Origin of the sequence: Amycolatopsis sp. H20-H5 (assembly GCF_035828755.1) — a bacterium.
In the GTDB taxonomy this organism is placed as follows: Bacteria; Actinomycetota; Actinomycetes; order Mycobacteriales; family Pseudonocardiaceae; genus Amycolatopsis.
On record NZ_JAYMZS010000013.1, the window covers coordinates 56,863 to 145,885 of the forward strand.

The window sequence follows — 89,023 nt, forward strand, 5'->3', positions numbered from 1 at the left end:
GGTGTTGAGGAAGCCCTTGACGACGGACGTGTTTCCGTCGTTGCCCAGCTGCAGGTCCCGGCCGAAGGTCCCCTCGTGCTGGTGGTCCAGCGGCAGCGGCACGGTGCCGAGCGGCTGGGTGAGGTCGGCCGCCCAGGCTGCGGCTGGTGCGGCGAGCAGGAGTGCGAAGGGCGCGGCGCCGGCCGCCACCCTGGGCAGGTAGCCCGCTTTACGCTTGCTGTGCTTACCCATGCGCGGGACGATACTTCCCCACTAATCCCCTCGCATGTCAGACCCTGACCAGCGGGTACTTTCACGGTATGACCTCCCCCCTTGCCGTGATCACCGGCGCCACCGCCGGTATCGGCGCCCAGTTCGCCCGTGTCCTTGCCGCCGAGTCCTACGACCTGGTTCTCGTGGCCCGGAATGCCGAGCGGCTCGAGGCCCTTGCCGCTGAGCTCTCCGGGCGTCACGGGGTGGGGGTCGAGGTGCTGGCCGCTGATTTGTCCGAGGTCGACGGACGGCGGGCCGTTGAGGAACGGCTTGCTGCCGGGACTGTTGATCTGCTGGTCAACAATGCTGGTTTCGGGCTGGACGGGGACTTCTGGACGGTTTCTCCTGATGATTTGCAGCGGCAATTGGATGTCAATGTCACTGCTGTGCTTCGGCTGACTCGGGCTGTGTTGCCGGGGATGGTTGAGCGGGGGGCCGGGGATGTCATCAACGTGAGTAGCGTTGCGGGGTTTTTGCCTGGGCGGGGATCTACTTATACTGCCAGTAAGACTTGGGTTACTTCTTTTACCGAGGGGATTTCAGCTTCGCTGCCTGCTGGGTTGCGGATGATTGCTTTGTGTCCTGGGCTTACGCGGACTGAGTTTCATGAGCGGGCGGGGATTGATAAGTTGGGGCCGGATTTGCTCTGGCTGGACGTAGAGCAAGTTGTTGCCGAGGGGCTTGCCGACTTGCGGAAGGGTAAGGCTGTTTCTGTACCCGATTTCAAGTACAAGGTTATTGTTGCTGTTGCGGGGGCCGTGCCACGGAGTCTGCTTCGGCGGGTTGCTGGGCTTGTCGGGGGTAAGGGGCGGACGTGACGGGTTTGGTTTAGTCCTGTGTTTTGGCCAGCGCGCTCAGTCCGCTCAGTGGTCTGTTCGGCGGTGCTGAACCCTGATGCCGTGATCAACTCAACTACTCGACACGGGATCATCCAGCTCCTTGATGACTGCGGCTACGACGACAGCTGCGCTTACCCGAAGGCTTGCCGAGTCTTTTGGATTTCTCTTGTACAGGTTGGCGAACAGTACGCGGCACGCGCGGTCATTATTGTCGTATACATTCTCATTGGCAGCGTGGTCGACCAGTTGCTCCCAAGTTATCCCTGGTGCCTCGCCCCATATGGTCGCGAGCCACTCGATGGTAGTAGTCAGCAGTTCTCTGCGGTTCCGCTTTGCCTGCTCGGCGATGAGTCGACGTTTCCATTTGTCGACCAAGGGAGCGATGCTTGTGAGTAACGTACAGAATTTTTCGTACGATGGGCTGAGTATCGTACGCGCTTCCGTGTCATAGAACTGACGGATAGCCTCGATTACCTGGTCGGTGATCTTGCCTTCGGCGAATACGGAAGGACATCTTTTCCTGAGTAATATGACAGCGTCTGCCAGTGGGGTCTGCCACCCTTCTTCGGTGTTGATGTATTTATTGACGTCACCTGCCCCGGAATTTCGATCTTGCAGGTATGCGAGCAAGTGGCAATTGGAATGCTTCTGGTTGTTACGTAAATACTCGTCGAACAACCTGATCCATCTTGACTCGGCTGTATCGACGGCCGCCGCCAAGGATGGCGGCGCTTGAGCTCCGCCCAAGCGCAAGGAGGCCACTTCACAGGTGAAGGATGAGCCGTATTCGACTTCGTTGAAGTGATCGATCACATCTATGTGGTAGCCAATCCATGCTCCACGCGCCCTCTCGCTCGGTCGGTTCGCCACGCGGACTGCATCCATGCTCGGCCCGCGGATCGGGTCGAGATGCGGTGTGGATTCACCGCCAGCGTCTTTGGGATCATCCGTTTCCGCACCGCGATTCATTCGCTCCTTTCCTTTGCCGGATCCCGTCACTTCTTTCGTTCCCTCGACCCTGGCCCGGACGTCTTCCCTTCGCTTCTCGTACTTCCTTTCTATTTCGTCATCCCTATCTCTGTCTGATCGCATCTTGGCCTTAATGACGCTATCCGTCACTGTGCCGCTGATCTTGATTAGCTGCCGCACATCTATCAGGTCGATCGAGCTCAGCCTGGCAATCAAATCAAGGCAGGAAGGGTCATCCCAGACTGGGGCGAGTGCCCTGCTCGCTCGATCCCGAATCTTCGCCCAGTCCAGGTTTGGATTTGCATTCCAGATTGCTACCAGGCTTTCTATGATCCGTTCGATCAGTTTTCGCAAATGTGCCGGTTCCGGCTGCTTTTCACCGGTCCCCGATGGCTCTGGATTCATAATTTCACCTCATCGAATACCAACTACCGTGCCGGGAGCGTAGCTATGCCACTCAGCGAAAGGGCAGACCCTCAGGCTGCCGCAGGGTGCCGTCCAACTTGCCCCTTCGGGCATGGCGTCGTGATCCCGTAAGGGAACGCGGGGCCGTGGAGCGGGGTGGGACGGTCTGGGTCGGGACTGGCCAGCTGCGGTCTCTCACGGGGTGGTGGGGGTAGGGCGGGCCCTACCTTGGGGTGGGTGGGTGGTCCCAGGGTGTCCGGGGTGGTCGTTTTCTAGGGTTCTTGCATGACTTCTGGGCGTGGTGGTGAGGCTGTCCGGCTTGATGGGGTTCGTAAGGACTATGGCAAGGGGGTGGTTGCACTCGGTGGGGTGAGTGTGGGGTTCCCCGTTGGGGGGTTTACCGCGGTGATGGGGCCCTCGGGGTCGGGGAAGAGCACATTCCTGCACTGTGCCGCTGGGCTTGATCGGCCCAGTTCTGGGTCCGTTGTGCTTGATGGACGAGAGCTCGCGGGGATGTCCGAGACCGCTCTCACCAAGCTGCGACGGGATCGGGTGGGGTTCATCTTTCAGGGGTTCAATTTGCTGCCCGCTTTGACCGTTGAGCAGAATGTCACCCTTCCTGCCATGTTGGCCGGGCGACGGGTTGATCGGCGGCTTGTCGAGCAGATGCTGGGGCGCGTCGGGCTCGGTGATCGGCGCAAGCATCTTCCCGGTCAATTGTCCGGGGGCCAGCAGCAGCGGGTTGCCATTGCTCGAGCGCTGGTGACGCGGCCTGCTGTTGTTTTTGCCGATGAACCTACCGGGGCGCTTGATACTCGTACCGCTGCTGAGGTTTTGGGGCTTTTGCGGGAGTCCGTTCGTGGTTCCGGGCAGACCGTCATCATGGTTACGCACGATCCCGTCGCCGCTTCCTATGCCGATCGGGTGGTCTTTCTGGCTGACGGGCTCATTGCCGATGAGGTCGTGTCGCCGACGGCCGCGCTTGTCGCGGAGCGGATGACTCACCTCGGCGCTTGGGGTTCGCCCGCCGCGGCTTTGGCCGGGAGGGCTTGATGTTGCGCTTGGCCATGCGGACCTTGCGGCTGCGTAAGGGTGGTTTTCTGGCGACCTTTGTCGCCGTTTTCTTTGGTGCGCTCATTGTCGCCGCCTGTGGTGGGCTGCTGGAGACCGGGATCCGCGCCGAGGCCGTGCCGCAGCGGCTGGCCGGTGCGCCGATCGTGGTCAGCGGGGAGCAGACCTACTTGATGCCGAGGAACGATCCTGAGAGCGATTCCAAACACCGGCAGAAAACCGAGAACGCGACGCTGCCCGAGCGGGTCCGGCTCGATGGAGGGCTCGTGGGCAAGCTCGGGGCCGTTCCGGGGGTGGCCGGTGCTGTTGGCGAGGTGAATTTCGCCGCCGGGTTGATGCGGGACGGGCGTCCTGTTTCGGGCGATTCGCTGGGGCATGGCTGGGATTCCGCCGCGCTGACGCCGTTTGCGCTGACCGCCGGTGGGGCGCCTTCGGTGGGCGAGGTCGTCTTGGCTGACGGGCTCGCTCGGGAGGCGGGCGTGCGTGTTGGCGATCGGGTCGAGGTCGCCGCTCATGGGGGCGTCGAAGGTTTTCGGGTGGCTGGGGTTGCTTCTGCCGCTCAGCCGGTTGCGCGGGGTTCGGTGTTTTTCGCGGCGGGCGATGCTGATCGGCTGTCCGGACGGCCTGGCCTCGTTGACACGATCGGGTTGTTCGTCAGTCCGGGGGCGGACCTCGCGGGGGTTGAGTCGCGAGTGTCCGACGCGCTGCGCGGGACGTCCGCGACGGTGTCGAGTGGAAATGATCGCGCGGCCACTGAATTTCCCGAAGCCGTTGCCAGTGGGGAAAACCTGATCGTGCTCGCTGCTGTTTCCGGTGGGCTCGCGGCGATGGTCGCGATGTTCGTGGTGGCCAGCACGCTGACTCTGTCCGTTCAGCAGCGCCGCCGTGAGCTGGCGTTGCTGCGGGCCGTCGGTACGACCCCGCGTCAGCTGCGTCGCATGGTGCTCGGCGAAGCGATGGTCGTCGCCGTGCTCGCCACCGGCCTCGCCGGGGTGCTTGGGCCGCTGCTCGGGCACTGGCTGTTCGACCAGCTGGTCTCGAACCGGGTCGTGCCGTCGGTGGTCCGGTTCCACCAGGGGTGGATCCCGTCCGTGGCGGCCGCCGGTGCCGCGATCCTCGCCGCGCTCGTCGCCGCGATCACCGCCGGGCTGCGTGCCGGGCGGGTCCGGCCGACCGAGGCGCTCGCCGACGCCGCGATGTCGAAGCGCTGGCTCACCCCGGTCAGGTTGATCGTCGCCGTCCTGGCCTTCGGCGGCGGCACCGCGCTCGCGATCGTGACGGTCGCCGTGATGACCGGTCCGGTCGCGGCCAGCACCGCCGGTCCCGCGGTGATCCTGTGGGCCGTCGGGCTCGCGATGATCAGCCCCGGCGTCACCAAGGTGATGGCCGCGATCCTCCAGTGGCCGGTGCGTGCCCTGTCCGGCGTCAACGGCAGGCTCGCCATGCTCAACACCCGGGCCGGGGTCGTCCGGGTGGCGGGCGCGGTCACCCCGATCATGCTGGCCGTGGGCATCGCGACCGGCAACATCTACCTCCAGACCACCTCCCAGGCGGTGTCCGATCAGGCGTTCAGCCAGGACCTGCGTGCCGACGCCGTGGTCGGTTCGGTGGCCGGTGGTCTCGCGCCGGACCTGGTGTCCCGGGTCCAGTCGGTGCCCGGCGTCCGGAGCGCTTCGGAATACGTCACGAGCACGGCCTTCATCCAGGCGCCGTTCGACTCCGGGCAGAACGACGACGGCTGGCCGGTGGTCGGGCTGACCGCTTCCGGCGCCGCCCAGGCCACCGCGGACAAGGCCACGCAAGGACGGCTCGACGCACTTTCGGGTGACACCGTCGCGCTGCCGGAGACCATCGCCGCTGACCTCGGACGCCGGGTCGGCGACACCGTCACCCTGCGGCTCGGCGACGGCGCGGTGGTCGACGTCCGGGTGGTCGCCTTGACCACCGGGCGGCCCGGGTTCGCGAGCCTGCTGCTGCCCGCGGACCTGCTCGCGCCGCACACGACCTCGGGTCTCGCGCCACAGCTGCTCGTCAACGCGGCACCCGGGATCGATGCCGCGACGCTCACCGGCAGGCTCCGCGAGGTGGCCGCCGGGCTACCCGGCGTTGTTGTCGGGGACCGGAGCGTGCTGGTCGCGGCGCACAAGAAGAAGCAGGACGTCGGGGTCTGGGTCAACTACCTGATGGTCGGGATGATCATGGCGTACACGGTGATCTCCGTGGTGAACACGCTGGTGATGGCGACCGCGCGACGACGTCGCGAGTTCGGCCTGCAGCGGCTCACCGGGTCCACCCGGGCGCAAGTGCTGCGGATGGCCGGGATCGAGGGCGGGGTGGTCGCCACGATCGGCATCGCGGCAGGCACCGTCGTCGCGGCCGGTTCGATCGTGCCGTTCTGCCTGGTCGCCAGCGATTCGCTGCTGCCGTCCGGGCCGATCGGAATCTACCTTGCGGTGATCGGGGCGGCCGCGGCGCTCGCGCTGGTCGCCACGCTGGTGCCGACCTGGGCCGCGACGCGCGGCCGGGCGGTCGACGCGGCGACCATCGAGGACTGAGCGCGGGTGTGAAACACTCACCGCCGTGGTGAAACCCGGGTTGGATCAAGCGGCGAAACTCGAACTGGCCAGGCTGGTCACCGACCTGTCCGTGGTCTACGGCAAGGTGACCCTGTCGTCGGGCAAGGAAGCCGATTACTACATCGACCTGCGGCGGGCGACCCTGCACCACGCGGCCGCCCCGCTCATCGGCAAGCTGCTCCGGCAGCTCACCCACGACTGGGAGTACGTCGCGGCGGGCGGGCTGACGCTCGGCGCGGACCCGGTCGCGCTGGCGATGCTGCACTCGGCGGCGTCCGACGGCATGGTGCTCGACGCGTTCGTGGTCCGCAAGGGCGCGAAGGCGCACGGCATGCAGCGTCAGATCGAGGGCGTCGAGGTCCGCGGCCAGCGGGTGCTGGCCGTGGAGGACACCTCGACCACCGGCGGCAGCGTGCTCACCGCGGTGCGGGCGCTGCGGGACGCGGGCGCGATCGTCGCCGGCGTCGCGACCGTGGTCGACCGGGACACCGGCGCTCGCGAAGCGATCGAAAAAGAGGGCCTCGAGTACCGCTACATCCTCGGCAAGGACGACCTCGGCCTGGACTGAAACCGCCAGGACTCGCCTTGGTGACGAGTGTCACGGACAATCGGACCGTGACGTTTTCCCTTCGCCGGTGTCTGTTCAGTCAGGAGGTGTGGTGACCACCATGGCCAGCGCGGAGCCCGGCACGCCGCTCGACGACGTGACCCTGGTCAGCCGCGCGCGCGAGGGTGACGTCCGCGCCTACGAGCAGCTCGTCCTGCGCTACCAGGGCCCGATGTTCCGGCTGGCGCAGAAGATGCTCGCCAACCGCGGTGACGCCGAGGATGTGGTCCAGGAGGTGTTCCTCAACGCCTGGCGCAAACTGGCCCAGCTCACCGAGGACGCGGCGTTCGTCGGCTGGCTCTACCGCACCACGACCAACCGGTGTCTCAACGTCATCCGGGCGCGGCGGCCGCAGGCGGACGTCGACCTCGACCTGGCTGAGTCGCCCCGCACCGACACGCGACCCGAACACGCGGCCCAGGTCAGCGGCCAGCTAGCGGCGTTGAACGCGGCACTCGGAGAACTCACCCCGGAGCAGCGCGCGTGCTGGCTGCTGAGAGAGGTGCACGGCCGCTCCTACGACGAAATCGGCGAGATCGTGGGCACGAGCGGGACCGCTGTGCGGGGCCGGATAGCGCGAGCGCGTGCGCAGTTGGCGGAGGTGATGAAACCGTGGCGGTGAACCACACGACCGATGGGTACGAGCTTCCCTGCGAACGGGAGCTCGACCAGGTGTGGGAGCGCCTGGACGCGGTGGGCGAAGGGCTCGCCGACGAACACGAGCTGAGCTGCCCCCACTGCCGCACGGCCAGGGAAAGCCTGCTGGCACTGCGGGAAGCGACCCAGGAGCTGGTCGAGGAGAGCGAGCAGCCACCACCGGATCTCGTCGGGCGCATCATGTCCGCGGTCAGGGCGGAGGTGCGGCGTGGCCAGATGTTGCGGCTCCCGACGTCCGAAGCGGGGTTCGTCGAGGTCAGCGAGCAGGCCGTCGCCGTCGTGCTGCGGTACGCGGCGGACTCCGTCGGCGGGGTGCGCGCGCGGCGTTGCCGGGTGCGCACGGTCGACGTCGGGGAGAACGGCGAGAGCCTCGTCGAGGTCGAACTCACCCTTGCGGTGAGTCTTCGGAACGTTACCGGCAGTGAAGCGTTGACCAAGGTGAGGGAGCGCGTCGCCGCGGCCGCGGCTGCCAGGGTCGGGCTCGAGCTGGTGCGCCTGGACCTGCTGGTGGATGACGTTTACGAGGACGAAGAATGACCCTGGACGCAGTAACCGAGCCGTCGACCGAGTTCGTCATCTCCGACGCGGTCATCGCCAGCGTGGCGGCCCGCGCCGCACTGGAGACCGTCGGCGTCGTCCGGCTCGAGCCGGGCCTGCGCGGCCTGGTGACGGCGTGGACGCGGGCGGCGAGGCAGCGGTGGAAGGGCCTCGACCCGGCCCCGGCCGACGGCGTGCGCGTCCGTACGGAGGACGGCTTGGTGACCGTGCAGGTCGACCTGGTGACCTCCGCGATCGACCAGGCCGCGGCTGTCGGCCAGGCGGTGCAGCGCAGCGTCAAGCGGGTGGTGGCCGAGGAGACGGGCCTGGTCGTGGCCGAGGTTTCGGTGTCCATTTTGGACATCGAGCCGGAGATCCGGTGATGTCTTCGAGCGAGGCCACGGAGAAGATCCTCGCGGCGGTGAAGGGGGTTTCCGGGCTGCGCCCGGCGATGCCCGTTTCCGAGGAGCACGCGCACTGGCTGCCCGGCGACTGGGAGGGGCTCGCCGTGGATCTGGACCCCGACGGGGGACACTACCGGCTGAAAGCCAACCCGCAGCCGCTGCCGCCGCTGCTGGAGCGGGTCTGCGAAGCCGTCCGCCCGGTGCTCGCGGGCACGCCGTGGGAGCGCGCGAACCTGCGGCTCGTGGTGACGGACATCGACGGTTCGGCATTCTCGGCCTGCACCAACGAGTGAGCTTCAGGTCACACGATCAGGTCGTGACTTTCCTCCGGCGTTTGTGTCGTAAGGGGTACAGGGCAACGTAAGCCCTGAGAAGAGTCCTCAGCACGACACAGGGAGACGTCATGACCAACGCGACGGCCGAGAAGACCACGACCGGCAATTCCGCGTCCGTGTCCACCCGCCCCGAGGCCGGCAGTGCGCTGGTCACGAAGCAGGGCAACACCACCATCGCCGACACCGTCGTGCAGAAGATCGCGGGCCTGGCCACGCGTGAGGTCAGCGGCGTGCACGACCTCGGCGGCGGCGCGGCCCGCGCGTTCGGCGCGCTGCGCGAGCGGATCCCCGGCGCCAGCGCCAGCGCGAGCCAGGGCGTCTCGGTCGAGGTCGGCGAGAAGCAGGCCGCCGTCGATCTGCAGATCCTCGTCGAGTACGGCGTTTCCATCGCCGACCTGGCGCGGTCCGTGCGCCGCAACGTGATCTCCGCGATCGAGCAAATGACCGGGCTTGAGGTCGTCGAGGTCAACATCAACGTCTCCGACGTGCACATCCCGGGTGACGAGGAAGAGCCCACCACCGACCGGGTCCAGTAGAGCGACCCGGCCCCGGACACCAGGAGAAACCCATGAACGCCACGTTGATCGGCCTGCTCACCGGCCTCGCCCTCGGTTTCGCCGCCGCGTTCGGCGGGTTCGGGGCCTTCGTCGTCGTACTCGTGCTCGGCGCGCTCGGCCTGCTGGTCGGCCGCTGGCTCGACGGCAAGCTCGACCTCTCCGCGCTGGTCGGCTCCGCCAAGGATCGGGGTTAGCCGTGACCACCACCTACGCGCCGCCCGCCGGTCGCCACCGCGCGGACGAAGTCGAGCAGGGTGAGGAAAGCGGCGACCACGTCGAGACGGAGTCCGACCGCGGCCGGACGACGCTGGAACCCCGCGCGGTGAAGAAGATCGCCGCGCGGGCTGCGGGCGAGGTCGACGGCGTTGGCGAAGGGGCCAAGGTCAGCGCGCGGGTCGACGGGGAAACGGCCACTTTGGACGTTCAGCTCCCGGTGTCCTACCCGGCTTCCGTGGCGCGGACGACGGAAGCCGTCCGCGCGCACCTGATGCGCCGGACGCACCAGCTGACCGGGCTGACCGTGCCCAGGGTCGACATCGTCGTTTCGGCGCTGAAGTCCGCCGAGGTGCGGTCCGGGAGGGTCTGGTGATCCGCAGGCCGCGCCGGAGCACGCCGTCGGCGCTGGTCGCGCTGGTCCTGCTCGCCGCGTGCGCGTTCGTCGCGGTGGTGCTGATCCAGCGGCTGATCGGCGAGCGTCCGTGGTTGTCGTACGAGACGGCCGCTTCGCGCGTCCACGCCACCGCGTGGCAGGACCTGCCGGTGCTGATCGGCGGCGGTGCCGCGGTGGTCATCGGGCTGCTCCTGCTGTTCGCGGCGATCCTGCCGGGACGGCCGACCGTGCTCCCGCTGGTCTCCGGCGCGGACCACGTCGACACCGGTGCGACTCGTACCAGCCTGCGGACCTCGCTTCGCGGCGCGGTCGCCTCGGTGGACGGCGTCTCGTCCGCGAAGGTGAAACTGGGTCGTAAGAAGGTCGTCGCGAAGGTGGGCACCAACCGCACCACCACCGACGGCATGGCCGACGCTGTCCGCGAAGCCGTCGGCAAGCGGCTCGACGAGGTCGCGCCGCTGACCCGGCCCCGCGTCCGGGTCCGCGTGAGCAGTGCGAGGGAGCCGAAATGACCAGTGCCAACCGCCCGGCCGGGCTCAACCGGACCCTGCTCACGCTGACCGGCCTCGTGCTGATCGCCGGCGGCGGTTTCGCGGTGGCCACGCATTTCGGCAAGCTGAAGGTGCTCGACCGGGCCGCACCGCTGGTCCCTGGCGACGCCGTCCCGCCGACGTGGGTCTTCTACGTGGCGATCGCCGCGGCGGTGATCATCGGGCTGCTGTGCGTCCGATGGCTGGCCGCACAGGCGTTCCGGAAGCCGAAGTCGTCGACCTGGCGCCTGGAGGAGCGGCCCGAAACGGGCACGACCCAGCTCGCGTCGAGCACGGCCGCCGAGCCGGTGGCCGCGGAGATCGGCGAGTACCACGGCGTCCGGTCCGCGTCGGCGACGCTGGCGGGCCCGGCGCGCTCGCCCGAGCTGTTCCTGCGCATCGCCGCCGAGCAGGGCGCCGACATCAACGAGCTACGCCGCCAGATCGACGCCGAGGCGATCCCCCGCCTCCGGCAGGCACTTGACCTGGACACGCTCCCGGTGTCGATCGAGTTCCGCTTCACCTCCCAGGCCGTGGCCCGGACTCTCTGAAGTGTCATGAAAGGGTCTTTCAGGGCAATTTTTGCCCTGAAAGACCCTTTCATGACACCCGAGGCGGCGTAGCGTGCAAGACGTGGAAAAGCCGCCCGAGCCCGGTGAACCGCCCGAGAAGCCCGACGAGTTGCCCCCGCTGCCGGGCCGGGAGAAGCCGTCCGGCGCGCCGGACCAGTATCCCCGCGAGACGCCGACGAAGTACCCGGCGGAGCGGCCCGGCGAATTCCCACCGGGAGTGACGCCTCCGCCACCGAGACGGTGAACCCCGTGCTCCGGTGGGTTGAACATCACCCTCACCCGGTCAATTGCCGACGTGTTCGGCGACTGATCGGAGTAAAGTCCCAGGTGATGGGGTGGTGAAGGGGGACTGACGATGGCCAGAGCGCTCGCGGACGTCACGGTGGCGGTGCACATTCTGGCGCTCCTCTTCATCGGTTTCGGCGGTTTCCTCGCCTGGCGCTGGCCCAAGGTGATTTTCGCGCACGTCTTCTTCGCGGTCTGGGGCGTCGTCGTCAACGTTTTCCCGGTGCCCTGCCCGCTGACCGCGCTCGAGAACCACTTCCGGCACCAGCAGGGCCTGACCGATCTGCCGGGCGGGTTCAACTCGTACTACCTCTACGGGACGATCTTCCCGCGCTCGATGCTCTCGGTCGTGGGCGTCATCGCGATCGCGGTCGTGGCGGTGTCCTACTACGGCGCCTACTACCACTGGCGCCACCGTGACAGCGCCCCCGCGCACCGCGTCAGCCTCGGCTGAGGTCACAATCGTCGGATGACGGTGGAGCCTGAAGAAGGTGCGGGCCCGACCGAGTGGATGGCCCGCGAAGAGGTCGGCGTCGGGCCGTGGCCCGGCGAGTGGCCCGCGGACGAGCGCTACGACCCGGAGCTGCTGACGAACGGGGACAGGCGCAACGTCGTCGACGCGTACCGCTACTGGCGGCGCGAGGCCATTGTGTCCGATGTGGACAGTCGAAGGCATCCGTTCCACGTGGCGATCGAGAACTTCCAGCACGACCACAACATCGGCACCGTGGTCCGCACGGCCAACGCGTTCGCCGCGGCCGCCGTGCACATCGTCGGCCGCCGCCGCTGGAACCGCCGCGGCGCGATGGTGACCGACCGCTACCAGCACTTGGAGCATCACCCCGACGTCGACGGGTTCGTCTCCTTCGCCGCTTCGTCGGGCTTGGCGGTGGTGGCCGTCGACAACACTCCCGGCTCGGTCCCCGTCGAGACGGCGGACCTGCCTCGTGACTGTGTCCTGCTGTTCGGGCAGGAAGGTCCGGGACTGTCCGCGCAAGCGCAGGAAGCGGCTTCACTGGTCGTCTCGATCGCCCAGTTCGGCACCACCCGGTCGATCAACGCCGGGGTGGCGGCGGGCATCGTCATGCACGCCTGGGTCCGCCAGCACGCCGACCTCCGGACTTCCTGGTAGTGCCGAGCTGGTAGTACCGAGACCGCGAGTCGCGGGGGTCAGCCGGGCGTGACCTCCACCGGGATGCCGTTGAGGACGGACGTGCCCGACGGGACGTCCAGCAGGGTTTCGTCCGTGACCAGGTTGGAGTTCACGCCGCCGTGCGCGCTCGCGACGAGGGTCCGGACGCCGTCGACGTCGTGCCCCCAGCCGTGCGGGATGCTGACCACGCCGGGCCGGATCTCGTCGGTGATCTCCACCGGCACCTGGAGTTTGCCCGTCCGCGACGTGACCGAGGCCAGGCCGCCCTCGCTGAGCCCGAGCCGCGTCGCGTCGGCCGGGTGCACCTGCACGGTGCACCGGTTTCCGCCGCGCACCAGCGGTTCCAGGTTGTGCATCCACGAGTTGTTCGAGCTCAGGTGCCGACGGCCGATGAGCAGCAGCCGGTCGTCCGGCGCCTTCGCCAGCTCGGCCCGCAGCCGCCCGATGTCCGTGGTGATCGACGGCGGTGCGAGCTCGATCCTGCCGTCGGCCGTGCCGAGGACCTCCGGGATCCGTGGCCGCAGCGCGCCGAGGTCGACCCCGTGGGGCGCGGCCTCGAGGTCGGCGAGAGTCAGGTCGTACGGGCCGCCGCGCAGCATGATGTCGACCAGTCGTTCGGGACCGGTGCGTCCTTCGGGCAGCTCGACGCCGCTGCGTTTCGCCAGCTCCGCGGCGACGAACCCGTCCAGCGCGGCGACGTCGGCGTCCGGTCCCTGACCGGCGACGATTCCGGTCAGCCGGAGCATGGTTTCCCACTCCTGCGGCAGGTCGGTGGGCAGCGTCGCGGGGGTCCAGTTCGCGACGTTGCGCACTGCGAGCTGGTACAGCGCGACGTCGTAGTGCGGCCGTTCCAGCGGGCTCGGCCCGGCCAGGATGACGTCGGCCTCCCGGCTCGTCTCGTTGAGGTAGACGTCGACCGAGACCATGAAGTCCAATTGCCGCAACGCTTCCGTGAGCCGCGCGCCGTTCGGGGTGCTCAGGCTCGGGTTGCCGCTGATGCTGATCAGGGCCCGGACCTGTCCCTTGCCGGGCGTCTCGATCTCGTCGGCGAGCGTCGCCACCGGGAGCTCGCCGAGCACCTCGGGATAGCCGCGCACCCGGCTGGCCCAGCGGCCGGTGGTGAACGCCCGCCGCTTCCCCGCGCCGACCGGCCGACCGGCCGCGGCCAGCGGGAACATCACCCCGCCGGGTGAATCGAGATTGCCCGTCAGCACGTTGACGACGTCGACCAGCCAGCTCGCGATCGTGCCGAACGTCTGGGTGGTGGTGCCGATCCGGCCGTAGACCGCCGCGCTCTCGGCGTCGGCGAGTTCCAGCGCTATCCGGCGGATCTCGGCGGCCTCGATCCCGGTCGCCGCGGCCACGCTTCCTGGGGTGAACGGCGCTGCGAGCTCACGGATCTCCCCGATGCCGTTGACGTACTCGGCGAGCCGCCCCAGCTTCACCCGGTTCTCCGCGAACAGCACGTTGACCAGCGCGAACAGTAAGAGCGCGTCGGTTCCGGGGCGGATCGGGTGGTGTTCGTCGGCGGCCGCCGCGGTGCGCGTGCGGCGAGGGTCGAGCACCACGATCTTGCCGCCGCGCCGCTGGATCCCGCGCAGCCTGCCGCGAACGTCGGCCGCGGTCATCAGGCTGCCGTTGGACACCAGCGGGTTCGCGCCGAGGATCAGCAGGTGCCGCGTCCGGTCGAGGTCGGGCACCGGGATGGCCTGCGGGTCGCCGAACAGGTACCCCGACGAGTAGTGCTTCGGCAGCTGGTCGACCGAGGTCGCGGTGAAGAAGTTCTTGGTGCCCAAGGCTTTGAACAGCACCCGGCCGTAGAGCAGCAAGGCAACGTTGTGCACGGTGGGATTGCCGGCGTAGACGGCTACGGCGTCGCTGCCGTGCTCTGCCATGATCGGCGGCAGGCGCGCCTCGATCTCGGCGAACGCCTCGTCCCAGCCGACTTCGACGAACTCGCCGTCCCGTTTGACCAGCGGCGTCTTCAGCCTGTCCGGATCGTGGTGCAGCGCGCCGAGCGAAGCGCCTTTCGGGCAGATGTACCCCCGCGAGAAGACGTCGGCGCGATCGCCCCGCACCCGGTTGACCTGCTGGTTCTCGTCCAGCGTCACCTCCAGGCCACAGGTCGCTTCGCAGAGGGGGCAGGTGACATGCGCCGTGGTCATGGGCACCTCGCGGGGAGTGGGTGGGGCCCCAACATACCGAGCGGTATGTCGAGTGGCAAGGAAGGATGGCCTGATGAACGCGGAGCGGGCCGAGGCGGCCGAGCGGGCGGTGCGGGAGCGGCATCTGCGGCGGGTCTGGGCGCGGCCCGGCACGGTGCTGGGCCGGAGCGGCTGGCCGCCGGAGGTGGGGCAACGGCTGCACTGGCACTGGAACTACTGGTGGCAGGCACATCTGCTGGACACGCTCGTCGACGCCCAGCTGCGGGCGCCTTCGCCGGAACGGCTCCTGCTGATCAACCGGTTCGTCGCTTCGGTGCGGCGCCGCAACTTCGGCCGCTGGATCAACGACTACTACGACGACATCGCCTGGCTCGGGCTCGCGCTGCAGCGGGTCGAGCGGGTGGGCGGGGACGACGTCCGGCCCGCGCTCGACGCGATCAGCGCGCGGCTCCACGAAGGCTGGACCGACGACGCGGGCGGCGGAATCTGGTGGCGTCGCGGGGACGAGTTCAAGAACGCCCCCGCGAACGGCCCCGCCGCGATCTTCCACGCCCGAGCGGGTGAGACCGACCACGCGCTGGCGATGACGGCCTGGCTGACTTCGACGTTGGTCGACCAGGACTCCGGCCTGGTGTGGGACGGCCTGCGCGTCGACACCGGCGAGCTGGTGAAGCACATTTTCACCTACTGCCAAGGGGTTTACCTCGGCGCGTGCCTTGAACTGTCCGAAGTGGACAATGTGGCACGCACGATCCGCGCGGCCGCGGAGCACGTCGCGCCCGGTGGGGTGATCCGCGGGCAGAACGGTGGTGACGGTGGCCTGTTCGGCGCGATCCTGGCCCGCTACCTCGCCCTGGCGGCGCTGAAGCTCCCCGAGGGCGAGGCGGCGGCAACGGCCCGTTCGCTCGTGCTCACCTCCGCCGAGGCCTGCTGGGCGGGTGCGGTCGACGCCCCCGGCGGCCCCCTGTTCAGCGCCGAATGGTCCCGCCCCGCACCCGCGCTCCCCCTTCCGGCCGACGCCCCCGAGCGCGACCTCTCCGTCCAGGTCGGCGCCTGGATGCTCCTGGAAGCGGCCGCCACCCTCGCTTGACCCGGTTCACGCGCGAGATCGGCGCCCCCTCCCGGCGCAACTCGTCGACGAGTTGTGGTTGTTGAAGCGTGGTTGTTGAAGCGTGGGCGCGGGGCGTGGTGTGATCGACGGCGTGAGTCGCGCGGTGGAGGAGTCGAACCGGCGGATGCTGCGGGCCAGGGACGCGATGGACCGGACGTTCGCGGAGCAGCTCGACGTGCCGACGCTGGCCCGCATCGCGCACGTCTCAGAGTCTCACTTCACCCGGACGTTCCGCGCGACCTTCGGCGAGACCCCGCACCGGTACCTGCAACGTCGCCGCGTGGAGCGGGCGATGTTCCTGCTCCGCTCCACCGAGCGCAGCGTGACGCGCATCTGCGTCGACGTCGGCTTCACCAGCCTCGGCACCTTCAGCCGCACGTTCCGGGCCGTGGTCGGGGAGTCGCCGACGGCCTACCGCAAGCGCGCGGTCGCCGTCGCCGTCCCGACCTGCTTCACGATGGGGTGGACCCGGCCGAGTGGTTTTGGATAAGCATTCGCCCCGGCGGGCGGGCTAGCGTTCCGGACATGTTGAAGGCACTCACACTCTCCCAGATCTTCGTGCTCGACCAGGACGAAGCACTCGACTTCTATGTCGGCAAGCTCGGCCTCGAGGTGGCCGAGGACGTCGACCTCGGCTTCATGCGCTGGCTCACCGTCACGATTCCCGGCTCAGGCCGCCGGATCATGCTGGAGAAGCCCGGCCCGCCAGCCCACGACGAGACGACCGCCGCGCAGGTGCGCGAGCTGGTCACCAAGGGCGCCACCGGCGGCTGGCTCGGCTTCGAGGTCGACGACATCCACCAGACGTACCGCGAGCTGCTGGCCAAGGGTGTCGAGATCACCCAGGAGCCGACCGAGCAGGCCTATGGCACGGATTTCGGCTTCCGTGACCCGTTCGGCAACGCGATCCGCGTCAACCAGCCCAAGATTTAGGGGGTTCAGCAGCCGCAGGAGGCGCGGTGGCGGAAGCGGGGGGCGAGGCGGACGGCCTCGGGGCGGCGGTCGGGGTCGGCGATGCGGGACAGCAGCAGCTGCACGGCCTTCCGCCCGATCTCGGTGATCGGCTGCGCCATCGTGGTCACCGCCGGCTCGACCCGCCGCGCCCAGTCCATGTCCCCGTAGCCGACGACGGCGAGTTCGGTGCCGATCCGGATTCCGCGGCGGTGCGCCTCGTACTGCACGCCGATCAGCATGGCCTCGCTCGTCACGACCAGTGCCGTCGGCGACGGCCAGCCGTCGAGCAGGCGCCCGGCCGCCGCGGCCGCGCCGCCCGGTGTCGACAGCCCGCAGGCGACCAGCTCCGACTTCCACCGCAGCCCCGCGCGGCCGAGCCCGAGCCGGTAGCCGAGCACGCGCTCCTCGCTGGTGGTCAGGCCGGGTTCGCCGGAGATGAGCCCGATATTGCGGTGGCGCCGCTCGGCGAGATGGCGCACGAGCGTGCACACCGACTGGATGTTCTCGGAGCCGACTTGATCGACGTCGGTGCGTTCGGAGATGCGGTCGACCAGCACGGTGGGCACGCCCATCCGCACCAGCCCGTTGATCACCGCCTCGTCCCCGGCGGACGGCACCAGCAGGACGCCGTCGACCCGGTCGGCGCGCAGGGCGCGGATGACCGCCGCTTCCTCGCTGACGCTGTCGCCGGTGTCGGCGAGGGTGATCACGCAGCCCGATTGCGCCGCTGTCAGGTCTATCGCGCGCAGGAGCTCACCGGCGTACGGGTTGGCGCGCATCGCCATCGCCACCCCGAACCGGTGAGTGACGGGGGTGTCCCAGAGGGGCAGTTCCGGTGACAGAGCGGTCATCTCTTTGCCTTCGACTAGAGCTCAGCCGAAAGATATCCGCTCCGCGACCCCGGATCGGCCGGGCGGGGCCAACTCGGCGGCAGAATCATCAATGTGAGTGAACATTTGCACAGCCACACGACTCTCTGTGGCGCAAGGTGGGCGGCAACCGGACCGTCTGGGCCTTGCGCGCCGGGTCGTTGATCCGGGCCAGCAGCAGCCGCACGGCCTGGGTCCCGATCTCCTCGATCGGCTGCGCCATCGTGGTCAGCGGCGGGTCCACCAGATCGGCCCACTCGACGTCGTCGTACACCACGACCGGCAGATCGTGGCCTGGCCGCAGCCCGCGCCGCCGGAGCTCGTGGAGCACGCCGACCATCATGCTGTCGTTGGCCACCACCAGCGCCGTGGGCGGTTCCGGCAACGCCAGCAGCGTGCTCAGCGCCAGCTCCCCGCCCGCGCGCGACGAGTTCCCGCAAGCCACCAGTTCCGCCGTCCAGGTCAGGCCGGACCGGCCAAGGCCGAGCCGGTAGCCGAGCACGCGTTCCTCGCTGGTGCTCAGGCCGGGCGCGCCGCTGATCATCCCGATCCGGCGGTGCCCGAGTGCGGCCAGGTGCCCGGTCAGCGCCGACGTCGACTGGATGTTCTCCGAGCCGACCTGGTCGACGTCCCCGCGCGTGGCCACCCGGTCGATGAGCACCGTCGGCACATCCAGCGACACGAGCTCGCCGATGACCGAGCCGTCGCCGGGCGCGGGCGTGATGAGCAGCCCGTCGACCCGCCGGGAGCGCAGCGCCCGCACGGTTTCCCGCTCGATGTCGGCCGTGTCGTGCGTGTCGGCCAGCAGTACGGTGTACCCGGCGGCAGCCGCTTCACGCTCGATGGCCTGCATGAGCACCGCGAAGTACGGGTTGGCCACCAGTGAGATCGCCAGCCCGATCGAGCGGGTGCCGCCGGTGACGAGCGAGCGGGCGATGGCGTCCCCGGTGTACCCGGTCGTCTCGATCGCGCGCAGGACGGCGGCCTTGGTCTCCTCGGCGACCGCCCTGGTTCCGTTGACCACGTGCGAGACCGTGGTGATGGAGACGCCCGCCAGCTCGGCGATGTCTCGCTGGGTCGGTCGTGAAGATCGAGACGGTGGCATTCCGGTCCTTTGTGAGGTTCACTCGCAAGCGTTTGCGCAAACGCTTGCGCGGACAGCATAAGCCTGTCTACCTTCCCCGTCATCGGCAAGCCTCGGACTCGGAGGGCGTTTCCATGAGACAACGCAGTCTCACCGCATTGGCACTGGCCACCACACTGGCGGTGACCGGCAGCGCTTGCACCGTCGAGCGCCACTGGGGTGGCGGCTCGAACTCGGCCGGCAACGGTGGCAAGGCCAAGGTCGGCCTGGTCACCAAGACCGACACCAACCCCTACTTCGTCGAGCTCAGAGCCGCGGCCAAGGCAGCGGCGGCGGCCAACGGCGCCGACTTCAGCGCGCTGGCAGGCCAGTTCGACGGCGACAACGACGGCCAGGTCCGCGCCATCGAGAACCTCATGCAGCAGGGCGCGAACACCATCCTGATCACGCCCAGCTCCTCCACCGGCGTGCTCGACGCCATCGACCGCGCGCGCAAGGCCGGGGTGCTGGTCATCGCGCTGGACACCGCGACCGAACCCGCCTCGGCCGTCGACGCCACCTTCGCCACCGACAACTTCGAGGCCGGACGCCAGCAGGGCGCCTACGTCAAGGCGGTGCTCGGCGGCCAGGACCCCAGGCTGTTCATGGTCGACGGGACCGCCGGCAGCACCGTGGACACGCAGCGCCACGGCGGCTTCCTCAAGGGCATCGGGCTGGCCGACTCCGCGCCGGAGATCAAGGGCAAGACCCCCGCGAACGGTGACCAGAGCATCGCGCAGCAGGGCATGGAGAACCTGTTGCAGCGCACCACGGACATCAACGCGGTGTACACGATGAACGAGCCGATGGGCCGGGGCGCGTATGCCGCGCTGCAGGCCCGCGGGCTCGTCGACCGGATCGTGATGGGCTCGATCGACGGCGGCTGTGAGGGCGTCAAGAACGTCAAGGCCGGTCAGTACGCGGCCACCGTCATGCAGTTCCCGAAGAAGATGGCCGAGCAGGGCGTGCTCGCGGCCGTCGAATACTCGAAGACCGGCAAGAAGCCGAACGGCTTCATCAACACCGGTTCCGTGGTGATCACCGACAAGCCGGTGTCCGGTGTGGACAGTCAGAACACCGCATGGGGCCTGCAGAACTGCTGGGGGACGAAATGACCGCGACCGCTCTCCGTACCCAGGACCGCCCGACGCTGGGCGAGTTCCTCCTGCGTGCCCCCGCTGTCGGCCCCGCGCTGGCGCTGGTCGTCGCGATCGTCGTGTTCTCGGCGTCCACCAGCACTTTCCTCGATTTGGACAACCTTTCGCTGGTCGTGCAGCAGTCACTGGTGGTCGGCACGCTGGCCCTCGGGCAGACGCTGATCATCCTGACCGCGGGCATCGACCTGGCCAACGCGGCCGCGATGGTGCTCGGCACGCTGATCATGGCGAAGCTCGCGGTGGGCGGCGTCGACGGGATTTTCGCGCTGCTGCTGGGAATCGTCGCGACGGTGGTGATCGGGACCGTCACCGGCTCGCTGGTCACCCGGGTCAAGCTGCCGCCGTTCATCGTCACGCTCGGCCTGCTGACCGTGCTCACCGCCGGTGCGAAACTGTTCGCGGGCGGCCAGGCCGTGCCGGTCACCGACGGGCTGCTCAAGTGGCTCGGCACGCGCCGGTACCTGTTCGGCGGAATCCCGATCACCTACGGCATGACCGTCGCGCTGCTGATGTTCCTCGCACTTTGGTACGCGCTCACGAAAACCTCGTGGGGCAAGCACGTCTACGCGGTCGGCAACGCGCCGGAGGCCGCGCGGCTGTCCGGGATCAAGGTCAACCGGACCATCCTTTCGGTGTACATCGTGGCCGGGGTGATCTTCGGGATCGCCGCCTGGCAGGCGCTCGGGCGCGTGCCCAACGCCGACCCGAACGCGTTCCAGCTCGGCAACCTCGACTCCATCACCGCGGTCGTGCTCGGCGGCGCGAGCCTGTTCGGCGGCCGAGGTTCGGTGATCGGCACGATGATGGGCGCGCTGGTCGTCGCCGTGCTGCGCTCGGGCCTCACCCAGCTGGGTGTCGACGCGCTGTACCAGGACGTCGCGACCGGCGCCCTGCTGATCGCCGCCGTCGCCGTCGACCGGATCGCCAGGAGGCAGCAGTCATGAGTGAGACCCCTCAGACGACGCTCTCCGCGCGGGGGCTGGTCAAGCGCTACGGCCGCGTCACCGCCATCGATGGCGCGGATTTCGACCTCTATCCGGGCGAGGTGCTGGCCGTCGTCGGCGACAACGGCGCCGGGAAGTCCAGTCTCATCAAGGCTTTGTCGGGTGCGGTGGTGCCGGACGATGGCGAGATCCGGGTCGACGGCGAGGTCGTGCACTTCAAGACCCCGCTCGACGCGCGGCATTTCGGGATCGAGACGGTCTACCAGGACCTCGCGGTCGCGCCCGCGCTGGACATCGCGTCGAACATGTTCCTCGGCCGGGAAAAGCGGCGCGGCGGCGTGTTCGGCGGGTTGTTCCGGAAGCTGGACACCGCGTCCATGCGCGACGAGGCCCAGCGGGTCCTCGACGAGCTCGGCATCAACATCAAGTCCATCACCCAGCCGGTGGAGACGTTGTCCGGCGGGCAACGCCAAGGCGTCGCGGTCGCGCGGGCGGCCGCGTTCGGGACGAAGGCCGTGATCATGGACGAGCCGACGGCCGCACTGGGCGTCGCGGAGTCCGGCAAGGTCCTCGACCTGATCGGCCGGATCCGTGAGCGCGGCCTGCCGGTGGTGCTGATCAGCCACAACATGCCGCACGTGTTCGACATCGCCGACCGGATCCACGTGCACCGGCTCGGCAAGCGCGTCGCGGTGGTCTCGCCGAAGACGCACACGATGAACCAGGTCGTCGGCCTGCTCACCGGCGCGCTCAAGCTCGGGGAGAACGGCGAGATCGAAGAGGTCGCGGCCGCGGTGCGAGCCGGGTTGTAGAGGTGACCGTGCTGCTGGCGGGCTTGTGCACCGTCGACGTCGTCCAGCGGGTCGCCGAGATCCCGGCGCCGGGCGAGAAGGTCCAGTCGTTGTCCGTGCTGGTCGCGGCCGGGGGGCCCGCGACCAACGCGGCGGTGACCGTGGCCGCGCTCGGCGGCGAGGCGACCCTGCTGACCGTCCTCGGCGCCCACCCGCTGGCCGCGCTCGCCCGCGCGGATCTCGAGGCGTGCGGGGTGCGGGTCGTCGATCTCGACCCGTCCCGTACCGCCCCACCGGCCGTCAGCGCGGTCACTGTCCGCGACCACGACGGTGAGCGAACCGTCGTCTCGCGCAACGCCGCCGCCATCCCACTAGTCGGCGAGTCGTGGTCATTGCCCGTCGGCGAGTCGCGGGTGAGCGCGGTGCTTGTGGACGGGCATCATCCCGACGTCGCGCTGAGCGTCGCGCGGTGGGCGCGGGAGCGGGATGTGCCGGTCGTGCTCGACGCCGGGAGCTGGAAACCCGTGCTCGACGAGTTGTTGCCGCTGGTGGACATCGCCGCCTGCTCGGCGCACTTCCACGCGCCCGCGCCGGGGCTGCACGAGCGCGGCGTGCCGACGGTCATCACCACCGCGGGGCCCTCCCCGGTGCGCTGGTCGGCGCGAGGGGAATCCGGGGAAGTCGCTGTCCCGGTGGTAGCGGCGCGTGACACCCTGGGGGCGGGCGATGTCTGGCACGGCGCGCTCGCGTATGCCGTCGGCAGGTGCCACGACGTGCCGGGTTTGATCGGGTTCGCCAACGACGTCGCCGCCGAGCGAGTGCGGCATGAGGGGCCGAGGTCATGGACGACCGCGGTCCGCGGCTTGGGAATGGGAGTGCGATGACGACGTTCGAAGACCTGCTGACCAGGGCGCAAGCGCTGGCCAAACCGGGACAGCGCAGTGTGCTGGGCATCATCGGCGCCCCGGCGTCCGGTAAGACGACGCTGGCCTGGGGCCTGGCCAAGGCACTCGGTTCGCGCGCCACGGTGGTCGGGATGGACGGGTTCCACCTGGCGCAGATCGAGCTGCAGCGGCTCGGCCGCGTGGACCGCAAGGGCGCGCCCGACACCTTCGACGCGGCGGGGTACGTCCACATGCTGCGCAGGCTCGCCGAGGGCCGCGAGACGGTTTACGCGCCCGAATTCCGCCGCGAGATCGAGGAGCCGATCGCCGGTGCCGTCCCGGTGACCCCGGACGTACCGCTGGTCATCACCGAAGGTAACTATCTCCTCCTGCCGGACGACCCCTGGAGTGGCGTGAAGCCACTGCTCGCCGAGTCCTGGTTCCTGGCCCCGGACGAGCCCGAGCGCCTCGAACGACTCGTGTCGCGCCACCGCCGCTACGGCCGTTCGCTGGTCGAGGCGAAGCAGCGCGCGCTCGGTTCCGACCAGCGCAACGCCGACCTCATCGCCAACACCCGAGACCGCGCCGACCTGGTCCTGGAGAACCTCCCACTGGTGAATTTCGCGTTGTGACCTGGAGTTACCCAGCTGTCGCGGCTCGGGTCGTCGTTCGTCCTTCGTCAGCTCATGGTCGTGTAGCTGGTTGACGAAGCTCGTTCTTGATGCCGACCGGATGGCTCTCGAGCAAGTGCGTTGTCACTATCTGAGCTGGACGCTGGGTGCGAAACGTGGGCGCAAGACCGAGTCTCGAGCACGGCGAGCTTGTCCTTCCGGACAGTCGACGTTCAGGAGCGGCGAGGTAGCGGGTTCTCCTAGACTAGGCGTTGTGAGCGGAGTTCTGATCGTCACGGGCGGCAGCAGGGGGATCGGCGCCGCGATCTGCACGCTGGCCGCTGACCGGGGCTACGACGTCGTCGTCAACTATTCGGGTGACGCGTCGGACGCCGAACGCGTCGCCGGGAAGGTCCGCGCCCAGGGTAGGCAGGCTGTCGCCGTGCGGGCGGACGTCTCCGACGAGGACGAGGTCCGCGCCCTGTTCGACGCCGCCGCCGAGCTCGGCCCGCTCACCGGACTGGTCAACAACGCGGCCATCACCGGCAACACGCCCGGCCGCTTCGACTCCTATGAGGTCGACGTCGTGCGCCGTGTGCTCGACGTCAACGTGACCGGCGTCTTCCTGTGCCTGCGCGAGGGAATCCGCCGGATGTCCACTCGCTACGGTGGCTCGGGCGGGGCCATCGTCAACATCTCCTCCACCGCGGCGAGGACGGGCTCGGCGGGCGAATGGGTGCATTACGCCGCAACGAAAGCCGCTGTCGACACGATGACTTTCGGCGTCGCGCAGGAAGTCGCGAAGGAGGGCGTGCGGGTCAACGCCGTCGCCCCCGGGCTCGTCGACACTGGCCTGCACGCGGCCGCGGGCATGCCGGACCGGGTCGACCGGTTCGCCCCGCAGATCCCACTGGGCCGCCCCGGCCGCCCCGGCGAGATCGCCGAAGCGGTGTTGTGGCTCCTCTCACCCGCGGCGTCGTACGCCACGGGGACGGTGCTCGAGGTCGGCGGCGGCCGCTGACGCGGAGGACGTCCGGCTTGTGAGACGGTCCGACGACGGACAGATCACGATTCGTGGGGGAACCGGCGAACCGCCTTAAGGCGTACAGCTCGTGTGCGAGGCTGGGGAGGCCTTCGAAGTTCAAGATCATTAGCATGGGTCGAGCCGCCGGAGGGTCGCCGGGGGTCGGTGACGCTCGTTGTCGGGTGGGCGCTTTGATACTCATGGAGTGCGCCGCCGGGGGGTCGGAAAGGACGGCCGCAACTGATGTCCAAACTCACGTCTGTGCACCATCTGGCGCTCACCGTGACCGATGTGGACCGCAGCGTGCCCTGGTACGTGCGTGTCCTCGAGCTGGAGGAGTTCACCCGCCGGGAGGATCCGGACACGGGGCTGCGCAAGGTGGTTCTGCGCTCGCCTTCCGAGGAGTTCGCGGTGGTGCTGGTGGAGCACGCGGACACCGGCCGCCGGTCGTTCGACGAGCGCCGAACTGGTCTGGACCATGTCGCGTTCAAGGTCTCCTCCCACGCGGCTCTCAAGGAGTGGGAAGGCCGCCTCGCCGAGTACGGCGTCACCTTCACCCCGGCCGAGCCGTCCCGCACACTCGAAGGTTCCGCGGTGATCGTGTGCCGCGACCCCGACGGCATCCAGCTGGAAATCTGGGCCGACCCCGAACCCTGACCACAAAACGCCCACACCGCAAAACGCCCACACCGCAAAACGCCCACACCACAAAATGACCACCACGGTGGTAGACCCGACCACAGGGTCTTCCCGAGTTTTGCGAGGGAAGACTTCACGCCGCGCGCCCTCTTTCGGGCCCGCCAGGGCCCCCAGAATCGCGACGGTGCCCCGGCCCCCTGCAACAAAACCCGCGCTTACGCTGGAAGCCGGGCCGGGGTGGCGGCGCGATTATGTGAGCGCGCTGGCAAAAAACACAGCAAAAAAACACAGCAAAACAGCCAAAAGAACAAGATCAAGCGCGAGCGTTGTCCGCCTCGTCGACCGGGCGGCGCATTTCCGCGCGGTAGCGGTACACGCCGTACGCCGTGCCGAGCACGAAGAACGCGACGCTGATCCACAGCGCTGTCGTCTTCAGCCAGGGCAAGGAGTCCAGCAGCCCGGCGCCGTAGTAGCCGAGGAGCACCAGCGTCGGCACCCAGAGCAGGCCGCCTAGCGCGGTCGCGAGGGTGAAGCGGCGGATGTCCATGCGGGCGGTGCCCGCGATCAGCGGCGCGAGTGTGCGGATCCACGGGATCCAGCGGGCGGCGACGATCGCGAAGAAGCCCTTGCGGTCGAGGAAGCGCTGCGCGCGGTCCATATTGTGCTTGTTGAGCACCTTGCCGCCGCGGCGGGCGATCAGTTTGGTGCCCGTCGAGCGGCCGATGTAGTAGCCGACCTGGTTGCCGAACACCGCCACGATCAACGCGGCGAGGGAGAGGAACCAGGCGTTGGCGTCCGAGCCGTGCTGCGCGAGGACCACGCCCGCGCCGAACAGCAGGGAGTCACCGGGCAGGAACAGGCCGATGATCAGCGCGCATTCGACGAACACGAAGCTCAGCACGATCACCCAGACCAGCACCGGCCCGGCCGTGTCCAGCCAGCTCACGCCGATTCCTGTCGCCTCCGTGCTCACCACACTCACGACGCGAGCCTACGTGTACTGGACAAACCGCACGTGGGCGATCCATGGATTCGTGGTGTCGAAGCTGAGATGAACGGACCGTTTATGGCAGAAAACGGCATAAACGGTCCGTTCATCTCACGCTCAGAACTGGGGTAGTGACTCGCCCTGGACCGCCTCAATGTCCAGTTCGATCTTGATGGTCGTGCCGATCGCGGCCACTCCGGCGCGCACCATCGCGCTGTAGTTGATCGCGAAGTCGTTCCGGTGCAGCTGCGCTTCGGCGTGGAACGCGGCGCGGACGCCGCCCCAGGGGTCCGGGCCGTAGCCGCCGTAGCGCAGGTCGAGCTCGATCTGCCGCCGCTCCCCGTGCAGCGTCAGCTCGCCCGCCAGCGTCCACGTGTCCGAGCCGCGTTGCCGCAGCTCGGAACTGGTGAAACTGATGATCGGGTGCGCGTCGACGTCGAGGAAGTCCGGCGAGCGGAGGTGGTCGTCGCGCATCTTGATGCCGGTGTCGATCGCCGCGGCCTTGATCTCGGCCTGGACGCTCGAACGCTCGGCCGGGCGGCCGATGTCGATCCGCCCGGACAGCTCGGTGAACCGCGCCTTGATGCTCGCGATCCCGAGGTGGCGCGCGGTGGCGACCACCGACGAGTGCATCGGGTCGATCATCCAGGGTCCGGCCGGCGGCAGCTCGACGGCGTCGGCCACCGGGGCCAGCGTCACTTCGCCGAACGAGCCGGAGCCGTCGGCCCCGATCTGCGCCGTGTGCGCGGCCGGGACGAACCCGGCCGCGGTGAACACGGCGGTGTAGACGCCCGGGGGCAGCGGCTCGGTGAGCACTGCCCCCTTCGCGTCCGCGGAGACGTGCGCGACCTGGCGGCCGCCCATGTCGGTGACCGTCAGTACGGCGTGCTCGATCGCCCAGCCCTCGGCCGTGCGGATGAGCCCGCGCAGCCCGCTCACGACCGGTCTACCAGCTCGTCGAGAGCCTGGTCGTAGCCGAGCCGGACGTCGTGCGTGGCTTCCCCGCCACCCTGCAGGTCGACCTGGCTGGTTGCCGGCGGGTAGCCGCTCGCGACCACGGTGTACGTCCCGGCGGGCAGGTCGCTGACCACGTAGTGGCCCTCCCCGTCGGTCCTGGCGACCGCCGCCACGTTGCCGCCGCCGTCGAGCACGGTGATCCGCGCGTCGGGCACGATCCGGCCGCCCTCGGTGGTGGCCAGGCCGGACAGCAGGATCGCGCTGGTCAGCTCGACGTCGTGGCGCAGCACGCCCGAGTCGGGCACGGTCAGCGTCACGGCCACCGGCCGGTACGACTGCCCGCTCGCGACCAGCGTGTAGTGCCCGGCGCCGACACCGGCGAAGGTGTACACCCCGTCCTCCTGCGTGATGAACGCGCCGTTCACCTCGCCGCGCTCGTCGGTCAGCGTCACTGTCGCGTGCGGCAGCGGCGCGCTGTTCCCGGCCGACCGGACGATGCCGGTCAGCTCGCCGGAACCGGTGAGCGTGATGTCCAGGTTGGCCGGGTTCGACCCGACGACCACGCTGGAGGCCTGCGGCTGGTGTCCGCCCGCCGACACGATCAGCACGTAGGTGCCGTTGCCGGGGGTGGGCACGGAGTAGCTGCCGTCGCCGTTGCCGGTGCCCCTGGCGACCTGGCGGCCGCGCTGGTCGATCAGCGTCAGCGCCGCGCCGGGGACGTTCGTGCCGTCCTGGCGCCGCACGTGCCCGGTGACCGGCTGGCCACCGGTGCCGATGGCCGTTTCGAGACCGGCGCTCGACACCGCGTTGCTGATCGGCATCGGCAGCGCGCCCGAGGCGGCCTTGTACTCGCCGTTGCCGTTGCTATTGCCGCTGCCGTTGGTGCCCGCCAGCGAGTGCTTCCCGGCACCCACCAGCACGGGCTCCCGCAGCTCGTCCGCGAACAGCGAGACGGGCTTCTCGACCGGCTCGACGATCTCGGTCGGCGCGTCGTCGAGGTCCAGCAGCGCTTCGCCACCTTCCATCGTCGACGCCGCGCTGGGACCGCCGGCCAGCGGGATCTCCTTCATGAACAGCAGCACGATCGTCGCCACCAGCGCGACCGCGCCCGCCACGTAGAACACCGTGCTGATCGATTCGGTGAAGCCGATCAGGACCGGGGTCTTGACCGCTTCGGGCAGGTTCGCGATACCGCTGGTGTTGGTCGCCAGATTGCCGACCGTGGCGCCCGCGCCTTCCGGCAGTTTCCCGCCGAAGGCCTTGGTGATGTTGCCGGGCAGGACGTTGAACAGGATCGTCAGGAACACCGCGACACCCGCGGTACCACCGATCTGGCGGAAGAACGTCGCCGCCGCGGTGGACACACCCATGTCCTTGCGCGGGCCGGCGTTCTGCACCGCGATGATCAGCGTCTGCATGCACTGCCCGAGGCCGAGGCCGATGATGGCCGCGGCGACCAGCGGGTGCCAGAGCGGGCTGTTGTACTCGACCTGCGCGAAGAAGAACGCGCCCACCGCGATGAACAGCGTGCCGATGACCGGGAAGATCTTGTACCGGCCGGTGCGGCTGGTGATCTGGCCGGACATGATCGAGGCGGACATGATGCCCGCCATCAGCGGCAGCATCAGCAGCCCGGACTTGGTCGGGCTGTAGCCCTGCACCACCTGCATGTACTGCGGGATCATCATGATCGCGCCGAACATCGCGACACCGACGATGACGCCGCCGATGATCGCCACGGTGAAGGTGGAGTTCTTGAACAACCGCAGCGGGATGAGCGCGGCGTCCTTCATCACCCGTTCGACGAGGATGAACGACACGATGCCGACGGCGCCGATCGCGTAGCAGAGGATGGCCTTGCCGTCGCCCCAGCCCCACTTGTTGCCCTGCTCGGCGACGACCAGGAACGGCACGACGGCGACGACCAGCGTCAGCGCGCCCCACCAGTCGATCTTGTGGTCCTGCCGCTTGTGCGGGACGTTCAGCACCTTCGCCACGACGAACAACGCCAGGATGGCGATCGGGACGTTGATGATGAAGACCCAGCGCCAGCCGTGGATCGCGGTGCCGAAGAAGGAACCCAGGTTGTCGATCCCGGCGAAGAACCCGCCGAGTACCGGCCCGAGCACAGTGGAGATGCCGAACACGGCCAGGAAGTAACCCTGGTAGCGGGCCCGTTCACGTGGCGGCACGATGTCGCCGAGGATCGTCATCGCCAGCGACATGAGGCCACCGGCGCCGAGACCCTGCAGCGCGCGGAACCCGGCGAGCTCGTACATCGACGTCGAGAAGGCGGAAGCGACCGAGCCGATCAGGAAGATCGTGATCGCGGTCAGGTACAGCGGCTTGCGGCCGTAGATGTCGGACAGCTTGCCGTAGATCGGCGTGACGATCGTCGAGGTGATCAGGTAGGCGGTGGTGATCCACGCCTGCAGGTCGAACCCGTTCAGGTCGTTCGCGATCTTGACGATCGAGGTGCCGACGATCGTCTGGTCGAGCGCCGCCAGGAACATCCCGGACATCAGTCCGATGAGGATGGTGACGATCTGGCGGTGGGACAGCCGGGGACCGTGGTCCTCGGCCGCGCCGCCGGAAGGCTGTTTTTCGATGGTGGCGGTAGTCATGCGGAGGCCCCCTTGGCCTGGGACGCCGGCGCTGGGTCGGCGAGCTGTGGAGAGTTTTGTTCGATACCTGAGTTGAGCCGTCCGAACAGGACGTTGAGGGTCTCCCGATCCTCTTCGGTCCAGTCCGCGAGCACCTCGACGAGCCACTGGTTGCGCTGCTTGCGGTTCTCCTCGAAGACCCGGAGCCCTTCGGCCGTCGGGGCGAGCAGGCAGGCACGGCCGTCCTCGGGGTCGGCCTGACGTTCGACCAGGCCGTGCTGGACGAGCGAGCTGCTCTGCCTGCTGATCGTGGAGATCTCGGAGTGCAGGAACTCGGCGAGCTTGCTGGTGCGCTGCGGGCCTTCGTGGATGAGGCAGAAGAGGATCGCGTACGCGGCCCTCTCGATGCCGTCCGGGCCCTGTTTCGCCACCTGGGACTTGGCCCGGTTGATCAGGCGGATGAAGCGCACGAGCTCGTGACCGAGCTCGTCGGCCAGGTCGAGCTCGGCCTTCGAACTGCCGTGCAAGGGTGTAACCATGGGTGGTCTTTCTCGCGGACGAAGTTTGCTTGGCGGCTGCAACTAGTTGCCTACGGCAAGGATGTGCCTCGAACGGCGGATTGGCAAGTCGGATAACCCGTCTGTGTCACACAACACTTTAGTTGCCGCATGCAAGCAGATTAACCGGAGGTGTTTTGTCCGCTTCGTCCGCACCTGAGATCCTGAGCTGCCCTTTTGCTGAGAAAGCTCTCAGCAGGAGTTGGATGTGCGTATGACAGATGCTCTGTACGACCTCATCGCTTCGCGCAACCAGGGCGTGCTCGCCACGCTCAAACGCGACGGGCGGCCGCAGCTCTCGACGGTCACCTACCACTTCGACGCCGACGCGAAAAAGCTCCGGGTCTCGATCACCGAGCCGCGCGCGAAGACCAAGAACATGCGTCGCGACCCGCGCGTCAGCTTTCACGTCGCCAGCGAGGACGGGTGGAGCTACGCCGTCGTCGACGGCATCGCCGAGCTGACCGAGCCCGCGAAGGAGCGCGACGACGCGACCGTCGAGGCGTTGATCGAGCTGTATCGCGCCGTCAGTGGCGAGCATCCCGACTGGGCCGAGTATCGCGATGCCATGGTCGCCGACCAGCGAGTCGTCCTCACTGTCGCGATCACCCACAGCTACGGCATGACGCGCTGACCGGTCCGCTCAGGCGCCGAGGCGGGTGGCGATCTGTTCGATGCGATCCAGCAGGGGGGCCGTGTTCTCGGAGCCGAGGGCCGCGCGCATGTAGAGGCCGTCGCCGACCAGGAGCACCAGTTCCAGGGTCAGCGGGTCCTCGATGTGCTCGGCGAGCATCGTGCGGATGCTGTCGAGGCACCGCTCGGTGACTTCCGCGGCCCTCGGCTCGTTGAGCACCATCCGGATGGTCGCCATCGTCGTGCGGTGCAGCGGCTCGTTCATCGTGACGTCCGTGATCGCCGAGCGCAGGTAGTACCGCGTGACGCCTTCGGGCGCCGTGCGCGCCTTCTCCACGTCGGCCTCGGTGAGCCGCACCAAGCGGTCCATCAGGCCGTCGAGCAGGGCGTCCTTCGAGCCGAAGTGGTAGAGCAGGCCGCCCTTGGACACGCCCGCGTGCGCGGCGACCGACTCCAGCGTGATGACGCCGGGGCCGGAGTCCATGAGGATTTCTTCGTACGCGTCGAGGATGCGTTCCTTCGCTGACGGCTTGGGCATGGGGCTGACTATACCGTCCGGACGGTTTACTTCAATCGGAGCGACTTATTCAAGCGGCGGCGCCGGTAAGAACGCGTCTGAGAACTGTCGCAGCAGCCGCCGCTCGAAGCCTCGGGCGCCTGTCCTTCGAAGCCGCCTACCCTCCACGAAGGACGAAAAGTCTACCCATTCGCCCGTTTCGTACCGCCACGACCGTTTCATGTGTGCCCCTGAAGGCCACCATGACAGCGTTAAACGCCGTGAAGGCTCCCATCAGGGCACACGGCAAACCTGGGGTAGCGACTGAAGGGGGCTTTCCTCTCGACTCAACCTCGCAAAAGTCCCCTTCACCAGAACAGACCGCGTGAAAGTCCCCGTCAGTCACGCGACCCTAGGCGCCAAACTGGACGACATGACATCAGTTTCCGGACGCCTTATAAGACGCTGGAGGTGGTTGAGCGCAGCGTTCCGCTGAGCAGTCTCCCTGCCGGTTGTGGTGGTTCGGGAGGCTTGATCGCGCCCGAATTCAGGATTTCGTGGCGTACCGCTTGATCGTCCGATGTGACCACCACTCGCAGAGGTCGGCTTCGTCGGGATCGACGTCGACTTGCGCGCGCTGTCCCGGTCGCCGATGAGCTCCCTTGGCCGGTAAGGGCCAGCAGACGTTTGACTATACCGTCTGGACGGTTTACTTTCGATTCAGGCGGTAACTGTACCGTCCGGACGGTTTAGAAGGAGAGTGCGCCATGGCAGGGCGCAGGCAGTGGTGGTCGTTGGCGGTACTGGTGCTCCCGGTGCTGCTCATCAGCGTGGACATGACGGTGCTGGGCTTCGCGCTCCCCTACCTGAGCGAGGACCTCGCGCCGACCGGCGCGCAGCAGCTCTGGATCGTCGACATCTACTCGTTCATGCTCGCCGGGTTGCTTGTCCTGATGGGCACCCTCGGCGACCGGGTCGGACGGCGGAAACTGCTGCTCACCGGGGCTGTCGCGTTCGGCGCCGCGTCGGTGCTCGCCGCCTTCTCGACCAGCGCGATGATGCTGATCCTGGCCCGCGCGCTGCTCGGCGTCGGCGGGGCGACGCTGATGCCGTCGACACTTTCGCTGATCCGGAGCATCTTCGCCGACGCCCGTCAGCGCCGCTTCGCGATCGCGGTGTGGAGCGCCGGGTTCTCGGGCGGGATGGCGGTCGGGCCGGTGCTCGGCGGCTACCTCCTGGAGCACTTCTGGTGGGGTTCGGTGTTCCTCATCAACGTCCCGGTCATGGCGTTGCTGCTGGTCGCGGGCCCGTTCCTGCTGCCGGAGGCGCGCGACCCGAACCCGGGCCGCTTCGACCCGGCCTCGGCGGTCCTTTCGCTCGCCGCGATGCTGCCGGTCGTCTACGGCATCAAGCTCGTCGCCGAGCACGGTTTCACCTTCACCGCGGTGGTCGCGATCCTGGCCGGGCTGGCGCTGGGCGCGCTGTTCGTGCGTCGTCAGCGCAAGCTCGACGATCCGATGCTCGACCTGAAACTGTTCGCGGACCGGACGTTCAGCGTGTCGGTGGTGACGAACCTGCTCGGCGTGTTCGCGCTGGTCGGGCTGCTGTTCCTGATCCCGCAGTATCTGCAGCTCGTGCTCGGGTTCTCGCCGCTCGTCGCCGCCCTGTGGATGATTCCGGCGACGGTCGCCGGGATCGCCGGGGCGTTCGCCGCGGCGCAGCTGGCCAAGCACTTCCGGACTTCGACGCTCGTCGGCGGGGGGCTGCTGGCCGGGGTCGCCGGTTTCCTGGTGCTGACCCAGCTGGGCGCCGAGTCCGGCCTCGGCGCGGTGGTGATCGCGTTCGTGCTGGTCGGGGGTGGGGTCGCACAGTCGGAGACGCTGACGAACGACCTCGTCGTATCGGCCGCGCCGCCGGCCCGCGCCGGTGCCGCCTCGGCGATCTCCGAGACCGGGTACGAGCTCGGCGGCGCACTCGGCACGGCGATTCTGGGCAGCATCGCGACTGCGGTCTACCGCGGTGGGCACGCCGAGGGCACGCCGGACGCCGCTCGCGAGACGCTCGGTGCCGCCGTCGGCGCCGCCGCGCACCTGCCCGCCGAGCAGGCTCAGGCGTTGCTGGCCACGGCCAGGGCGGCCTTCGTGCAGGGGGTGCACGTAACCGCATGGGCGGGCGCGGCAGTGCTCCTCTATACGAGTGTTCAAGCGTTCGTTCTGCTGAATCGGAAGAAAAATTCCGCAGTGCGGATCTGATCGGGCTTACCATGGACTCATGGGCAACGACGCTTTGGTCAGCAAGCTCCGTGAGCACCTCGGCAAGGACGCGGTACTCACCGACACCGACGTCACCGCGTCCTACTCGCGGGACATGATGCCGCTGGCGCCGGTCGGCACCCCGCTCGCCGTGGTGCTGCCGTCCGACGTCGAAGGCGTCCAGGCCGTCGTGCGGGCGTGCGCCGAAGCGAGAGTCCCGATCGTGCCGCGCGGCGCCGGGAGCGGACTTTCCGGCGCCGCCAACGCGATCGACGGCTGTGTGGTGCTGGTGCTGACCAAGCTTGACCAGATCGTCGAGATCGACGAGGGCAACCGGCTCGCCGTCGTCCAGCCCGGCGTGGTGAACCTCGACTTCCGCAACGCCGTCGAGAAGCACGGGCTGTTCTATCCGCCGGACCCGTCCAGCTACGACTGGTGCACGATCGGCGGCAACCTGTCGACCAACGCGGGCGGGCTGTGCTGCGTGAAGTACGGCGTGACCACGGATTCCGTGCTGGGCCTGGAAATCGTGCTCGCCGACGGGTCGCTGCTCAAGACCGGACGGCGCACGGTCAAGGGCGTCGCGGGCTACGACCTGGCGAAGCTTTTCGTCGGCAGTGAGGGCACGCTCGGGGTCATCACGCAGGCGACTGTCGCGCTGAAACCGTTGCCACAGGCGCCTTCCACGCTTGTCGCGGGGTTCAACTCGACCGAGGCCGCTGGGGAGGCCGTCGCGCGGGTGGTGCGTGAAGGCCTGGTGCCGTCGCTGCTGGAGATCATGGACGCGACTTCGATCAAGGCGGCCGAGACGTACCTGAAGACGGATCTCGGCGCGGGCTCGGACTGCCAGGCCCTGCTGCTCGCGCAGTCCGACTCGGGTGCCGAAGTCGCCCAGCGAGAACTCGCTGTGCTGGAACAGATCTGCACCGACTGCGGTGCGGATCTGGTGTACGCCACCGACGACCTCGCCGAGGGCAACATGCTCCTGCAGGCGCGGCGGGTGGTGCTCACGGCGTTGGAGCAGTACGGGATCTGGCTGACCGACGACGTCTGCGTGCCGCGCACGCGTATCGCCGAGCTGATCCACGGCTGCCAGCGCGTCAGCGAGGAGGTCGGCCTGCGGATCGCGGTGGTCGGGCACGCCGGCGACGGCAACATGCACCCGACGATCGTCTATTCGCCGGGCAACGAGGACGAATTCGCCCGCGCGCAGAAGGCGTTCGACGCGATCCTCGAGATCGGGCTGTCGCTCGGCGGCACGGTGACCGGCGAGCACGGCGTCGGCAAGATCAAGCGCGAGTGGCTCGCGAAGGAGATCGGCCCGATCGGGATGCGCGTCCACCGCCAGATCAAGCAGGCCCTGGACCCCGAAAACCTCTTCAACCCCGGCTCGATGTTCTCCATGACCGACCTCTAGATCCGGCTTCAACTGTCCCTGAAGGCCACCATGACGGCGTTAAACGCCGTCATGGTGGCCTTCAGGGGCAATCGGATCGGGCTGCTGGTGAACCCGCTGCTGCTGTCCTCGGTCGGCCTCGAAGTCGCGCTCGGCGCGGCGGGGGTGCTGTGGGTGCTCGTGTACTCGGTCGAGCGTCGGCCGGTCGCGCTGGGTGTCGCGGTGGGCCTGTTCGCGCTGATCCGGCTCGACCTCGTGCTCATCGCACTGGTCGTTTTCCTGGCCCGCCAGGGTTTCTGGGAGGGTATCTGGCGCACGGCGTTCAGCGCGCTCGCGGCGATGCTGCCCTGGTTCGCCTTCAGCTGGTTCGTGCTCGGCTCCGCGGTCCCGGACACGCTGGTCATCAAGATGATGCGGCACTCCTGGGGCCCGTTCAGCTTCACCAACGGCCCACTGCTGTACTGGCACAACTTCCCCGCAGCGGCAACAGTTTCCTTCTTGCCGCTGCTGGCAGGCAGCGTATTGGGTCTACTGTGGACGTTCCAATACCTGCGTGGTTCCGAGCGCGCGAAGGAACTCCTTCCCTTTGCCGCCCTCGCCTTTGCTGGCGCGTTGCACTATGTCGCGTACTGCTGGCTCAAGGTGCCCCCGTATCACTGGTACTACGCCCCGAGCATCACCGGCGCGACGATTCTGCTCGCGGCAGGCGTCGCGGCGGTGCCCAGCCGGGTCCGGGTCGCCGCGGTCACGCTCGCCGGTGGCCTGCTCGCCGCGAGTGTCGCGGTTTACGCTTTTCCCGGCCTGCCAAGGCAGTTCGCCCCGATCAGCAGCAATCACGCGTCCTCGCACGTGTACCGCGAGATCGGGACGCAGCTGGCCGCCATGACCAGGGGACACACGGTCGAGAGCGTGGGCGAGGTCGGCGCGCTGGCCTACTCGTGCGACTGCAATCTCGTCGACCAGGCGATCGCCGACACCAAGAACCGCAGCGGAGAGCTCGGCCGTGCGTTGCTGGAGGCCAACTTCCGGTACTTCGACCACAGTGTCGAACCGGCGACGCCGGACCTGGTGCTCGCGACCACCAGGACGACGCCGCCGGTCTCGGCGCTGGCCAGCTGGACGATCAGCTCACCGTGGACGGGGACGCAACAGCCGTACCTGGTGCCCGCGAACGCTCCGCGCTGAACCGGTGTGACGCCCGCAGCGCGAGCGCGATCAGCACTCCCGCGACGGCGGGCGCCGCGGCCACCAGCCCGACGAAGCCCAGCCCCCAGCCGCCGGAAATGACCGCGCCGCCCAGCAACGGCCCGAGCGCGGCCGCCACGTTGAACGCCGAGATGTTCACCGAAGCCACCAGCCCGGACGCCGGTCCGGCCTGGCCCATCAGATAGGTGTGCAGCAGCGGTCCGGTCATGAAAGCGCTGGCGCCCAACAGGAACAGGCTGATCGCGCTCGTCACCCTGCCCTGCATGAGCAGGCCGTGGGCGAGCAGGACGAGCGCGAGCGCGCCGATGGTGAACGGCAGCACGCGGGTGATCCGGTCCGGGCTGACCCGCCCGGCGAGCGAGCTGCCCGCGATCGTGCCCACGCCGTACACCAGCAGCATGCCGGTGACCCAGGTGCCGCCGAAGCCGGTGACCTCGGTGAGCGTCGGCGCGACGTAGGTGAACGCGGTGATCATCCCGGTGAACGCGAGAATCGTGGTGGACAGGCCGAGCAGAATGGTGCGTTTGCCGAACACGTGCACGCTTTCGCGCACGGTCGGTTCGCGTTCGTGCTCGACCTTCGGGCAGGCGACCAGCACCCCGAGCAGCCCGATCAGGGTCAGCGCGGCGACCAGCAGGAACGACGCGCGCCAGCCGTACGACTGGCCGATCAGCGTGCCGACCGGGACGCCCAGCACGGTCGACAGCGCGATGCCGTTGACCACCTTGGCGATCGCGGCGGTCTGTTTCTCCGGCGCCACGGAGGCCATGGCGACCTGCGACGCGACGGAGAGGAAAAGGCCCTGTGCCAGCGCGCCGAGCATGCGCGCGCCCATCAGCAGGACGTAGGTGTGGGAGACGGACGAGAGCAGGGCGGCGGCGGTGGCCAGCGCCATCAGGCCGATCAGGAGGCCGCGCCGGGGCAGCCGCCCGGCGGCGACGGTCAGGATCGGGCCGCCGACGGCCACCGCGACGGCGTAGGCGGTGACGAGCAGGCCGGCGGTGGGCAGGGTGACGTCGAGATCCCCGGCCACCTCGGGCAGCACGCCGACGACGATGAACTCCGAAGTGCCAACGGCGAAGGCGCACAACATCAGAATGAGTACGATCACGTTTGTACGCTAAACTCTGACATTGACGTCAAGGTCTACCTTTCATGAGGCATACCTCTTTTCCGGCGTTGGGGGAATAAATCGTGCGTATCAGTGAACTGGCCGCGCGGACGGGCGCGACAGCCCGGATGCTGCGCTACTACGAACAGCACGGCTTGTTGCGGCCGAGTCGCACCGAGGGCGGCTTCCGCGTCTTCGGCGAGGACGACGTCGAGCGGGTCGGCCGGATCCGGTGCCTGCTCGCGGCCGCGTTGCCGATCGACATCATCCGGATCGTGCTCGCCTGCACCGGGGAACGCGAGATCCTGATCCCGGAGGCGGAGGCCTGCCGCCCGCTGATGGACCTGCTGGAGGGCGAGTTCGACACGTTGAGCAACAGGATCGACGAGCTCGCCAACAGCCGCGAGGCCCTGCGCGGCGTGCTCGACGACGTCCGGGAAACCTTGGCGCGGCAACCACATCCGGCCTGTCCCTGAAGGCCACCATCACGGCGTTAAACGCCGTGATGGTGGCCTTCAGGGGCAATCGAAGCTAGGTGCGGGAGAGGACGGCGGTGATTTCGAGCGTGAGGTCGAATTCGCGGCCGCCGCCCATGCGCTGGCCGTAGGTGAGGCCGAACGCCGTCCGGTCGATCACCGTGGTGGCCCGCGCGGTGAACAGGCCGTCCTCGATGTGCGTGTTTTCGATCGCCGAGACGACCTTTCGCGCGGTGTCGCGCACGGTCAACGTCCCGGCGAGTAGCCAGCGCTGAGCTTCCTCGTAGACCCGACCGCCGGTGAACGTGATCAGCGGGTGGTCACGGCTGTGCAGAAAGCGCCGTGAGCGGATCTCGTCGTCGCGCGTTCGGCTGCCGCTCGCGAAGCTGGCGGCGTCGATCTCGGCCTCGGCCAGCGAGTCCGTCACCGGTTCGGCGACCACTATCCGGCCGCCGGTGAGCGCGAACGTGCCGGTCACCGTGGACATGCCGAACAGGTGGGTTCCGGCGATGGTGATCCGCGACCGCGCCGGGTCGAGCCGGTACTCGCCGACGGGCGGGACGGTCACGCTCACGTGACCCTTTCCCGCTGCCAAAGGGTGTTCATGGTGCCCTCCCTCGCGAGCATCACCTGGGTGACGATCTGCAGCAGCACGAAGCTGGCGATCGAGAGCCCGGTGTCCAGCGCGGGCACCGAGTCCACCGCCAGCGTATAGGCCATCGCGATGCTCACGCCGCTGTGGGCGAGCCCGCCCACACCCCACACGAGCGCGAGCACCCGCCAGACACGCCGGAACGACGCCCGCTCCTCCCAGAGCTCATCCAGCCGGTCCGCGCGGCCCGGGAGCAGGGATTTCGTCATCAGGAAGGTCACCGGCCGCTTGCCGAGGAACGACCCCGCGGTGAGCCAGACCCCCGCCAGCAGGCTGAACCAGGCGCCCCGCACGAGCGCCAGCCGTGCGTCGCCGGTGAGGAGCGACGAGACGACGCCGACCGCGATGACGGCCAGCACGAACGCGCCCATGCCGTCGACCCGCCGCTGCCGCACCGACGTGTGGACGATGCGCAGGGCGGGCGGCAGGCCACTGAGCGTCAGCGCCCACAGCGAGTCGACGCCGAACGCGCGGAGCAGGTAGTACCCCGCCACCGGGGCCAGGATGTCGCACACCAGCGCGCCGATCGCGGAGCTTGCCTTGGGGGTCATGCCCCGAGTCTCGCCTGCCCGGTGACCTGCGGATATCGGGTCGATGGTCCTTCCGGGTCAACCGATCGGCTGATCAGTCGGCCCGGCCGATCTCGACCTGCTCCAGGACGGCGAGCGCGTCGGGCACGAGCACGGCGGCGGAGTAGTAGGCGCTGACGAGGTAGGAGGCGACGGCCTGGTCGTTGATGCCCTTGAACCGGACGTTCAGCCCGGGCTCGCGCTCGTCGGGCAGCCCGGTCTGGCGCAGGCCGACGACCCCCTGGGCGTCCTCGCCGGTGCGCATCAGCAGGACGGAACTGGTGCGGGTTCCGGTGACCGGGATCTTGCCGCACGGCAGGATGGGCACGCCGCGCCAGGCCGGGACCTGATGGCCGTTGAGGTCGGCGCTGCCCGGGTAGACGCCCAGTTTGTTGCACTCCCTGGCGAACGCGGCGATGGAGCGCGGGTGGGCGAGGAAGAACCCGGGTTCCTTCCACACCAGCGAAAGCAGCTCGTCGAAGTCGTCGGGCGTCGGCGGGCCGGTGCGGGTCGGGACGCGCTGGGCGAAGTCGGCGTTGTGGAGCAGGCCGAAGTCGGGGTTGTTGACCATCTCGTGTTCCTGGCGCTCGCGCAGCGCCTCGACGGTCAGCCTGAGCTGCTGCTCCAGCTGGTCCATCGGCTCGTTGTAGAGGTCGGTGACCCGGGTGTGCACCCGCAGCATCGTCTGCGCGACGCTCAGCTCGTACTCACGTGGCTCGCTGTCGTAGTCGACGAAGGTGCTGGGCAGCCGCGGCTCGCCGTCGTGGCCGGAGGCGAGTTCGATCTCCGCCTCACCGTGGTCGTTGCGCGAGTCGCCCTGCCCGGCGCGCACGTCGTCGAGATGGGCGCGCAGATCCTCGGCCTGGTCGAGGATTTCGTCCCACGCCCGCCGGGAGAGCGTCAGCACCGTGGCCGCGGTGACGGCCTTCGCGGTGAACTCCCACAGCCCGTCCTGGCTGGTGAGCAGCTGCTCACCGAGGTACTCCCCGCCCGCGAGCAGGCCCAGCACCGTCTGGTCCCCGTACTCGCCGGTGCCGATCTTGGTGATCTTGCCGTGCGCGATGAGCACGACCTGGTCGCACGCGCCGCCGAACTCGACGATCACCTCACCCGGCTCGACCTCACGCTGCACGAACCGGCCGGCCAGCGCGGTGAGTGTCTCCTCGTCGTCGAAACCGCGCAACGAAGGGAGTTCACGGAGTTCCTGTGGCACGACCCGCACGTGGGAGCCGGTCGCGACGAAGGTGATCCGGCCGTCCCCGAGGGTGTAGCTGAGCCGCCGGTTGACGCGGTAGGTGCCGCCGTCGACTTCGAGCCACGACAGCAGCCGGAGCAGCCAGCGGCTCGATTTGGCCTGCATCTGCGGCACGGACTTCGTCGTCGTCGCGAGTGTGCGCGCGGCGTCGCGGCCCAAGCTCAGCTGGGGCGTCGGGTCCGTGACAGTCACCGTGAGAACCACCAATCATCGGGAATGTGTTTCCGCTGCTGAATACGCGTCGGCGCGAAACGGTGAAATCACCGTAGCAAGGCTCGTTGGTGGCGCAAGCACTCAAACGGGTTGTCGACGGCCGGGCCCGTTATTCACGGACTGTTGCCCGTCCGTAATCCCTTCGGAAAAATATGCTCTCGAATGGGGGTGGTCGCACCCACGCACGGCTTACTCGGCTGGCCGTCGAATAGGCCAAGCAGGCAAGGGATCGCCACGGCGGCGCGTACCGGAGTGAACCACGGCGGAGATTCTTGCCCTCCTTCGCCGTTCGAAGTTAGCGTTGCGCTCGATCTTCCCGGTACTCAACAAAAGCCGATGCCGTGTGCAAGGAGTTCACCGAATGACCTCTCTCGACCAGCCTGTGTTGCGCACCGCCTACCAGAAGTCGATCGCCGACTACTGGGACAAGGAAAAGGATCCCGTCAACCTCCGGCTCGGCGACGTGGACGGCCTCTACCACCACCACTACGGGCTCGGCGCCTACGACCCCGCTGTCCTCGACGGCCCGGACGAGGGGGTCATCGCCGAGATGCACCGGCTCGAGAGCGCGCAGGCCGAGGTCCTGCTTGACCACCTCGGCCCCATCGCGCCCGGCGACCGGCTGCTGGACGCCGGCTGTGGCCGCGGCGGCAGCAGCATCATGGCCAACCACCGGTTCGGCTGCCAGGTGGACGGCGTGTCGATCTCGCGGCAGCAGGTCGACTTCGCGAACGGCGAGGCCGGGAAGCGCGGCGTCGACGGCCAGGTCAAGTACCACGTCCGCAACATGCTGGACACCGGTTTCGAGACCGGCGCCTTCGCGGGCATCTGGAACAACGAGAGCACGATGTACGTCGACCTGTTCGAGCTGTTCGCCGAGCACGCCCGCCAGCTGCGGCCCGGCGGCCGCTACGTGACGATCACCGGCTGCTACAACGACGTCACGGGTGGCCGGTCGCGCGCGGTGAGCCAGATCGACCAGCACTACATCTGCAACATCCACGCTCGCGGCGAGTACTTCAAAGCCTTGGCCGCCAACGGTTTCGTGCCGATCAGCGTCGTCGACCTGACCGCCGACACGATCCCCTACTGGGAACTGCGGGCGCAGTCGTCGGTCGCCACCGGCATCGAGGACCCATTCCTCACGGCCTATCGCGAAGGCAGCTTCCACTACCTGCTCATCGCCGCCGACCGCATCTGAGCGGGCCGCTCCGCCAGAAAGGACCAGGGATGATCGACACGGCTCCCGCCGTCGCAGCACCCGGGGCAGGCGCGCCGCCTGGTTGTCCTTTGTGGACGGCCGTCACTCCTGCCGTGCTGACCGGGCCGTCCGGTATCGGCACGTCCGCCGCCAGGGTCGCGCCCCGCTTCGCGCCATCGGGTGGCGACCCGGCGTACGCGGAGCTGCCCTGGGGTGACGGGAGCGCGCCACCGCTGTACCGCCCCGTCGTCGAGCGGGTCAACGAGCCGCTCGCCGACGAGGTCGACCGGCGGCTGGTCGCCTGGGCGGCGGAGTGCGGGTTCACCGGTGCGGGCCTCGAGCAGATCGCCAAGGCCGGGTTCGGGCGGCTCGCGATGCTCGCCCACCCCGGCTGCGACGACCCGGACCGGCTGCTGATCGCGGCACAGCTGAACGCCGTCTGGTGGGCCGCGGACGACTACTACGCCGACGACAGCGCACTCGGCGCCGCCCCGACGGAGCTCCCGCCCCGACTGGCGCTGGTGATGGCGGCGATGGACCCGGTCGCCCCGGCGGGCGAGTTCTCCGTCTCGCTCGCCGAGGCGCTCCGGGCGGACCCGATCCTCGTCGGGTTGAACTCGGGGCTCGCGCATCTGTCAAGGCACGGCACCCCCGTGCAGGCCCAGCGGGTCTGTTACTCGACGTTCGCGATGTTCGTGTCCTGGGACGCCTACGCGGCTTGGCGCTACACCGGCGCCTACCCTCCGGCGTGGGAGTATCTCGCCGCCCGCCAGCACGACAGTTTTTACACCTCGATGACCCTCGTCGACGTCGTCGACGGTTACGAGTTGCCCGCGCCCCTCTACTACGACCCCCGCGTCCGCCGGGCCATGATGCAGGCGGGCACCGCGTGCGTGCTGGTGAACGACCTCTACTCGGTGGCGAAGGACGCCGCCGACGAGAACCCGGTCTGCAACATGGTCCTGCAGATCGCCGCCGACCGGAGCTGTTCGATCGAGGAGGCGACCGAGGTCACCGTCGAGCTCCACAACACCCTCGTGCGCGATTTCGAGGCGGGCCACCAGGCCCTCCTGGCCGTACCGTCCCCTGACCTGCACCGGTTCCTCAAGGGGGTCCGGGCCTGGATGGCGGGCGGCTTCGAGTGGCACGCCACCAACCCCCGCTACCACACCTGACCCCGAAACTCACTGTCGATGGTCCCTGAAGGCCACCATCACGGCGTTTAACGCCGTCATGGTGGCCTTCAGGGACTTCTGGGTTAGCGGCGGGTCAGGGCGCGGGCGGCTTTCATCGGCGCCAGGACGTCGTGGAGGTGCAGGGCCGAGCCGTCCGCGAAAGTGAAGCGCAGCAACGTTTTCGGCGGGAAGCTGCGGCCGCCGAGCATCGAGTCGACCCCGCGCACGACGTCGGCGCGATGCTCCTCGAACGTCGTGAACGGGCCCGCGCCCTCCGCCGGTTTCGCGAGCCGTTTCGTCGCGTAGACCAGCGCGAAGCGCCGGTCGGTCAACGTCAGCCGTGCCTCGCCCAGTGACGACGCGCAATGGTCGGCGACGCGGACGGCGAACTGGTCCGGGGTCTGCGCGACGGCGTGGTAAGCGAGCGCCGGGTCGTCCGTCCAGTCCTCGTCCGGGAGGTCCGCCGACGGCACCGGCCAGCGTGCCGGGCCGGAGACCTCCGGCAACTCGCGGGCCGGGACGTGCGGGAGGTGGCGAACCTCGCCCAGCCGGAGGCTGACGTGCCCGTGGACCTGGGACAGGCCCAGCAGCAGCCGTTCGCCCGGCTGGAGCCAGAACTGCGTCAGCTCCCGCTCGACGATCTCGTCGACCTCGGTGGCGGTCTTCTCGGCGAGGTTCACCGGCTGCTCCCGTTCGTCCGGTCCAGCAGCCAGGCGAACAGCGCGGGATCCTCGACGTCGAACAAGAGGTCGAATCCCGATCCATCCACAAGGGACAGACGGAGGCAAGGCTTGCGTTTCTTCCTTTGCGCCAAAGCGAAACCGCCGATCCCAGCGCGCGGCAGCTCGGCGCGAACGGTCATTTCGTGTGCTGTCGCCGGTTCGCCCTCGCGGTTCTCGCCGTACGTCTTCGTGCGGTCGGCGATGATCTCGACGATGCCCTTGCCCGTCTTCGCCAGCCCCTTGCCGAACCCGACGGCCTTGGCCAGGAACGACGCCGGTTCCACGACCTCCGGCGGGGGAACGACCCCCAGCACGACAAGCCTTTCCGTGGTCAACGCCCAGACCCGGCGCGGATGCCCGACCGGGCCGAGTTCGCGCAGGAACTCGTGCGCCGCCACCCCCGGCCGGTCGCCGAACGCGATCACCTGGGGCGGCAGCGGCCGGTCCGTCCCGCTGTCGGCCCCGCCGCCGAGCACGCCGTCGACGAACCCGCCCGCGACGCCCGCCGCGCCGCCGCCGAGCTTGCGCAGCATTCCCTTTTCCGGCTGCCCCAGCGCGTCCAGCCCGCGGATGTCGTAGTTGAACACCCGGCCGTAGGCGGCCCAGAGCAGCCGCTCACCCGGGTTCAGCGAAGGCAGCGCCTGCGACGCGGCGCCCAGCGGATCGGCGAGGCTCACTCGTCGACCGAGAACCCGCGATCGGTCGCCTCGCGGCGTTCTTCCTCCGACGACGGGTCCTGCGATTCGTTGTAGCCGTACTTCACACCCTGCTCGATCCCCTGCTCGACGATGTTGCCCGCGCTGCCGCGGAAGGCCGCCTTGCCGATGCTGGTGGTGCCGCTCAGCCCGGCCGCGCGCAGCCCGGCCTCGGTGAGGTTCGTGGTCAGCGCGTCTGAGCCCTCGCCGCCCACGCCGAATCGCCCGGCGAACTTGTTGCCGGTCTTCGACGCGCCGGTCAGCGGGTTGGCCTTGGTGAGGAGCTTGCCCAGCGGGTGCTTGTCGATCTGGTCGGCGAGCCGCTTCTCCAGGAAGTTGCCGTTGCGCAGGCCTTCGGCCTTCTCGACGACCTTCTTCAGCGGGCCGTTGCGCAGCATCTTGAGGATGTCCTCGAGCTTCTCGATCAACGGCTTGAGCTTGCCGAGCAGCTCCTTGACCTTCAGCGCGAGGCGGCTGCCGGTGAGCCCGACCTGGCCGGTGGTGGCCGCGCCCGCCGCGCCGAGCGACGCACCCGCGGTGATCCACGACGCGGCCAGCGCGGCCAGCCACTCGATGATCAGGCCCATCACGAGCTCTTGGATGATGTCGATGACGATCTCGACGAACGCGTCGAACAGGTCGGCCGCGATCTCCAGGATCTGCTGCAGCCCGCGGACGTCGTTGGCGAACGCCGTCGCGCCGCCGGAGAACTCCGACATCTGCGTGCGGAACGCGTCGCCGCCCTCACCGGCCCACGGCTGCTTGGTGGCGTCCGCGCGCTTCTGCTCGTGCTCGCCGACCCCGTCGAGCCACCCCGCGACCTGCTCCCAGCCCTTGGCGGTGCTGCGCATCTGCTCCGGGTCGCCGATGGCGGGTTCGAGCACGAACTCGACCAGCGGGCTGATCACGATGCCGATCAGGAAGCCCAGCCCGTTGTTCATGAACGAGTCGCCGGGGCTCGTGACCAGCTGCAGCTGCTCCATCCGGGCGTGCACGGCGGCGATGGCGACGTCCGGCGGGCTGCTCGCCTGCGCGACCTCGGTGCTGGTCGACAGCCACGAGCTGCCGTAGCCGCCGTTCTGCTCCAGGTAGCTCTTGCGGCCCGCGTCACCCGCGTGGTTGACGTCGCTGAGGCTGCCGGGCCCGCCGCCGCCGTCCCCGAGGCCCGCGCCCAGCGTGCCCATCGTCTCGGCGGTGCCCGTCTCCTGGGAGCCGTACGCCTGCGCGGCCAGTGTCGTCTTGTCCGCCACCTGCTCCATGAAGGACTTCGCCTGCTCGGCGAGGTCCTGGCACTCCTGCAGGCCGTCGAAGTACTTGAACGCCATCAGCTCGCCGAGCGGGCCGAAGCAGTCGTCGCTGACCCGCGCCTGCTGGAGCAGGTTCGCGAGACTGCCGAAGTTGCCGGCGGCCTGCTTCGAGCCGGAAGCGTGCGCTGTCAGCGCTTCGGTCTGTACCTGGTATCCGGTCACGCTGGCCTCACCTCAGAATCGAACCGCCGAAATTCTCGTCTTCGACGTCGTCGGGTCGTGGGCGGTTCCGCCCCGGGGGCGGCGATTGCCGGACTTGTGCCGGTTCGGCCGCCGTGGGCGGTACGGGAGGGGGAGCCGCCGGAAGGGACTCGGCAGGCGGCGGCGCACTCGGGCCGAGTGGCTCGACGTGCGCGTTGAAGGCCTGCTTGAACTGCTCGGCGCGCTCGCCGAGGATCGGCTGGACGGCCTCTTCGAGCGCGCTCGCGGCCTGCTGCGTGGCCTGCCTGATCGTGGCGAGGATCTCCTGCTGCAACGCGGTGTGCGAGCGCCGCATCGCCTGCGGGCCGAGCTGCAGGCCCAGCACCGCGCCGGACGGCGCGACCGTCACGGTCACCGATCCGTCGCCGTTGCGCGCGCTGCCGCGCAGCCCGGCGATCCGGTCCTTCAGCTCGGCGGCCTTCGCGGCCTGCTCCTGGAAGGAACGGATCTTCTCGTCCAGCCTTGCTTCCCGGTCCATGGAAGTGTCTCCGGTTCCGTACCTGACAAAAGGGGACCCCCGTCGCACTATATGCGACGAAAGTCCCCTTCCGTTGGTTCCCGGCCTAGATGGGTAGTTTGCGGAAGATCGGGCGCGGCACGTGCCGCAGCGCCGACATCACGAGCCGGAACGGCGCGGGCGACCACACCAGGTCCTTGCCCTTGCGGGCGGCGTCGACCGACAGCGCGGCGACCTGCGCGGCGTCCTGGGTCAGCGGGGCGTCCTTCAGGCCGTCGGTCATCTTGGTCCTGACCTGGCCAGAGCGGACGACGGTCACCTTGACCCCGTGCTCGGCCAGCGCCTCGCCGAGGCCGAGGTAGAAGCCGTCGAACCCGGCCTTGGACGAGCCGTAGACGAAGTTCGACCGCCGCACGCGCTCGCCGGCGACCGAGGACAGCGCGATGATCGTGCCGTGCCCTTGCGCCTTCAGCTTCTCCGACAGCGCGACGCCCACGGAGACGGCTGCGGTGTAGTTCACGGTCGCCGCCTCGACGGCCTTCGCGTGGTCCTGCCAGAGCTCCTCGGGGTCACCGAGCAGGCCGAACGCGACGACGCTGACGTCGATGTCGCCGCTTTCGAACGCCTTCGCGAGCACGGCGGGGTGCGAGGCGGTGTCCAGCGCGTCGAAGTCGACGGTCGACACCTCGGCGCCCTTGTCCTTCAAACGCTGGGAGGCGGCGTCGAGCCGCGGCGACGGACGCGCGGCGAGGACGACCCGCAGCGGGCGCTCGGCGAGGTACTTCTCGGCGATCGCGAGCGCGATGTCGGAAGTGCCGCCCAGTAGCAGCAGGGACTGGGGGTTACCCACGGCGTCGATCACAGTTCCAACCTTCGGGACATGTCAGAGGCGAATACGCCTTCGGGGTCTACGGAGGCGCGGACCTTGCGCCATTCTTCGAGACGCGGGTACATCTTCGCGAAGTTCTCCGGCGTCGTGCGCGAGTCCTTGGCGGTGTAGAGCCGCCCGCCCAGCGCCAGGACGTCCTCGTCGAGCTCCTGGCAGAACCTGCTCAGCCCGGCCTTGATCGGGAAGTCGAGGCAGACCATCCAGCCGGGGTGCGGGAACGACAGCGGCGCCGCGTTGCCCTCGCCCATCTGCTTGAACACGTTCAGGAACGACACGTGCCCGGAGTCGGCGACCTTCTGGAGGATCCGGCGGAGGTCATCGTGGGCGTTGAGCGGCGTGCTGAACTGGTACTGCAGGAAACCCTTCGAGCCGTACGCCCTGTTCCACTCGCCGAACAGGTCCAGCGGGTGGTAGAAGGCCACCAGGCTCTGGATCTGATCGCGCGCGTTCTTGGCGGTCTTGCGGTAGTACAGCTCGCCGATCGCGGTGAACGACAGCTTGTTGGCGAGCCCGTTCGGGAACACGTCCGGCAGCGTCACGAGCTGGCCGGGGTTGAACTTCAGTGGGTCCGCGCGCAGCTTGGGCGGCAGTTCGTCGAGCTTGGCCAGCGAGCCGCGCTGGAAGGCCGCGCGGCCGAGCTTCTTGCCGCGCGACATCGAGTCGAACCACCCGGACGAGTAGGTGTAGTTGTCCTCGGAGCCGTCGGTGACCAGCTCGAGGGTCTCGTCGAGGTTCGCGGTGCGCTGGATGTCGGCCTTGAAGTACGCCGTCTCCGTGCGCGTCATCCGGATCTTCGCGCGCAGGATGATGCCGGTCAGGCCGATGCCCGCGACCGTCGCCCAGAACAGGTCCGACTCGGGGCCGTCCGGGGTGATGGTGCGGACCTGGCCATCGGCGGTCAGCAGGTCCATCGACACGACGTGGTTGCCGAAGCTGCCCGCGCTGTGGTGGTTCTTGCCGTGGATGTCGTTCGCGATCGCGCCGCCGATGGTCACCTGGCGCGTGCCGGGCAGCACCGGGACCCACAGGCCGTGCGGCAGGCCCTCGCGCATCAGCTGGTCGAGGCTGACCCCGGCGTCGACGTCCACGATCGCCGAATCGGCGTCGATCGAGTGGACGCGGTTCAGCGGGGTCATGTCGACCACCAGGCCGCCCGCGTTCTGCGCCGGGTCGCCGTAGGAGCGGCCGAGCCCGCGGGCGACGACACCGCGCTCACCCGCCTGGGTCACGGCGCGGGCGATGGCCTCGACGTCGGGGGTGCTCAGCACGTCGGCGACGGTCGGCGACGTCCTGGCCCAGCCGGTGAGCGTCTGCCGGTGTGTTTTGGAATTCAGCACGGTTCGCGTCCTTGGGTCACCCGACCAGGGTAACCACGCCGAAGACTGCCCGAGATGTGACCCTGAAGTGGCCGCTTCTACACTTTCGGCATCAGTGAACCCAGCCGATGAGGTAACGCAGTGGTGGCGACGGACCCGCAAGCCGGCTCGACGACGGCCAAGACGGCAGCGCAGCCGTCGAACCCTGGCCTGGTCGGGCAGCTCCTCCGCTTCGCGCTGATCGGCGGGTTTTGCGCGATCGTCGACTTCGGCATCTATCAGGGCTTGCTCGCGCTGGGTATGGACGTGTCACCGTGGGTGAACCTGGCCCGCGCGATCAGCTTCGTCTGCGGCACCACGACGGCGTACTTCCTGAACCGGAAGTTCACCTTCGCCGGCGGCCGCCAGCAGGGCGCCGGGCAGGTCGGCAGCTTCGTGGCCCTCTACACCGTGACTTTCTTCGTCGCGGTGGGGATGAATCTGCTCATGCTGCACGTCCTGCCGGAGTCGGCCTGGAAATCCACCCTGGGTTGGGTCGTTTCGCAGGCAACCGCGACCATGATCAATTTCGTCATGCTCAAGTGGGTCGTGTTCCGCGAGCCGCCCACCACCGCACCCAGTCCAGCAATCCACACCGAGGAGAACTGAGGATTCATGCCCGGTAAAGCAGCAGCCGCAACCGGACAGGCCGTGGCGACACCGGCCTCGAACGGCCACGTCAGCGCGGCAGCCGGGGATGACACCCGGTTCGCCGAACGCACGCCGGAGGGCAGGCTGACCGCACAGCGCGGGCTGTTTGCCGGTCCTTCCCCGATCGTGAGCAAGGACCTCTACTCCGAGCCCGTCTCGGGCTCCGCGGTGCGCGACAGGACGAGCGTCACCCTGGAAGCCGCGTCGAAGGTGTCCGGCAACACGTACTTCGGCCGGTTCCCGGCCAGCTACTGGCAGCGCTGGACCACCGCCACCGAGGTCACGGTCGAGGCCGTCGTCACCGGTGACGGGCAGCTCACCGTCGGCGCGTCCGACGTCCAGGGTGACGCCAGGGTCGTCGCGGCGGAGGACGTCTCCGGCGCCAAGCAGGCCAAGGTCGAGCTGACGGCCAAGCTCGACAGGTTCTACGACGGCGGCGCGCTCTGGCTCGACCTCGAGACCGAGGGCGGCCAGCACTTGCGCGTCGAGTCCGTGCGCTGGACCGTCGACGCGCCGGAGAAGATCCGCCCGACCGCGGTGACCATCTGCACGATGAACCGCGCCGACGACTGCCTCAAGAACCTGCAGGCGCTCGCCGCCGACGTCTCCTCGCTGGAGACGCTGGACGCCATCTACGTCGCCGACCAGGGCACCGACCGGGTCGACACGCGCGACGGCTTCGAGCAGGTCACCAAGGACCTCGGCGGCAAGCTGCACTACATCATCCAGCCGAACCTCGGCGGCGCGGCGGGCTTCACCCGCGGCCTCTACGAGGTGGCCGGGCACACCGAGACCGAGCACGCGAACGTCCTGTTCATGGACGACGACGTGCTGCTCGAGCCGGACCTGGTGATCCGGATGACGGCGTTCTCCAACCGCACGGCCAACCCGATCATCGTCGGCGGCCAGATGCTCAACCTGCTGCACCCGAACCAGCTGCACGTCGGCGCGGAGTACGCCCGGCTGAACACCCTGGAGCCCGGTCAGCCGGTCGCGCACTCACTGTCCACCGCGGACCTGCTCGGCGTCGACGAGGACACCCTCAAGCCGAACCGCCAGGAACGCCGCCTCGACGCCGGGTACAACGGCTGGTGGTCCTGCCTGATCCCGTACGAGATCGTCAAGGCCACCGGGTACCCGCTGCCGTTCTTCTTCCAGTGGGACGACGCGGAGTACAGCTACCGCGCCCGCGAGCACGGCTTCCCCACGGTCACCCTTCCCGGCGCCGGCGTCTGGCACGCCGACTTCCACTGGAAGGACTGGGACGAGTGGCACCGCTACTTCAACCTGCGGAACTCGATCATCACCGCGGCGCTGCACAGCCCGTTCAACCTGAACCTGCTCTCCCGGGTGCTGATCTCGCAGCTCACCCGGTACCTGCTGGGCATGCAGTACGGGCTGTCCGCGACGCTGATCAAGGCCGTCGAGGACTTCCTCGAGGGCCCGGAGATCCTGCGTGACGGCGGGCTCGCCGCGATGCAGGAGATCCGCCGCATCCGCGACGCGTACCCCGAGACCAAGCGGCACAAGGCCACCGAGGTCCCTGGCATCGCGTCCAACGACATCGGCATCATCAACAGCGCGCCGCGGCCGAGCATGCAGCGCCTGGTGCTGATCAAGCGCGTCCTCGACCGCGTCCTCGGCCGGAGCCGCCACTCGCTGGGCGCCATCCCGACGGACGAGGCCAACTGGTGGCACGTCGCGCAGTTCGACACCGCCGTCGTCACCGACGCCAACCAGGAAGGTGTCCGCGTCCGTTCGTACGACAAGGACAAGATGTTCGACCTGGCCAAGCGCGGCGCGAAGGTGATCAACCGGCTCCGCAAGGAGGGCGCGGGCGTGCAGGAGCAGTACAAGCGCGCCATGCCGGAGCTCACCTCCCGCGAAAACTGGAAGCGCCTCTACGAGCTGTAGTGGCCTCTGAAGGCCACCTTGAGGGACCTGGATGCCCTCAAGGTGGCCTTCAGCGCGTCCGGGGCAGGTGCGTGGCGGGTCGAGGGCGGTTACGTCTGCAGATCTCCGGGCGTGACGACGACACCGGGGTTCTGGTCGCCGCGGCGGGCAGCTCGACTGTCCTTTCAGGACATCACGCCGAACGCCTTGTCCGCGAAACGACTTTCCTGCTCGTCGCGGCCAGCCGCCCGGAGCACGACGTTCAGTGCAGGCCGAAGACCTTTCCCTTGCGCTGCAGGTCGTCGATGTAGGCCACGGCGACCTGCGAGAAGTTGATCGTCACCTTGGCGGAGTCCTGTGTCTGCACCGAGGTGACAGCGCCGGTTTTGACGATATGCGTGAGATCTGCCTCCAGGCGTTGGGTTTCCTTGGCGTCGAGCGCGAAGAGCAGTGGCTCGCCGCCGGTCGACAGATGCAGCACCAGTGCTGGTTTCTTGTCCGTCATATCCTCCATGGCACCAGCGTTGATCACCCTCGGCAAGGGGGGTTCGCTGAGGGCGGAGCGGAAGAGTGATCCCGCTGCGCCTTTCCCGCCAGGTGCACTACCGTTCTGACGAGATCCGGTGAGACCCCCGGAGGGAAAGTGGCGATGTCGTATTCGTTCTCGTTGTCGCTCGCGGCTGTGGACATCCTGCTCGACCAGGGCGGGCTGGGCCCGGCCCCGGGCCCGTTCGTGGTACCCCACATCGGGACGTCGCATGAGCAGCGCGGGATGGTCCGCGACGCGGTGTTCCGCGATCTCGAGGGCCGCGGGCTGATGCGCGGCGGGCGGCTGGACCCGGACGTCGAACTCGCGCTGGCCACGTTCGTGCACTCGGATCTGGTCATCACGGCGGCCGCTCAGCTCGACCAGGGCCGCCAGCTGTTCGCCAGGGCCGCGTCGAACGGCCAGTTCGCGATCCTCGCCCGCCAGGACGAGAACCTGGTGGTCTTCGACGAGATCCGGCCGACCGGGATCGTGCCGTCCATCGTCGACCTGCTGCCGCTGACCCCGGCCGCGCCCGGCCAGTCGGTGACCTTCGCGAAGCCGTCCTCGCAGCAGCGGCCCCGGCGTGGTCCCGACGACGCCTACGACCCCTTCGCCGGGGTCAGCGCGCCGCGGACGTCGTCCTCGCACGCGCAGTTGCGCGTGGTCGAGCGGATCTTCGAGAAGCCGAAGACGCGGGTCGGCCAGTTCACCGCCTCGGTCAAGGGCCGCGACGGGCGCCAGGCCGACTTGTCGACGCTCGCCTGGTTCGACACCGAGGCGGGCCGCTATCTGATGTCCTCGCACCAGGCGGCCGACGGCCAGCACTGGCTGACTTACTCCCCGGCCGACAACGCCCGCATCGCCCAGCAGCTATACAGCCTGCTCGAAGGCTATTTCTGAGCCTTCCGGCCGGTTTCGGGGCGAAGGAGAATTCGCCGAACAGCCCATGCGTGTCGTACCCGGCTAGTACAGTGCGAGGCGAATAGGCGGGCGATCAGGTGGGGCGGTCATGAGCTTGAGTGAGAACGCGGCGGCGAAGGCGCTCGGCGCCGGGCTGTCGGTGCAGGCGATCCAGCAGGCGAGCGCCGAAACCCGGAAACTGGTGGACGCCGCGAACAGCGGCGGGTTCACGATCAGCCCGCAGGGTGTCGAGCCCCTGCGTGAGGCGCTGAAGACGATGGCCGACGAGCTGGACAGGCTCAACGCCAAGACCGTCCAGCTCAACGACCCGCCGAAGCTGGGCAACCATCCGTACGCGCACGCCGTCGCCGCGCACGACCGGAAGGGTGCGGCCGACGAGGCCGGGTCCACCCTGGTCGCGCTGAAGCAGTTCGGCGACGTCCTCAGGAACGCCGACAAGGCGCTGGCCAGGGCCGCCGCGCTGTACGGCAGCGCGGAGCAGCACGAGCACCTCGACGCGGCGAAGAAGGCCCAGGCCACAGGGGGAGCCGAATGACCACGCCCAAGGTGAACACGTCTTCGGTCGAGCACGTCCAGGGCTTGAACCCGTCCGACGCCGACTACCTCGGCCACGACCACCAGCAGCTGGAGCAGTTCGTCGGCACCAATCTCGACGTCGAGCAGGTGTCGAAGGTGTCGGCCGCGTACAACGACGTGCACAAGGCTTTCGAAAGCTTCGCCACGACGTTGTCCACCGCGGTCAACAAGTCGAAGGGCCAGTGGGAGGGCGTCGCCGCCGAGTCCGCGCTGAGCTACTTCGGCAGCCTCAGCAAGTGGGCCGACGCCAACTCGCAGAACGCGAAGCTCGCTTCGGAGACCATCTACGACCAGGGCGCCGCGGCGGCCAACGCCAAGAACCAGATGCCCAAGCCGATCCCGTTCAACTGGAACGACGAGTTCCAGGGCTGGATGGCGGCGAACCCGCTCGACCTCGGCGACAACATCGACAAGTCGCTCCAGAAGCAGAAGGACAGCCAGCAGGCGCACCAGCAGGCCGCCGACGTCATGAAGACGTACGACAAGGACCTCTACAGTGCCGCGTCGAAGCAGCCGGTGTTCCCCGAGCCACCGGCGTTCGCCGCGGGCGGCGGTTCGGCCCCGGCGGCACTGGACATCAGCAGCCACGGCCACAGTAGCTCCGGTGGCTCCAGCGGCTCCGGTGACGCGCGAGGCAGTGGCGGCAGCAGCTCGTTCCTGCCGCCCCACTCGGCCGATGGGGCCGGTTCGGGCCCCATGCAGAGCGGTTCCAGCACCGGCGCGGGCGTGCTGCCGCCCGGCAACACCACCCCCGCGGGCTTACCGCCCGGCGTGGCTCCCGCGGCGGCGAACGCCGGGGGCGCGGGCATGGGCGGGATGGGCGCGATGCCGATGGGTGGCATGGGCGGAATGGGTGGCGGCATGGGTGGCGGTGACTCGGAGTACAACTCCAAGGTCGGCCGTGGCGGCGGCTTCGGCCCCGGCGAGCCCGGCCTCGGCGGCTCGAGCGGTTCGGGCGCGAGCTCCGGCGCGGCCCGCCCCGGCGGTGTCGGCGCGGCGGAAGCGGCCGCCGGGCGTGGCATGGGCGGCGGTGCGGCCACTCGCGGCGGCGCCGGGATGGCCGCTCGCGGCCGGAGCGGCGAGGTCGAGGAGGACGCCGAGCACCAGCGAGCGTGGTACCTCGTCGGCGGTGAGCCTGAGGACGACGTCTTCGGCTCGGACCAGCGCACCGCTCCGCCGGTGATCGGCGAATAACCACAGCCTGACGAAAACGCCCCCACCTCCGCGCGAGGCCGGGGGCTTTTTCTTGCCCTGACTCGGACATTCCTTGGCAACCCGGAAGACAAAGTGAACTGAGTTCGTTGCGTCCTCGCCGCGGCCGCGGCGGCGGGCTGCACCGCCGACGTCAAACCGGCGTCCGGTGCCGTGGCCGAACCCGTGAATCCCCCGGCAGGAAATCCTGCGGCGGGAAATCCCCCTGTGGCACCGAAACCGGCCAAGCTCGCCGCTTCCGGTGACGTTGTTCAACGAAACGGCCGCGCCGGGCGCGGCCAGCAACCAGTTCCCGCTGGGAACCCTGCTCAAGGTCACCAACCTGGACAACGCCAAGTGCACCACCGTCCCGGTGACCTCCACGTCAGGCAGCTGCGTGCTGGTCAACAACGCGGCGTTCGAACAGGTGAGGGAGCCAGGGAAGTTCCTCATCCGCAAGGCGCGGGTCGAACGCGTCGGCTGAGGCCGGCGAGCGGCGCCGGGGAAAGGCGAGCACGGGGAAGCGTGCTCGCCTTTCCCTTGGCTGCCAAGGAAAACTCAGAAGCGGAAGAACTTTTCCTGACGGCCCTGGCGAACCAGTTTCAGCCACTGCAGGAAAGCCTTGGGGTCCCGCTTGACGCCGACGAAGTACAGCCCGAACCGGATCACTTCGAGCGCGCCGATCCGTCGCATTCCCGGCTGGGACAACAGGTAGCCGCGGTTGCGGTAGGTGTAGTAGCGCTTGACCTCGTTCTCCGGGTCCTGCGCGTGGAACTTGCCGCCCAGCATCGGCTTGAACTCGTCCGAGCCGTCCGGGTGCAGGTACGTCGTCTTGAGCGAGGTGCCGAACGGCAGGCCCGAGCGGACCAGCCGCCGGTGCAGCTCCACCTCGTCGCCGCGGAAGAACAGCCGCAGGTCCGGCACGCCCACGACGTCCAAAGTGGACGAACGGAAGAGCGCGCCGTTCATCAGCGACGCGATTCCTGGCAGGAAGTCGTCGCCAAGCTCGGCCGCCGAGCGCTTCCAGGTCAGGCCGCGGCGCAACGGGAAGGCGAGCTTCTCGGGGGCGTCGATGTTGGACACCACCGGCGAGATCTCCGCCAGGTTCCGCTTTTCCGCCTCCTCCAACAGGATCTGGAGGACGTGCTCGTCGGCGGGACGGCCGTCGTCGTCGGCCAGCCAGACCCAGTCCGCGCCCATCGACAGCGCGTGCAGCATGCCCAGCGCGAACCCGCCCGCGCCACCGAGGTTCCGGTGCGAGGGCAGGTACGTGAACGGCAGGGGATAGCTCTCGACGACGTCGCGCGCGGACTGGTCCGGCCCGTTGTCGACCACCACGAGGTGGTCCACCGGGCGGGTCTGCGCGGCGATGATCTTCAGCGAGTCCGCGAGCAGTTCCCGGCGGTGACGGGTGACGACCACGCCGACCACGGCGCCTTCTGGCAACTGCTGGGCCTCGCTGGTCATCATTCGCCGCCGTTCTTCGCGAGGGCGGGCTGGGCGCCGAAGCGTTCCAGTGCCTCCTGGCTCATGTTCTCGAACGGGTCGCGGCCCTTGTAGCCGGTGAGCACCTCGCGCAGCGAACCCTGCTGCTTGACGTGGCCCTCGTCCATCCAGATCGCCGAGTCGCAGAGTTCGAAGAGGAACTCGTCCGAGTGGCTGGCGAACACCAGGATGCCCGAGCGCTTGACCAGCGCCTTGAGCCTGTCCCGCGCCTTGTTGAGGAACGCCGCGTCGACCGCGCCGATGCCCTCGTCGAGGATGAGGATCTCGGGATCGATCGAGGTCACCACGCCCAGCGCCAGCCGTACGCGCATACCTGTGGAGTAGGTGCGCAGCGGCATCTGCAGGTAGTCACCGAGCTCGGTGAACTCCGCGATGTCGTCGACGCGCTTTTCCATCTCCTTCGCGGTCATCCCGAGGAACAGGCCGCGGATGAGGATGTTCTCGAGCCCGGAGATCTCCGGGTCCATGCCGATCCCGAGGTCGAAGACCGGCGCGATCTTGCCGGAGATCCTGGCCGAGCCGCGGGTCGGCTCGTAGATGCCGGCGAGCAGCCGCAGCAGCGTGGACTTGCCCGCGCCGTTGTGGCCGACCAGGCCGACCCGGTCACCTTCCTTCAGCGACAGCGTCACGTCGTGCAGGGCCTCGATGATCGGCACCTTGCTGCCCGTGCCGATCTTGCCGCCGACCTTGCCGAGGACGCGCTTCTTCAGCGAGCGGGTCTTGGCGTCGAAGATGGGAAAATCGACGAACGCGTTGTGGACATCAATGTGGACCATTTGTCACACCCAATAGGAGACGCGGGAACGGTAGTTGCGCATGGCGACGAGCGCGAGCGCCCAACCCACGACGGTGATGCCGCCGACGATGAGCCAGCTGAAGCCGCTGACGTATTGCCCGATCAGTGGAGCACGGACGATCTGCACGAAGTGGAACAGCGGGTTCGCGTTGATGTACGGCAGTGCCCACGACGCGTTGTGGCGGGCCCCGCCCTTCGCCAGCTGGTCGATCGGCCAGACGATCGGCGTCAGGTAGAACAGCAGCTGGATGAGCGAGCTGATCACCTGCGGGATGTCGCGGTACCGGGTGGAGATGATGCCGAGCAGCAGGGTGACCCAGCCCGCGTTGATCGCGAGGAGCAGGAAGCCGGGGATCGCGAGCAGCGACGACCAGCCGATGCCGGGGTGGCAGATGCCGGTGAAGTTCGGTTCGCAGATACCGCTGTTCAGCGTGTACTCGTGGCTGAGGCTGCCGAAGAAGATGGCCACGACGATCACGTAGACGATCAGGTTGTGGGCCAGCATCAGCGTCTGGCGCCACACCGTCCGCAGGACATAGACGCTCAGCGGCGCGGGGAGCTGTTTGATCAGCCCCTCGTTCGCGATGAACGTCTCCATGCCCTCGGAGAGGCAGCCGCTGATGAAGCCCCAGATGATGAACCCGGTGCTGATGTAGGGCAGGAAGGTCGACGTGTGCAGGCCGAACAGCTGCGAGTAGAGCAGCCCCAGGCCCAGCGCGATGACGCCCTGGCTGATGGTGATCCAGAACGGACCGATCACCGAGCGGCGGTACCGCTGTTTGATGTCCTGCCAGCCCAGGTGGCCCCAGAGCTCGCGGGCGTGGAAACCGGCCTTGATGTCGGCGAAGGCGCGCGCGAAGGTCCTGCTGTCGGACATCGGCGGTACCGATGTCTCGACCGGACTTCCGGCGGCGTGAACCGTGCTGGTGGCATGCACGCCCACGAGGGTACCGATGGGATGTGCCGACCTTGGCTCGCCCCGGCTGAGCACGTCCGTGCACAGAGCGCTAGAACGCCGGACGCGGGGAGTGTGCTGGTACTTTCTCCCCCCATGACCGCTGCACTCGGCGCCGCGAGCCTGATGGTGAACCTGCTCGCCGCGTACGCCGATCGGCCCCTGCCCCGTTCCATCGCGGTGGTCGGCAACCAGCCGCTCCCGCCCGACCCCCAGCGGGCCAAGGCGATTGATGCCTGTGACCTGGTGATCCGGGTCAACGGGTTCGTGCTGGACGAGCCGTCCGGGCCGGCGGTCGTCGGCAGCCGGGTACACGTCGTGGTGTTCAACCGCGCGGTCCGCGCGACCCCGTACGTCTTCCGTGACTACCGGCGGCGGCTCTACCTGCTGGTCGAGCCCGGCAGGCTGCACTGGGAGCCGGAATACGTACCCGAATGGTGGCCGGCGGACCTCGGGTTCGTCCCGGTGTCGAACCGTGAGGTCGTGCTGCCGCTGTCCGACGCGCTGGGCCTGCCCACCCGCACCGAGTCGACCTGGTCGACCACCGGGACGCTGGCCGCGTGGATCGCGCGCACCTCGTTCCCGGCGGCGAACCTGATCCTGACCGGCTTCTCGTTCATCGACGACCCGAACCAGACCTCGTGGGAACACGCCGCCGGCGATTCCTGCATCGTCGGGCCGGAGCACCAGATCGCCGCCGAGGGACGTCTGCTGGAATCCTGGACCAAGACCGGCGAGACCGAACTGCTGCGCTGATCAGCGCGTAATCCGACATCCAGTCACCAAAGGACCTTTGCTGATGATCGTGCAGAAACTTCGCACCAACCTCACCGCCCGGTTCGCCAAGCTCGTCGACTTCCGCGTCGAGGAGCGGGTGCACGGCTTCGACGATCGGATCGACGAGCTCGAGCACGCCACCGCGGACCACCGCCGCAGGCTCGACGAGGCCGAGACGAACCTTGAGGCCGCCCGCGGTGACCTCCGCTGGACCACCGCCCAGGTTGACCGGCTCATCCCGCACGTCGCGGCCCAGGAGGCCCAGCTGGAGACCCTGCGCGAGTCACTGGCGCTGGTCCCGCCCGCGGACAAGCCGCAGATCGCCGAGGCCCGCTCGCTGATCGAGGAGATCCAGCGTCAGCACGCCCAGATCCGGGTCCGGCTCGCCGGTGTCGCCCGCTACGAGGACAGGCTGCGCAGGCTGGAAGACGAGCGCGAGCCGGTCGCCCGGTAGCGAAGTGCCTTCGGCGATCGCCCGCGAAGCCACCGAGTCGGACGCGCGACTCCTGCTCGCCTGGCGCAACGACACCCGCACCCGGCAGGCCTCCCGGTCCACCGGCGAGATCGCCCTCGCCGACCACCTTGCCTGGTTGCGCGGGGTGCTCACCTCGCACGACCGGCTGCTGCTGGTCGTCGAGGTGGCCGGGGAGCCGGTCGGCACGGTCCGGTTCGACCGGGCGGGGGACGAGGCCTGGGAGGTCAGCATCACCCTGGCGCCCGCGGCCCGTGGGCGTGGCTTGTCCGGTGATGTGCTCGCCGAGGGTGAGCGCGTGCTCACCACGACGTATCAAGTCCGGGAGATCCTGGCCGCCGTGCACCAGGACAACGCCGCGTCGGCCGCGCTTTTCCAGCGTGCGGGCTACGCCGGGGAGGGCGCTGCCGAGGGCGAGTTCCGGCAGTTGCGCAAGACTGTGCACTGACCAGCACCCCACCCCGGGAGAAGCGCACCCATGTCCACGCAGGAAGTCGTCATCGGCGGGCACCGCATCGGGCCCGACCGGCCCCCGTTCGTGATCGCCGAGATGTCCGGCAACCACAACGGCGAGCTGGGCCGGGCACTGGAGATCGTCGACGCCATCGCGGCCGCCGGCGCGCAGGCGGTCAAGCTGCAGACCTACCGGCCCGACACGATCACCATCGACGTCGACGCCCCGGCGTTCCGGATCGGTGACTCGCATTCGCTCTGGGGCGGTCAGAACCTCTACAAGCTGTACGAGCGCGCCCACACGCCGTGGGAGTGGCACGAGCCGATCTTCGCGAGGGCCCGTGAGCATGGCCTGGAGGCGTTTTCCAGCCCGTTCGACCCCACGGCGGTGGACCTGCTGGAGTCCCTGGACGTGCCAGCCTACAAGATCGCGTCCTCGGAGATCGTCGACCTGCCGCTGGTCGAGCTGTGCGCGCGGACCGGCAAGCCGCTGGTCATCTCGACCGGGATGGCCAGCATCGCCGAGATCGACGCCGCCGTGCGCACCGCCCGAGACGCCGGGAACGACCAGCTCATCGTGCTGGGCTGCACCGCTAGCTACCCGGCGTCACCGTCCGAGAGCAACCTGCGGGGCCTGCCGGTGCTGGCGGGCGTGACCGGGACGCTCGTGGGCCTGTCCGACCACACCCCGGGCATCGGCGCGCCGCTGGCCGCCGTCGCGCTGGGCGCGGTGGCCATCGAGAAGCACGTCACGCTGGCCCGTGCCGATGGCGGCGTGGACTCGGAGTTCTCGCTGGAGCCCGCCGAACTCGCCGCCCTGGTGACCGAAAGCCGTCGCGCGTGGGAGGCGCTGGGTGCGCCGGTGATCGGGCCGAGGGAGAGCGAGAAGGAAGGCCTCCGGCTGCGCCGCTCGCTCTACGTCGTCGAGGATGTCCGTGCTGGCGACGTTGTGACCAGGGAAAACGTCCGGTCGATCCGCCCGGCCGGTGGGCTGGCGCCGGGCGAGATCACCACCGTGCTCGGGCGGACCTTCCGCGTGGACGCGACGAAGGGCACCGCGTTGACCTGGGACCTGATCTAGGACTCTCCGAAGAACCCGCGCACCCCAGCGATGACGCGCTCGACGTCGGTGTCGGTCAGCGATGGGAACAGCGGCAGCGAGAGTTCCTGCGAGTAGTACAGCTCGGCGTTCGGGCACATCCCGCGCTGGTAGCCGAGGTCGGCGAAGACCGGATGCCAGTAGGCCGGGATGTAGTTGACCTGGACGCCGATGCCGATCCCGCGCAGGCTGTCGAACATCGCGCGACGACGGCCGTCGAGCACCCGCAGCGGGTACAGGTGCCATGCCGGGTCGGCCCCCGCACGGGTGACCGGGGTCAGCACGCCGTCGAGGTCCGCGAAGGCTTCGTTGTAGCGAGCGTGGATCCGCGCGCGGCGCTTCTTGAACTCGTCGAGGCGGCGCAGCTGGCTGCTGCCCAGTGCGCACAGGACGTCCGGCAGCCGGTAGTTGAGGCCGAACTCGTGGACCTCCTGGTGCCAAGCGCCTTCGTCGGGGAAGCGCTGGGCGGCCTTGTCGCGGACGAGGCCGTGGTTGCGGAAGCCGCGCGCGCCCGCGAGCAGCTCCTCGGACGGTGTGGCGACCGCGCCGCCCTCAGCCGTCGTGAGGTTCTTCGTCGGGAAGAACGACAACGTCGTCAGGTCGGCGATCGAGCCGACCGGCCTGCCCTGCCAGGTGCCGCCGACCGAGTGTGCGGCGTCCTCGAGCAGCAGTGCGCCGGAGGCGTGCGCGATCCGTGCCAGCTCATCGAGCTCGGCGGGATGACCCGCGTAGTCCACCGCGGCGACGACCTTGGTCCGGCTGGTCATCGCCGCCTCGACGGCGGCCGGTGACAGGTTGGCCGTGTCCGCGTCGACGTCGGCGAACACGATCGTCGCGCCGAGCAGCGCGGCCGTGGACGCCGTCGCGACGAACGTCATCGGCGTCGTCAGCACCTCGTCGCCCGTGCCGATCCCGGCCGCCGCGTACGCGACGTGCAGGGCGGCCGTGCCCGAAGTGACGGCCACAGCGGGGGTGCCGCCGGTGTGCTCGGCGAGGTCGGCCTCGAACTGGGTGACGGCCGGTCCGGTGGTGAGCCAATCGCCGCGGAGCACCTCGGTGACCGCGGCGATGTCCTCGTCGGTGACGGACTGGCGGCCGTAGGGCAGGAACTCAGCCATACTGCTCGACCAGGCTGCGCAGCTCGTCCGCGTCGAGCCAGAGGTCGTTGGTGTCGGACCGGTAGGCGAACCCGTCCGGCACCGGCTTGCCGTCCGTCGGCGGCTCGTAGCCCCAGCCCGCGATGTGCGGCTGGACGACGTAGCGGTCGGCGAGCTGGAGCGTCCGCCGGGCGTCGTCGGGCGCGATCATCTCTTCGTGCAGCTTCTCGCCGGGACGGATGCCGACCTCATGCATCTCGCTGCCGGGCGCGATCGCCTGCGCCAGGTCGACGAGCCGCATGCTCGGGATGCGCGGCACGTACAGCTCGCCGCCGTTCATCTGGTCGAACGAGTCGACCACGAACTGCACGGCCTGCGGGAGCGTGATCCAGAAGCGGGTCATGTCCTTGTGCGTGATCGGCAGCGACTCGCCCTTTTCCGCCAGCGCGCGGAAGAACGGGATGACGCTGCCGCGCGAACCCATCACGTTGCCGTAGCGGACCACGGAGAACCGGGTCGGGTGCGCGGCGGCGTAATGGTTCGCGCTGATGAACATCCGGTCGGCGCAGAGCTTGGTGGCGCCGTAGAGGTTGATCGGGCTGGACGCCTTGTCGGTCGACAGCGCGACGACCTTCTTGACACCGGTCTCGATCGCGGCCTCGATGACGTTCTGCGAGCCCATCACGTTCGTCTGGACGAACTCGAAGGGGTTGTACTCGCCGGTGTCGACCTGCTTGAGCGCGGCGGCGTGGACCACGTAGTCCACGTTGTGCATCGCGCGCTCGAGCCGCCGCCGGTCGCGCACGTCGCCGATGAACCAGCGCAGTCGCGGGTCGTCGTTGAACAACTGGCGCGCTTCATACTGCTTGAGCTCGTCGCGGGAGAGCACGACCAGCCGGCTCGGGTTCAGCTCGGCCAGCGCGTACGAGACGAACGCCTTGCCGAACGAACCGGTCCCGCCGGTGAGCAGGATGCTGGAGCCATCCAGCTCGGACATCGTTGACCTCCGCGTATAGGTGGTACTGCCGTCGGCCATCATGTCACCCATGCGTGGTACGCCTGTGGTCAACGCCGTCATCCAGGCCCGGCTGTCCTCGACGAGACTGCCCGGCAAGGTCCTGCGGCCGCTGGCAGGCCGCAGCGTGCTGGGCTGGGTCGTGCGGGCCGCCGCCGCGGCCCGCGGCGTGGATCAGGTGGTCGTGGCCACCTCGGACGCCGCGGATGACGACGCCGTGGCGGAGGAAGCGGCCAGGCTGGGCGCACTGGTGGCCCGCGGCCCGTTGGACGACGTCCTCGCCCGGTTCGCGATCGCCTGCGAGCTCCACCCGGCCGACGCCGTGATCCGCCTCACCGCTGACTGCCCGCTGCTCGACCCGGCGTTGATCGGCCAGCTCGCGACGCTCTGGCGGGCGCAGCCGTCCCTCGACTACGTGAGCACGACGCTGGTCCGCACCCTGCCGCGCGGTTTCGACGCGGAACTGGTGCGCACGGCGGTCCTCGCCGAGCAGGTCGCGACCGCGACCGGCACGCATCGCGAGCACGTCACATCGGGGATCTACAGCAGGCCGGAGACGTACTCGTGCGCCGGGATCGTGGTCAGTCCCGCGGCCGAGGATCTGCGCGTCACGCTGGACACCCCCGAGGACTGGCAGGTCATCGAGGGCGTCGTCGAGGACCTGGGCGACCGCGTGTCGAGCTGGCGCGAAGTGGTGTCGCTGCTCCGTGCGCGTCCGGACCTGACGGCGCTGAACGCCCATGTCGAGCAGAAGAAGGTCGCGCGTTGACGAAGCTCCTACTGCGCGGAGACGCTTCGCCGACCATCGGCGCGGGGCATATTTCCCGCCTGGTGGCCTACGCCGAGCGCGCGGTCGCGCGAGGCTGGGAGGTGTCGTTCTCCGGCAGCATCGACAACGCCGAGTGGCTCGCGGTTCGTTTCGACGAGCTGGGTGTCCCTCGATTGCCTGCCCCTCCTGTGCTCGGGGAGCTCGCCGCGGGGTTCGACGCGGTCCTCGTGGACCACTACGGCCTCGGTGAACTGCGAAAAGAGGTCAACGCAGCCGGTGCGTCGCTGATCTCGGTGGAGGACGGCACCTTCGGACGACGTGCCGCCGACGTCGTCGCGGACTGCGCTTTCGCACCTGCTTCGCGACCTGACGACGGCTCGGGTGTCCTCCTGTGCGGAGTCACTTACGCGCCCCTTCGCGACGTCGTGCTGCGCGCACGAGAACGTCGTGTCGCGAGCGTTGTCGGTGAGCCCCTTCGGGTGACCGTGGTGCTCGGCGGCGGTGGCGAGTGGGTCGGCGTAGTGAGCACGCTGCTACGCGCGCTTCGTGACACCGGACTGCCGTTCGAGGCTGATGTCCTCGTCCGCGGCGAGCCAGAGATCCCTTCGCTGGCCGCAAACCAGCGGATCCGCGTGTCCCCACCAGGAACGGGACTCCTCGACCTGCTGGTGGACACCGACCTCGCGCTCAGCGCCGCCGGGGTGACCCTGCTGGAGCTGTGTTGCCTCGGTGTCCCGACCGGCATGATCCAGCTCGTCGACAACCAGGCGGCCGGATACCGCGGCGCCCTCGACCTCGGCCTGGCCGCGGGGCTGGGACACGCCTCCTCCCTCGGCTCGGAAGTGACCGAGGTGCTCGCGGAACTGCTCACGTCGTCGTCGGCGCGAAAGTCCCTTTCGGTGACGTCTTCGTCCCTTGTGGACGGTCAGGGTGCGGACCGCGTGCTAGACGCACTTTGAGATTCACGTGCAAGGCCGCTATTCAATAATAACGGCAGGAGTGGTCAGCGTGTTTCCCGTTGGGGATCTGGCCGAACTGCCGGGCTGGACAGGTCGTGCGTCCCCGGCATTGTCGTGGGCTGATGTTGATCCAGTCAACTTTGTTTAATTGGATAATCCGATAAATTGGAAGGAAGATCAAGATATGGCGACCTGTGACTGTTCTGCCCGGCGCAGCGCCAAGGTCGGGTGCGCAGCAGGTGCTGGTGCAGAACGACGGCACCGTCCGGATGAAGAGCCGCTCGGTTGAGCTCGCTGATACCGGGTGTGATCGAGGACCGAAACTGTCCGCTATCTCTCTTACCGTGGCTCCATGACCACAGACATCACCCCGTTCCGCGTCGCGATCCGGCAGGCTGACCTCGACGACCTCACCGAGCGGCTCGACAACACGCGGTGGCCGGACGAGTTGCCGGGCGTCGGCTGGAGTCTGGGCACGCCGCTCGGGTACCTGCGGGAGCTCGCCGACTACTGGCGGCTGCGGTACGACTGGCGGGTTCACGAGGAGCGGCTCAACGGGTTCGGACAGTTCACCACGACCATCGACGGCGCGAACGTGCACTTCTATCACGTGCGCTCGCCCGAGCTCGATGCGAAACCGCTGCTGCTGCTCCACGGCTGGCCGGGGTCGATCGTGGAGTTCCTCGACGTCATCGGCCCGCTGTCGGATCCGCGTTCGTACGGTGGCGATCCGGCCGTCGCCTTCCATGTCGTCGTGCCCTCGTTGCCAGGGTTCGCCTTCTCCGGGCCGACCGTCGAGGCGAACTGGGGCTCCGATCGAGTGGCCGACGCCATGCCGGAGCTCATGACCCGCCTCGGCTACGAGGGCTTCGGGATCCACGGGGGTGACTGGGGCGCGATCATCTCCCGGGAGATCGGGGTGCGGTTTCCCGAGCGGCTCAGCGGCGTCCACCTGACGATGTTGCCCAGCGCCGTCGCGCGCGGTGAGGCGGATCTGGCGGGGCTCGACGGCGACGAGCTTGTGCGTGCCGAGGCTTCGCTGGCCAAGGGACGGCGGTTCCACCAGGACGGGCTCGGCTACGCGATGATCCAGTCCACCAGGCCGCAAACGCTTGCGTACGGCCTCACCGACTCACCCGTCGGGCAACTGGCCTGGCTGGCGGAGAAGTTCGAGGCCTACAGCGACCCGGGGTGCGCCATCGATCGCGACGACCTGCTGACCAACGTCATGCTCTACTGGCTGACCGGGACCGCGAACTCCTCGTCCCGGATCTACACCTCGCTCGGCGGCGCTTGGGGCGCGCCGCCGGAGCGTTCCAGCGTGCCGACCGGCGTCGCCGTCTTCCCGAAGGACACCGGGCTGCCACTGCGCCACCTCGTCGAGCGGACCGACACGATCGTCCGCTGGACGAACTTCGACCGCGGCGGCCATTTCCCCGGCCTCGAACAGCCCGCCCTGCTGATCGGCGACCTCCGGGCCTTCTTCCGCGCCCTTTGCAACGCCATGAACGGACCGTTTATGGCAGAAACGCCATGAACGGACCGTTTATGGCAGAAACGCCATGAACGGTCCGTTCATCTCACATCGAAGTTCAGAGGTACTGGCCGGTGCCCGAGATGCCAGGGCCCTGGATGTCGGGGCTGCCCATACCGCCGCTCGAACCGGCGGGCAGGCCGCGGCGCATCTGCTCGAGCTGCACGCGCGCGGCCATCTGCTGGGCGAACAACGCCGTCTGGATGCCGTGGAAGAGGCCCTCCAGCCAGCCGACCAGCTGGGCCTGCGCGATCCGCAGCTCGGCGTCGCTGGGCGTGGAGTCCTCGGTGAAGGGCCGAACGAGCCGCTCCAGCTCGTCCTGCAGCTCCGGCGCGAGCGCCTTCTCGAGCTCGCGGATGGACGTCTGGTGGATGTCGCGGACCCGGTTGCGGCTGGCGTCGTCGAGCGGTGCGGCGCGGACCTCTTCGAGCAGCTGCTTGATCATCGTGCCGATGCGCATGACCTTCGCGGGCTCTTCGACCAGGTCACCGACCGACTCGTGCTGCCCGAGGTCGATGGGCTCGTCACCCTGGCCGAGGCGGGCACCGCCGACCGGTACGCCGTCCGGCCCCACGACCACCATGTGGGGTGAAGATTCACGCCCCATGTCACCGGCTGTGCTTGATTCCGGGGAATTCGGCTCGGTCATGTGCTCCATCCTGGCCTACTTCCGGTGCGCTTCGTGGCGCGCACTCCTGGTCTGTCTCCGAGCGTAGCTGGAATTGTCGCGCGGTGTGTTCGCGCACCCAACCCCGGGTGCGCGGCGAAACCGCACGTCCGTACGGTGTCCACCATGGCGTTCGACGTCGCTCGTATTCGTGGGTTGTTTCCCGCGCTGGGTGATGGCTGGATTCACTTCGACGGCGCCGCCGGAATGCTCGTACCTGAACAGGTCGCTTCAGCCGTATCCACGGCGATGCGCGCTCCGGTATCGGGGCCGGGCGGAGCGTTTCCGGCCTCACAGCGTGCGGAAAGCATCGTGACCGCGGCCCGCAGGGCCGTGGCCGACCTGGTCGGGGCCGACCCGGCCGCCGTCGTGCTCGGTTCCAGCGCGCCCGTCCTGCTGCGCAGGCTCGTGGACACGATGGCCGAGCGCTGGACCATCGGCGACGAGGTCGTCGTCTCCCGGCTCGACGAGCAGGCCAACCTGGCACCATGGCGCCGCGCGGCGAAGCGGGTCGGCGCGGTCGTGCGCTGGGGCGAGATCGACATCGAGACCTGCGAGCTGCCAGCCTGGCAGTACGAAAACCTCGTCTCGGCGCGCACCAAGGCCGTCGCGATCACGCTCGCGTCGGGTTCCGTCGGCACCCGGCCCGACGTACCGACAGTCGTCGAGTTCGCGAAGCGGGTCGGCGCGCTCGTGGTCGTCGACGCCACGTACGCGGCACCGTTCATGCCGCTGGACCTGCAGTCGCTCGGCGCCGACGTGATGGTCGTGTCCGCGCAGGCCTGGGGTGGCCCGTCCGTCGGCGCGCTCGTGTTCCGCGACCCCGAGATGCTGGAACGCCTGCCCTCGGCGTCGCTCGACCCCGCCGCCCGCGGCGCCTCCCGGCTCGAGCTGGGGCCGCACGCGTACCCGCTGCTCGCCGGAGTCGTCGCTTCGGTCGACTATCTCGCCGGTCTCGACGACGCCGCCAGCGGATCGCGCCGTGAGCGACTGGTCACCTCGCTCGGCTCGGCGAAGTCGTATCACGCCGGGTTGCTCGCCCAGCTGTCCACCGAGCTGCGCTCCCTGCGGCACGTGATGGTCATCGGTGACGCCATGCGACGCATCCCCGCGCTGGCCTTCGCCGTCGCGGACAAGAAGGCACCCGAGGTCGCGGAGTACCTCGCCTCGCAGGGCCTGTGCGCCTTCGCCGACGACGGCACAAGCGGCGTCTTCGCGTCGCTGGGGGTCGGCGAGGTCGGCGGCGCCGTCCGCATCGGACTCGCGCACTACTCCAACGTCTTCGAGATCAACCAGCTCGTGCGGGTGCTCGAAGAGCTCCGCTGAGTGTCATGAAAGGGTCTTTCAGGACAAAAATTGCCCTGAAAGACCCTTTCATGACACTGGAGACTCAGGACTTCGCGGTCAGCAGGATCTTCCCGAAGACGGTGCCCTCTTCCATCGCGCGGTGTGCGGCGGCGGCCTCGGCCATCGGCACCACCTGGCCGACGATCGGCTTGACCGAGCCGTCCTTGATGAACGGCCACAGCCGCTCGCGGACGTCGGTGACGATCGCGGCCTTCTGCTCCAGCGGCCGCGCGCGCAGGCCCGCGCCGAACACGCTGGCGCGCTTGCCCATCAGCTTGCCCAGGTTGAGCTCGGCCTTCACGCCGCCCTGCATGCCGATGACGATGAGCCGCCCGTCCATGGCCAGAGCGTCGATGTTGCGCTCCAGGTACTTCGCGCCCATGTTGTCGAGGATGACGCTCGCGCCGCCGGTCTCCTTCTTGAGGATCTCGACGAAGTCCTCCTCGCGGTAGTTGATCGTGATGTCCGCGCCGAGCTGGCGGCAGCTTTCCAGCCGCTCCGCCGAACCCGCCGTGACCGCGACCGTCGCACCGAGCGCTTTGCCCACCTGGATCGCGTGCGTGCCGATGCCGCCGGCGCCGCCGTGCACCAGGAGGGTGTCGCCCTCGCCGAGCTTGCCGTGCATGACGACGTTGGCCCACACCGTGCAGGCGACCTCGGGCAGCCCGGCGGCCGAGAGCAGGTCGACCTCGCCGAGTACGGGCAGCAGCTGCCCGGCCGGGACGACGACCTTCTCCGCGTAGCCGCCGCCCGCGAGCAGCGCGCACACCTCGTCGCCGACGTTCCAGCCCTCGACGCCCTCGCCGAGCTCCGCGATCGTGCCGGAGCACTCGAGCCCGAGGATCTCGCTCGCGCCGGGGGGCGGCGGGTAGTGGCCCTGCCGTTGGAGCAGGTCGGCCCGGTTCACCGCGCTCGCGGCGACCTCCAGCAGCACCTCGCCGGGGCCGGGCGCGGGATCCGCGACCTCGGTCCACTCGAGAACGTCTGGGTCGCCGGGCTCACGGATGGTGATCGCGTACATGCGTCCGACTGTAGACGGGGCCCGGATCGTGCGCCGAATGCCGCATTGACGGATCGGTCATAACGCACAAAGGTGAGCAACCATGTCACTCGTTAGAACAGTGTCCTCCTTAAAAGCAGGACTAATCCCATCGGTGGCCCTCGTCGCGTGCGCAGCGCTGACTGTCGGTGTCACCCCCGCCGCCAGTGCCGCGAAGAGTGAGGCCGACGGCCCCGCCCTCGCCAAGCAGCTGGTCAAGAAGGTCGACGTCAACGGCGTCAACCGGCATCTCGTCGCGCTCCAGCGCATCGCCGACACCAATGGCGGGACGCGCGCGGCGAGCACCGAAGGACACAAGAAGTCCGCGGAGTACATCGCGACCAAGCTGGAAGCCGCGGGCTACCAGGTCACCCGGCAGGAGTTCCCGTTCACCTACAACGAGACGCTCGCCGAGAAGCTGGCCGTCGCCGGCGCGAATGTCCCGGTCACCGCGATGGAGTACACCCCGTCGACGCCGGTCGGTGGCATCACCGCGCCGCTCGTGGTCGTCCCGGTGGACGCCACCTCGGGCTGTGAAGCGACCGACTACCCGGCCGTCACCGGCAAGATCGTCCTCATGCAGCGTGGCGGGTGCAGCTTCGGGCAGAAGCAGCAGACAGCCGCCGCGGCGGGCGCGATCGGCGCGATCATCTACAACAACGTCGAGGGCGCGCTCAACGGAACGCTCGGCGACCCGGCGGGCGCGAAGATCCCGACCGGCGGCCTCAGCCAGGCCGACGGCCAGGCGCTGACCACCAAGGGCGGCGCCTCGATCACCCTTGAGCTGCGCGCGCTGCAGGAGGCGCGGACCAGCTACAACGTCATCGCCGAGACCAAAACCGGCCGCAAGGACAACGTGGTGATGCTGGGGGCGCACCTCGACAGCGTCCCGGCGGGCCCCGGCATCAACGACAACGGCACCGGCTCCGCGACCCTGCTGGAGACCGCGCTGCAGCTCGGCAGCAGCCCGAAGGCGAACAACGCGGTGCGGTTCGGCTTCTGGAGCGCCGAGGAGTTCGGCCTCATCGGCTCGACCTACTACGTCAACTCGCTGAGCTTCGAGCAGCAGCTGGACGTCGCGCTGTACCTGAACTTCGACATGATCGGCTCGCCGAACGCCGGCTACTTCGCCTACGACGGCGACGACTCCGACAAGATCGGCGCGGGCCCCGGCCCGTACGGCTCGGCGCAGATCGAGAAGACCTTCGTCGACTACCTGGGGACAAAGGGCGTTTCGGCCGAGGGCACCGACTTCACCGGCCGCTCCGACTACGGCCGGTTCATCGCCGTCGGCATCCCGGCGGGCGGCCTGGACACCGGCGCCGAGGGCATCAAGACGGCCGCGCAGGCCACCAAGTGGGGCGGCAAGGCCGGGATCGCCTACGACCCCTGCTACCACCAGGCCTGCGACAACCTTGGCAACATCGACCGCGTCGCACTCGACCGCAACGCCGACGGCGTCGCCTGGGCGCTGGGCGTCTACGCGACCAGCACCGAGAGCGTCAACGGCGTGAAGCCGGGCAACGCCAAGGCCAAGAAGCAGGTCGCGGCCGACCGCGCCCCGCAGCGGAACTCCGCCGCCGCGGTGGTGGCGGGCGACCCGCACGCGCTCGCCGCGTAAGTAGTGTCATGAAAGGGTCTTTCAGGGCAATTTTTGTCCTGAAAGACCCTTTCATGACATCCGGGACTCAGCCGAGGTTGCGCGCCCCGAAGGTGTCGCACCGCGCCGGGTCGCCGGTCTGGTAGCCGGCGGTGAACCACTTCTCGCGCTGGGCGGACGTGCCGTGGGTGAACTTGGACTGGTCCACGCTGCCGCCGCCGAGCTTGGTCTGGATGTAGTCGTCGCCGATGCGGGACGCGGTGTCCAGCGCGGCGGCGATGTCTTCCTTGGTGATGTCGGTGATCAGCGGCTTGCCGGTCTCGGTCGGCGTGGTCGACGCGTGGTTCGCCCACACGCCCGCGTAGCAGTCCGCCTGCAGTTCGAGCCGGACCGAGCCCGAGGTCGGGCCGCTGCCGCCGCCCTTGCGCGAGTCGCCCTTGAGGTTCTGCACGTGGTGGCCGTATTCGTGCGCCAGGACGTAGGCCTCGGGGAACGGGCCGCCCTTCGCGCCGAAGCGGGTCTGCAGCTCCTTGAAGAACGAGAGGTCGATGTAGACGTCGGAGTCCGCGGGGCAGTAGAACGGGCCGACGTCGGAGGTCGCGCTGCCGCAGCCGGTGCGGATGCCGCCGCTGAAGAACCGCGTCGGCGCCTTGCTGTAGGTCTGTCCGGAGCGCGCGAACTGCTGGGACCAGAAGTCCTGGATGGAGTTGACCGTCGCGACGATCGCGCAGTCGTGCTTGCTGTTCGCGTCCTTGCCGGTCTTGCACTCTTGCGAGAGCGAGGCGTTGTCCACCTGCTGCCCGGACCCGACGTCGCCGAGGCCGAGCCCGCCGCTCACGCCACTGCCACCGGTCGGCACGCCGCCGAACTGGGAGAGCAGGAAGTAGATGACCAGCCCGACCACGCCGAGCCCGCCGCCACCGAGGGCGACCCGGCCGCCGAGACCACCGCCTCCGCCGCCGCCACCGCTGCCGCGCATGTCCTGGACCTCGGAGGTGTCCAGGCCCGCGTCGTCGTCGAATCTCACACCGCAGAGACTAACCGGGAAGCTCCGGCTCGGCCTTGTTGGAACACGCCTGAGTGCGGCCACCTTCACAGGTAGCCGCACCCAGGGCTATCGAGGATACGTTCTGTTGTACGGCGGTTGGCCGCTATCGGGCCGGCGCGCAGCGCTGCCGTTGCGGTCGCGAGGCCGCAACCGAAGCAGGCTCGAACAACGCCGAATGCGCGAGAATACTGCCGAGCGCATCAGTGAAGCCCGCGCTCGTGCTGTTCACAGTCACGACCGATCCGGTAGGAATCCGTGCCGGCCGCGGGGACGCAGCGTGCGGTCAACCGCGAGGATCACCCGTCACGCAACCACCTGACCTTCCCCGGCTGGGGACCCTGATCGACGGCTTCTGACAGCTCGCCCTGTACAGGTCCAACCATCCGCTGACAAGCAGCATGCGCCTTTCCGCACCGAGTCTCAACCTTTTCGTAACCCACCTTCGGGGGAAGTTCGTCTCGTGTTTTTCAGCGCGCGACACTGCCGGTCGAGAGCGCGTCCGTGAGATCGACGTTCTACGCTGCGTGGAATGAGCGACGTGCGCTGGCTGTCCGAGACGGAGATGGCGGCTTGGCGCTCATACGTCGTTGCCAGCCTGCGGCTGCGTCAGCGGCTCCACCGGGAACTCGCCGAGCGCCACGAGGTGTCTCTCGCCGACTACGAGGTGCTCGTCTGCTTGTCCATCAATCCCGACGACCGCGTCAGGATGACGGAGCTCGCCGTCCTGATGGGCTCGACCAAGAGCAGGCTGTCCCACCAGATCGGCAAGCTCGAAGCCGCCGGGCTCGTGCATCGCGGCCGCGACCCCGAAGACAAGCGGGGCGTCGTCGCCGAACTCACCGACACCGGCCGCGCCCTGCTCGAACGTGCCGCGCCGACGCACGTCGACGGCGTCCGCGAGCACCTCATCGACCTGCTCTCGCCCAGCGAGCAGCAGGTGATCGGCGACGCCTTCGGCCGAGTCCTCGAACACCTCTCCGAGCTCGAAGCCTGACCCGTTAGGCTCACGGCAGGGAAGCGTGGCAGAGCGGTCGAATGCAGTCGCCTTGAAAGCGACCGTAGGGCAACCTACCGGGGGTTCAAATCCCTCCGCTTCCGCAATGGGCTTCTGACCTGAGTAAACGCGGGTCAGAGGCCTCTTGGGTAGCGCGTCGTCGAGCGAGCACAGTGCATTCTCCGCTGATTCGGCAACCCTTGGACCTCGGATGCGGAATCGACAAATCTCCTCGCAGACCTGGGGCCGTCAGGCTTTGGCGGCCTTCGCGGCGATGCGCGCCTGGACCTCCGGGCGGCGCAGCGGCGGCACCGTGGGCGGCGGCTGACGCCGTTCGGGCAGCTCGGCGAGCAGGCGCGTCGTGATCACGGTGATCTCGGCGACCGCCGCCTCGAACGGGTCGCGGGTCGCGTCCGAGAGGGACTGGACGCCGGTGACCTTGCGGACGTACTGGCGGGCCGCGGCCTCGATCTCCGCCGCGGTCGCCGATGGCTCCAGGCCACGGAGGGTGGTGATGTTTCGGCACATGAGCCCAGGGTACTGACCAGCACCGACAGTTCCGGGTCCGATTTCGTGACGACCCGTCACTCGACAGGGTAGGGCTCGGCCGGTCCCGTTGACGGCGAAACGGGGTCTGGGCAGTCTGGGTGAAGTGCCCCTCAGACGCGCCGCCCAAGCCCGCACCCAGCACGTCCCGCAGCAGGGTTCCCCGATCCCCGAACAGGTCTGGCATCGAGTCGCCGCCGATGAGCTGGTCGGCCTGGTCACCGAGGTTTTCGTCGCCAACGACCTGCCGCCAACGCGGGCCAGGATGGCTGCCGAGGCGCTGTGCCACGGCGATCTGACCGGTTCGCCGTCGACCGGTGTCGCCGAGCTCACCAGGATTCACCTTCCTTTGCTGGACAACGGATCGGTGCGGCCGCGGGCCGAGCCGCTGACGATCGCCGACCGGGGTGCCGCCGCGCTGCTCGACTACCGGCGCGCGCCGGGATTGTGGGCGGTGGGTGACGCGATGGACCGCGCGGTCGTGCGGGCCGGGCGGTACGGGGTCGGGATGGTCTCGCTGCGTGGGGTCGGCGCGTTCGGCCGCGCCGGGCACCATGCGGCGCGTGCGTTGCCGCACGGCATGATCGGGGTGGTGCTCGCCGCCGGGGCCGATCCGCGCGAGCCGGGGGTCCGGACGAACCCGCTGGGCATGGCCGCGCCTGCCGGGGCGTATCCCGAGTTCGTCTTCGACATGGACACCGCCGCGCCCGTCGCGGGCGGTGAGACGGCGGTCGCCGGGTTCGCGCTGCTCGTCGAGGTGCTGGCCGGGCTGCTGTCCGGGGTCGCCGACCAGGACCACGACACCGGCCTGCTGGTGCTGGCCATCGCCCCGACGACCCTGCGCAGCGCCGACGGCTTCTACCGCGCGGCCAGCGCGTTGTTCGGCAGCCTGCTCGGCTGGGAAGGCGGCACGCCGATCCGGTATCCGGGCTGGCACGAGGCCCAGCAGCTCGAGCAGTGCCGGGCGCTCGGGGTGCCGTTGAGCGGGCCGGTGCATCGTGAGTTGAACGCGCTGGCCGCCGCGCTCGGCCGTGAGCCGATGGCGGGCACAAGGTAGTCCGCAAGCTTCGCACAATGGGGCTTTCCGCGTAGCTGCCCGTGGCTTTGTGTGATCAATCTTGTTGATCATGTGGTGCGGTGGTGTTCGTGGTGGAGCAGGACGAGTGCGGCTGCGACGATGGTGCCGAGACGCCAGGGGCAGCCGCGGTTGCGGCGTAGGGCTTTGTAGGTGGTTTTGAGTAGTGAGTTGGCGCGTTCGCCGAGGCAGCGCAGGGCGCTGTGGAGGGCGTTGTAGGACTGTTGGTCGATGGTGAGTACGCCGTTTTTGGGTTTCTTGAACGGGATGGTGAATGTTTCGGGTTCGCCTTCGTAGCCCAGATCGGCCAGGGCGTGGGTGCCGTCGCTGATCCAGTCGGTGATCCGGGCCAGCAGGTCGGGGTCGTCGCGGGCGGCGCTGGTGTCGTGTTCGCGGCCTGGTCGCACGTCGGAGGTCCATAGTGGCCACCCGTCCGGGGCGGAGACGACTTGGATGTTCCCGCCGTGGTGGTGGTGCTTGCCCGACCACCACAGGTCCACGCCCTTGGTGGGGCCGGGGGTGGAGATCCGGTCGGTGTGGATCAGCGTGCCGTCCACGATCACATGCGAGTGACCGGCCGCCTTCGCCGCCAGCAATGCCCCGCGCAGGGACGGTTTGCGTGCGGCGAGCACCGCGATGCCCTCATCCCGGTAGCTGTATGCGGTGGACACCGCGATGCCGTTGTCCCTGGCCAGAGCCGACATCCGGGTGTCGTCCAAGAACCAGCGCAGCACCAGAACAGCCTGTTTGTAGGTCCCCAGTGCACGCCGCCCCGTGCGGGTACCCCGCCGCTGACGCTCGGCGTGCAGCAGAGCGGACAGGAACAGAACACTGTCCTCGGATACTTCCAGGACAGCGGTGTATGCGATACTCATCAGGCGCAGAACCTCTATGAAGTTGATCTGTGGTAGGACCACCTTCATACAGGGGTTCTGCGCTTTTCTGTTGCACCACACCAAGTTTGGCGTGTCAGTAGCCGCCAACCACATCCGCTACTCAACGTGACCAGCCGTTACGCGGAAGGGCTCAATGCCGTGAAATGGTGTCTTTCCCTCTTGATGCGCGGGTTGTTTGATAGGTGACGGTAATGGGCTGAACGGGTGATCTTGGGGCCGACTGTTTCCCGTTGCCTATGCCGTCGGTGCAAAAAACACCTATTGGCACGCGGTCTCTGGTTTGATCGGCTTCTGGCTGGCCAGGATGTGTTGAGGGGGGTTCGCATGGGGGCCGAGTTCGACGGCCTGCTCGACGAACTGAAGACCCTGCGCAAAGGCCGTGGTGTCTACGCGCCGCTGATCGTCGTACAGGTCGGTCCCGTCCTGCGCGAACTGTGCGGGATCGGGCCCGACGACGACGCGGCGGAGATCCGGGACAAGCTCGCCGGGCGGCTCGGCGAACTCGCCGGTTCGCTGCCCGCCGACCTCAAGCTGGCCGCGATCGCCGCGATCGCGCTGCACCCGATGGCCCGCCACCGGTTCCTCAACGCCAGGATCAGCTGGCTCGCCGAGCAGCTCGGCCGCGACGAGCGCACGGCGCGGCGCCGGATCGACGACGGGATCAGCCAGCTCGCCGAGGCCGGGGCGAAGCTACTGTCCCATCGCGCGCCCGTGGCGCGCACCGGGCAGGAGGAGTTCTGGGTCGAGGAGTTCGCCGCGGTGCTGGTCCTCGACAGGGCGGCGCCGGAGGCGTTCGAACGCCGTCGCATCGTGGCCGAGCGGGACGGCATCGACCGCATCATCGTGTCGGTCAGTCTGCCGCGCGACCGGAACGGCGGCGAGCAGGTCCACGAGCTGGTCGCGGAAGTGCTCTACGGCGGCACCCTGACGCCGGGGCGGCGGGTCGGCGAGAGCCGGTTCGACTACGTCCTGCGGCTCCCGCACGCGCTCAAGGCCGGTGAGCGGCACGAGTACGGGATCCTGTTCCGGATCCCGCCGGACCAGCCGATGCGCGAGCACTACGTCTACACCTCGCCGCGCCGCTGTGACCTGTTCGACCTGCGCATCCGGTTCGGCACGGACGTTCAGCCGCAAGGGATCTGGCGGGTCGAGGGCGTCTTCCACCGCGGGCTCGACGAAGGGGAGCCCGACGGCGAAAGGCTCCTGCCCGACAGCGCGGGCGAACTCCACGTGAGCTTCCAGGGCCTCAAGCCGGGATTCGGCTACGGGGTGCAGTGGGCCGGGGCGTGAGCGCTGCCGGGCCGCCTTGGCGCGACCCGGTGTCCGGCGCGGAACCGGACACGTTCTGGGCTTCGCTGCCCCAGGAGGACAGGCGGGCGATGGCCCGCGCCGGGACGCTGCGTTCCTTCGCCCGCGACGCCGAACTCGTCCACCAGGGCCAGGCTTTCGCGGCCGTTCTGCTGCTCTGCAGCGGAGCCGTCGAGGTCTTCCGCGGCGACGCCGACGGCATCCGCACCGTGCTGGCCAGGCGCTGGCCGGGGCAGCTGATCGGGGAGATGGCCGCCGTTGACCTCGCGCCGGTCTCGGCCACCGTGCGCGCGGTCGAGCCGGTCACCGCGCTGGTCCTGCCCGGCGCACGCTTCGGCGAACTGTGCCGCGCCCGCCCCGGGATCACCTGGCTCGTGCTGCGTGCGGCGGTCGCGCGCCTGCGTGACAGCGACGACCATCGCCAGCAGTATCGCCTCGACGTCCGCCGCCGCACCATTCTCTGCCTGATCGCGACGGCCGAGGCGGGCCGCGGGCAGGCCGTGCGGGGCAGTGTTTCCCTCCGGCTCACCCAGCAGCAGCTCGCGGACACGGTGCCCGCCGCGCTCGTCTCGGTGACCAGGGTGCTCGAAGATCTCCGGCAAGCCGGTGCGCTCACCACCACCCGCGGCCGGATCACCGTCGACGTCGCCACGCTCCGGCTGCTGGCTGAAGGCGCTTCCTGAGCGAAGATTCCGCGTTGCACGTCATCTGATGTGGAAGCTTTCGTGGCGTCACCATACCTTTGTGTTTATCGCATCGAGCGGTTTTCGAAATTCGATTTCGAACCGGACTTTCCAGTGAGGGGAATCAGCATGAAGGTGATGTGTGGTCCTACCGTATTGGCCAAGCTGATTGGTGTCGCCTTGTTCATCGGCCTGCTGACCGGCATTTGTTTCCACTGATCCCCCGCCGTCCGGCAAGTCGATTCACGGCGTGAGGGGAGGTGTTCCATGGAGCCGCATCACTTGTTCTTTCTGTTGAGCGTCCTGTTCGGCTGACTGCGCCGGCCGGTCGGCACCACGCCGACCGGTCAGCCAACTGTCCGGGTTTTGTCAGTAATGCCTTCAAGCGGTTACAACTGTCCACTTTCTGTCCTTGTGCGAACTCCGGCTTCCTTTGAAACTAGCCGCGAGTTGCAAGCACACCTCGGCAGATGGAGTCGAAAGTTGGTCCCCATGAACGACGGCAGTCCGCTGGTTCCGGTGTACCGGTCCTTCGTGCTCGTGGATGTCGAAAGCTCCAGCGAGCTGCTCAACCCGGACCTGATGAAGGCGCGCGAAGCCCTGTACGACGTCCTCGGCACGGCCTTCGCCCGCGCGGGGATCGGAGCGGAGGCCCGGACGCAGGAAGACCGCGGTGACGGGGTGATGGTGCTGCTCGACCCGGCGGTGCCCAAGCTCGGGCTCGCCACCACCTTCCTCGACGAGCTGGTCGCCGCGCTGGCCGCGCACAACCAGGCCAACGCGCTTTCGGCATGGCTGCGGTTGCGGATCGCCCTGCACGCCGGTGACGTCGACCGTGACGAGCACGGGTGGGGTGGCGACGCGCTGACCTCGACTTTCCGGCTGCTCGACGCCCCCGAACTGAAGCAGCGGTTCAAGGCCGTCCCCCGGGCGCAGTGTGCCGTCATCGCTTCGGACCGGTTCTACGACGAGGTGATCCGGCAGCACCCGAGCTGGACCGCCGCCGCCGGTTACGGCCAGGTCGACGTCGCCCGCCTGCGGCCTCGCGGAGCCGCGTGGGTGCGGATACCCGGCTACGACCGGGCGCCCGACGCCCCCGAAGCGCCGGGCCCGTCACCCGAGAAGACCACCCCCAGCGCGGCGACCAACCATTTCTCGGGGCCGGTCACCACCCACCGCGACTTCGTCATCAACAACTAACGGACTCACCATGGCTCCCGAAGAAAGCGGCGAGAAACCCGACGCCGTGCCGCCACCGGCCCCGGCCGCGGATGTCGACGCGCACCACCCGGCCGCGGACGACGGCGTCCGCAGCAAGACCGAAAGCCTGCGCGAGCTGAAGGACGACGACGCCGGGCGCGCCGACGCGAACCGATCGCTGGAGATCATCACCGAGCTGCTGGGCCGCCTGCGCGACGCGCCGGGCGCCGGTGGCGCGCTGAACGTCACCCTGTTCACCGGCCGGGTCGACGTCGGCCGCGACTTCACCATCGACAACGGTGGCGCCGCCCGTGCCCGGCGTGGGGTGACCCCGATCGCGATCGCCAGCGCGTACGTCGTCGGCCACACCCAGGCGTTCGTCGAACCGCCCGGATTCCCCCGCGCGCTGCGGATGCTCGCGAAACACCGGGTCGTCGTGCTCGCCGCGCCGCCGGGGATCGGCCAGTACACCGCCGCGCTCGAACTGCTCAGGCGCGCGTCCGGCGACGGCCCGGACCTGTACGAACTGCCTGCCCAGGAGGTGCTCGGCGATCCCACCTGGGCCGTCCCGCACCAGCACGCGGGGTTCGTGATCAAACCGGACGAGGCCGCGTTCGACCTGCTCAGCGAGGGCTGGCTGAGCGGCGCGAGCCGGCTGCTCACCGACGCCGGGAGCTACCTGGTGGTGCTCACCGGCAAGCTGCGCGGCGAGCTGGAGAACGCGCCGCGCCGTGCGGAATTCGTGCTGGAAAACCTCGCCGGGCCGGATCCGCTGGAGATCGTCAAGGAGCGGGTGGCGAAGTCGGGTCTCTTCGACGCCGCCGAAGTCGCCGACCGGCTCGGCGAAGCGGACGTGCGCGGCCTGCTCGACGGGCGGCCGCAGCCGTGGTTCGCCGTCCGGGTCGCCGAGGTCGTGGTGGCGACCCTGCGCGACGGCGGGGACCTCGGCGCGGCGCTGGCCGAGCTCGACGACCCCGCGTCGCAGGTCAAAGAGTGGTTCGAGACGCACGAAAGCCTCGAGCAGGTCGCTTTCGCCTTCGCCGTGGCGGTGCTGGGTGGCAGCACCTACCTGACGCTGTCCGACGCCGCGACCCAGCTCCGGTTCCAGCTGTCGGACGATCCGACGCAGGGCCCGCTGCGCTTCCGGCGCGACCTCGCCGCCGTCCATCCCTGGGTCGAGCTCGTGGCTGGTCCTGGCGAGGTGGCCGCCGAGGTCGTGCGGTTCCGCAACCCCCGGCTGCAGCCCGCCGTGCTGAGCTACGTCTGGTACGAGTTCGACAACAGGCGGCCGAAGCTGCTCACCTGGCTTCGCAAGCTCGCCGGGCACGCCGACGTCGAGGTGCGGGCCCGCGCGGGCACCGCCGTCGGCATCATCGCGGCCGCCGATCTGACGCACGCACTGCACCGTTACCTGCTGCCGTGGGGCAGGAGCGGGGTGCTGGCCGAGCGGCAGAGCGCCGCGCTCGCGCTGGGCGTGATCGGGTCGTTCCCCGAGCACTCCGCGTCGGTGTGGCAGCGGCTGCGCGCCTGGTCGGACCCCTCTCGTGGCTCGGCGCACCCCCGGCTCGCCGAGACGGCCGGGCTCGTCGTGGGCGGGCCGCTCGGCCTCGCCGACCCGGAGGCCGCACTCGACGTCCTGCGCGGGCTCGCCGGTGACGAGCAGTGGCGGTGGCTCACGGCCGTCGCGCTGGGCGCGCAGCAACTGGTGAACGCGGGCGCGCTGGGCACCGTCCTCGCCACCCTGCTCGACTGGACCGGCGACGAGGACAACGAAGACCGGGTGGCACAGGGCCTGATCGCGTTCGCCTTCGCCGCGCGGTTCCCGGTCGACGAAGACGAACCGGCCACGACCGTGGTGCCGGTGCGCACGCCCGGCCTGCCGATGCTGCTGGCCAACGTCGCCGAGCACCTGGCCGACCTCGCCGAACTCTGGGCGCGGGCGCTGGAGAACGAGCAGTCAAGGCCGCTCGCGCTGGACGCGCTGCGCGAGTGGCTGCGCCTCGCCGAGGACGACGCGTCGGCCTACCGGTGGGTGCTGGAGCTGGCCGCGTCCGTCGCGGACCGGGGCGAACGCGATTCCGAACGACTCGAGTACTACCTCGAACAATGGGCCGAGGACGAGGAAAAGCCTTCGGCCTCGGCGGCGGACATCCTCGACGAACTGTCCACAGTGGCCTGAACGGAGTGTCTGTGAGCAACGTGACCTACGACCCGATCCGGGAGATCGTTCCCCTGCGCCGGATCCGCGTGTTCAAGCCGGTGGCGCCGCCGCCACTGGGCACCTGCCTGGTGCTCGAGCCCGACGAGGGGCCACCGCTGGTGATCGAGGCCGGTCAGCGCGTGCCGGAGGCGCGGCTGGGCCATTACAAACGGGCGTACGTGGTCGACCTCGGCCGGTATGGGCTTCGCCTGGAGGAACGGCTGCCCAGCGCGGATCCGGCGTTCCAGTTCACCGCTTCGGTGAGTTTCACCTGCCGGGTGCACAATCCGGCGATCATCGCCACGCGCGGGGTCCGGGACATCACCGCGTTCGTGCGGCTGCCGATGGCCAAGATGATGCGCGCGGTTTCCCGGAGCTACGACATCGGCGAGTCCAACGACGCCGAGGCCGCGCTCAACGCGCAGCTGGAAACCTTCACCGGCGACTCCGCGGTCCAGCTCGGCGGCTATCTCGTCGAGCTGGAGGCAGGTGGCGGCGCGGCGCGCAGCAGTGCCGAGTTCCACGACACCAGCCGGGAGATCCGGATGGACCGCATGCGGCGCGCGCCGATGAGCGAGGTCGTCAGCGGCGGCCGGGACGCGCTGCGCGCGCAATGGCTGGCGACGCACGGCGGTGACCCGTCCGAGTTGCTGGAGTTCGAGGAAGCCAACAAGGCACGAGAAGCGGAACAACTGTTGCGTGCCATAGGCGCGTTGAGCGGGGACAAGGCGGCCGAGCCGTTCGACACCCGTGACGAACGGCGACGGCTGATGTCGCACCTGCTCGGTGAGTCAGCCGAGGGGCGGCCCAAACGCGGTTCGCTGCGGCAGTCGCGGATCGCCGGGTCGCTCGCGGGCACGTCCTCGAAAACGTCCGAAAAGGACAGTGTGGCGCCGCCGGAGGAGAACGGCCAGAACGAGAAGGACCCACCGGTGAGCAGGCTCCGCGGCACCGGTAAGCGCAGGGATCCGGACCAGTAGGAGGGAAACGAACCGATGCAGATCGTTGGGGTGCGGCGCCAGGGGTGCGCGCTGTGGCAGCAGGGGGAGCCGGGTCTGGTGGTGCTGGGCGTGTGGACCGAGAAGAAACCGGGCCGGGGTGAGGACGCGGAGCCGTTGCTGGTGCACAAACTGGCCGGAGACTCCGGTCTGATCGCCGTGTTCGACGGCGCGGGCGGAGCCGGTTCGGCGGCCGCGGGCCGGACGCCGGGCGGACAGGAACGCACCGGCGCGTGGGTCGGCTCGCGCACGGCGAGAGCCGCGACCGAGGAGTGGTACGTGCTGGGCCTGAAGGATCCGGCCGACGCCGGTCCGGCCGGGCTCAAGCGGGTGCTTCGGGAGCGGCTGGGCGCGATGGCGGTCGGGTCCGTCAGCAAGATCAGCGGCAGCATGCGACGCCTGCTGCCCACGACGCTCGCGGCCGTCGACTACGCCAGGGAGGGTGAGGTGGTGAGCTGGAACGTGTTGTGGGCCGGGGATTCCCGCTGCTACCTGCTCGGCGAGCACGCCGGATTGCAGCAGCTCACCGTGGACGACACCGAGTCCGCCGACGCGCTCACCCTGCTCACGGACGATCCCCCGATGACCAATCTGGTGGCGGCCGACCGGGAGTTCACCGTCCACTGTGTACCCGGCGAGACAGCGGCGCCGTGTGTGCTGCTGTGCGCGACGGACGGGTTCTTCGGTTACGTGCTCACCCCGGCGGACTTCGAGCACGTCCTGCTGCACGCGCTGCACACCGCCGTCGACGCCGAGCAATGGGCGTCGAACCTGATCGACGCCGTCAGCTCCTACACCGCCGACGACGCGTCACTCGCCTTGGTGGCCATGGGTTTCCGGGACTTCGAGCATCTGCGGGCCACCTTCGCCGAGCGGCTCCGCTCGCTCACCGCCGAACACTGGGAGCCGGTGCGCGACGCGGCGGCCGGTGATCGCGGCGGGTTCCTGGCCGCGCGCGGGAGTTCGTGGTCGAGCTATCGGACCGGATACGAGCGGCGGATGCCTGCCGCGGAGGGAGCACGGGATGAAGCAGGGTGACGTACTGCACGGCTACGACATCGTCACCAAGCCCACCAACGACAACGCGGGCAAATGCGTCTGGGCGTTCGCCGTCCGTGACGGGCGCGAGTACTTCATCAAGGAGTTTCTCGACCCGAAACGGCCTCGTCCCGGTGGGATGGGCGACGAGAACTCGAAACGGCTGCGGCTGGCGCACTGCGAGGAGTTCGAAGAGCGGCACTGGTCGGTGATCAACCGCATCGATCCCACCGATCGCGAGGCGGGGAACCTGGTCACCGCGACCGACTTCTTCTGCGAAGGCACGAAGTACTACAAGGTGACCGCCCGGCTTCACCCGGTTGTACCGCCCGCGCCGCAGGAGCTTTCCGCCCGGCAGAAGGTGGTGCTGCTGGGCACGCTCGGACACAGCCTGGCACTGTTGCACCGCCTCGACATCGTGCACGGCGACCTCAAACCGCAGAACGTCCTGCTGCACCGGCCGTCCGGCAGCGACCTGTACACCGCGAAGCTGATCGACTTCGACGACGCGTACGTGTCCGGGCGCCCGCCCTCGCCCGACCTGATCGGCGGCGATCTCTTTTACGCCGCCCCGGAACTCGTGCGGTACCTGCTGGAGCGGGCACCGCCCGGCGAATTGACCGTCGCGGCGGACATGTTCGCGTTCGGGCTGATGACGCACGGCTATCTCACGGGCGTGCTGCCGGGGTTCGACCGCACGCACCACTCGGCGGCCGAAGCGATCGGCGCCGGGGCGTCGATCCTGCTCGACCGGCGGCTGAGCCGACCGGTGGCGGCGCTCATCCGGGCGATGCTCGCGGTGAACCCGGCGCACCGGCCGAAGGCGAGCGAGGCACTGACCGTGCTCGCCGAAGAGTCCACAGTGGAGCTGGTGATCCCGCCCGCCGCGCGGCTGAGGGGCAGCCTGACCGGTGGCGGTACCGCCCGGCCGGTGACCCCCGCTCCGCTGCCGCTGCCGCCCGGACGCCGATCGCGGCTCCGGATCAATCTCGACGACCGACGCTGAAAGGCGAAACCGATGACCACGACCGAGCAACAGCAGCACGGCTCTCTGAAGTACGCCGTCGACATCGTGCTGTGCATCGACGCCACCGGCAGCATGCGGCACACGCTCGACGACGTGAAGGCGAGCGCGCTTTCGTTCCACCAGAAGCTGATCGCCGAGATGGACGCCAAGGGGAAGTCGATCAGCCAGCTGCGGCTCAAGGTGATCGCCTTCCGCGACTTCGGCGACCGCGCCGACGACGCCATCGCCGAGACCGCGTTCCTCTCCCTGCCGGAGCAGTCCGGTGAGTTCGCCGAGTTCGTGCGACGGCTGGAGCCGACCGGCGGCGGCGACATCCCGGAGTCCGGCCTCGAAGCGCTCGCGCTGGCGGTGCAGGCGGACTGGGAGCGCGGGCTCGACAAACGCAGGCATGTGATCGTGCTGTTCACCGACGCGCCCGCGCATCCGCTCGGCTCGCCGCGGCAGCGAAGCGTGCCCACCTATCCGCCGTCGGTCCCGGAGTCGATGGACGTGCTGTTCGAGCAGTGGGGACATTCCCGCAGCCAGTCCGCGGTGATGGACAACTCGGCGAAGCGGCTGCTGCTGTTCGCGCCGGAGATCTCGCCGTGGCCGGAGATCGCCGACGACTGGAACAACACGCTGTTCTTCCCCTCCAACGCGGGGGACGGGCTCGAGGAGTGGGAGATGGGCGAGATCATCAACACCATCGCGAACAGCCTCTGATGCGCGCTCCCCGCGACCGGTCCCGTGGCGGTGTCGACGAGCCGCGGGACGAGTGGGCCGTCGATCCGTTCGGGGCGTACGAACACCGCTGGTTCGACGAGGGCGGTCGGCCGACGCAGTGGGTGCGCTGCCGGTTTTCCGCGCCCGTCCGGCAGGGACCGGACCGGTCGGTGGTGCTGCGCGGACCCCGCGTGACGCTGCAATGGAACCGGCACCGGCTGACCGTCCTCGGCTCCGGCCTGCATCTCGACACCCCCTTCTCGCACTGCGTAGCCGCTTCGCTGGCGAATCTGTCCACTTCGGACGATCGAACGCGGGTGCGGCTCCTGCTCCGGGTGGTGCCGGAGGAGACCGCCGGTGGCGGGGACTGGGACGGCGAACTGGAGGTCAAACTGTATTTCCAGCCGGTGCACTGGGAAGCGCTGAGCACGCTGGTCGCCGCGGTGACGGCCGGACGGCCGGTGGCGACGCCTGCCCCACGGCGCGTCGCTCCCCGTGGTACGCGGCCTGTCGAGCAGGTTCCGGACGTCGGCGACTCCGGCATCGAGCATCGGCTGCGCGAGGTGGCGTTCTCGGCCTTCGACAAGACGCTCGACAGTGAAGCGCCGCCCGCCCCCCGGCCCCGGCGTCGGCCCGGCCGTCCCCCGGCAGCGCACTTGCCGGACCTCGACTACACGCGCGCGCCGGACACGGCGGACTGGCTGACGTTCCGGCCGCTCGGCGCCGGGCCGACCCCTTGAGGAGGTCATCGTGACCGGTCGGAAGTGGTCCTGCGACGGCTGCGACACGATCAACGACGGTGCGTCGAACGTGTGCAGGCTGTGCCAGCGGCAGGCCGGGAGTATCACCGCGACCCGGATGAACGTGCTCACCGAGAACACGCCGCGTCCGTACCGGCCCCCGGCAGGACCGCCGCCGCGACCCCGCACGCAAGCTCCTCCGCCACCGCTCTACGTGACCGCCACACCGCCACCGGTCTTCTCGCCCACACCGCGACCGAGGCCCGGGTTCGTGCCGTGGGTGGTGGGGGCGGCCGCCGTGGTGATCGCGCTGGCGGTCCTCCTCGTGGGGAACCTGCCGGACCTGACTTCCGTCGCCGGTGGTTCGGCGCCGAGCTCGACGGGCTCCCGGGCCGAGACCTCCGCACCGTCGCCGCTGGGGGAACAGGCGAGCGGGGAGCCGTGCCCCGCGGCCGTGGCCGGTTTCCTGCCGGGCGGGCGCGGGACGGCCGTCGCGCGCTACCAGACGGACAAGTTCCTGGTCACGATCTGTGCGGCGGCGGACGGGCGGCTCTACTACGACGGGCAGGCCAGGGGGCAACCGGCGACCAGCCAGCACCACTTGCAGATCCCGGCGGAGCGGACGGCCGGGGGCTTCACCGCCCGTAACCTCGGCTACACCTATTCGATCGACAACCAGCGCTTACGGGTGACCGATGGGAAGGGCCGGACCGTCCTCGACAGTGCCCTGAGCCCGGTCAGGTGAGGACCACGCGCCCGCGCATGCTGCCAACGGCCACGATGTCGCCGTGCTTGAGCTGGCGGCCGCGACGGGTCTCCAGCTCGTCGTTGACCGTGACCTCATCGGCGTCGATGAGGTCCTTGACGTGGGAACCGTTCTCCGCCAGTCCCGCCAGTTTCAGGAACTGGCCGAGGCGGATGGGCTCGCCGGTGATCGGGACGTCGCGGACGGAATCGTCGTTCATACCCCGCATCATCCGGTATGGCCCGCTCAGCCACTGGCGGCGGTCATCCGGTAGAGCGTGGCGACGTCGGTGTCGAAGTAGCTGCTGTACGAGACGTCCGGGTCGTCGCCGCCGTATTCGAAGCCGCCGATCACGCCGACGACGGTGCCGAGCCTGGTCTCGGCGTCGGTATTGATCACCCACGGGCCGCCGCTGGTGCCGGTGGGGAAGCCGACGCAGCCGACGCGCAGCTGGAAGGTGTCCTGCTGGCTGGTGGTGGTCTCGCAGACGGCGGGCCGTTCGGCATCGTCGGGGTACCCGGTGAGGGTGATCTGCTGCTCGAAGCCGCTGCCGGTGGCCAGCTTGTTGGCGCCGGTAATGCTTTCGAGTGACACTTTCGTGCCCGTCTGGTGCGCGGTGGCGAAACCGACGTCGAGATCCTGGTCCGACGAGGTCGCCCAGTTCGGCGCGACGACCTCGTCGCCGACGTCCCAGAAGCCGTACGGCGCGACACCGTCGTGGTAACCCGGCGCGAAGGTGATGCCGCTGAGGTAGTCGCCGCCCTCGCCGTCGTGGATGCAGTGGGCCGCCGTGAGCAGGACGTCGCCCGCGTCGCTGTGCACCACGCTGGCGGTGCAGTAGTGGGCGCCTTCGAGGAACAGGGCGCCGACCGCGGGGTTGACCGTGGGGTCGGGCTTACCCTTGGTGACGATCACGGGCCTCGCGAGCTCCTCCTCGGGAGCGGGCGGAGCGTCTTTATCGCTGGTCACGGCTACTACCGAGCCCGCCGCGGAGAGCGCGAGCACGGCACAGAGAGTGAGCAGGACGGCAGGGCGACGCAGATTCATCGCTCCCCTTCCCTGTTCTTCCGCCTGTGCGTTATAGATCACCATAAATGGTGCGCCGATGGCACCCTCTCCGGGAGGACCCACAGAAAACTCACAGCGCCGCCCAGAGTGCCGGGATACCGTTCGCTCCCGGATACCGCTAGTATCTGTTACTCGAGGTAACACTGACCGGCGGGAGCGGGCGATGAAGCGGTTCACGGACAAGGTCGCGGTGGTCACGGGAGCGGGCTCTGGCATCGGCCGGGCGCTCGCGCTGGACCTGGCGGCGCGCGGGGCGCGGCTGGCTCTGTCCGATGTGGATTCCGTGCGCGTCGCGGAGACGGCCGCGCTGTGCGAGAAAGCCGGGGCGCGGGCACGTTCGTACGAACTCGACGTCGCCGACCGGGCCGCCGTGCAAGCGCACGCCGACGAGGTGGCAGGCGAGTTCGGGCGGGTCAACCTGGTCGTCAACAACGCGGGCGTCGCGCTGTCCGCGAACGTCGAGGACATGGACTGGGCCGACTTCGACTGGCTGATGGGCATCAACTTCGGCGGCGTGGTCAACGGGTCGAAGGCGTTCCTGCCGCACCTCATCGCGTCCGGCGAGGGGCATCTGGTGAACGTGTCGAGCGTGTTCGGGCTGATCGGGGTGCCGACGCAGAGTGCCTACAACGCGGCGAAGTTCGCGGTGCGCGGGTACACCGAGGCGCTGCGCCAGGAGATGATCATCGCGCGGCACCCGGTGCGGGTCAGCTGTGTGCATCCCGGCGGGATCAAGACGAACATCGCCCGCGACGCCAGGGGGATGGCGGGCGAGAAGTCCGACCGGGCGTCCGTCGCCTTCGACCGGATCGCGAGGACCTCGCCGGAGAAGGCCGCGCAGACCATCCTGAAGGGCGTCGAGCGTGGTTCCGCGCGGATTCTCATCGGCCCGGACGCTTACGTGATCGACGCTATCCCCCGCCTGCTCGGCTCGGCGTACCAACGGCCCGCGGCGCTGCTCGGCCGTATCGTTCTCCGGCGTCTCTGACTGGCTTTTCGCGCCTTCCACCAGTACTTTCCGGATTGTCGGTCACCCGATGGAGTTGCATTTCCGACATTCTCGTCGGAAATGCACGAGAATGTAGACGGTCGAGTCCGATCTTCCGGAGGTTTCCCATGCTGCGCACCGCCGCCCAGCGTCGTCCGACGGGTGTGTCCCCCCGGGCCGCCACCGCCGCCGACCTGCTGGATCGGACAGGCATCATCGCTGCCAGTCTGCCCCAGCGACGGCGCAGCCCTGAGGGCCTCGGAAGCTTCGGGAGGTTCGACCCCGAGGCGACCGACATCTTCCCTGTGTTCACGACCCCGATCCCCGACCTGGACCTCCGCCCGAAGTCCGTGGTCATCCACCGCCGCGTCAAATCCTGGTTCGCCGGCAGCGTCGCGCTGGCCTTGCTCGCACTGGGCTGGATCTCCGGCAGCATGTTCGGCGCGGCCCAGACCGAGGACGCCTCGCGCCTCGACGCCCGTCAGGCGGTCGCGGCCCAGCCCGCCCCGGTCCCGGTCCCCCAACCGGCCCCCGCGCAGCCGGCCGCGGCCCCGGTGACGATCTACGTCCCGGTCCCCGCGCCGAAGCCGTCCCACACCACCGCGACGCCCAAGCTCCAGCAGGCACCCGAGCAGCAACGCACCACGAAGCCCACGGCCGACCCCCGCGTGGACCTCCCGGCCCCCACGACACACCCCCAGACCCCGGCCGAGCAGGCGGCCCAGCAGATGCAGGACCTGGTGGGCCCCTTCTTCGCCGCGGCCGACAACATGATGCCCGGCAACCGCTGACCCCCGCGAGCCGGAGCTAGTGATCTTGACGTGAGCGGGCTCGCACGACAACGCCGTGTGCGGTCCGGCTCAGCATGAGCGACGTGAAACCGTCAACCTGAGTGTCACCGGCTCGCGGCGCCGCTCGAAGCCTCGGGCGCGTGTCCTTCGAAGCCGCTTACCCTCCACAAAGGACGGAAAGTCCACCATTCGCCCGTTTCATACCGCCACGACCGTTTCGCGCGTGCCCCTGAAGGCCACCATGACGGCGTTAGACGCCGTGAAGGCTCCCATCAGGGCACACGGCAGGCCTGGGGTCGCGGCTGAAGGGAACGCGGCCTCAGGCGCCAAACTGGACGACATGACATCAGTTTCCGGACGCCTTCTGAGTGTCACCGGCTCGCGGCGCCGTCCTGGTGAGGCGGCGCCGCGAGGAGTGGTCGTCACTTGGTGAAGGCGACGCCCTGGGTTACCGCGCCGACGGTGATGGTGTGGTTGGCGTGGCTGGCGTCGACGGCGCCAAGGTTCCAGTCGAGCAGGGTGTTCGGGTCGATGTAGTCGCCGTGGGCGTTGGAGTCCGACGGCGCGGTGAACGTGATGCCGTTGGGAGTCTGCCGCAGGCCGCCTCGCTCGAACACGGTCCAGTGCAGCGGAATGTAGGCCGCCTGGGAGCCGTCGGCGAGCGCGACACCGGGTGCGTCGGCGGGGGCCTGGTTGTCGAGCAGCACGTTGTGGGCGCCGGAAATTTCGACGTTGGGCACGCCCTGGAGGAAGCAGCGTTCGCCGACCTTGGCAGTGAACTGGATGGCCGCGTCGCGCTCGCCTGACGAAGTGATGTCCTCGACCAGAGCGGTGGTGAACTGGTTCGAAGTGCACGGCAGCAGGTTCGGGCCGTAACCGTTGTCAGCGCTGGCGGCACCAACGGACAGCGCGGTCGCCCCGGCAACAACCCCGGCGACAGCGACAGCGGCAAGGCTACGGCGAACAATCGTGCGAGTGGTCATGGTAATCCCTTTCCCTTGTGTCCGACGGCTTTTCCACCGGACCACCAATCGAGCGGCGATCGAGCGGTGATTCATTCACCAAGCTCGCTCATACCCAGGAAGACGCCCACAACCGCCCCAGGATGCGGCACTGTGTCATCACCCGCACCC

97 protein-coding genes and 1 tRNA gene (1 of these 98 cut by a window edge) are annotated in these 89,023 nt (G+C 68.9%); 64 read left to right on the forward strand and 34 right to left on the reverse strand.

Annotation, left to right across the window (positions count from 1 at the left end; genetic code table 11):
• A protein-coding gene (locus QMK34_RS10100; RefSeq protein ID WP_326413448.1) for a hypothetical protein crosses the window boundary here: on the reverse strand, positions 1-231 show its 5' portion. 864 nt of this gene lie to the left of the window's left edge; the window shows 231 of its 1,095 coding nt (coding positions 1-231); it begins with the start codon at positions 229-231; the stop codon falls past the left edge of the window.
• A gap of 68 nt (positions 232-299) precedes the next feature.
• Here QMK34_RS10100 and QMK34_RS10105 point away from each other — a divergent pair, with 68 nt between their 5' ends.
• Entirely contained in the window at positions 300-1,070 is a 771-nt protein-coding gene (locus tag QMK34_RS10105; RefSeq protein ID WP_326413449.1) for an SDR family NAD(P)-dependent oxidoreductase, read from the forward strand.
• Between the two features lie 90 nt (positions 1,071-1,160).
• Here the strand turns inward: QMK34_RS10105 and QMK34_RS10110 are convergent, their stop codons facing one another.
• A complete protein-coding gene (locus QMK34_RS10110; protein ID WP_326413450.1) occupies positions 1,161-2,465 on the reverse strand; it encodes a hypothetical protein in 1,305 nt (434 codons plus the stop codon).
• A 285-nt stretch (positions 2,466-2,750) separates the two neighbouring features.
• On the opposite strand from QMK34_RS10110, the gene QMK34_RS10115 reads away from it, so the two are divergent.
• The 15 genes from QMK34_RS10115 to QMK34_RS10185 all read left to right on the forward strand — a co-directional run bounded on the left by QMK34_RS10115 (position 2,751) and on the right by QMK34_RS10185 (position 12,338).
• Entirely contained in the window at positions 2,751-3,518 is a 768-nt protein-coding gene (locus tag QMK34_RS10115) for an ABC transporter ATP-binding protein (protein WP_326413451.1), read from the forward strand.
• Positions 3,518-6,091, forward strand: coding sequence for an ABC transporter permease (locus QMK34_RS10120; RefSeq protein WP_326413452.1), 2,574 nt, complete (start codon positions 3,518-3,520; stop codon positions 6,089-6,091). Before QMK34_RS10115 ends, QMK34_RS10120 begins: the two co-directional genes overlap by 1 nt.
• Positions 6,092-6,116: 25 nt before the next feature.
• On the forward strand, positions 6,117-6,680 hold the full coding sequence (gene pyrE, locus QMK34_RS10125; protein ID WP_326413453.1) for an orotate phosphoribosyltransferase: 564 nt from the start codon (positions 6,117-6,119) through the stop codon (positions 6,678-6,680).
• 100 nt (positions 6,681-6,780) lie between these two features.
• On the forward strand, positions 6,781-7,341 hold the full coding sequence (locus tag QMK34_RS10130) for an RNA polymerase sigma factor (protein ID WP_326413550.1): 561 nt from the start codon (positions 6,781-6,783) through the stop codon (positions 7,339-7,341).
• Positions 7,332-7,913, forward strand: a complete 582-nt coding sequence (locus QMK34_RS10135) for an Asp23/Gls24 family envelope stress response protein (RefSeq protein ID WP_326413454.1) — start codon at positions 7,332-7,334, stop codon at positions 7,911-7,913. The genes QMK34_RS10130 and QMK34_RS10135 overlap by 10 nt, the downstream gene beginning before the upstream one ends.
• On the forward strand, positions 7,910-8,296 hold the full coding sequence (locus QMK34_RS10140; RefSeq protein WP_326413455.1) for an Asp23/Gls24 family envelope stress response protein: 387 nt from the start codon (positions 7,910-7,912) through the stop codon (positions 8,294-8,296). The genes QMK34_RS10135 and QMK34_RS10140 overlap by 4 nt, the downstream gene beginning before the upstream one ends.
• Positions 8,296-8,610 (forward strand): hypothetical protein, encoded by a 315-nt coding sequence (locus QMK34_RS10145; RefSeq protein ID WP_326413456.1) that lies wholly within the window; start codon positions 8,296-8,298, stop codon positions 8,608-8,610. Before QMK34_RS10140 ends, QMK34_RS10145 begins: the two co-directional genes overlap by 1 nt.
• A 110-nt stretch (positions 8,611-8,720) precedes the next feature.
• Positions 8,721-9,188, forward strand: coding sequence for an Asp23/Gls24 family envelope stress response protein (locus QMK34_RS10150; protein ID WP_326413457.1), 468 nt, complete (start codon positions 8,721-8,723; stop codon positions 9,186-9,188).
• A gap of 32 nt (positions 9,189-9,220) precedes the next feature.
• Positions 9,221-9,403, forward strand: coding sequence for a hypothetical protein (locus tag QMK34_RS10155; RefSeq protein ID WP_326413458.1), 183 nt, complete (start codon positions 9,221-9,223; stop codon positions 9,401-9,403).
• A 2-nt stretch (positions 9,404-9,405) separates the two neighbouring features.
• Complete coding sequence (locus QMK34_RS10160; protein ID WP_326413459.1) at positions 9,406-9,798, forward strand: Asp23/Gls24 family envelope stress response protein; 393 nt, start codon at positions 9,406-9,408, stop codon at positions 9,796-9,798.
• Complete coding sequence (locus QMK34_RS10165; RefSeq protein ID WP_326413460.1) at positions 9,795-10,331, forward strand: DUF6286 domain-containing protein; 537 nt, start codon at positions 9,795-9,797, stop codon at positions 10,329-10,331. Before QMK34_RS10160 ends, QMK34_RS10165 begins: the two co-directional genes overlap by 4 nt.
• Entirely contained in the window at positions 10,328-10,900 is a 573-nt protein-coding gene (locus tag QMK34_RS10170; protein ID WP_326413461.1) for an alkaline shock response membrane anchor protein AmaP, read from the forward strand. Before QMK34_RS10165 ends, QMK34_RS10170 begins: the two co-directional genes overlap by 4 nt.
• A gap of 82 nt (positions 10,901-10,982) precedes the next feature.
• Positions 10,983-11,165, forward strand: coding sequence for a hypothetical protein (locus tag QMK34_RS10175; protein WP_326413462.1), 183 nt, complete (start codon positions 10,983-10,985; stop codon positions 11,163-11,165).
• 111 nt (positions 11,166-11,276) lie between these two features.
• Entirely contained in the window at positions 11,277-11,660 is a 384-nt protein-coding gene (locus QMK34_RS10180; protein WP_326413463.1) for a DUF2784 domain-containing protein, read from the forward strand.
• A gap of 15 nt (positions 11,661-11,675) precedes the next feature.
• Positions 11,676-12,338 (forward strand): TrmH family RNA methyltransferase, encoded by a 663-nt coding sequence (locus QMK34_RS10185; RefSeq protein ID WP_326413464.1) that lies wholly within the window; start codon positions 11,676-11,678, stop codon positions 12,336-12,338.
• A 38-nt stretch (positions 12,339-12,376) separates the two neighbouring features.
• Here QMK34_RS10185 and QMK34_RS10190 read toward each other — a convergent pair whose 3' ends face one another.
• Entirely contained in the window at positions 12,377-14,524 is a 2,148-nt protein-coding gene (locus QMK34_RS10190; protein ID WP_326413465.1) for a molybdopterin-dependent oxidoreductase, read from the reverse strand.
• A gap of 73 nt (positions 14,525-14,597) precedes the next feature.
• Between QMK34_RS10190 and QMK34_RS10195 the strand changes: the two genes are divergently transcribed.
• The 3 genes from QMK34_RS10195 to QMK34_RS10205 all read left to right on the forward strand — a co-directional run bounded on the left by QMK34_RS10195 (position 14,598) and on the right by QMK34_RS10205 (position 16,568).
• The gene (locus QMK34_RS10195; RefSeq protein ID WP_326413466.1) at positions 14,598-15,614 is read left to right on the forward strand and encodes a glycoside hydrolase family 76 protein; all 1,017 of its coding nucleotides are present in this window, start codon (positions 14,598-14,600) and stop codon (positions 15,612-15,614) included.
• A gap of 145 nt (positions 15,615-15,759) precedes the next feature.
• Positions 15,760-16,125 carry an AraC family transcriptional regulator gene (locus QMK34_RS10200; RefSeq protein ID WP_326413551.1) on the forward strand — a complete coding sequence of 122 codons (366 nt, stop codon included), beginning with the start codon at positions 15,760-15,762 and terminating at the stop codon, positions 16,123-16,125.
• 35 nt (positions 16,126-16,160) lie between these two features.
• On the forward strand, positions 16,161-16,568 hold the full coding sequence (locus tag QMK34_RS10205; RefSeq protein ID WP_326413467.1) for a VOC family protein: 408 nt from the start codon (positions 16,161-16,163) through the stop codon (positions 16,566-16,568).
• 5 nt (positions 16,569-16,573) lie between these two features.
• On the opposite strand, the gene QMK34_RS10210 is transcribed toward QMK34_RS10205, so the two are convergent.
• Both QMK34_RS10210 and QMK34_RS10215 read right to left on the reverse strand, forming a co-directional pair.
• Positions 16,574-17,440 carry a LacI family DNA-binding transcriptional regulator gene (locus QMK34_RS10210; RefSeq protein WP_326413468.1) on the reverse strand — a complete coding sequence of 289 codons (867 nt, stop codon included), beginning with the start codon at positions 17,438-17,440 and terminating at the stop codon, positions 16,574-16,576.
• 88 nt (positions 17,441-17,528) lie between these two features.
• A complete protein-coding gene (locus QMK34_RS10215) occupies positions 17,529-18,563 on the reverse strand; it encodes a LacI family DNA-binding transcriptional regulator (RefSeq protein ID WP_326413469.1) in 1,035 nt (344 codons plus the stop codon).
• 113 nt (positions 18,564-18,676) lie between these two features.
• Between QMK34_RS10215 and QMK34_RS10220 the strand changes: the two genes are divergently transcribed.
• From QMK34_RS10220 to QMK34_RS10250, 7 genes are all read left to right on the forward strand, one after another.
• On the forward strand, positions 18,677-19,696 hold the full coding sequence (locus QMK34_RS10220; protein ID WP_326413470.1) for a substrate-binding domain-containing protein: 1,020 nt from the start codon (positions 18,677-18,679) through the stop codon (positions 19,694-19,696).
• On the forward strand, positions 19,693-20,682 hold the full coding sequence (locus QMK34_RS10225; RefSeq protein WP_326413471.1) for an ABC transporter permease: 990 nt from the start codon (positions 19,693-19,695) through the stop codon (positions 20,680-20,682). The genes QMK34_RS10220 and QMK34_RS10225 overlap by 4 nt, the downstream gene beginning before the upstream one ends.
• A complete protein-coding gene (locus tag QMK34_RS10230; protein WP_326413472.1) occupies positions 20,679-21,494 on the forward strand; it encodes an ATP-binding cassette domain-containing protein in 816 nt (271 codons plus the stop codon). The genes QMK34_RS10225 and QMK34_RS10230 overlap by 4 nt, the downstream gene beginning before the upstream one ends.
• A 2-nt stretch (positions 21,495-21,496) precedes the next feature.
• Positions 21,497-22,357 carry a PfkB family carbohydrate kinase gene (locus tag QMK34_RS10235; protein ID WP_326413473.1) on the forward strand — a complete coding sequence of 287 codons (861 nt, stop codon included), beginning with the start codon at positions 21,497-21,499 and terminating at the stop codon, positions 22,355-22,357.
• Positions 22,354-22,989: a nucleoside/nucleotide kinase family protein gene (locus tag QMK34_RS10240; RefSeq protein WP_326413474.1), complete on the forward strand. Its 636-nt coding sequence runs from the start codon at positions 22,354-22,356 to the stop codon at positions 22,987-22,989. The genes QMK34_RS10235 and QMK34_RS10240 overlap by 4 nt, the downstream gene beginning before the upstream one ends.
• 253 nt (positions 22,990-23,242) lie before the next feature.
• On the forward strand, positions 23,243-23,989 hold the full coding sequence (locus QMK34_RS10245) for an SDR family oxidoreductase (RefSeq protein WP_326413475.1): 747 nt from the start codon (positions 23,243-23,245) through the stop codon (positions 23,987-23,989).
• Between the two features lie 246 nt (positions 23,990-24,235).
• A complete protein-coding gene (locus QMK34_RS10250; protein WP_326413476.1) occupies positions 24,236-24,649 on the forward strand; it encodes a VOC family protein in 414 nt (137 codons plus the stop codon).
• A 295-nt stretch (positions 24,650-24,944) separates the two neighbouring features.
• Here QMK34_RS10250 and QMK34_RS10255 read toward each other — a convergent pair whose 3' ends face one another.
• The 4 genes from QMK34_RS10255 to QMK34_RS10270 form a co-directional block, all read right to left on the reverse strand.
• The gene (locus QMK34_RS10255) at positions 24,945-25,613 is read right to left on the reverse strand and encodes a DedA family protein (protein WP_326413477.1); all 669 of its coding nucleotides are present in this window, start codon (positions 25,611-25,613) and stop codon (positions 24,945-24,947) included.
• Between the two features lie 123 nt (positions 25,614-25,736).
• On the reverse strand, positions 25,737-26,558 hold the full coding sequence (locus QMK34_RS10260; RefSeq protein WP_326413478.1) for a YceI family protein: 822 nt from the start codon (positions 26,556-26,558) through the stop codon (positions 25,737-25,739).
• A complete protein-coding gene (locus tag QMK34_RS10265; RefSeq protein WP_326413479.1) occupies positions 26,555-29,200 on the reverse strand; it encodes an MFS transporter in 2,646 nt (881 codons plus the stop codon). Before QMK34_RS10265 ends, QMK34_RS10260 begins: the two co-directional genes overlap by 4 nt.
• The gene (locus QMK34_RS10270) at positions 29,197-29,718 is read right to left on the reverse strand and encodes a MarR family winged helix-turn-helix transcriptional regulator (protein WP_326413480.1); all 522 of its coding nucleotides are present in this window, start codon (positions 29,716-29,718) and stop codon (positions 29,197-29,199) included. The genes QMK34_RS10265 and QMK34_RS10270 overlap by 4 nt, the downstream gene beginning before the upstream one ends.
• A gap of 232 nt (positions 29,719-29,950) precedes the next feature.
• Between QMK34_RS10270 and QMK34_RS10275 the strand changes: the two genes are divergently transcribed.
• Positions 29,951-30,370 carry a PPOX class F420-dependent oxidoreductase gene (locus tag QMK34_RS10275; RefSeq protein WP_326413481.1) on the forward strand — a complete coding sequence of 140 codons (420 nt, stop codon included), beginning with the start codon at positions 29,951-29,953 and terminating at the stop codon, positions 30,368-30,370.
• A gap of 9 nt (positions 30,371-30,379) precedes the next feature.
• Here QMK34_RS10275 and QMK34_RS10280 read toward each other — a convergent pair whose 3' ends face one another.
• Positions 30,380-30,907 carry a TetR/AcrR family transcriptional regulator gene (locus tag QMK34_RS10280; RefSeq protein ID WP_326413482.1) on the reverse strand — a complete coding sequence of 176 codons (528 nt, stop codon included), beginning with the start codon at positions 30,905-30,907 and terminating at the stop codon, positions 30,380-30,382.
• A 725-nt stretch (positions 30,908-31,632) separates the two neighbouring features.
• Here QMK34_RS10280 and QMK34_RS10285 point away from each other — a divergent pair.
• The 3 genes from QMK34_RS10285 to QMK34_RS10295 are packed head-to-tail and all read left to right on the forward strand — an operon-like array spanning position 31,633 to position 35,698.
• Positions 31,633-33,117, forward strand: a complete 1,485-nt coding sequence (locus QMK34_RS10285; RefSeq protein WP_326413483.1) for an MFS transporter — start codon at positions 31,633-31,635, stop codon at positions 33,115-33,117.
• A gap of 19 nt (positions 33,118-33,136) precedes the next feature.
• Positions 33,137-34,534, forward strand: coding sequence for an FAD-binding oxidoreductase (locus tag QMK34_RS10290; RefSeq protein WP_326413484.1), 1,398 nt, complete (start codon positions 33,137-33,139; stop codon positions 34,532-34,534).
• A 30-nt stretch (positions 34,535-34,564) separates the two neighbouring features.
• Complete coding sequence (locus QMK34_RS10295; RefSeq protein WP_326413485.1) at positions 34,565-35,698, forward strand: hypothetical protein; 1,134 nt, start codon at positions 34,565-34,567, stop codon at positions 35,696-35,698.
• Here the strand turns inward: QMK34_RS10295 and QMK34_RS10300 are convergent.
• Positions 35,637-36,830 (reverse strand): MFS transporter, encoded by a 1,194-nt coding sequence (locus QMK34_RS10300; RefSeq protein WP_326413486.1) that lies wholly within the window; start codon positions 36,828-36,830, stop codon positions 35,637-35,639. The two genes, QMK34_RS10295 and QMK34_RS10300, sit on opposite strands and share 62 nt — an antisense overlap.
• Positions 36,831-36,913: 83 nt before the next feature.
• Between QMK34_RS10300 and QMK34_RS10305 the strand changes: the two genes are divergently transcribed.
• Entirely contained in the window at positions 36,914-37,306 is a 393-nt protein-coding gene (locus QMK34_RS10305) for a MerR family transcriptional regulator (protein ID WP_326413487.1), read from the forward strand.
• A 55-nt stretch (positions 37,307-37,361) separates the two neighbouring features.
• Here QMK34_RS10305 and QMK34_RS10310 read toward each other — a convergent pair whose 3' ends face one another.
• The 3 genes from QMK34_RS10310 to QMK34_RS10320 form a co-directional block, all read right to left on the reverse strand.
• The gene (locus QMK34_RS10310; protein WP_326413488.1) at positions 37,362-37,874 is read right to left on the reverse strand and encodes a YceI family protein; all 513 of its coding nucleotides are present in this window, start codon (positions 37,872-37,874) and stop codon (positions 37,362-37,364) included.
• A gap of 2 nt (positions 37,875-37,876) precedes the next feature.
• The gene (locus QMK34_RS10315; protein WP_326413489.1) at positions 37,877-38,509 is read right to left on the reverse strand and encodes a VC0807 family protein; all 633 of its coding nucleotides are present in this window, start codon (positions 38,507-38,509) and stop codon (positions 37,877-37,879) included.
• A gap of 73 nt (positions 38,510-38,582) precedes the next feature.
• Positions 38,583-39,974: a family 2B encapsulin nanocompartment shell protein gene (locus QMK34_RS10320; protein ID WP_326413490.1), complete on the reverse strand. Its 1,392-nt coding sequence runs from the start codon at positions 39,972-39,974 to the stop codon at positions 38,583-38,585.
• A 382-nt stretch (positions 39,975-40,356) separates the two neighbouring features.
• On the opposite strand from QMK34_RS10320, the gene QMK34_RS10325 reads away from it, so the two are divergent.
• Positions 40,357-41,196: a geranyl diphosphate 2-C-methyltransferase gene (locus QMK34_RS10325; RefSeq protein WP_326413492.1), complete on the forward strand. Its 840-nt coding sequence runs from the start codon at positions 40,357-40,359 to the stop codon at positions 41,194-41,196.
• A gap of 29 nt (positions 41,197-41,225) precedes the next feature.
• Entirely contained in the window at positions 41,226-42,371 is a 1,146-nt protein-coding gene (locus QMK34_RS10330) for a family 2 encapsulin nanocompartment cargo protein terpene cyclase (protein ID WP_326413494.1), read from the forward strand.
• A gap of 83 nt (positions 42,372-42,454) precedes the next feature.
• Here the strand turns inward: QMK34_RS10330 and QMK34_RS10335 are convergent, their stop codons facing one another.
• From QMK34_RS10335 to QMK34_RS10360, 6 genes are all read right to left on the reverse strand, one after another.
• Entirely contained in the window at positions 42,455-43,051 is a 597-nt protein-coding gene (locus tag QMK34_RS10335) for a hypothetical protein (protein ID WP_326413495.1), read from the reverse strand.
• On the reverse strand, positions 43,048-43,770 hold the full coding sequence (locus tag QMK34_RS10340) for a hypothetical protein (RefSeq protein ID WP_326413496.1): 723 nt from the start codon (positions 43,768-43,770) through the stop codon (positions 43,048-43,050). Before QMK34_RS10340 ends, QMK34_RS10335 begins: the two co-directional genes overlap by 4 nt.
• Positions 43,767-45,257 carry a WXG100 family type VII secretion target gene (locus QMK34_RS10345; protein WP_326413497.1) on the reverse strand — a complete coding sequence of 497 codons (1,491 nt, stop codon included), beginning with the start codon at positions 45,255-45,257 and terminating at the stop codon, positions 43,767-43,769. Before QMK34_RS10345 ends, QMK34_RS10340 begins: the two co-directional genes overlap by 4 nt.
• Positions 45,258-45,264: 7 nt before the next feature.
• Positions 45,265-45,774, reverse strand: coding sequence for a YbaB/EbfC family nucleoid-associated protein (locus QMK34_RS10350; protein ID WP_326413498.1), 510 nt, complete (start codon positions 45,772-45,774; stop codon positions 45,265-45,267).
• A gap of 85 nt (positions 45,775-45,859) precedes the next feature.
• Entirely contained in the window at positions 45,860-46,615 is a 756-nt protein-coding gene (locus QMK34_RS10355) for a decaprenylphospho-beta-D-erythro-pentofuranosid-2-ulose 2-reductase (protein ID WP_326413499.1), read from the reverse strand.
• Positions 46,612-47,979: an FAD-binding oxidoreductase gene (locus QMK34_RS10360; RefSeq protein ID WP_326413500.1), complete on the reverse strand. Its 1,368-nt coding sequence runs from the start codon at positions 47,977-47,979 to the stop codon at positions 46,612-46,614. Before QMK34_RS10360 ends, QMK34_RS10355 begins: the two co-directional genes overlap by 4 nt.
• Before the next feature lie 120 nt (positions 47,980-48,099).
• Here QMK34_RS10360 and QMK34_RS10365 point away from each other — a divergent pair, with 120 nt between their 5' ends.
• Positions 48,100-48,606 (forward strand): GtrA family protein, encoded by a 507-nt coding sequence (locus QMK34_RS10365; protein ID WP_326413501.1) that lies wholly within the window; start codon positions 48,100-48,102, stop codon positions 48,604-48,606.
• Between the two features lie 6 nt (positions 48,607-48,612).
• On the forward strand, positions 48,613-50,562 hold the full coding sequence (locus QMK34_RS10370) for a glycosyltransferase (protein WP_326413502.1): 1,950 nt from the start codon (positions 48,613-48,615) through the stop codon (positions 50,560-50,562).
• Between the two features lie 241 nt (positions 50,563-50,803).
• On the opposite strand, the gene QMK34_RS10375 is transcribed toward QMK34_RS10370, so the two are convergent.
• Positions 50,804-51,046 (reverse strand): hypothetical protein, encoded by a 243-nt coding sequence (locus QMK34_RS10375; RefSeq protein ID WP_326413552.1) that lies wholly within the window; start codon positions 51,044-51,046, stop codon positions 50,804-50,806.
• A 144-nt stretch (positions 51,047-51,190) separates the two neighbouring features.
• Between QMK34_RS10375 and QMK34_RS10380 the strand changes: the two genes are divergently transcribed.
• The 4 genes from QMK34_RS10380 (at position 51,191) to QMK34_RS10395 (ending at position 54,242) form a co-directional block, all read left to right on the forward strand.
• A complete protein-coding gene (locus tag QMK34_RS10380) occupies positions 51,191-51,970 on the forward strand; it encodes an ESX secretion-associated protein EspG (protein ID WP_326413503.1) in 780 nt (259 codons plus the stop codon).
• Positions 51,971-52,079: 109 nt separating this feature from the next.
• Positions 52,080-52,526, forward strand: coding sequence for a hypothetical protein (locus QMK34_RS10385; RefSeq protein WP_326413504.1), 447 nt, complete (start codon positions 52,080-52,082; stop codon positions 52,524-52,526).
• Entirely contained in the window at positions 52,523-53,761 is a 1,239-nt protein-coding gene (locus QMK34_RS10390; protein ID WP_326413505.1) for a PPE domain-containing protein, read from the forward strand. The genes QMK34_RS10385 and QMK34_RS10390 overlap by 4 nt, the downstream gene beginning before the upstream one ends.
• Before the next feature lie 259 nt (positions 53,762-54,020).
• Positions 54,021-54,242, forward strand: a complete 222-nt coding sequence (locus QMK34_RS10395) for a hypothetical protein (RefSeq protein WP_326413506.1) — start codon at positions 54,021-54,023, stop codon at positions 54,240-54,242.
• A 74-nt stretch (positions 54,243-54,316) separates the two neighbouring features.
• On the opposite strand, the gene glfT1 is transcribed toward QMK34_RS10395, so the two are convergent.
• Genes glfT1 through wzm form a run of 3 tightly spaced genes read right to left on the reverse strand, consistent with a single transcriptional unit; the run spans position 54,317 to position 56,997 of the window.
• Entirely contained in the window at positions 54,317-55,225 is a 909-nt protein-coding gene (glfT1, locus tag QMK34_RS10400) for a galactofuranosyltransferase GlfT1 (protein ID WP_326413507.1), read from the reverse strand.
• Positions 55,225-56,040: a galactan export ABC transporter ATP-binding subunit Wzt/RfbE gene (gene wzt, locus QMK34_RS10405; RefSeq protein WP_326413508.1), complete on the reverse strand. Its 816-nt coding sequence runs from the start codon at positions 56,038-56,040 to the stop codon at positions 55,225-55,227. The genes glfT1 and wzt overlap by 1 nt, the downstream gene beginning before the upstream one ends.
• 3 nt (positions 56,041-56,043) lie before the next feature.
• Positions 56,044-56,997: a galactan export ABC transporter permease subunit Wzm/RfbD gene (wzm, locus tag QMK34_RS10410; RefSeq protein ID WP_326413509.1), complete on the reverse strand. Its 954-nt coding sequence runs from the start codon at positions 56,995-56,997 to the stop codon at positions 56,044-56,046.
• Positions 56,998-57,141: 144 nt separating this feature from the next.
• Here wzm and QMK34_RS10415 point away from each other — a divergent pair, with 144 nt between their 5' ends.
• Genes QMK34_RS10415 through pseI form a run of 4 tightly spaced genes read left to right on the forward strand, consistent with a single transcriptional unit; the run spans position 57,142 to position 59,798 of the window.
• A complete protein-coding gene (locus QMK34_RS10415) occupies positions 57,142-57,771 on the forward strand; it encodes a hypothetical protein (protein WP_326413553.1) in 630 nt (209 codons plus the stop codon).
• 43 nt (positions 57,772-57,814) lie between these two features.
• On the forward strand, positions 57,815-58,246 hold the full coding sequence (locus QMK34_RS10420; protein ID WP_326413510.1) for a hypothetical protein: 432 nt from the start codon (positions 57,815-57,817) through the stop codon (positions 58,244-58,246).
• A gap of 4 nt (positions 58,247-58,250) precedes the next feature.
• Complete coding sequence (locus tag QMK34_RS10425) at positions 58,251-58,712, forward strand: GNAT family N-acetyltransferase (RefSeq protein ID WP_326413511.1); 462 nt, start codon at positions 58,251-58,253, stop codon at positions 58,710-58,712.
• 30 nt (positions 58,713-58,742) lie between these two features.
• Entirely contained in the window at positions 58,743-59,798 is a 1,056-nt protein-coding gene (pseI, locus tag QMK34_RS10430) for a pseudaminic acid synthase (RefSeq protein WP_326413513.1), read from the forward strand.
• On the opposite strand, the gene QMK34_RS10435 is transcribed toward pseI, so the two are convergent.
• Both QMK34_RS10435 and pseB read right to left on the reverse strand, forming a co-directional pair.
• Entirely contained in the window at positions 59,795-60,934 is a 1,140-nt protein-coding gene (locus QMK34_RS10435; protein WP_326413514.1) for a DegT/DnrJ/EryC1/StrS family aminotransferase, read from the reverse strand. The two genes, pseI and QMK34_RS10435, sit on opposite strands and share 4 nt — an antisense overlap.
• Entirely contained in the window at positions 60,927-61,910 is a 984-nt protein-coding gene (pseB, locus tag QMK34_RS10440) for a UDP-N-acetylglucosamine 4,6-dehydratase (inverting) (RefSeq protein WP_326413515.1), read from the reverse strand. Before pseB ends, QMK34_RS10435 begins: the two co-directional genes overlap by 8 nt.
• A gap of 40 nt (positions 61,911-61,950) precedes the next feature.
• On the opposite strand from pseB, the gene QMK34_RS10445 reads away from it, so the two are divergent.
• From QMK34_RS10445 to QMK34_RS10455, 3 genes are all read left to right on the forward strand, one after another.
• Entirely contained in the window at positions 61,951-62,697 is a 747-nt protein-coding gene (locus tag QMK34_RS10445; protein ID WP_326413516.1) for a cytidylyltransferase domain-containing protein, read from the forward strand.
• Positions 62,694-63,656, forward strand: coding sequence for a spore coat protein (locus QMK34_RS10450; RefSeq protein ID WP_326413517.1), 963 nt, complete (start codon positions 62,694-62,696; stop codon positions 63,654-63,656). Before QMK34_RS10445 ends, QMK34_RS10450 begins: the two co-directional genes overlap by 4 nt.
• Before the next feature lie 352 nt (positions 63,657-64,008).
• Positions 64,009-65,193, forward strand: coding sequence for an epoxide hydrolase family protein (locus QMK34_RS10455; protein WP_326413518.1), 1,185 nt, complete (start codon positions 64,009-64,011; stop codon positions 65,191-65,193).
• Between the two features lie 55 nt (positions 65,194-65,248).
• On the opposite strand, the gene QMK34_RS10460 is transcribed toward QMK34_RS10455, so the two are convergent.
• Positions 65,249-65,848, reverse strand: a complete 600-nt coding sequence (locus tag QMK34_RS10460) for a bacterial proteasome activator family protein (protein WP_326413519.1) — start codon at positions 65,846-65,848, stop codon at positions 65,249-65,251.
• Positions 65,849-65,983: 135 nt separating this feature from the next.
• Here QMK34_RS10460 and QMK34_RS10465 point away from each other — a divergent pair, with 135 nt between their 5' ends.
• Entirely contained in the window at positions 65,984-67,183 is a 1,200-nt protein-coding gene (locus QMK34_RS10465) for a cysteine desulfurase-like protein (RefSeq protein ID WP_326413520.1), read from the forward strand.
• A gap of 64 nt (positions 67,184-67,247) precedes the next feature.
• Here the strand turns inward: QMK34_RS10465 and QMK34_RS10470 are convergent, their stop codons facing one another.
• Positions 67,248-68,225, reverse strand: a complete 978-nt coding sequence (locus tag QMK34_RS10470) for an NAD(P)H-quinone oxidoreductase (RefSeq protein WP_326413521.1) — start codon at positions 68,223-68,225, stop codon at positions 67,248-67,250.
• 82 nt (positions 68,226-68,307) lie between these two features.
• On the opposite strand from QMK34_RS10470, the gene QMK34_RS10475 reads away from it, so the two are divergent.
• The gene (locus tag QMK34_RS10475) at positions 68,308-69,864 is read left to right on the forward strand and encodes a M28 family metallopeptidase (RefSeq protein ID WP_326413523.1); all 1,557 of its coding nucleotides are present in this window, start codon (positions 68,308-68,310) and stop codon (positions 69,862-69,864) included.
• A 67-nt stretch (positions 69,865-69,931) separates the two neighbouring features.
• Here QMK34_RS10475 and ypfJ read toward each other — a convergent pair whose 3' ends face one another.
• The gene (ypfJ, locus tag QMK34_RS10480; protein WP_326413524.1) at positions 69,932-70,870 is read right to left on the reverse strand and encodes a KPN_02809 family neutral zinc metallopeptidase; all 939 of its coding nucleotides are present in this window, start codon (positions 70,868-70,870) and stop codon (positions 69,932-69,934) included.
• 550 nt (positions 70,871-71,420) lie between these two features.
• Here ypfJ and QMK34_RS10485 point away from each other — a divergent pair.
• Together QMK34_RS10485 and QMK34_RS10490 are read left to right on the forward strand one after the other, a co-directional pair.
• Entirely contained in the window at positions 71,421-71,885 is a 465-nt protein-coding gene (locus QMK34_RS10485) for a MarR family winged helix-turn-helix transcriptional regulator (RefSeq protein WP_326413525.1), read from the forward strand.
• A 19-nt stretch (positions 71,886-71,904) separates the two neighbouring features.
• A tRNA-Ser gene (locus tag QMK34_RS10490) sits at positions 71,905-71,989 on the forward strand.
• Between the two features lie 145 nt (positions 71,990-72,134).
• On the opposite strand, the gene QMK34_RS10495 is transcribed toward QMK34_RS10490, so the two are convergent.
• Positions 72,135-72,413, reverse strand: a complete 279-nt coding sequence (locus QMK34_RS10495; RefSeq protein ID WP_326413527.1) for a DUF2277 domain-containing protein — start codon at positions 72,411-72,413, stop codon at positions 72,135-72,137.
• 124 nt (positions 72,414-72,537) lie between these two features.
• Here QMK34_RS10495 and QMK34_RS10500 point away from each other — a divergent pair, with 124 nt between their 5' ends.
• Positions 72,538-73,488, forward strand: a complete 951-nt coding sequence (locus QMK34_RS10500) for an Ldh family oxidoreductase (protein ID WP_326413529.1) — start codon at positions 72,538-72,540, stop codon at positions 73,486-73,488.
• A 68-nt stretch (positions 73,489-73,556) separates the two neighbouring features.
• Here the strand turns inward: QMK34_RS10500 and QMK34_RS10505 are convergent, their stop codons facing one another.
• Positions 73,557-74,381 carry an HARBI1 family protein gene (locus QMK34_RS10505; RefSeq protein ID WP_326413530.1) on the reverse strand — a complete coding sequence of 275 codons (825 nt, stop codon included), beginning with the start codon at positions 74,379-74,381 and terminating at the stop codon, positions 73,557-73,559.
• Between the two features lie 345 nt (positions 74,382-74,726).
• On the opposite strand from QMK34_RS10505, the gene QMK34_RS10510 reads away from it, so the two are divergent.
• From QMK34_RS10510 to QMK34_RS10560, 11 genes are all read left to right on the forward strand, one after another.
• The gene (locus QMK34_RS10510) at positions 74,727-75,692 is read left to right on the forward strand and encodes a hypothetical protein (RefSeq protein WP_326413531.1); all 966 of its coding nucleotides are present in this window, start codon (positions 74,727-74,729) and stop codon (positions 75,690-75,692) included.
• On the forward strand, positions 75,689-76,393 hold the full coding sequence (locus tag QMK34_RS10515; protein ID WP_326413532.1) for a Crp/Fnr family transcriptional regulator: 705 nt from the start codon (positions 75,689-75,691) through the stop codon (positions 76,391-76,393). Before QMK34_RS10510 ends, QMK34_RS10515 begins: the two co-directional genes overlap by 4 nt.
• 30 nt (positions 76,394-76,423) lie before the next feature.
• Positions 76,424-76,612: a hypothetical protein gene (locus QMK34_RS10520; protein WP_326413533.1), complete on the forward strand. Its 189-nt coding sequence runs from the start codon at positions 76,424-76,426 to the stop codon at positions 76,610-76,612.
• A 273-nt stretch (positions 76,613-76,885) separates the two neighbouring features.
• A complete protein-coding gene (locus QMK34_RS10525) occupies positions 76,886-77,593 on the forward strand; it encodes a hypothetical protein (RefSeq protein WP_326413534.1) in 708 nt (235 codons plus the stop codon).
• Positions 77,594-77,603: 10 nt separating this feature from the next.
• Positions 77,604-79,772: a hypothetical protein gene (locus QMK34_RS10530; protein ID WP_326413535.1), complete on the forward strand. Its 2,169-nt coding sequence runs from the start codon at positions 77,604-77,606 to the stop codon at positions 79,770-79,772.
• 11 nt (positions 79,773-79,783) lie between these two features.
• Positions 79,784-80,773, forward strand: coding sequence for a hypothetical protein (locus tag QMK34_RS10535; RefSeq protein ID WP_326413536.1), 990 nt, complete (start codon positions 79,784-79,786; stop codon positions 80,771-80,773).
• A 15-nt stretch (positions 80,774-80,788) separates the two neighbouring features.
• A complete protein-coding gene (locus QMK34_RS10540) occupies positions 80,789-81,829 on the forward strand; it encodes a protein phosphatase 2C domain-containing protein (protein WP_326413537.1) in 1,041 nt (346 codons plus the stop codon).
• Complete coding sequence (locus tag QMK34_RS10545) at positions 81,816-82,835, forward strand: protein kinase domain-containing protein (protein ID WP_326413538.1); 1,020 nt, start codon at positions 81,816-81,818, stop codon at positions 82,833-82,835. The genes QMK34_RS10540 and QMK34_RS10545 overlap by 14 nt, the downstream gene beginning before the upstream one ends.
• Positions 82,836-82,847: 12 nt before the next feature.
• A complete protein-coding gene (locus QMK34_RS10550) occupies positions 82,848-83,558 on the forward strand; it encodes a vWA domain-containing protein (protein WP_326413539.1) in 711 nt (236 codons plus the stop codon).
• The gene (locus QMK34_RS10555; RefSeq protein WP_326413540.1) at positions 83,558-84,298 is read left to right on the forward strand and encodes a hypothetical protein; all 741 of its coding nucleotides are present in this window, start codon (positions 83,558-83,560) and stop codon (positions 84,296-84,298) included. The genes QMK34_RS10550 and QMK34_RS10555 overlap by 1 nt, the downstream gene beginning before the upstream one ends.
• A 10-nt stretch (positions 84,299-84,308) precedes the next feature.
• Entirely contained in the window at positions 84,309-85,043 is a 735-nt protein-coding gene (locus QMK34_RS10560; RefSeq protein WP_326413541.1) for a hypothetical protein, read from the forward strand.
• Here the strand turns inward: QMK34_RS10560 and QMK34_RS10565 are convergent.
• Both QMK34_RS10565 and QMK34_RS10570 read right to left on the reverse strand, forming a co-directional pair.
• On the reverse strand, positions 85,036-85,263 hold the full coding sequence (locus QMK34_RS10565) for an RNA-binding S4 domain-containing protein (RefSeq protein WP_326413542.1): 228 nt from the start codon (positions 85,261-85,263) through the stop codon (positions 85,036-85,038). The two genes, QMK34_RS10560 and QMK34_RS10565, sit on opposite strands and share 8 nt — an antisense overlap.
• A gap of 26 nt (positions 85,264-85,289) precedes the next feature.
• Positions 85,290-86,090 (reverse strand): trypsin-like serine peptidase, encoded by an 801-nt coding sequence (locus QMK34_RS10570; protein WP_326413543.1) that lies wholly within the window; start codon positions 86,088-86,090, stop codon positions 85,290-85,292.
• Positions 86,091-86,274: 184 nt separating this feature from the next.
• Between QMK34_RS10570 and QMK34_RS10575 the strand changes: the two genes are divergently transcribed.
• Entirely contained in the window at positions 86,275-87,099 is an 825-nt protein-coding gene (locus QMK34_RS10575) for an SDR family NAD(P)-dependent oxidoreductase (protein ID WP_326413544.1), read from the forward strand.
• 128 nt (positions 87,100-87,227) lie between these two features.
• A complete protein-coding gene (locus QMK34_RS10580) occupies positions 87,228-87,890 on the forward strand; it encodes a hypothetical protein (protein WP_326413545.1) in 663 nt (220 codons plus the stop codon).
• A gap of 422 nt (positions 87,891-88,312) precedes the next feature.
• Here QMK34_RS10580 and QMK34_RS10585 read toward each other — a convergent pair whose 3' ends face one another.
• Positions 88,313-88,873: a DUF4232 domain-containing protein gene (locus QMK34_RS10585; RefSeq protein WP_326413546.1), complete on the reverse strand. Its 561-nt coding sequence runs from the start codon at positions 88,871-88,873 to the stop codon at positions 88,313-88,315.
• Positions 88,874-89,023 lie beyond the last annotated feature (150 nt).

Bases quoted from the DNA above. Each gene is read 5' to 3' on its own strand.
- QMK34_RS10105 (WP_326413449.1), top strand. From the start codon at position 300: ATGACCTCCCCCCTTGCCGTGATCACCGGCGCCACCGCCGGTATCGGC.
- QMK34_RS10110 (WP_326413450.1), bottom strand. From the start codon at position 2,465: ATGAATCCAGAGCCATCGGGGACCGGTGAAAAGCAGCCGGAACCGGCA.
- QMK34_RS10115 (WP_326413451.1), top strand. From the start codon at position 2,751: ATGACTTCTGGGCGTGGTGGTGAGGCTGTCCGGCTTGATGGGGTTCGT.
- QMK34_RS10120 (WP_326413452.1), top strand. From the start codon at position 3,518: ATGTTGCGCTTGGCCATGCGGACCTTGCGGCTGCGTAAGGGTGGTTTT.
- QMK34_RS10130 (WP_326413550.1), top strand. From the start codon at position 6,781: ATGGCCAGCGCGGAGCCCGGCACGCCGCTCGACGACGTGACCCTGGTC.
- QMK34_RS10140 (WP_326413455.1), top strand. From the start codon at position 7,910: ATGACCCTGGACGCAGTAACCGAGCCGTCGACCGAGTTCGTCATCTCC.
- QMK34_RS10145 (WP_326413456.1), top strand. From the start codon at position 8,296: ATGTCTTCGAGCGAGGCCACGGAGAAGATCCTCGCGGCGGTGAAGGGG.
- QMK34_RS10150 (WP_326413457.1), top strand. From the start codon at position 8,721: ATGACCAACGCGACGGCCGAGAAGACCACGACCGGCAATTCCGCGTCC.
- QMK34_RS10155 (WP_326413458.1), top strand. From the start codon at position 9,221: ATGAACGCCACGTTGATCGGCCTGCTCACCGGCCTCGCCCTCGGTTTC.
- QMK34_RS10170 (WP_326413461.1), top strand. From the start codon at position 10,328: ATGACCAGTGCCAACCGCCCGGCCGGGCTCAACCGGACCCTGCTCACG.
- QMK34_RS10180 (WP_326413463.1), top strand. From the start codon at position 11,277: ATGGCCAGAGCGCTCGCGGACGTCACGGTGGCGGTGCACATTCTGGCG.
- QMK34_RS10185 (WP_326413464.1), top strand. From the start codon at position 11,676: ATGACGGTGGAGCCTGAAGAAGGTGCGGGCCCGACCGAGTGGATGGCC.
- QMK34_RS10190 (WP_326413465.1), bottom strand. From the start codon at position 14,524: ATGACCACGGCGCATGTCACCTGCCCCCTCTGCGAAGCGACCTGTGGC.
- QMK34_RS10195 (WP_326413466.1), top strand. From the start codon at position 14,598: ATGAACGCGGAGCGGGCCGAGGCGGCCGAGCGGGCGGTGCGGGAGCGG.
- QMK34_RS10200 (WP_326413551.1), top strand. From the start codon at position 15,760: ATGCTGCGGGCCAGGGACGCGATGGACCGGACGTTCGCGGAGCAGCTC.
- QMK34_RS10205 (WP_326413467.1), top strand. From the start codon at position 16,161: ATGTTGAAGGCACTCACACTCTCCCAGATCTTCGTGCTCGACCAGGAC.
- QMK34_RS10210 (WP_326413468.1), bottom strand. From the start codon at position 17,440: ATGACCGCTCTGTCACCGGAACTGCCCCTCTGGGACACCCCCGTCACT.
- QMK34_RS10215 (WP_326413469.1), bottom strand. From the start codon at position 18,563: ATGCCACCGTCTCGATCTTCACGACCGACCCAGCGAGACATCGCCGAG.
- QMK34_RS10220 (WP_326413470.1), top strand. From the start codon at position 18,677: ATGAGACAACGCAGTCTCACCGCATTGGCACTGGCCACCACACTGGCG.
- QMK34_RS10225 (WP_326413471.1), top strand. From the start codon at position 19,693: ATGACCGCGACCGCTCTCCGTACCCAGGACCGCCCGACGCTGGGCGAG.
- QMK34_RS10230 (WP_326413472.1), top strand. From the start codon at position 20,679: ATGAGTGAGACCCCTCAGACGACGCTCTCCGCGCGGGGGCTGGTCAAG.
- QMK34_RS10240 (WP_326413474.1), top strand. From the start codon at position 22,354: ATGACGACGTTCGAAGACCTGCTGACCAGGGCGCAAGCGCTGGCCAAA.
- QMK34_RS10250 (WP_326413476.1), top strand. From the start codon at position 24,236: ATGTCCAAACTCACGTCTGTGCACCATCTGGCGCTCACCGTGACCGAT.
- QMK34_RS10265 (WP_326413479.1), bottom strand. From the start codon at position 29,200: ATGACTACCGCCACCATCGAAAAACAGCCTTCCGGCGGCGCGGCCGAG.
- QMK34_RS10270 (WP_326413480.1), bottom strand. From the start codon at position 29,718: ATGGTTACACCCTTGCACGGCAGTTCGAAGGCCGAGCTCGACCTGGCC.
- QMK34_RS10275 (WP_326413481.1), top strand. From the start codon at position 29,951: ATGACAGATGCTCTGTACGACCTCATCGCTTCGCGCAACCAGGGCGTG.
- QMK34_RS10280 (WP_326413482.1), bottom strand. From the start codon at position 30,907: ATGCCCAAGCCGTCAGCGAAGGAACGCATCCTCGACGCGTACGAAGAA.
- QMK34_RS10285 (WP_326413483.1), top strand. From the start codon at position 31,633: ATGGCAGGGCGCAGGCAGTGGTGGTCGTTGGCGGTACTGGTGCTCCCG.
- QMK34_RS10290 (WP_326413484.1), top strand. From the start codon at position 33,137: ATGGGCAACGACGCTTTGGTCAGCAAGCTCCGTGAGCACCTCGGCAAG.
- QMK34_RS10295 (WP_326413485.1), top strand. From the start codon at position 34,565: ATGACGGCGTTAAACGCCGTCATGGTGGCCTTCAGGGGCAATCGGATC.
- QMK34_RS10315 (WP_326413489.1), bottom strand. From the start codon at position 38,509: ATGACCCCCAAGGCAAGCTCCGCGATCGGCGCGCTGGTGTGCGACATC.
- QMK34_RS10325 (WP_326413492.1), top strand. From the start codon at position 40,357: ATGACCTCTCTCGACCAGCCTGTGTTGCGCACCGCCTACCAGAAGTCG.
- QMK34_RS10330 (WP_326413494.1), top strand. From the start codon at position 41,226: ATGATCGACACGGCTCCCGCCGTCGCAGCACCCGGGGCAGGCGCGCCG.
- QMK34_RS10350 (WP_326413498.1), bottom strand. From the start codon at position 45,774: ATGGACCGGGAAGCAAGGCTGGACGAGAAGATCCGTTCCTTCCAGGAG.
- QMK34_RS10370 (WP_326413502.1), top strand. From the start codon at position 48,613: ATGCCCGGTAAAGCAGCAGCCGCAACCGGACAGGCCGTGGCGACACCG.
- QMK34_RS10375 (WP_326413552.1), bottom strand. From the start codon at position 51,046: ATGACGGACAAGAAACCAGCACTGGTGCTGCATCTGTCGACCGGCGGC.
- QMK34_RS10380 (WP_326413503.1), top strand. From the start codon at position 51,191: ATGTCGTATTCGTTCTCGTTGTCGCTCGCGGCTGTGGACATCCTGCTC.
- QMK34_RS10385 (WP_326413504.1), top strand. From the start codon at position 52,080: ATGAGCTTGAGTGAGAACGCGGCGGCGAAGGCGCTCGGCGCCGGGCTG.
- QMK34_RS10390 (WP_326413505.1), top strand. From the start codon at position 52,523: ATGACCACGCCCAAGGTGAACACGTCTTCGGTCGAGCACGTCCAGGGC.
- glfT1 (WP_326413507.1), bottom strand. From the start codon at position 55,225: ATGACCAGCGAGGCCCAGCAGTTGCCAGAAGGCGCCGTGGTCGGCGTG.
- wzt (WP_326413508.1), bottom strand. From the start codon at position 56,040: ATGGTCCACATTGATGTCCACAACGCGTTCGTCGATTTTCCCATCTTC.
- QMK34_RS10415 (WP_326413553.1), top strand. From the start codon at position 57,142: ATGGTGAACCTGCTCGCCGCGTACGCCGATCGGCCCCTGCCCCGTTCC.
- QMK34_RS10420 (WP_326413510.1), top strand. From the start codon at position 57,815: ATGATCGTGCAGAAACTTCGCACCAACCTCACCGCCCGGTTCGCCAAG.
- pseI (WP_326413513.1), top strand. From the start codon at position 58,743: ATGTCCACGCAGGAAGTCGTCATCGGCGGGCACCGCATCGGGCCCGAC.
- QMK34_RS10435 (WP_326413514.1), bottom strand. From the start codon at position 60,934: ATGGCTGAGTTCCTGCCCTACGGCCGCCAGTCCGTCACCGACGAGGAC.
- pseB (WP_326413515.1), bottom strand. From the start codon at position 61,910: ATGTCCGAGCTGGATGGCTCCAGCATCCTGCTCACCGGCGGGACCGGT.
- QMK34_RS10445 (WP_326413516.1), top strand. From the start codon at position 61,951: ATGTCACCCATGCGTGGTACGCCTGTGGTCAACGCCGTCATCCAGGCC.
- QMK34_RS10455 (WP_326413518.1), top strand. From the start codon at position 64,009: ATGACCACAGACATCACCCCGTTCCGCGTCGCGATCCGGCAGGCTGAC.
- QMK34_RS10460 (WP_326413519.1), bottom strand. From the start codon at position 65,848: ATGGAGCACATGACCGAGCCGAATTCCCCGGAATCAAGCACAGCCGGT.
- QMK34_RS10465 (WP_326413520.1), top strand. From the start codon at position 65,984: ATGGCGTTCGACGTCGCTCGTATTCGTGGGTTGTTTCCCGCGCTGGGT.
- QMK34_RS10470 (WP_326413521.1), bottom strand. From the start codon at position 68,225: ATGTACGCGATCACCATCCGTGAGCCCGGCGACCCAGACGTTCTCGAG.
- QMK34_RS10475 (WP_326413523.1), top strand. From the start codon at position 68,308: ATGTCACTCGTTAGAACAGTGTCCTCCTTAAAAGCAGGACTAATCCCA.
- QMK34_RS10485 (WP_326413525.1), top strand. From the start codon at position 71,421: ATGAGCGACGTGCGCTGGCTGTCCGAGACGGAGATGGCGGCTTGGCGC.
- QMK34_RS10495 (WP_326413527.1), bottom strand. From the start codon at position 72,413: ATGTGCCGAAACATCACCACCCTCCGTGGCCTGGAGCCATCGGCGACC.
- QMK34_RS10505 (WP_326413530.1), bottom strand. From the start codon at position 74,381: ATGAGTATCGCATACACCGCTGTCCTGGAAGTATCCGAGGACAGTGTT.
- QMK34_RS10510 (WP_326413531.1), top strand. From the start codon at position 74,727: ATGGGGGCCGAGTTCGACGGCCTGCTCGACGAACTGAAGACCCTGCGC.
- QMK34_RS10525 (WP_326413534.1), top strand. From the start codon at position 76,886: ATGAACGACGGCAGTCCGCTGGTTCCGGTGTACCGGTCCTTCGTGCTC.
- QMK34_RS10530 (WP_326413535.1), top strand. From the start codon at position 77,604: ATGGCTCCCGAAGAAAGCGGCGAGAAACCCGACGCCGTGCCGCCACCG.
- QMK34_RS10540 (WP_326413537.1), top strand. From the start codon at position 80,789: ATGCAGATCGTTGGGGTGCGGCGCCAGGGGTGCGCGCTGTGGCAGCAG.
- QMK34_RS10545 (WP_326413538.1), top strand. From the start codon at position 81,816: ATGAAGCAGGGTGACGTACTGCACGGCTACGACATCGTCACCAAGCCC.
- QMK34_RS10550 (WP_326413539.1), top strand. From the start codon at position 82,848: ATGACCACGACCGAGCAACAGCAGCACGGCTCTCTGAAGTACGCCGTC.
- QMK34_RS10555 (WP_326413540.1), top strand. From the start codon at position 83,558: ATGCGCGCTCCCCGCGACCGGTCCCGTGGCGGTGTCGACGAGCCGCGG.
- QMK34_RS10565 (WP_326413542.1), bottom strand. From the start codon at position 85,263: ATGAACGACGATTCCGTCCGCGACGTCCCGATCACCGGCGAGCCCATC.
- QMK34_RS10570 (WP_326413543.1), bottom strand. From the start codon at position 86,090: ATGAATCTGCGTCGCCCTGCCGTCCTGCTCACTCTCTGTGCCGTGCTC.
- QMK34_RS10575 (WP_326413544.1), top strand. From the start codon at position 86,275: ATGAAGCGGTTCACGGACAAGGTCGCGGTGGTCACGGGAGCGGGCTCT.
- QMK34_RS10580 (WP_326413545.1), top strand. From the start codon at position 87,228: ATGCTGCGCACCGCCGCCCAGCGTCGTCCGACGGGTGTGTCCCCCCGG.
- QMK34_RS10585 (WP_326413546.1), bottom strand. From the start codon at position 88,873: ATGACCACTCGCACGATTGTTCGCCGTAGCCTTGCCGCTGTCGCTGTC.